Source organism: Micromonospora aridisoli, assembly GCF_056150025.1.
In genome coordinates this window covers 1-115,343 of sequence record NZ_JAXCFK010000009.1, presented here as the reverse complement: position 1 = coordinate 115,343, position 115,343 = coordinate 1, and the positions used below count along the sequence as shown (strand labels likewise).

96 protein-coding genes and 3 pseudogenes (1 of these 99 running past the window's edge) are annotated in these 115,343 nt (G+C 70.9%); 46 read left to right on the top strand and 53 right to left on the bottom strand.

Annotated features, from left to right (window positions below):
* From SM447_RS19850 to SM447_RS19805, 10 genes are all read right to left on the bottom strand, one after another.
* Window positions 1-399: the start of an SAM-dependent methyltransferase gene (locus tag SM447_RS19850; RefSeq protein ID WP_474574488.1), read on the bottom strand. 1,740 nt of this gene lie to the left of the window's left edge; the window shows 399 of its 2,139 coding nt (coding positions 1-399); it begins with the start codon at window positions 397-399; its stop codon lies beyond the left edge, outside the window.
* A gap of 23 nt (window positions 400-422) precedes the next feature.
* Entirely contained in the window at window positions 423-1,523 is a 1,101-nt protein-coding gene (locus SM447_RS19845; RefSeq protein WP_474574327.1) for a monodechloroaminopyrrolnitrin synthase PrnB family protein, read from the bottom strand.
* A 119-nt stretch (window positions 1,524-1,642) separates the two neighbouring features.
* Window positions 1,643-2,251 carry a YdeI/OmpD-associated family protein gene (locus SM447_RS19840; RefSeq protein WP_474574326.1) on the bottom strand — a complete coding sequence of 203 codons (609 nt, stop codon included), beginning with the start codon at window positions 2,249-2,251 and terminating at the stop codon, window positions 1,643-1,645.
* A gap of 193 nt (window positions 2,252-2,444) precedes the next feature.
* Window positions 2,445-3,425, bottom strand: coding sequence for a threonine ammonia-lyase (locus tag SM447_RS19835; protein ID WP_474574325.1), 981 nt, complete (start codon window positions 3,423-3,425; stop codon window positions 2,445-2,447).
* A 122-nt stretch (window positions 3,426-3,547) separates the two neighbouring features.
* A complete protein-coding gene (locus SM447_RS19830) occupies window positions 3,548-5,560 on the bottom strand; it encodes a SpoIIE family protein phosphatase (protein ID WP_474574324.1) in 2,013 nt (670 codons plus the stop codon).
* Window positions 5,561-5,740: 180 nt separating this feature from the next.
* Window positions 5,741-8,068 carry a homoserine O-acetyltransferase MetX gene (gene metX / locus SM447_RS19825; RefSeq protein WP_474574323.1) on the bottom strand — a complete coding sequence of 776 codons (2,328 nt, stop codon included), beginning with the start codon at window positions 8,066-8,068 and terminating at the stop codon, window positions 5,741-5,743.
* Window positions 8,065-9,108 (bottom strand): GNAT family N-acetyltransferase, encoded by a 1,044-nt coding sequence (locus SM447_RS19820; protein ID WP_474574322.1) that lies wholly within the window; start codon window positions 9,106-9,108, stop codon window positions 8,065-8,067. The genes metX and SM447_RS19820 overlap by 4 nt, the downstream gene beginning before the upstream one ends.
* The gene (locus SM447_RS19815) at window positions 9,098-9,832 is read right to left on the bottom strand and encodes a gamma-glutamyl-gamma-aminobutyrate hydrolase family protein (RefSeq protein WP_474574321.1); all 735 of its coding nucleotides are present in this window, start codon (window positions 9,830-9,832) and stop codon (window positions 9,098-9,100) included. The genes SM447_RS19820 and SM447_RS19815 overlap by 11 nt, the downstream gene beginning before the upstream one ends.
* Window positions 9,829-11,154, bottom strand: coding sequence for an O-acetylhomoserine aminocarboxypropyltransferase/cysteine synthase family protein (locus SM447_RS19810; RefSeq protein WP_474574320.1), 1,326 nt, complete (start codon window positions 11,152-11,154; stop codon window positions 9,829-9,831). The genes SM447_RS19815 and SM447_RS19810 overlap by 4 nt, the downstream gene beginning before the upstream one ends.
* Complete coding sequence (locus SM447_RS19805) at window positions 11,141-12,277, bottom strand: fatty acid desaturase (protein WP_474574319.1); 1,137 nt, start codon at window positions 12,275-12,277, stop codon at window positions 11,141-11,143. Before SM447_RS19805 ends, SM447_RS19810 begins: the two co-directional genes overlap by 14 nt.
* A 522-nt stretch (window positions 12,278-12,799) precedes the next feature.
* Here SM447_RS19805 and SM447_RS19800 point away from each other — a divergent pair.
* On the top strand, window positions 12,800-13,573 hold the full coding sequence (locus SM447_RS19800) for a hypothetical protein (protein WP_474574318.1): 774 nt from the start codon (window positions 12,800-12,802) through the stop codon (window positions 13,571-13,573).
* A 67-nt stretch (window positions 13,574-13,640) separates the two neighbouring features.
* Here the strand turns inward: SM447_RS19800 and SM447_RS19795 are convergent, their stop codons facing one another.
* Complete coding sequence (locus SM447_RS19795) at window positions 13,641-14,219, bottom strand: hypothetical protein (protein ID WP_474574317.1); 579 nt, start codon at window positions 14,217-14,219, stop codon at window positions 13,641-13,643.
* A 227-nt stretch (window positions 14,220-14,446) separates the two neighbouring features.
* Here SM447_RS19795 and SM447_RS19790 point away from each other — a divergent pair, with 227 nt between their 5' ends.
* Window positions 14,447-14,596, top strand: coding sequence for a hypothetical protein (locus SM447_RS19790; RefSeq protein WP_474574316.1), 150 nt, complete (start codon window positions 14,447-14,449; stop codon window positions 14,594-14,596).
* 276 nt (window positions 14,597-14,872) lie between these two features.
* Here the strand turns inward: SM447_RS19790 and map are convergent, their stop codons facing one another.
* Window positions 14,873-15,691 (bottom strand): type I methionyl aminopeptidase, encoded by an 819-nt coding sequence (gene map / locus SM447_RS19785; protein ID WP_474574315.1) that lies wholly within the window; start codon window positions 15,689-15,691, stop codon window positions 14,873-14,875.
* Window positions 15,692-15,778: 87 nt separating this feature from the next.
* Between map and SM447_RS19780 the strand changes: the two genes are divergently transcribed.
* From SM447_RS19780 to SM447_RS19765, 4 genes are all read left to right on the top strand, one after another.
* Window positions 15,779-16,045 carry a helix-turn-helix domain-containing protein gene (locus tag SM447_RS19780; protein ID WP_474574314.1) on the top strand — a complete coding sequence of 89 codons (267 nt, stop codon included), beginning with the start codon at window positions 15,779-15,781 and terminating at the stop codon, window positions 16,043-16,045.
* Between the two features lie 54 nt (window positions 16,046-16,099).
* A complete protein-coding gene (locus SM447_RS19775; protein WP_474574313.1) occupies window positions 16,100-16,225 on the top strand; it encodes a hypothetical protein in 126 nt (41 codons plus the stop codon).
* Between the two features lie 83 nt (window positions 16,226-16,308).
* The gene (locus SM447_RS19770) at window positions 16,309-16,995 is read left to right on the top strand and encodes a DNA alkylation repair protein (RefSeq protein WP_474574312.1); all 687 of its coding nucleotides are present in this window, start codon (window positions 16,309-16,311) and stop codon (window positions 16,993-16,995) included.
* Window positions 16,996-17,144: 149 nt separating this feature from the next.
* Window positions 17,145-17,972: an SAM-dependent methyltransferase gene (locus SM447_RS19765; protein WP_474574311.1), complete on the top strand. Its 828-nt coding sequence runs from the start codon at window positions 17,145-17,147 to the stop codon at window positions 17,970-17,972.
* Here the strand turns inward: SM447_RS19765 and SM447_RS19760 are convergent.
* On the bottom strand, window positions 17,933-18,415 hold the full coding sequence (locus SM447_RS19760; protein WP_474574310.1) for a hypothetical protein: 483 nt from the start codon (window positions 18,413-18,415) through the stop codon (window positions 17,933-17,935). The genes SM447_RS19765 and SM447_RS19760 overlap by 40 nt on opposite strands.
* Window positions 18,412-18,873: a hypothetical protein gene (locus SM447_RS19755; RefSeq protein WP_474574309.1), complete on the bottom strand. Its 462-nt coding sequence runs from the start codon at window positions 18,871-18,873 to the stop codon at window positions 18,412-18,414. The genes SM447_RS19760 and SM447_RS19755 overlap by 4 nt, the downstream gene beginning before the upstream one ends.
* A 227-nt stretch (window positions 18,874-19,100) precedes the next feature.
* Between SM447_RS19755 and SM447_RS19750 the strand changes: the two genes are divergently transcribed.
* The 3 genes from SM447_RS19750 to katG all read left to right on the top strand — a co-directional run bounded on the left by SM447_RS19750 (window position 19,101) and on the right by katG (window position 23,748).
* Window positions 19,101-20,912: a serine/threonine-protein kinase gene (locus SM447_RS19750; RefSeq protein WP_474574308.1), complete on the top strand. Its 1,812-nt coding sequence runs from the start codon at window positions 19,101-19,103 to the stop codon at window positions 20,910-20,912.
* Window positions 20,913-21,019: 107 nt separating this feature from the next.
* Entirely contained in the window at window positions 21,020-21,475 is a 456-nt protein-coding gene (locus SM447_RS19745; protein WP_474574307.1) for a Fur family transcriptional regulator, read from the top strand.
* The gene (gene katG, locus SM447_RS19740) at window positions 21,472-23,748 is read left to right on the top strand and encodes a catalase/peroxidase HPI (RefSeq protein ID WP_474574306.1); all 2,277 of its coding nucleotides are present in this window, start codon (window positions 21,472-21,474) and stop codon (window positions 23,746-23,748) included. The genes SM447_RS19745 and katG overlap by 4 nt, the downstream gene beginning before the upstream one ends.
* Before the next feature lie 118 nt (window positions 23,749-23,866).
* On the opposite strand, the gene SM447_RS19735 is transcribed toward katG, so the two are convergent.
* The 5 genes from SM447_RS19735 to SM447_RS19715 all read right to left on the bottom strand — a co-directional run bounded on the left by SM447_RS19735 (window position 23,867) and on the right by SM447_RS19715 (window position 29,692).
* A complete protein-coding gene (locus tag SM447_RS19735) occupies window positions 23,867-24,709 on the bottom strand; it encodes a carbohydrate ABC transporter permease (RefSeq protein WP_474574305.1) in 843 nt (280 codons plus the stop codon).
* Window positions 24,699-25,661: a carbohydrate ABC transporter permease gene (locus SM447_RS19730; RefSeq protein ID WP_474574304.1), complete on the bottom strand. Its 963-nt coding sequence runs from the start codon at window positions 25,659-25,661 to the stop codon at window positions 24,699-24,701. The genes SM447_RS19735 and SM447_RS19730 overlap by 11 nt, the downstream gene beginning before the upstream one ends.
* An 8-nt stretch (window positions 25,662-25,669) precedes the next feature.
* Window positions 25,670-26,941 (bottom strand): ABC transporter substrate-binding protein, encoded by a 1,272-nt coding sequence (locus SM447_RS19725; RefSeq protein ID WP_474574303.1) that lies wholly within the window; start codon window positions 26,939-26,941, stop codon window positions 25,670-25,672.
* Between the two features lie 16 nt (window positions 26,942-26,957).
* On the bottom strand, window positions 26,958-28,583 hold the full coding sequence (locus tag SM447_RS19720) for an FAD-dependent oxidoreductase (protein WP_474574487.1): 1,626 nt from the start codon (window positions 28,581-28,583) through the stop codon (window positions 26,958-26,960).
* Between the two features lie 77 nt (window positions 28,584-28,660).
* Window positions 28,661-29,692 (bottom strand): LacI family DNA-binding transcriptional regulator, encoded by a 1,032-nt coding sequence (locus tag SM447_RS19715; protein WP_474574302.1) that lies wholly within the window; start codon window positions 29,690-29,692, stop codon window positions 28,661-28,663.
* A 348-nt stretch (window positions 29,693-30,040) separates the two neighbouring features.
* On the opposite strand from SM447_RS19715, the gene SM447_RS19710 reads away from it, so the two are divergent.
* Window positions 30,041-31,060 carry a hypothetical protein gene (locus SM447_RS19710; protein WP_474574301.1) on the top strand — a complete coding sequence of 340 codons (1,020 nt, stop codon included), beginning with the start codon at window positions 30,041-30,043 and terminating at the stop codon, window positions 31,058-31,060.
* A gap of 110 nt (window positions 31,061-31,170) precedes the next feature.
* Here the strand turns inward: SM447_RS19710 and SM447_RS19705 are convergent, their stop codons facing one another.
* From SM447_RS19705 to SM447_RS19695, 3 genes are all read right to left on the bottom strand, one after another.
* Entirely contained in the window at window positions 31,171-34,539 is a 3,369-nt protein-coding gene (locus tag SM447_RS19705; RefSeq protein WP_474574300.1) for an endo-1,4-beta-xylanase, read from the bottom strand.
* A 338-nt stretch (window positions 34,540-34,877) separates the two neighbouring features.
* Complete coding sequence (locus tag SM447_RS19700; RefSeq protein ID WP_474574299.1) at window positions 34,878-35,720, bottom strand: MBL fold metallo-hydrolase; 843 nt, start codon at window positions 35,718-35,720, stop codon at window positions 34,878-34,880.
* A 147-nt stretch (window positions 35,721-35,867) separates the two neighbouring features.
* A complete protein-coding gene (locus tag SM447_RS19695) occupies window positions 35,868-36,881 on the bottom strand; it encodes a GlxA family transcriptional regulator (protein WP_474574298.1) in 1,014 nt (337 codons plus the stop codon).
* A gap of 70 nt (window positions 36,882-36,951) precedes the next feature.
* Between SM447_RS19695 and SM447_RS19690 the strand changes: the two genes are divergently transcribed.
* Together SM447_RS19690 and abc-f are read left to right on the top strand one after the other, a co-directional pair.
* Complete coding sequence (locus SM447_RS19690) at window positions 36,952-38,220, top strand: APC family permease (RefSeq protein WP_474574297.1); 1,269 nt, start codon at window positions 36,952-36,954, stop codon at window positions 38,218-38,220.
* A gap of 256 nt (window positions 38,221-38,476) precedes the next feature.
* Window positions 38,477-40,114, top strand: coding sequence for a ribosomal protection-like ABC-F family protein (gene abc-f, locus SM447_RS19685; RefSeq protein WP_474574296.1), 1,638 nt, complete (start codon window positions 38,477-38,479; stop codon window positions 40,112-40,114).
* Between the two features lie 33 nt (window positions 40,115-40,147).
* On the opposite strand, the gene SM447_RS19680 is transcribed toward abc-f, so the two are convergent.
* Window positions 40,148-40,669 carry a GNAT family N-acetyltransferase gene (locus tag SM447_RS19680; protein WP_474574295.1) on the bottom strand — a complete coding sequence of 174 codons (522 nt, stop codon included), beginning with the start codon at window positions 40,667-40,669 and terminating at the stop codon, window positions 40,148-40,150.
* Between the two features lie 79 nt (window positions 40,670-40,748).
* Here SM447_RS19680 and SM447_RS19675 point away from each other — a divergent pair.
* The 4 genes and pseudogenes from SM447_RS19675 to SM447_RS19660 form a co-directional block, all read left to right on the top strand.
* Window positions 40,749-40,934, top strand: a pseudogene (locus SM447_RS19675) (TetR family transcriptional regulator); the annotation flags it as partial.
* Window positions 40,935-40,967: 33 nt separating this feature from the next.
* The gene (locus SM447_RS19670; protein ID WP_474574486.1) at window positions 40,968-41,429 is read left to right on the top strand and encodes a hypothetical protein; all 462 of its coding nucleotides are present in this window, start codon (window positions 40,968-40,970) and stop codon (window positions 41,427-41,429) included.
* 135 nt (window positions 41,430-41,564) lie between these two features.
* Window positions 41,565-42,479, top strand: coding sequence for an ABC transporter ATP-binding protein (locus tag SM447_RS19665; RefSeq protein ID WP_474574294.1), 915 nt, complete (start codon window positions 41,565-41,567; stop codon window positions 42,477-42,479).
* The gene (locus tag SM447_RS19660; protein WP_474574293.1) at window positions 42,479-44,140 is read left to right on the top strand and encodes an ABC transporter permease; all 1,662 of its coding nucleotides are present in this window, start codon (window positions 42,479-42,481) and stop codon (window positions 44,138-44,140) included. Before SM447_RS19665 ends, SM447_RS19660 begins: the two co-directional genes overlap by 1 nt.
* A gap of 93 nt (window positions 44,141-44,233) precedes the next feature.
* Here the strand turns inward: SM447_RS19660 and SM447_RS19655 are convergent, their stop codons facing one another.
* Together SM447_RS19655 and SM447_RS19650 are read right to left on the bottom strand one after the other, a co-directional pair.
* Window positions 44,234-44,653 (bottom strand): hypothetical protein, encoded by a 420-nt coding sequence (locus tag SM447_RS19655; protein ID WP_474574292.1) that lies wholly within the window; start codon window positions 44,651-44,653, stop codon window positions 44,234-44,236.
* Window positions 44,654-44,780: 127 nt separating this feature from the next.
* Window positions 44,781-45,347 carry a nucleosidase gene (locus SM447_RS19650; protein WP_474574291.1) on the bottom strand — a complete coding sequence of 189 codons (567 nt, stop codon included), beginning with the start codon at window positions 45,345-45,347 and terminating at the stop codon, window positions 44,781-44,783.
* A 94-nt stretch (window positions 45,348-45,441) separates the two neighbouring features.
* Here SM447_RS19650 and SM447_RS19645 point away from each other — a divergent pair, with 94 nt between their 5' ends.
* Window positions 45,442-46,518, top strand: a complete 1,077-nt coding sequence (locus SM447_RS19645) for an NYN domain-containing protein (protein WP_474574290.1) — start codon at window positions 45,442-45,444, stop codon at window positions 46,516-46,518.
* A 33-nt stretch (window positions 46,519-46,551) separates the two neighbouring features.
* Here SM447_RS19645 and SM447_RS19640 read toward each other — a convergent pair whose 3' ends face one another.
* Window positions 46,552-47,319 carry an ABC transporter permease gene (locus SM447_RS19640; protein ID WP_474574289.1) on the bottom strand — a complete coding sequence of 256 codons (768 nt, stop codon included), beginning with the start codon at window positions 47,317-47,319 and terminating at the stop codon, window positions 46,552-46,554.
* Window positions 47,316-48,053 (bottom strand): ABC transporter ATP-binding protein, encoded by a 738-nt coding sequence (locus SM447_RS19635; protein WP_474574288.1) that lies wholly within the window; start codon window positions 48,051-48,053, stop codon window positions 47,316-47,318. The genes SM447_RS19640 and SM447_RS19635 overlap by 4 nt, the downstream gene beginning before the upstream one ends.
* Before the next feature lie 111 nt (window positions 48,054-48,164).
* On the opposite strand from SM447_RS19635, the gene SM447_RS19630 reads away from it, so the two are divergent.
* A complete protein-coding gene (locus SM447_RS19630) occupies window positions 48,165-49,268 on the top strand; it encodes a sensor histidine kinase (RefSeq protein ID WP_474574287.1) in 1,104 nt (367 codons plus the stop codon).
* Entirely contained in the window at window positions 49,265-49,909 is a 645-nt protein-coding gene (locus SM447_RS19625) for a response regulator (protein WP_474574286.1), read from the top strand. The genes SM447_RS19630 and SM447_RS19625 overlap by 4 nt, the downstream gene beginning before the upstream one ends.
* Before the next feature lie 27 nt (window positions 49,910-49,936).
* On the opposite strand, the gene SM447_RS19620 is transcribed toward SM447_RS19625, so the two are convergent.
* Together SM447_RS19620 and SM447_RS19615 are read right to left on the bottom strand one after the other, a co-directional pair.
* Window positions 49,937-51,289, bottom strand: coding sequence for a glycoside hydrolase family 18 protein (locus SM447_RS19620; RefSeq protein WP_474574285.1), 1,353 nt, complete (start codon window positions 51,287-51,289; stop codon window positions 49,937-49,939).
* 492 nt (window positions 51,290-51,781) lie between these two features.
* Window positions 51,782-53,173, bottom strand: a pseudogene (locus SM447_RS19615) (LVIVD repeat-containing protein); the annotation flags it as partial.
* A 229-nt stretch (window positions 53,174-53,402) separates the two neighbouring features.
* Here SM447_RS19615 and SM447_RS19610 point away from each other — a divergent pair.
* The 7 genes from SM447_RS19610 (at window position 53,403) to SM447_RS19580 (ending at window position 58,482) form a co-directional block, all read left to right on the top strand.
* On the top strand, window positions 53,403-54,128 hold the full coding sequence (locus tag SM447_RS19610; RefSeq protein WP_474574284.1) for a DUF305 domain-containing protein: 726 nt from the start codon (window positions 53,403-53,405) through the stop codon (window positions 54,126-54,128).
* Between the two features lie 91 nt (window positions 54,129-54,219).
* Window positions 54,220-54,738 carry a DinB family protein gene (locus tag SM447_RS19605; RefSeq protein ID WP_474574283.1) on the top strand — a complete coding sequence of 173 codons (519 nt, stop codon included), beginning with the start codon at window positions 54,220-54,222 and terminating at the stop codon, window positions 54,736-54,738.
* Between the two features lie 304 nt (window positions 54,739-55,042).
* Window positions 55,043-55,810: a cellulose binding domain-containing protein gene (locus tag SM447_RS19600; RefSeq protein WP_474574282.1), complete on the top strand. Its 768-nt coding sequence runs from the start codon at window positions 55,043-55,045 to the stop codon at window positions 55,808-55,810.
* 81 nt (window positions 55,811-55,891) lie between these two features.
* The gene (locus tag SM447_RS19595) at window positions 55,892-56,530 is read left to right on the top strand and encodes a transporter (protein WP_474574281.1); all 639 of its coding nucleotides are present in this window, start codon (window positions 55,892-55,894) and stop codon (window positions 56,528-56,530) included.
* Window positions 56,527-56,838 carry a transcriptional regulator gene (locus tag SM447_RS19590; RefSeq protein WP_474574280.1) on the top strand — a complete coding sequence of 104 codons (312 nt, stop codon included), beginning with the start codon at window positions 56,527-56,529 and terminating at the stop codon, window positions 56,836-56,838. Before SM447_RS19595 ends, SM447_RS19590 begins: the two co-directional genes overlap by 4 nt.
* Window positions 56,835-57,734 carry an ABC transporter ATP-binding protein gene (locus tag SM447_RS19585; RefSeq protein WP_474574279.1) on the top strand — a complete coding sequence of 300 codons (900 nt, stop codon included), beginning with the start codon at window positions 56,835-56,837 and terminating at the stop codon, window positions 57,732-57,734. Before SM447_RS19590 ends, SM447_RS19585 begins: the two co-directional genes overlap by 4 nt.
* Before the next feature lie 10 nt (window positions 57,735-57,744).
* Window positions 57,745-58,482 carry an ABC transporter permease gene (locus SM447_RS19580; protein ID WP_474574278.1) on the top strand — a complete coding sequence of 246 codons (738 nt, stop codon included), beginning with the start codon at window positions 57,745-57,747 and terminating at the stop codon, window positions 58,480-58,482.
* A gap of 54 nt (window positions 58,483-58,536) precedes the next feature.
* Here the strand turns inward: SM447_RS19580 and SM447_RS19575 are convergent, their stop codons facing one another.
* The gene (locus SM447_RS19575) at window positions 58,537-61,374 is read right to left on the bottom strand and encodes a M36 family metallopeptidase (RefSeq protein WP_474574277.1); all 2,838 of its coding nucleotides are present in this window, start codon (window positions 61,372-61,374) and stop codon (window positions 58,537-58,539) included.
* A 228-nt stretch (window positions 61,375-61,602) separates the two neighbouring features.
* Between SM447_RS19575 and SM447_RS19570 the strand changes: the two genes are divergently transcribed.
* Entirely contained in the window at window positions 61,603-62,091 is a 489-nt protein-coding gene (locus tag SM447_RS19570; protein WP_474574276.1) for a molybdenum cofactor biosysynthesis protein, read from the top strand.
* Window positions 62,092-62,097: 6 nt separating this feature from the next.
* On the opposite strand, the gene SM447_RS19565 is transcribed toward SM447_RS19570, so the two are convergent.
* Window positions 62,098-65,445 carry a BTAD domain-containing putative transcriptional regulator gene (locus SM447_RS19565; protein ID WP_474574275.1) on the bottom strand — a complete coding sequence of 1,116 codons (3,348 nt, stop codon included), beginning with the start codon at window positions 65,443-65,445 and terminating at the stop codon, window positions 62,098-62,100.
* A 141-nt stretch (window positions 65,446-65,586) separates the two neighbouring features.
* Here SM447_RS19565 and SM447_RS19560 point away from each other — a divergent pair, with 141 nt between their 5' ends.
* Entirely contained in the window at window positions 65,587-66,483 is an 897-nt protein-coding gene (locus SM447_RS19560) for an alpha/beta fold hydrolase (protein WP_474574274.1), read from the top strand.
* A 48-nt stretch (window positions 66,484-66,531) separates the two neighbouring features.
* On the opposite strand, the gene SM447_RS19555 is transcribed toward SM447_RS19560, so the two are convergent.
* Window positions 66,532-68,754: a discoidin domain-containing protein gene (locus SM447_RS19555; protein WP_474574273.1), complete on the bottom strand. Its 2,223-nt coding sequence runs from the start codon at window positions 68,752-68,754 to the stop codon at window positions 66,532-66,534.
* A gap of 489 nt (window positions 68,755-69,243) precedes the next feature.
* The gene (locus SM447_RS19550) at window positions 69,244-70,443 is read right to left on the bottom strand and encodes an ROK family transcriptional regulator (protein ID WP_474574272.1); all 1,200 of its coding nucleotides are present in this window, start codon (window positions 70,441-70,443) and stop codon (window positions 69,244-69,246) included.
* A 144-nt stretch (window positions 70,444-70,587) separates the two neighbouring features.
* Between SM447_RS19550 and SM447_RS19545 the strand changes: the two genes are divergently transcribed.
* From SM447_RS19545 to SM447_RS19520, 6 genes are all read left to right on the top strand, one after another.
* Window positions 70,588-71,883 carry an ABC transporter substrate-binding protein gene (locus SM447_RS19545; protein ID WP_474574271.1) on the top strand — a complete coding sequence of 432 codons (1,296 nt, stop codon included), beginning with the start codon at window positions 70,588-70,590 and terminating at the stop codon, window positions 71,881-71,883.
* A gap of 65 nt (window positions 71,884-71,948) precedes the next feature.
* Complete coding sequence (locus SM447_RS19540; RefSeq protein WP_474574270.1) at window positions 71,949-72,932, top strand: carbohydrate ABC transporter permease; 984 nt, start codon at window positions 71,949-71,951, stop codon at window positions 72,930-72,932.
* The gene (locus tag SM447_RS19535) at window positions 72,925-73,764 is read left to right on the top strand and encodes a carbohydrate ABC transporter permease (protein WP_474574269.1); all 840 of its coding nucleotides are present in this window, start codon (window positions 72,925-72,927) and stop codon (window positions 73,762-73,764) included. Before SM447_RS19540 ends, SM447_RS19535 begins: the two co-directional genes overlap by 8 nt.
* Window positions 73,765-73,799: 35 nt before the next feature.
* The gene (locus SM447_RS19530; RefSeq protein WP_474574268.1) at window positions 73,800-75,176 is read left to right on the top strand and encodes a GH1 family beta-glucosidase; all 1,377 of its coding nucleotides are present in this window, start codon (window positions 73,800-73,802) and stop codon (window positions 75,174-75,176) included.
* 254 nt (window positions 75,177-75,430) lie between these two features.
* On the top strand, window positions 75,431-76,168 hold the full coding sequence (locus SM447_RS19525; protein ID WP_474574267.1) for a DinB family protein: 738 nt from the start codon (window positions 75,431-75,433) through the stop codon (window positions 76,166-76,168).
* A gap of 49 nt (window positions 76,169-76,217) precedes the next feature.
* Window positions 76,218-76,823, top strand: coding sequence for a DUF998 domain-containing protein (locus tag SM447_RS19520; RefSeq protein ID WP_474574266.1), 606 nt, complete (start codon window positions 76,218-76,220; stop codon window positions 76,821-76,823).
* 21 nt (window positions 76,824-76,844) lie between these two features.
* Here SM447_RS19520 and rph read toward each other — a convergent pair whose 3' ends face one another.
* Complete coding sequence (gene rph / locus SM447_RS19515) at window positions 76,845-79,469, bottom strand: rifamycin-inactivating phosphotransferase (protein WP_474574265.1); 2,625 nt, start codon at window positions 79,467-79,469, stop codon at window positions 76,845-76,847.
* 184 nt (window positions 79,470-79,653) lie between these two features.
* Window positions 79,654-81,078, bottom strand: a complete 1,425-nt coding sequence (locus tag SM447_RS19510) for a glycosyl hydrolase family 18 protein (RefSeq protein WP_474574264.1) — start codon at window positions 81,076-81,078, stop codon at window positions 79,654-79,656.
* Between the two features lie 165 nt (window positions 81,079-81,243).
* On the opposite strand from SM447_RS19510, the gene SM447_RS19505 reads away from it, so the two are divergent.
* A complete protein-coding gene (locus tag SM447_RS19505; protein WP_474574263.1) occupies window positions 81,244-81,783 on the top strand; it encodes a DUF3558 domain-containing protein in 540 nt (179 codons plus the stop codon).
* 131 nt (window positions 81,784-81,914) lie between these two features.
* On the opposite strand, the gene SM447_RS19500 is transcribed toward SM447_RS19505, so the two are convergent.
* The 5 genes from SM447_RS19500 to SM447_RS19480 form a co-directional block, all read right to left on the bottom strand.
* Window positions 81,915-82,781 carry a carbohydrate ABC transporter permease gene (locus tag SM447_RS19500; RefSeq protein ID WP_474574262.1) on the bottom strand — a complete coding sequence of 289 codons (867 nt, stop codon included), beginning with the start codon at window positions 82,779-82,781 and terminating at the stop codon, window positions 81,915-81,917.
* Window positions 82,781-83,650: a carbohydrate ABC transporter permease gene (locus tag SM447_RS19495; RefSeq protein ID WP_474574261.1), complete on the bottom strand. Its 870-nt coding sequence runs from the start codon at window positions 83,648-83,650 to the stop codon at window positions 82,781-82,783. The genes SM447_RS19500 and SM447_RS19495 overlap by 1 nt, the downstream gene beginning before the upstream one ends.
* Before the next feature lie 163 nt (window positions 83,651-83,813).
* Complete coding sequence (locus tag SM447_RS19490; RefSeq protein WP_474574260.1) at window positions 83,814-85,088, bottom strand: ABC transporter substrate-binding protein; 1,275 nt, start codon at window positions 85,086-85,088, stop codon at window positions 83,814-83,816.
* Window positions 85,089-85,769: 681 nt separating this feature from the next.
* Complete coding sequence (locus SM447_RS19485; RefSeq protein WP_474574259.1) at window positions 85,770-86,504, bottom strand: hypothetical protein; 735 nt, start codon at window positions 86,502-86,504, stop codon at window positions 85,770-85,772.
* Window positions 86,497-87,084 (bottom strand): RNA polymerase sigma factor, encoded by a 588-nt coding sequence (locus tag SM447_RS19480; RefSeq protein WP_474574258.1) that lies wholly within the window; start codon window positions 87,082-87,084, stop codon window positions 86,497-86,499. The genes SM447_RS19485 and SM447_RS19480 overlap by 8 nt, the downstream gene beginning before the upstream one ends.
* Before the next feature lie 72 nt (window positions 87,085-87,156).
* Here SM447_RS19480 and SM447_RS19475 point away from each other — a divergent pair, with 72 nt between their 5' ends.
* Window positions 87,157-88,404, top strand: a complete 1,248-nt coding sequence (locus SM447_RS19475) for a YncE family protein (RefSeq protein ID WP_474574257.1) — start codon at window positions 87,157-87,159, stop codon at window positions 88,402-88,404.
* 11 nt (window positions 88,405-88,415) lie between these two features.
* Here the strand turns inward: SM447_RS19475 and SM447_RS19470 are convergent, their stop codons facing one another.
* The 3 genes from SM447_RS19470 to SM447_RS19460 form a co-directional block, all read right to left on the bottom strand.
* Window positions 88,416-89,873 (bottom strand): hypothetical protein, encoded by a 1,458-nt coding sequence (locus SM447_RS19470; protein ID WP_474574256.1) that lies wholly within the window; start codon window positions 89,871-89,873, stop codon window positions 88,416-88,418.
* Window positions 89,870-91,717 (bottom strand): dynamin family protein, encoded by a 1,848-nt coding sequence (locus SM447_RS19465; protein WP_474574255.1) that lies wholly within the window; start codon window positions 91,715-91,717, stop codon window positions 89,870-89,872. The genes SM447_RS19470 and SM447_RS19465 overlap by 4 nt, the downstream gene beginning before the upstream one ends.
* A gap of 96 nt (window positions 91,718-91,813) precedes the next feature.
* Complete coding sequence (locus SM447_RS19460; RefSeq protein WP_474574254.1) at window positions 91,814-92,707, bottom strand: IniB N-terminal domain-containing protein; 894 nt, start codon at window positions 92,705-92,707, stop codon at window positions 91,814-91,816.
* A gap of 295 nt (window positions 92,708-93,002) precedes the next feature.
* Here SM447_RS19460 and SM447_RS19455 point away from each other — a divergent pair, with 295 nt between their 5' ends.
* From SM447_RS19455 to SM447_RS19445, 3 genes are read left to right on the top strand one after another with little or no spacing between them, the layout of a single operon-like run.
* Window positions 93,003-94,280: an Hsp70 family protein gene (locus tag SM447_RS19455; protein ID WP_474574253.1), complete on the top strand. Its 1,278-nt coding sequence runs from the start codon at window positions 93,003-93,005 to the stop codon at window positions 94,278-94,280.
* A 5-nt stretch (window positions 94,281-94,285) separates the two neighbouring features.
* Window positions 94,286-96,808, top strand: coding sequence for a LuxR C-terminal-related transcriptional regulator (locus SM447_RS19450; protein WP_474574252.1), 2,523 nt, complete (start codon window positions 94,286-94,288; stop codon window positions 96,806-96,808).
* Between the two features lie 44 nt (window positions 96,809-96,852).
* On the top strand, window positions 96,853-97,275 hold the full coding sequence (locus SM447_RS19445; protein ID WP_474574251.1) for a roadblock/LC7 domain-containing protein: 423 nt from the start codon (window positions 96,853-96,855) through the stop codon (window positions 97,273-97,275).
* Between the two features lie 18 nt (window positions 97,276-97,293).
* Here SM447_RS19445 and SM447_RS19440 read toward each other — a convergent pair whose 3' ends face one another.
* A complete protein-coding gene (locus SM447_RS19440; protein WP_474574250.1) occupies window positions 97,294-97,698 on the bottom strand; it encodes a DUF2267 domain-containing protein in 405 nt (134 codons plus the stop codon).
* A gap of 189 nt (window positions 97,699-97,887) precedes the next feature.
* Between SM447_RS19440 and SM447_RS19435 the strand changes: the two genes are divergently transcribed.
* Window positions 97,888-98,757 (top strand): AraC family transcriptional regulator, encoded by an 870-nt coding sequence (locus SM447_RS19435; RefSeq protein WP_474574249.1) that lies wholly within the window; start codon window positions 97,888-97,890, stop codon window positions 98,755-98,757.
* Window positions 98,758-98,880: 123 nt separating this feature from the next.
* Window positions 98,881-100,947 carry an alpha-glucuronidase gene (locus tag SM447_RS19430; RefSeq protein WP_474574248.1) on the top strand — a complete coding sequence of 689 codons (2,067 nt, stop codon included), beginning with the start codon at window positions 98,881-98,883 and terminating at the stop codon, window positions 100,945-100,947.
* A gap of 21 nt (window positions 100,948-100,968) precedes the next feature.
* On the opposite strand, the gene SM447_RS19425 is transcribed toward SM447_RS19430, so the two are convergent.
* Window positions 100,969-101,619, bottom strand: coding sequence for a class I SAM-dependent methyltransferase (locus SM447_RS19425; protein WP_474574247.1), 651 nt, complete (start codon window positions 101,617-101,619; stop codon window positions 100,969-100,971).
* A gap of 141 nt (window positions 101,620-101,760) precedes the next feature.
* On the opposite strand from SM447_RS19425, the gene SM447_RS19420 reads away from it, so the two are divergent.
* Window positions 101,761-102,681: a helix-turn-helix transcriptional regulator gene (locus SM447_RS19420; protein ID WP_474574485.1), complete on the top strand. Its 921-nt coding sequence runs from the start codon at window positions 101,761-101,763 to the stop codon at window positions 102,679-102,681.
* Here SM447_RS19420 and SM447_RS19415 read toward each other — a convergent pair.
* Window positions 102,647-103,144: pseudogene (locus SM447_RS19415) on the bottom strand (YcxB family protein). The gene SM447_RS19420 and the pseudogene SM447_RS19415 sit on opposite strands and share 35 nt — an antisense overlap.
* A 69-nt stretch (window positions 103,145-103,213) precedes the next feature.
* On the opposite strand from SM447_RS19415, the gene SM447_RS19410 reads away from it, so the two are divergent.
* Entirely contained in the window at window positions 103,214-103,834 is a 621-nt protein-coding gene (locus SM447_RS19410) for a GyrI-like domain-containing protein (RefSeq protein ID WP_474574246.1), read from the top strand.
* Between the two features lie 15 nt (window positions 103,835-103,849).
* On the opposite strand, the gene SM447_RS19405 is transcribed toward SM447_RS19410, so the two are convergent.
* The 7 genes from SM447_RS19405 to SM447_RS19375 all read right to left on the bottom strand — a co-directional run bounded on the left by SM447_RS19405 (window position 103,850) and on the right by SM447_RS19375 (window position 112,379).
* The gene (locus SM447_RS19405; protein WP_474574245.1) at window positions 103,850-104,011 is read right to left on the bottom strand and encodes a hypothetical protein; all 162 of its coding nucleotides are present in this window, start codon (window positions 104,009-104,011) and stop codon (window positions 103,850-103,852) included.
* 81 nt (window positions 104,012-104,092) lie between these two features.
* A complete protein-coding gene (locus tag SM447_RS19400) occupies window positions 104,093-104,788 on the bottom strand; it encodes a DUF624 domain-containing protein (RefSeq protein ID WP_474574244.1) in 696 nt (231 codons plus the stop codon).
* Window positions 104,785-106,305 carry a GH39 family glycosyl hydrolase gene (locus SM447_RS19395; RefSeq protein ID WP_474574243.1) on the bottom strand — a complete coding sequence of 507 codons (1,521 nt, stop codon included), beginning with the start codon at window positions 106,303-106,305 and terminating at the stop codon, window positions 104,785-104,787. Before SM447_RS19395 ends, SM447_RS19400 begins: the two co-directional genes overlap by 4 nt.
* Window positions 106,306-106,384: 79 nt before the next feature.
* Window positions 106,385-108,025: an ABC transporter substrate-binding protein gene (locus SM447_RS19390; RefSeq protein WP_474574242.1), complete on the bottom strand. Its 1,641-nt coding sequence runs from the start codon at window positions 108,023-108,025 to the stop codon at window positions 106,385-106,387.
* A gap of 45 nt (window positions 108,026-108,070) precedes the next feature.
* Window positions 108,071-109,003: a carbohydrate ABC transporter permease gene (locus SM447_RS19385; protein WP_474574241.1), complete on the bottom strand. Its 933-nt coding sequence runs from the start codon at window positions 109,001-109,003 to the stop codon at window positions 108,071-108,073.
* Window positions 109,000-109,980 (bottom strand): ABC transporter permease, encoded by a 981-nt coding sequence (locus tag SM447_RS19380; RefSeq protein ID WP_474574240.1) that lies wholly within the window; start codon window positions 109,978-109,980, stop codon window positions 109,000-109,002. Before SM447_RS19380 ends, SM447_RS19385 begins: the two co-directional genes overlap by 4 nt.
* Window positions 109,977-112,379: a beta-xylosidase/alpha-l-arabinosidase gene (locus tag SM447_RS19375; RefSeq protein ID WP_474574239.1), complete on the bottom strand. Its 2,403-nt coding sequence runs from the start codon at window positions 112,377-112,379 to the stop codon at window positions 109,977-109,979. Before SM447_RS19375 ends, SM447_RS19380 begins: the two co-directional genes overlap by 4 nt.
* A gap of 298 nt (window positions 112,380-112,677) precedes the next feature.
* On the opposite strand from SM447_RS19375, the gene SM447_RS19370 reads away from it, so the two are divergent.
* The 3 genes from SM447_RS19370 to SM447_RS19360 form a co-directional block, all read left to right on the top strand.
* Complete coding sequence (locus SM447_RS19370) at window positions 112,678-113,709, top strand: LacI family DNA-binding transcriptional regulator (RefSeq protein ID WP_474574238.1); 1,032 nt, start codon at window positions 112,678-112,680, stop codon at window positions 113,707-113,709.
* Window positions 113,710-113,729: 20 nt separating this feature from the next.
* Window positions 113,730-114,776 carry an acetylxylan esterase gene (locus SM447_RS19365; protein WP_474574237.1) on the top strand — a complete coding sequence of 349 codons (1,047 nt, stop codon included), beginning with the start codon at window positions 113,730-113,732 and terminating at the stop codon, window positions 114,774-114,776.
* A gap of 263 nt (window positions 114,777-115,039) precedes the next feature.
* A partial coding sequence (locus SM447_RS19360) for an endo-1,4-beta-xylanase (protein ID WP_474574236.1) occupies window positions 115,040-115,343 on the top strand: 304 nt, incomplete at its 3' end.

Below are 115,343 nucleotides of genomic sequence, written 5' to 3'. Positions count from 1 at the left end.
GCGGTGCAGTCCGACGAGTCGCGCGTCGGTGACGATGGCGTGGTCACCCAGGCGTCGCCGCACCTCATCGGCCAGAACCGTCACCAGCCGGGCGCGGGAGACCGAGAGCTGTGGCCATCGGTAGCCGGCCAGAACTCCGCGGGCTTCGCGCCACACAATATTTCCCCGCGTGGTGTACAGCGCCAGTTCCTGGGTGCGGACCGCCTGCCGCTGCAACTTGTCGAGCAGTCCGAGCTCGGCAAGCTCCCGAACGGCGTTGGGCAGGATGTTCAGCCCGAACCCGTGCGGATGCAGCTGCGGCTCGGCCTCGAAGACAGTGACCCGGTGGAACCCCGCCGCGTGCAGGCTGATCGCGGCGGCCAGTCCCGCTATCCCTGAACCAACGATCGTGATCTCCATCGCCGGCACGTCACCTCCGTCCGTCACGGCGTCTGAACCCGCTGTCCAGCGGTCGCGCTGAGCAGAGTCCGGTTCTGTCTCGTCAGGGCGAGAATCTCCTCGAGCAGTCCCACGCTTCCTCCGCCACTGCCCAGTTCGTACAGTCGGAGATCCTCGTGGTAGGCACGCCGCGCCAGCACCAGATGTTTGCCGCGGAACGAGGTGAGCGACTGAAGGGCCCGCCGCAGGCTCCTCGCACTGGACTCCAGGTGCTCGTCCGTCGGCGATGAGCCGGTACCGCCGAGAGCCGCAATGACCCGGGAGGTCAGGGAGGGCGTCCTCGCCCACTCCGAATACCGCTCCTGCCACCGCGGCAGCGTCTGCCCGGCGACCTCGCGACAGAACTGGAGGTACCCGGGACTTCCTCGATCGGCGGCCCACAGGAGTACGTCGAGGAGAAAGATGGGGACGTGTGCCGCCGCCGGCCCCATGTAGGCACGACCCGCAATGCGGATGTCCTCGTAGAACGGCCTGAGCACGCGCGCGAAGAACTCCGGCGTGACCTTCGCCCTGATACCGCTGATGACCGCGTCCGCCACCGCGATGTGGGACGCGACCGACGCCATGCTCTCGGCATGAGCAGGTGTACCCAAGGGCTCGATCAGTAGCGAATGGCCGATGTCGACGGCGTGAGCCAGGTCCGGCACGCAGGTGCGTACCGCCTCGATCAGGCTGCGTTCCATCGGGTGTCCCGTAAAGAGCCGCTCACGCTCACCGATCGGATTCCAGGAGGTGTAGTGGTACACCGTGTCTCGCGGAATCATCCGCGTACGCTGCCCCAGCAGTTGACATGCACGCGTCGCGCCGTGGACGGCATCGAAGGCGCAGACACCGTGCCTTTGCAGGCTGCCGAGATACATGCCCAGATCCCGCATGGCGGCGAGGCACTCCGCCGGCGTGAAGGCCGTGATGCTCTGCGCGGAGGGAAGCGCATTGCCGAGCACCCGTACCAACGCGGCGACGTCGCCGGCCTCGTTCAACTTCGGCAATATTCGAAGCTCGTTGTCCAACCGCAACGGGTCGAGCTTCCTGACCTGCTCATTGTCTTCCTCTGAGGTCACATCCACATCTGCCCAGCGGTGCACGTGAACCCTTCCCCCGCGCGGATCCGAGCGATGCCCATGATTCGAGCAGGAAGCTCCGGCACCGCACCGGTTCCCGACAGAGCTCTGACAGATTGCCGCGCTGGTTTCCGCCTCCCGCGTCAGGCGTCCGGTTTCGCCGGCCTGGTCTTCTGCGGGTAGATCGTCTCGTGGCGGGCCAGCATGGCGACGAACTCGCCGATCTTCCGTTCCCGGGTCTGCGCCCGTTTGACGGCATTGAGGCGGTGGATGAGCGCGAACCGGTTGGTTCTGGTGAGTACGTCGAACATGGCCTGGGCGGAGGGGTCGGCGGCGATGGCGGCGAGGAGATCGTCCGGCATCTCGGCTTCCGACGGCGGGGCGTAGGCGGCCGCCCACCGCCCGTCCGCCTTCGCGGCTTCCACCGCGGCGCGACCCGGGGGCCGCATCCGCCCCTCCGCCTCCAACCGGGCCACGTGCGCGACATTGCGTTGCGACCAGGAACTGCGGGGCCGCCGGGGCGTGAACCGGATCCAGGAGGTTTCCAGGTCGCGTTTACGGGCCTGCCCGTCGATCCAACCGAAGCACAGGGCCTCGTCGACCGCCTGCTGCCAGGTCAGCGTGGTGACGGTGCCACCCTTCCTGGTCAGGGCGAGCCAGACGCCGGGAGACGTGGCATGGTTGGCCGACAACCACGCGCGTAGCGCCTCGGCGTCCGCGACGATCAACTCATCCAGTTCCACGCTCGCCATGACGGCAGGTTAACCGTTGCACCGGAGTGCTCCGAGGCGGCTGCGCCGGCGCACTGGCCGACGGCGCCGTCACCATCGTCCAGTGGAACTCTGACCGGCCGCCGACCCTGGTCAGCTTCAACGACACCGGGCATCTGTAGCCGTCCGGCATCCAGGCGCTGACACGGTCCGGAACCAGCGAGCGGCGCGGGGTTCAGGGCCGCTGGGCTTGAGCCGCCGCGATCCAGCGGTGGTAGGCAGCCATGTCGACGTTGCTGCCGCAGACGATGGTGACGACGTGGCGGCCGGCGAAGCGATCGGGGTCTTCGAGGATCGCGGCGATACCGAGCGCGGCTGACGGTTCGACGACGAGGCCGGCGTGGTCGAAGAGCATCCGCATACCGGCGATGATCGAGGTTTCCCGGACCAGGACGGCGTCGTCCACGACCAGGAGAAGGTCGTCCAGAACGGCCGGGATGGGACGTCGGCCGGCGACGCCGTCGGCGATGGTGTCCGCCGAGTCGGTGGTGACGACGTGCTGCTGACGCCAGGAGAGGGTCATCGCGGGCGCGCCCAGTGGCTGGACGCACAGTACCTCGACGGTCGGTGCCAGCTCCTTCAACACGTGTCCCACTCCGGTGGCCAGCGCCCCGCCACCGAGAGCGACCAGAACGGTGTCGAACGACGGCGTGTCGGCCGCCAGTTCCAAGCCGATGGTCGCCGCGCCCTCGCAGGTCTCGATGTCCAAGCTGTCTTCGAGCAGCCGGATGCCGCGTTCCCGCGCGATGGCCGCCGCCCGGTCACGGGCCAGCTCATGGTCGCCGTCGACTAGTTCCACGGTGGCGCCCAGGGCCCGGATGCGGTCGAGCTTGGCGACGGTGGCGTGCCGGGCGGCCACGACCGTGACGTCGAGACCCCGGCCGCGACCCGACCACGCGAGGGCCTGGCCGAGGTTGCCAGCGCTGGCGCATACCACCGCGTGCTGTCCGTCGTCCGCGAGATGACTCGCGAACAGTTCCGTGCCGCGCCCCTTGAAGCTGCGGAGCGGGTTCGCTGTTTCCAGCTTGATGCTCACGGCGCACCCGAGGTCGGCCTCCAGGGCCTCGCATCGGTACAGCGGAGTGTCGAGAAAGACCGGATCGATGATTCGACGAGCCGCCCGGATCCGAGCGGTGTCGAGGCGCGTCTTCTGCACGATCGAGCAGCGTAACGTCGATCACCACCGACAACGGCGACAGCATCCGCCCGTGCCGGTCGCCGTCAGCGTTGCCGGCATGTATGGGTGTCGCTTCGTGCGAGCCGCCGGCAGCCGGGCGGTCAGCTGGGGGAGGGGTCTCGGGTGAGGCAGAGCATGGCGATGTCGTCGCGGCGGGGCCGGGGTCCCACGTCGCTGGTGAGGATGTGATCGAGCAGTTCGGCCGGATCGAGGCGGGGTGCGCTGCGCACTGCCGCGCAGAGATCGCCGAGGCCGCGGTCGAGCGGGTAGCTGCGGTCCTCCACGAGCCCGTCGGTGTACAGCACCATCGTCGCTCCGGGCGGGAAGACGAAGCTGGACTCCTGGTACGCGACCGTGTCCGAGGCACCCAGGGGAGCGTGCGTCGGTAGGCGCAGCAGGCCGGTGGCGTGCGCGTCGCGCAGGATCGGAGGCGGATGTCCGGCCAGCACCCCGGTGACGACACCCTGGTCGACCTCTATCTGCAGATAGCAACAGGTCGCGATGGTGTTCAGTCGTAGGGCGCGGATGAGGTGGTTCGTGTTGTTCATGACGGTGGCCGGTTGCTGCCCGGCGATGGCGTACGCGCGCAGCGCGTCACGGATCTGCCCCATCGCCGCTGCCGCCGTGGTGTTGTGGCCGGCGACGTCGCCGATAACGACGCCGACGACGCCGGGTCGTACGGCGATGATGTCGTACCAGTCGCCGCCGACCTCGGCACCACGCGTCCAGGGCAGATACCGGGTGGCGTGCCGCAGTCCAGCCGGCTGCGGCAGGGTCGCCGGCAGCAGGGCGTGCTGCAACTCGGAGGCGATCGACATGCTGGTTTCGAACAGCATCGCCCGCTGCAGTGCCTGGGCTCCCAGTCCCGCGAGGGCCGTCAGTGTCGATCTGGTGTCGGGATCGAAGTCGCGCGGCTCCCGGTAACCTACGACGAGCGCGCCCAGCACGTCGCCGGCGACGGTCAGGGGCAGAAAGGCCCACGCCTGGCGACTCCCCGGTGGGACCGCCGACACCGGGTCGGGTTGGGCCGCGTGGAACTGCGTCAGCGAGGTCAGGTACCACGGCTGTCCGGTGCGGGCGACGGTCGCCGCCGGGTAGGGGTGCTCCAACGGCAGCTCGTGCAGCCGCGCGACGACCTCCGGTTCGTACGCGGCGTGGTAGGCCAGGTGCAGGGAATTATCCTGGCGGAGCAGCAACGCCAGGCACTGCCCACCGGCCGAGGGCCGCAGCACCGATCCGATGGCGCTGTAGACCTGCGCCGTCGTGCTCGCCGCCACCAACGCCGCGGTCACGCTCTCCAAGCTGCGAGCGCGGGCGGCGGCCTGCTCGGCCCGGGCCGCGCTGTCGGTCAGTTGCCGCTGTCGGTCGACCTGCTCGGTGATCTCCCGGAAGGACACCGCGACGTAACCGCCACCGGTACGCCCGACCTTGATCTCCCACACCTGGCTGATCTCTGGATACGTCAGCTCCTGCCGCCAGGCCTCACCGGTCTCGGCCACGGTGCGGTAGCGGTCGAACAGGCCGCTCTTCCAACTGTCGGCGGAGATCTCGCTGAGCGGATGACCGATCACGTCCTCCAAGCTGCGGCCGGTGATCTTGGCCCCGAGCTGGTTGACGTACTCGCAGACGAAATCGACGATCTCGCCAGCGGCATCGCGCACCGGACGAAGCACCGTGAACCCGTCGAACGCGGTGTCGAGCATGTCGTACAGCCGTTCCCCACCGGCCGACTGGGGAGACACCGTCACCTGACGCAGGTCGACGCAGCGGACGATGATGCCGTCGCGGTAGGGGCCCACCCGGAACTCGAAGTGCCCGGTGATGGACTCTCGCTCGTAGTACACCGTGCGCACGTCCGGGTGTCCGGTCTCCACCACCGTCCGATAGAACGGGAGGGTCCCGTCGTGCACGGTTTCCGGCCACAGCTGCCGGTACTGGTGCCCGACCAGTTCGGCGCGCGGCCGACCGACCAGCCGGCAACCGGCGTCGTTGATGTAGACCAGCTGAAAATCGACGATGACATCGCCGTCACGCACAGCCCGAGCCAGCACCCACCCCTGCGGCTCCAGATCCAGCATGGCAAGTATCTGGGCGTCAGGGAGCCAGTCGGCCATCTTGTCACCTCCCTCACGCGGCATCGGTGCGTCGCACAGGCATCATCGCCTGCCGTCGTCTCCAGCACCTAATACCGCAGCGCGTCGCCAGGGTGAGGGCGCTTCGTCCGAGGCGATAACACGGTCAGCAGCCCAGGAGGATCCTCCGCGCGTGGGCCGTGAAGCACGGCATCCGCTTCGTCACGGTACGTGTTCAACCAGTCCCGGGGTACGGGAAGCGCGGTCCCTGGCCAGGTCGTCCAGCAGCCGCCCCACCTCGGCGAGGAAGCCTGGCACGTCGAGCAGGAACGCATCGTGCCCGGCCACGGAGGTGGTGTCCTGGTAGTGGGTGGCCCGGATGCCGTGCTCGGCCAGCCGTCGCCGGATGTGATCGCTGTGATGGACGCCGAACAGGCGATCGCTCGCGAAGCTGAACAGGTGCACCGCCGGTCGGTCCGTACCCGGCGGCGTGTCGGCGATGGGATCGGCGAACGCGTCGAAACGGTCCATGGCCGAGGTCAGGACCAGGTAGGTGTTGGCGTCGAACCGGGCGTTCAGCTTGTCGGCCTGGTACGACAGGTAGCTCTCGATGGCGGTTCGCTTCCCGTTGCCGGCGGAGCCGAACTTCTTCTCCAGCGCGGGCTCGGAGAGGTAGGTCAGGTGCGCGACCATGCGCGCCAGACCCAGCCCGGTGGCCGGTGGATCGTCCGCCGGGTAACGCCCACCGGCGAACCGAGGGTCGGAGTGGATGGCCGCCCGGCCGATCGCATGCCAGGCCAGACCGTCCGGGCTCATCGCGGCGGTGCTCGCGATCACGAAGAAGCCGGCCGCTTCGCCCGGGTGCCGAAGCGCCCATTCCAGCGTCTGCATGCCACCGAGCGAACCACCGACCACCGCGAGCAGCGGCCGGACGAGGCCCAGATGTCGGAGCAGCTCGCGGTGCACGGTCACCATGTCCGGCACCGTTATCGCCGGGAAGTCACCGCCGTACCGCTCTCCGCTGGGTGATCGTGACCAGGGGCCGGTCGTACCCGCGCAGCCACCGACGAGGTCGGCGCAGACGACGTGATACCGGTCCGTGTCGATCGCGCGCCCCGGCCCGACCATCGACTCCCACCAGCCCGGCAGGTCGTCCGCGCTGTGGCGGGTCACGTGTGAGCTGCCGGTGAGCGCCTGACACACGAACACCACGTTGTCCGCCTCGGCGTTCAGCGTCCCGAACGTCTCGTACGCGACCGTGACCTCGTCCAGCTTCCCGCCCATCCGCAGCCGTAGCGGGCGGTCCGGTGCGAAGAGGCGTGCCGTCCGCACCTCCGCGCTCTGTGGTGCCGGGCAGCGGTCCTCGGCTGTGCCGGCCCGGCGCCCTCGCCGACGTGCCGGGCCGATGCACAGCAGCCCGAGGGCGCCGACCAGGCCGACCACGGCGAATCCAGGCGGGCCGAGCCGGTTGAACAGGAACACGCCGAGGAGCGGCCCGAGCATGTGACCGACGTCGGAGATGGCGCCGAAGATGCCGAACGCCAGCCCCATCGGCCGACCGGTCTCCCGCAGTTCGGCCGTCCCCCAACGGGCGGCGAGGTACAGCATCGGCTGGCTCACCATGACCACCACCATGGACAGCGCCACGATCCAGACCGAGCCGCCGAACGACAGCATGGCGAAGCCGACCACGCCGATGGTGCACCCGAGCATGATCAACGCGGGCGGCCGGGGGCCGCCGTGGGGTCGACCAAGCTGCCAGGAGACGACCGCGAAGGTGGCCATGCCGAGCACGAAGACCAGCGAGATCTGGCGCGTGTCCCGCAGGTACAGCGGAATGGTCGGCTCGAGCGCCGAGTAGGCGAGGTTGGTGAACAGGTCGAGCACGCCGAACAGCACCACCGTGCCGAGCCAGACCCGGCGGGGTAGCGGATCACTGACCGGCGTCGCGTCGACCGCGGCCGGTACGACCGCCGCGGCGGGCTCCCGCAGCGCCGCGTGGACTCCGAACCCGGTGCCGACCGTGATCACCGCACAGATCAGGCACAACCAGTAGAGCCCGAGGCCGACGGCCAGGCCCGCGATGGCCGGCCCCAGCAGCAGGCCGGTCACGGCCGAACCACCGAACCAGGCCATCACCCGGTTGGTGGGAATGGCGTAGCGGGCACACAACTCGGTCACGCCCTGGTACAGCGCCGGAGTCAGCAGCCCCGCGCCGACACCCCAGGCCGTCCGCGCGCCCAGCACGGTCAGCGGCGTTCGGGCGATGGCCAGCAGGTACACGCAGCCCGCGATCAGCAGCAGCGACAGCAGCGCCACGTGTCGGGCCCGCCAGCGGTCGACCCAGAGCCCGCCGAGCGGCTGGGCCACCGCCTTCGCTCCGGCGTAGACGGCGAACATCAGCGCGATGCCGGCCTCGTCCAGCCCGGCATCGCGCTCGATCTGCGGCACCAGCGGAATGAGGATCGTGTAGGCGGCGTTCACCGAGGCCACGGCGAGCAGGATCGTGAAGACCCGCCAGCGTGCCGGTCCGGGTAGGCCCTTCGTCACGCCGCACCACCGTTGATGTAGGCGGTCAGCTCCGACCTCATCCGGGCCAGCTTGTGACGCCGCTGCGGGTCAGCGGTGAAGTCGTAGACCAGTGCCCACAGGTCGACGCCGGCGAGTCCGTGCCGCTCCTTGAACCGGTAGTTGTCCCGACCCCACTCCACCTGTTTGAGGCCGTGGTCGTACGCCCACTCGACGCAGCCGTACATGAGCGCCACGTAGGTGCTGAGATCCCGCAGACTCCGGTAGTCGACGCCGCCGCACAGGAAGGTGACCTCGTCGCCGTGCACGAAGCCGAAGAACACGCCGACCAGTTGCTCGTCCACCTCGGCCACGGCCAGCGTCGCACCCGGCACGTCCAGTAGGCCGTGCAGGGTCTCCTCGTCGTAGAGCGGCGGCCAGCCGTGCTCGTCGGTGGTGCCGACGGTCAACGGCAGCGCGGCCCGGACCCGGGAGCGGGCCGCGTCCGGTGACAGCAGCCGGATGCGTAACCCGCGCTCGGCGGCCCGGCGCAGCCGACGTTGCGTGTCGCGACGCACTTTGTTGTCGAGCCGGAGCAGGTAGTCGGCGTAGCTGCCGGTGAGTTCGGCGCGATAGGTGCGGTCCAACAGGACCTGCCCGGCGGGCTCGCCGACCTCGGCGATCCAGCTGTCCACCCCGTCCGAGGTGACGTTCGGTACCACCAGCAGGTCGGTCAGACCCGCCGCGGACCAGGTGGTCGCCTGATCGTAGGCGTCCCGGATCAGCCCGGCGGGGACCGGTCCCCGCTTGCTGTACATCGAGTAGGTCGAGCCGGCGAATGCGATGTCGCCCTCAGTCAGCGGTGCCACCCCGGTCTGCCGCTCGTAGCCGTACCAGAACGGCGAATGCCGGACCAGGGTGACCGGCAGTACCTCGTACGTCGCGGACCGGCCGTGCTCGGCCACCGCGTACCGGCGTAGCCGGCACGGCTCGATCGACGTCTCCGCCCACTGCCGCAGCCACCCGGCGGAGTCGAAGAGGCAACTGGCGAACACCCGGTCCGGCATCGTCTCAACCAGCATCGCGGTCGACTCCCTTCCCACGGCAGGCGGCACCGAACGCCTCGAAGATCCGGCGGGAGACCGCATCGGTGCCCGCATACCACTCCGGGTGCCACTGCACGCCGAGGCAGAACGTCGGGCCGGGCCGGGACACCGCCTCCACCACGCCGTCGGCGGCGCGCGCCTCCACCCTCAGTGGTTCGGCGAGCACGTCGATCGCCTGACCGTGCAACGAGTTCACCGCGACCGCCGGGGCGCCCAGCACGTCGTGCAGCAGACCACCGGAGGTGATCTGCACATCGTGGGTGGGCAGGTACTGCTCGTCCCGTGGCAGCGTGAGGTCCTCCCGATGGCTGCCGTCGGGCAACGTGCGCAGGGTTCCGCCGAGGGCGACGTTCAGTTCCTGCAGGCCGCGGCAGATGCCGATCACGGGTCGCTCGGCGGCGATCGCCGCGCGCAGCAGGATGAAGGCTGCGGCGTCCCGGCCCGGGTCGTACTCCTCCCCGGGCGTGGACGGACCGCCGTAGTGTTCCGGGGAGACGTTGGACTGGTGCCCGCCGAGAGCCACGCCGTCGAGCCAGTCGGGGCATCGGGCGAGGTCCACACCGCGCGTGGGTAGGACCACCACCTGACAGTCGGCGACATCGGCGAGGGCCTTGACGTAGGCGTCCCGCACGGCGGTGTACGTCACCCCGTCGAAACGCTCCCCGTGTGCGAGCAGGCCGACCAGCGGACGGGCCGTCACGCGTCCGCCAATGCCCGCGAGAGGTCGGCGATGAGATCATCGGGATGTTCGACGCCGACCGCCAGCCGCACACCGCCCGGGGTCACCCCGGCCGCGAGTTGCTCGGCCTCCGGAAGCTGCGCGTGCGTCGTCGAGGCCGGGTGGGTGGCGTAGGACCGTACGTCACCGATGTTCGTCACGTGCGAGATCAGCCGGAGCGCCTCCATGAACCGGACCCCCATCGGTCGGCCGCCGGCCAGCTCGAAGAAGATCAGCGGCCCGAAGCCGCCGTTCAGGTACCGCGCGACGCGGTCGGCGTCCGCCCCGGTGGCGAGACTCGGGTGGATCACGTCGGCAACCTTCGGGTGCTGGGTCAGGAACCGTGCCACGGCCAGCGCGTTGTCCGAGTGCGCACGGGTCCGCAACGGCAACGTCTCGAGGCCCTGCAGGAGAAGGAACGCGTTGAACGGGCTGAGGCAGGGGCCGAGGTCGCGCAGCAGCGTCTCGCGCATCTTCAGCAGGTAGCTGCTGCGTCCGAGCGCACCGCTGAGCTGCCGGCCGGCTCTGGTCCAGACGATGCCGCCGTGCGCGTCGTCAGGCTCGGTCAGCAACGGGAACCGGGCGGCGTGCCGGTCCCAGTCGAAGCGCCCGCCGTCGACCACCAGGCCGCCCAGGGCCGAGCCGTGGCCGCCGATGTACTTGGTGGCCGAGTAGACCAGGATGTCGGCGCCGTGCTCGAGCGGCCGGCAGGCGTACGGCAGCATGGTGTTGTCCAGCACGAGCGGTACGCCCAGCGGGCGGGCCAGCTCGGCCACCTCCTCGATCGGAAACAGCCGCAGCCGCGGGTTGGGTAGCGTTTCGCCGAACCAGCACCGGGTGCGTTCGTCGGTGGCCGCGGCGAAGTTCTTCGGATCATCCGGGCTGACGAACCGGGTCTCGATGCCGAACCTGCCTAGCGTCTTGGCCAGCAGCAGCCAGGTCCCGCCGTACAGCTCCCGCGAGCTGACCAGGTTGTCGCCGGCCTGGCACAGGTTGAGCACCGCCAGGGCGGTGGCCGCCTGCCCGGAGGCCACGGCGAGTGCCGCGACCCCGCCGTCGACCTGCGCCACGCGCTCTTCCAGCACGTCACAGGTCGGATTGTTCAACCGGGTGTAGGCGTGACCGTCCTCGTACAGGTCGAAGATGCCGGCGGCCGCCTCGATGCTGGGCAGCATGAACGCCGCGGTCTGGAAGATGGGTGTCACGACCGGCGTCGTCAGGCCCATCCGTACCTCGGAACCACCGTGGACCGCGGCGCTCTCCCGGTTGGTGTACGCCCGGCCCGGCCCCTCATGCCGCGACACGGTGTGCCTCCGCCTCGCGCTCCGTCGCGGCCGGCTCGTTCATCATCCGGATGATGGTGGTCAGGGCGCTCGGTTGCCCCTGTGGGCCCTTCGTGAAGAGCCCGCCGGTCATCGCGTCCAGTGCGGCGTAGTTCGGATCCTTCAACCGGATCTCCCGGGCCTTGTGCAGGTTCCAGAACGGCGTCCGTGGATCGAGGTGATGCTCCAGGTGGTAGTTGTCGTTGTGAATCCCGGTCAGCCACTTCTCCAGTCCGCGGCTCTTACGGTTGCGGGTCATGTAGAGGTCGACCGAGTGGTCGCGTACCAGCGGTGTGTGCTCGGAGAGTTCGATGTACCAGCCGAGAATCTGGAAGCTGGTCAGGAACGGGACCACCCAGAACAGGAGCAGCTCGTCGAGGGCGCCGACGTACCAGCAGAGACCGGCGACCACGGCCCAGAACGTCCAGAAGGCGAGCACGTCCAGCCGCTCCTTGCGGCGCTGCACCGGCGATGTCGCGCGTTTCTGGGGTCCTTCACCCTTGAGCACCAGGTAGCGGTTCCGCACCAGGTAGCGCAGGTAGGCGACGGTCTGCCGGCCGAGGGCTGGCCAGACCAGAATCCGGCCGATGTAGCGGGCCCGGGAGACCGGTGTGTAGACCCTCTCCTCCACGAAGAACTGCAGGTCCGGGTCGCCGTTGGGGTCACCGAGCTTGGGGTGGTGGGTGTAGACGTGCGAGATCTTGTAGGCGTAGTGCGTCTGGAAGATCGGATAGGCGGTCAAGACCGTACCGAGGACCATCTGCAGCCGCTTGGAGGACGCACCGACGCCGTGCGCACAGTCGTGCAGAATGGTGGACAACCCCCGCTGGCGGGCCCCGATGACAAGCACCGCAACCGGGTAGAGCCACCATGAGATCAGATGGCAGGCGGCCGCATATCCCACGATCAGGATGATGTCGACGCTCCAGGCCAGGAGCGCATGCCAGTTGTCGCTCTTGTTGAGCTTCTTGATCTCCCTTTCGATGTCCGGCGCGAATCGGTACATCGTGTACCGCTTGCCCTCGTAAGCCCAGGCGATGGCTCCCAAGTTGTACCCCCGGCGATCCAGACAGCTCTTGTCCGAGGCGGCGGCTTTGCCGGCCATCGATGCCGGCAACGAGGTTACGCCACAATGGACGGCCGTGGGGGCGTCGCTCCCCGCGCGAGCATTGCTGGTCGTCCCGACGAGTCCGGCGGTATTGACATCGACCTGCGCTTTTCCTGGCTTCAGGCGCTCGGCGATCAGGGGTGCCGGCCCGGTAGTTTCCCCGCGTGACACGGTTCGTTTACCGGCCGGCCAAGATCCGGCACCTCATCCATTCCGGACGATTCACTGCGTTCATTCGTGCCTCGATCATTGGCCCACGCCCTGCCATCCGGCAGCCTGCTGTCGGAAACGCGCCACATTCGCAAGGGGAGTTGACGCTCCTGGCGAACCTCGGCCCCTCGGTTGCGCCTGGGCGCCGCCGGCAGGCCCCGCGGTCACCGTGGTCGCTGCGCGTCGACGGGTCGGGCTCCGTCGGCGGTCCGCGCCCGGGACGGCGACCAAAGACATTTAACATCTGCTATATATGGGAACGCTCCCAGGACGCCGTCGTCTCGCGCAGATCCCAATGATGGAGGAAACATGCGTAACCTGCTTGCCGCGGTGAGCGCCGCCCTGCTGATCGGCGTCACCGCCGGCAGTGTTCCGTCCGGCACCGGGATTGCCCACGGCGGCTCCTGCTCTCGCCATCTGCTCTTCTGCGAAGACTTCGAGCGGCTGCCGCGTGGCGGTGCCAGCTCGCTGAACTGGGGCATCGACACACGTAACGGCACGCTCACCGTGGAACGTACCCGCCGCGGCAATCAGGTGCTGCACATCCACACTGTCGACAACGGTCGCGCCTTCCTGCGTGTCGACGACTTCGCCGCACCCGGCAACCGCTTCTACGGCCGGATGCGGTTGCGGGTGGACGCATTCCCCACCGCCCCCGACTGGGCGCACTTCACGCTCGTGGAGGCGACCGGCACCGGCAGTTCGGAGATCGTCCGTCCGATCGGCGGCCAGTACGCACCCACGGTCCCCGGCATCTTCTGGGGCGTGGGCGCCGATGGAGGGCCGACCGGCGACTGGACCAACTGGCGGGAGTCCGCCCCGGTCGTCGAAGACGCCTGGCAGTGCTTCGAGTGGAAGCTCGACCCGGTGGACAACCGCGTCGCGGTGTGGATCGACGGAGTGGCGAACCCGGAACTGACCGCCTCCACCACCGAACACGGCGGCAACGACGTGCCCTTCATCCTTCCGACGGTGAACACCGTGAAAATCGGGTGGCAGCTCTACCAGGGCGGCACCACTCCCGGTCAGTTCGACCTCTGGGTGGACGACATCGCTCTCTCCACCAAGCGCATCGGCTGCTGATCCGCGGGTTGGAAACCGCGACGGAGGCTGCCCGGGCCGCCGGACATGATGGACCGGCGGCTCGACCTCACACCAGGCGGGTGTAGATCGCCTGGGCGAGGCTGCGGACCGTGGCCCGGTCAGCCTCCTTGCCGGCGCTGGAGGTGACGGCGACCAGCAGCCCGACCCCGCCCGCCTCGAATCCCACGGCGGAGCCCTTGGCGCTGGCCCGGCCGATCCCGACGAATCCATTGAAGAACGCCGCATTGTCGCTCAGACCGGGCGCCGGACCGGCGGTGGCGAGCTGGTCCAGGTAGTCCGTGGTGAGCTTCTCCACGGGCACGACGCTGACGAGCACCGTGCGGCCGTTGCCCTCCCACTCGCAGTCAGCGAAGCCGGCACCCATCGATCCGCCCTCGGCTTCGGGTACCGTGCCACCGAAGACGGCGCTCAGTTCCTCCGCACCGAGCAGCGCACACGGTTCATCGACCGACGCCGCCTCGGCCGGTGCGGACGGCGCGCTCGTGGTGTCCGCGGCGGCGGGCGCCGTGGCGGGTGTGTCCGGAGCGTCGGCCGCGGTGGTGGGCGTCGAACCGGGCGTATCCGCGTCAGTGCACCCGGCGGAGGAGAGGACGAGGGCCGCCGCGAGCACGACACCCGCCGTCATGCGTCGTGTGGTCCCGCCTGTGGTCAACGTCGGACGCATGATGCCACCCCTACGATCGATCGAACGCCTTGTCGACGGGCCGCCCGCGGGGTCGCGCGGATGCGTCCCCCGTCTGCCGGTTGCCGCCACGCTACGGACGGCGCGCGGCCGCGACATCCGTGCGCCTCACCAGGGTGTACCGGAGATCACCTGGCCGGGACGGTCGACGTTCTGTCCGAGTTCCAAAGATGGTCCCGCCCTCGCCGTCCGCCGAGATGACACCCCGCCTGGTCGGCAGCGGCGGGTTCTACGTCCTCAACAGTGAACCCGGGCTGCCGGTCCCGCCCGGGCAGCCCGGAGGCACGGGCACCGTCGACTTCCTGCTCGCGTACGTCTGACGGCCCCGGCGTGACCACCGCTATCGGCAGAATGCTCACCAGCGGTGACGTGGGGATGCTGGTCTGGTCTGGTCGGGCCGGTGCCGGGCCGACGACACGCACGACGACTCGCCGGGATCACCGCGCCCTGGTACGTGGCGGGCGGCCGGGCTCTGGACCTGTTCCGTGGCGAGCAGACCCGTGAGCATGGTGACATCGAGATCGGTGTGTGCCGGCCGGGCGGTCCCGAGCATCCGCTGACGGCACCGCCGGAAGGGGGCCGGCCGATGCCGTCCATCAGGGGGCCGTGGCGGGCGTCCCGGCGGGTCCGGCCGGGGCGGTGCCGGGAGTCGGGCGGCGGGTCAGGACCTGGGCTCCGGCAGCGGTGATGGCGACCGTGTGTTCGGAGTGGGCGGTGCGGGAGCCGTCGGCGGAGCGGATCGTCCAGCCATCGTCGTCGAATCTGATCTTGTTGGTGGAGCGGCAGAACCAGGGCTCGATGGCGATGGTGAGACCGGGTTCGAGCTTCAAGCCGCGGCGGGCGCGCCCGCTGTTGGGGACGTGCGGAGCCTCGTGCATGGTGCGGCCGATGCCATGGCCGCCGAACTCCGCGTTGACGCCGTAGCCGTAGGAGCGCGCGACCTCGCCGATCGCGGCGGAGACGTCGCCGAGGCGGCCACCGGGCCGGGCGGCCCGGATGCCGGCCTCCAGTGCGACCTCGGTGGCCTCGATCAGCCTCAGGTCGGCGGGATCGGGGGTGCCGACGACGACGGAGAGCGCGGAGTCGGCGACCCACCCGTCGATGCCGACCGCCACGTCGACGCTGAGCAGGTCGCCGTCCCGCAGGACGTAGTCGTGCGGTAGGCCGTGCAGCACCGCGTCGTTGACCGACAGGCAGAGCACGTTCCGGAACGGGCCGCGGCCGAACGACGGGGCGTAGTCCCAGTAGCACGATTCAGCACCGCGTTCGCTGATCCGGCGGCGAGCGTGGTGTTCGAGGTCCATCAGGTTGACACCGACCGCGGCGAGGCGACTCAGCTCCGCGAGCAGCTCGCCGACGAACTGACCGGTCACCGCCATCCGGCTGACCTCGTCGGTCGACTTGAGTTCGATCATCACCGCTCCTCGCCGCATACGGTATTTCTTTACCGGTATTTGTATACCACGCCCGGTGGTGACGCCGCGGCGGGCTATCCTGCTGGCATGGTTCGCCAACCGCTCACCGCCGCACAGATCGCTGCGGGCCAGCGCCTCGGAGTAGCCCTCCGGGCCGCCCGGGCCGGCCGCAGCCTCGTCGACGTGGCGTTGGCAGCTGGCATCTCACCCGAGACGCTGCGCAAGATCGAGGCCGGCCGCCTCCCCGCACCGGCGTTCGGCACGGTGGTCTGCCTCAGCCGGGCCCTCGACGTCCCCCTCAGCGAGCTGGCCGAGGTCTGGCTGGCCGACATGCCCGTCCGTCAGGCGTCCTGACCAGCCCGGCCTCGTCGACCCCACAGGGCGATCTCATGCCCGTACGGCTGCCTCATGATCGCCCTGGTGAAGGCGGCCTCGCCCGCCCTCGTCCACCGGGAGATCGTGGCCGCCGTGGGCTGGCGCGTGCTGCTGGAACTCGGCATCGCGAGGGTCGGGCCAGAAAATGCCGGTCCGTGACCGTCGGTAGCCGAACGTGTGCTGTCAACTTACCCGGCTCCGTCGTAGGCTGCATTGTCGCGGGTGACGGGCAGGGGGCTGAGGTGGCCGAGACGACGCTGACCGGGACGACGGTCACCGGGGTGCTGGCGGAGCTGGCCGAGCTTGCGGACCCGAAGACACGCGAGGTGAACGAGAGACACGGCGACGATCACGGTGTGCACCTCAGCAAGCTGCGCGCCCTCGCGAAGCGGCTGAAGCCCCAGCAGGAACTCGCAGCTCAGCTCTGGCAGACGGGCGACACCGCGGCGCGTCTGCTGGCGATCCTGATCTGTCGTCCGAAGGCGTTCGAGCAGGACCAGTTGGACACCATGCTGCGCCAGGCGCGTCGACCAAAGGTGCACGACTGGTTGGTGAACTACGTGGTGAAGAAGAACCCACACGCCGAGGAGCTCCGCCGGGCCTGGTTCGCCGATCCGGATCCGGTGATCGCCAGCGCCGGCTGGGCGTTGACCACGGAACGAGTGACGGCGAAGCCCGAGGGCCTCGACCTCGCGGGGTTGCTCGACGTGATCGAGGCGGAGATGAGGGACGCTCCGGACCGCCTGCAGTGGGCGATGAACCACTGCCTGGCTCAGATCGGGATCGAGCACGCCGAACACCGGGCCCGCGCGATCGACATCGGGGAACGCCTGGCGGTGCTCAAGGACTATCCGACCTCTCCGGGCTGCACCTCTCCGTACGCGCCCGTCTGGATCAACGAGATGGTGCGCCGACAGCACGACAGGTAGCGCGGTCCGGGCTCAACCGGCACCCGATCAATGCCCCACAGTGGACCGGGAGCGCGGATAGAACGTTTTCCGGCCTGTGACTACACTCAGTTCGCGCTCGGCCAAGCGATCCGGTCGACCGCGATCCGGTGTGGACGAGGAGATGAATCGTGGCGAGTCAAGAGGTGGCACCGTCCGGGGTCGACATGAGCGTGCCCAGCATCGCCCGGGTCTACGACTTCATGCTCGGCGGCAAGGACAACTTCGCGGTGGACCGCGCCGTAGCCGAGCACGCCCTCAGGATCACGCCGGACGGTCCGCAGGCCGCCCAGGCGAACCGTGCCTTCCTGCGTCGGGCGGTTCGCTTCCTCGCCGCGGAACAGGGCGTCAGCCAGTTCCTCGATCTCGGCTCGGGACTGCCGACCCAGGGGAATGTGCACCAGGTGGCCATGCGGCACAACGCGCAGGCGCGGGTGGTCTACGTCGACAACGACCCGATCGTGCTGGCACACGGGCGGGCACTGCTGGCCGACGCCGGAGCCGCGACGGTGATCCAGGCCGACGTCCGATCGCCGGAGGCCATCCTGGAGCACCCGGAGGTGCGCGGGTTCCTGGACTTCGACCGCCCGATCGGGCTGCTGCTCTTCGGGATCCTGCACCACATCAGGGACGACGAAGACCCGAAGGCGGTGGCGACGACACTGACCGAGGCCCTGCCGTCCGGCAGCTACGTGGCGGTCTCCCACTTCCGCGATCCCGGCGAGCGGCACCCCGATGCCTCCCGGAAGGCGCGTGAGGTCGAGCGCATCTTCAACGAGTCCCTCGGCACCGGTCGGTGGCGCAGCGATGAGGAGATTCTCTCCTTCGTCGAGGGCCTGGAGGTGCTGGAGCCGGGGCTGGTGCCGCTGGCCGAGTGGCGGCCGGAGCCGGGCGAGACCGCTCCGGACCAGAGCGACACCTACCACACCTTCTGCGGACTCGTCGCCCGCAAGCCCTGAGGTCGGCACCCCCGGTCCGCTACCGGTCCCGAGTGCTCGGCGACAAGGGTTGCCGTCAGTGGCCAGGCCCGGACGACGGGGGCCGACAGTGCGTCGGCCAGCCTCTGGTGCGGGTCGGCCGGCACGACCTGGGTCACCGCCGGTCGGGCAGCCGGTCGCCGGTGCCGGGCGCAGGCGCGGGCGCTGCACCAGGGCGGAGCAGCGCAGCGGCGGTGTCTGGGTGTCGCCGGCCAACTCCTTGAGGCCCGGCACCCGGCGCAGGTGGGGCGCCAGCGAACGACGACCAGTCGCAGACCCGGTGGCCCGGAGATGGCGGCGAACTCATCGCGGAGTCCGAGGCTCGCCGGATTGCGGTGCACCTCGTCGTCGAGGGCGACCGCCCTGGGCAGCGGGTAGATCGTCCCCCAGACGTGTGGTTGCCGTCCCGGCAGGGAGCTCGTCACCGCCACACGGTGATCTGACCGGCCGTCAGTGCCTTCCGCCCCTCGAACGGGCGGTACGTCGCCGCGTCGCTGAGATGGTGGCCGGCGGCGAGGCCGCGGTACGAGAACCGGACCACGGTGCCTTCCACAGTGACCAGCTGCGGCGGGGACGCGTCCACGGCCTGCCGGGTCAGCACCAGGAGGGTGCCGTCGGCCAGGTCCACGTCCCGTACGACGAGCGCGCGCTCATCGATGACCCGGTCCACGGCCGCCGTCACGGTCAGCCGGTCGCCGATCTCGACTCGCGCCAACGTGTTCGGCGGGCTGGTGCCGGTGGTCCTGGGTGGGGGCTCGGCTACCGGGCCACGGGTGCAGCCGGTGGCGACGAGAACGGCTGCCAGGCTGGTGGCTACCGCCGCGTGCCGGAGGCCGTGCGGGTTGGATCCTCTGCGGCATCTGCTTTCGGGTTCTCTTGTCATGCCGTCGCTCCCTCGTTCCCTCGCTGGATGGGTGCCTGTTCTCAGAGATGCCCGGAGCGATGACGGTCGGCGCGCGAACGTGTGACGGTCACGTGACATCGCGACATTGGCCGTTGTCATGTGACTGACCAGGGGTTTTCCCGACCTCGGCCCGGGGTAGCGCGATATTCGACCAGACAACGGGACGCCCCGCCGGGGTGCGTGACCGGATCGGGAGGTTGTGGCTCGTGCGGTGCCTACAACGGCGTTACCGGCTCGACGAACCGGTCGGCCGCGGTGGCATGGCGACCGTCTGGCGCGCCTACGACCTACGGTTGCAACGCATCGTCGCGGTGAAGCTGCTGTCCGCCCCGCTGCTGGACGACCCCTCGGCGCGTGAGCGCATTCGCCGCGAGGCACTCGCCGCCGCAAAGCTGGACCACCCCGGGGTCGCCCGCGTCTACGACTACGGGGAGCAGCGGCACCTGACCCGCACGCCCACCCCGTTCCTGGTGATGGAGTTCGTCGCCGGGTCGACGCTGGCCGCCCATCTCCGTGCCGCCGGCCCACTGCCACAGGACGAGGCGCTCCAGATCGGGCGGCAGGTGGCGGCGGCGCTCGCCGCCGCGCACGAGCAGGGCATCGTGCACCGGGACGTCAAGCCTGGCAACATCATGCTCACTCCGAGTGGCGTCAAGGTGGTCGACTTCGGTATCGCGGCCGGCGCGGGCGACGACCCGGCGGACCCGGACGGGCAGGTCTGGGGTACCCCGACCTACCTGCCGCCGGAGTTGACCGTCGCGGCGGAGGCGGTGCCGGCGGGCGACGTGTTCGCGCTCGGTGTCGTCATCACCGAGTGCCTCACCGGTCGGGCCCCACGGCGGGCCCCGCACGATCCGGTCTCCGTCCCCACCGTCGAGGGCCTCTCCGCATCCCACGCGGATCTGATCGGCCGGTGCCTGGCAACCGACCCCGCCCGGCGCCCATCCGCGGGTGAACTCGCGGAGGCGCTGGCGGGGCCGGCCACCACGGTGCGGGCGGCACCGGCCGACGCGGCCACCGGGGCGGTCGTGCCCACCCGAGCGGTCGCCGGACCCACCAGGCAGGCCGACCGTCCGGCGTCGGCGAAGGTCGTCGGCCGGCGTCGCGGGCTGCTGCTCTTCGCGCCCGGAGCGGTAGCGGCAGCGGCCGTACTGGCCGGGACCCTGCCGGGACTGGTCGCCGCCGACGAGGGCTCGGCCGACCCGCCGACCTCCGAGGCCGGCTGCACCGTGCAGTACCGGGCCCAGCAGGCGACCGACGGTCGCTTCACCGCCCAGATCAGCGTCACGGGAACCTCGCCGCAGACGGCCGGGGAACGGGCGTTGACCTTCACCCTGCCAGCCAGTCAGCGGCTGCTCGACGTGCGGGGTGCGGCCTGGGCGAACGACGAGCAGCGGGTGACGTTGCGTCTGGCCGAGCCGGCGGTGCCGGGCACCGGCGTGACGGCGACACTGCACGGCCGCGTCGAGTCCGGTGGGCATGAGACACCGGACCGCTTCAGTCTGGCCGGGGTCGTCTGCCAGCAGGCGGGCACCCATGTACGGACGTCGGTCCTGGCCTCCGCCGAGCCGACGGCACCGACGGAGACATCGGCCGGGCATCAGGCCGGCACGCCGGCCGCGGACCGTTCCGCTGCGCAGGCCGGCGGCCGGGGCGCGGGTCAACCCGACGCCACCCCCACCGGCGTGCCGTCGGCATCGCCGTCCGGCACGCCGACGACGCCGGTACCGACCCGCTCCGGTTCACCGGTCCCGCCCGCTCCGCCGACCACGCCGGTACCGACCCGCTCCGGTTCACCGGTCCCGCCCGCTCCGCCGACCACGTCGAACCCACCGGCACCCTCCAGCCCACCGCCGACGTCGAGCCCGTCCACACCGTCGGAACCGACCTCGCCGCCGGCCGAGGACCCGTCCGAGGCCGAGGATCCCACCCCGTCGGGCACCCCACCCCAGACGTCGCCCACCACGTCGGTGGCCCCGCACACGTCGGCGGACGCGGGTGAGGGCAGCAACACCTGAGACAGACCAACCCGGGGTGCGCGGCCTGCCCGGCCGGTGATCCTGGCAACACACCCACATCCGCAAAAACTTGATTCATTCCAGAACAGTGGAGTAGGTTCGTCGGCATGACGGCGGACTTCGAGGCGCAGCTGCGGGCGGTCTCGTTGCGCGTGACCCGACCCCGGTTGGCGGTGCTCGCGGCGCTGCGCGACCACCCGCACGTCGACACCGACACCGTGATCCGGCTGGTCCGCGCCGATCATCCCACGGTGTCCCACCAGGCGATCTACGATGTGCTGCGGGCGCTCACCGACGCCGGTCTGGTGCGGCGCATCCAGCCCGCCGGAGCGATCGCCCGCTACGAGTCCCGGGTGGGGGACAACCACCATCATGTCGTCTGCCGTTCCTGCGGCGTCATCGCCGACGTGGACTGCGCCGTCGGCTTCGCCCCCTGTCTCACCGCCTCCGACGACCACGGGTTCGTGGTCGACGAGGCGGAGGTCGTCTACTGGGGCACCTGCCCCGACTGCGCGACCGTCCGCACCACCAGTGAACCGCCAGGTCGGAAGGAAGCACATTGAGCAACGCAGAGCACGAGGCCCCAGCCAGCGCCCAGGGCGTGGACAAGAAGGCGGCGGCTGGCTGCCCGGTCGCGCACGACTCCGTTACCGCCCACGGCAGCGAGAGCGAGAACCCGGCGATCGACTCGCCGACGCCGAAGACCGGCGGTCGTCCGCGTACGAACCGGGACTGGTGGCCCAACCAGCTCGACCTGTCGGTGCTGCACGCCCACTCCTCGAAGGGCGACCCGCTCGGCGAGGACTTCAGCTACGCCAAGGAGTTCGCCAAGCTCGACGTCGAGGCGTTGAAGCGGGACATCACCGAGGTCCTCACCACCTCGCAGGACTGGTGGCCGGCCGACTTCGGTCACTACGGCGGTCTCATGATCCGCATGAGCTGGCACGCCGCCGGCACCTACCGCATCCACGACGGTCGGGGCGGTGCCGGTGACGGCGGTCAGCGCTTCGCCCCGCTGAACAGCTGGCCGGACAACGCCAACCTCGACAAGGCCCGCCGCCTGCTGTGGCCGGTGAAGCAGAAGTACGGCCAGAAGATCTCCTGGGCCGACCTGCTGGTGCTCGCCGGCAACGTGGCCCTGGAGTCGATGGGCTTCAAGACCTTCGGCTTCGGCTTCGGCCGGGAGGACGTCTGGGAGCCCGAGGAGATCTTCTGGGGTCCGGAGGACACCTGGCTCGGTGACGAGCGTTACGTCTCCGAGAAGGAGATGTCGCAGGACGTCGGCGCGACGGAGATGGGTCTGATCTACGTCAACCCCGAGGGGCCCCGTGGCAACGCCGACCCGCTCGCGGCGGCGCACTTCATCCGGGAGACCTTCGCCCGGATGGCGATGAACGACGAGGAGACCGTCGCGCTCATCGCCGGTGGCCACACCTTCGGCAAGACGCACGGCGCCGGTGTCGCCGACAACCACGTGGGCCCGGAGCCCGAGGGCGCGCCGCTGGAGGCACAGGGCCTGGGCTGGCTGAGCACGTACGGCAGCGGCAAGGGCGCCGACACGATCACCAGCGGTCTCGAGGTCACCTGGACCGACCGGCCGACGCAGTGGAGCAACCGCTTCTTCGAGATCCTCTTCGGGTACGAGTGGGAGCTCACCACCAGCCCCGGCGGAGCCAAGCAGTGGGTCGCCAAGGACGCCGAGGCGATCATCCCGGACGCCCACGACCCGTCGAAGAAGCACAAGCCGACGATGCTCACGACCGACCTGTCGCTGCGCGTCGACCCGGCCTACGAGAAGATCTCCCGTCGGTTCCTGGAGAACCCCGACGAGTTCGCGCTCGCCTTCGCCAAGGCGTGGTACAAGCTCCTGCACCGCGACATGGGCCCGGTCAGCCGGTTCCTCGGTCCCTGGGTTCCCGAGCCCCAGCTGTGGCAGGACCCGGTGCCGGCCGTCGACCACGAGCTGGTGGACGAGGCCGACATCGCCGGGCTGAAGGAGAAGGTCCTGGAGTCCGGCCTCACGACCGCCCAGCTGGTCAGCACCGCCTGGGCGTCGGCCGCGAGCTTCCGGTACACCGACAAGCGCGGCGGTGCCAACGGGGCCCGGATCCGCCTCGAGCCGCAGCGCAGCTGGGAGGTCAACCAGCCGGAGCAGCTCGCCACCGTGCTGAGCACCCTGGAGGGCATCCAGCAGGAGTTCAACTCGGCCGGCGGGGCGAAGATCTCCCTCGCGGATCTGATCGTGCTGGCCGGATCGGCGGCCGTCGAGAAGGCGGCGCGGGACGCCGGTGTGAAGATCACGGTCCCGTTCCACCCGGGTCGCACCGACGCCACCCAGGAGCAGACCGACGTCGAGTCGTTCCGGGTCCTGGAGCCGCGCGCCGACGGGTTCCGCAACTACCTGCGGGCCGGCGAGAAGACCCAGCCGGAGGTGCTGCTCGTCGACCGTGCCTACATGCTCAACCTGACCGCGCCCGAGATGACCGTCCTCGTCGGCGGCCTGCGCTCCCTCGGCGCCAACGTCGGCGGCAGCCGGCACGGCGTGCTCACCGACCGGCCCGGCGTGCTGACCAACGACTTCTTCAGCAACCTGCTCTCCCCGGGTACGCGGTGGAAGGCGTCGGAGTCCGACGAGCACGTGTACGAGATCCGCGACCTGGCCACCGACGAGGTGAAGTGGACCGCCACCGCGGTCGACCTCATCTTCGGTTCAAACTCGCAGCTCCGGGCGCTCGCCGAGGTCTACGCCAGCGACGACGCCCGCGACAAGTTCGTCGCCGACTTCGTGGCGGCCTGGACCAAGGTGATGGAACTCGACCGGTTCGACCTCGCCTGATTCGACAGACCCGGACGGGCCCCGGCCGATCAGCAACGGTCGGCCGGGGCCCGTCCCGCTTCGGACCGGGGCACGGCCCGGCCCCGCGGTTTCGGACCTCCGCGCCGAGGAGCCGCGCTCAGCCCTTCAGTCCGGTGTGGGCCAGACCCTCGATGAACTGCCGCTGCGCGATCACGAAGATCACCAGGATGGGTAAGGCGGTCATCGACGCCGCCGAGAGCTGTACGTCCCACATCGGCCCGCCGTACGCGTCGACGAACTGGGTGAGTGCCTGCGGCAGGGTGAACTTCTCCGGAGTGGAGAGGAAGACGATCGGCTCCAGGTAGAGGTTCCAGCTGTGCAGGAAGGTGAAGATCGCCACCGCCCCGAGCGCCGGCCGGGCCAGCGGCAACGCGATGCGCCAGAAGGTGGCGAACCGGCCGAGCCCGTCCACCCGGGCCGCCTCCTCCAGCTCACCGGGGAGGGTGATGAAGAACTGCCGCATGATGAAGGTGGCCAGCACGCTCGGCGCGCCGAGGATCGGCACCAGGATCAGCGGCCAGTGGGTGTCCACCATGCCCCAGGAGTTGAACATCCGGAACAGCGGGACGATGGTCACCTCGCTGGGAATGAGCAGCCCGACCAGCACCACCACGAACAGCACCTGCTGGCCCCGGAAACGGATCCGGGCGAAGGCGTACCCGGCCAGCGACGAGACCGCCAGGGTGCCGACGGTGACCGCGGCCGCGATGTATCCGCTGTTGAGGTACTGCTGGGCGAACGGTTGCAGCTCGAAGACCCGCCGGTACGCCGAGAGGCTGGCCTCGGACGGGATCAGCGACGGCGGAAAGGCGAAGATGTCACCGACCGGTTTCACCGACGAGGTGACCATCCACCAAGTGGGAAAGACGAACGGTACGGCGAGCAGGCAGAGCGTGCCGTAGAGAGCGACCCTGGCCCGGGCGGAGAGCCTACTGTTCATGGAACACCCACCTCCTGCGCATCCGCCACTGCACGACGGTGAGCACCAGCACGATCAGGAAGAGCAGAACCGACAGCGTGGCCCCGTAACCGAACTGGTGGAACTGGAACGCCCGCTGGTAGAGGTAGTAGACGAGCACCGTGGTCGAGGTGCCCGGACCGCCCTGGGTGAGCACGGCGATCTGGGCGAACACCTGCAACGACCCGACCACGGTGATGATCGAGGTGAGCAGGATGGTCGGGCTGATCAGTGGGACGGTGATCCGGCGGAACCGGGTCCAGGCGTTCGCCCCCTCGACCCGGGCGGCTTCGTACAGCTCGGCCGGCACGCCCTGGAGGGCGGCCAGGAACAGCACCATGTTCAGGCCGACGTTCTTGACCACCTGAACCACGATCACCGACAGCAGTGCGGTCCAGTCGCCGCGCAGCCAGTTCGGTCCGTCCACGCCGGCCGCCTCCAGCGCCCCGTTCACGCCGCCGTTGTCCTGAAGCAGGAACCCCCACACGATGGTCCAGGCAACCAGCGAGACCACGACCGGGGAGAAGAACAGCGTCCGGAACACGACGGTGCCGCGTAGTCGCTGGTTGAGCAGCACCGCCAGGAGCAGGGCGAGGCCGAGGTTGAACACCACCAGCCCGACCGAGAAGAACGCGGTGACCCGCAGCACCGACGGCAGGTTCGGGTCGTCGGCCATGGCCTGGTAGTTGCCCGCGCCGACGAACTCGAAGGTGCCGGCGAGCACGTTCCACTCGTGCAGGCTGTACCAGAAGACCAGCCCGAGCGGGATCAGCACGAACAGCACCGAGCCGGCGAGTTGCGGGGCGACGAAGAGCAGCCCGGCGAGCTGGTCGCGGCGGCGGGTCGTCCACCAGCCGCGCCGCCGTGGGGTGGCCCCGCCGGGGGCGGACCGGCCACCGGCCCGCCCCACGGTGTCCCTGGTCAGGACCGACATCGAGAGTCCTACTTCGCCAGCAGCGGGTTGATCGCGGTGCACACACCGTCGAGTACGCCCCGGACGTCCGCGTCCGCCCGCCACAGCGGGTCCAGCGCGGCCCGGACCGCCTGGTTGAGCTCGGCCTGACCGGTGTGGCTGGGCTTGACCACCCCCTCGGCGATTCCGTCGATCACGACCTCCTGCAACTGCTCCGGGCTCAGCAGCGGGTTGGTCTTCGCGAGGGTGTCGGCGGTGAGCAGCGAGGTGCGCGGCGGCGGGAAGAACTGGGCCAGCCTGGCCGAGTTGGTGGGGTTGGTCAGGTACGCCAGGAACTCGGCGGCGGCCTCGGCGTGGCGGCCCTGCCTGAGCACGCCCATGCCGCCCTGGCCGATCACCGCGTACTCGCCCTTCGGCCCGGCGGGCAGCGGTACCAGGTCCCAGCCGAACTTCTGCCCCTCCAGCAGAGACGCGCGGGATATCTGGGTGATGGTCATGCCGGCGTCGCCGGCGAAGAAGTCCGCGGTGGTGCCCGGCCCGGGCAGCGCCTTGTCGACGAAGATTCCCCGGTGCAGGACGGTCATCGCCTCGACCATCTCGGCGGAGTTGAAACCGCAGGTCCGGCCGTCCTCGCTCCACGCACGCGCGCCCCAACCGGTCCACACGGTGGACAGGAAGTCCCAGCCCTTGTAGTCGAAGTCGCGTACCACCAGACCGGCCTTGCCGGTCTCCGCCTGCACCGCAGCGGCGGTGGCAAGCGCGTTCTGCCAGTTCCAGCGGCCGGCGGCGATCAACTCGGCCGGGCTCTGGGCGCCGGACGTCTGCACCAGGTCGGTGTTGACGAACACCCCGAACGGCGAGGTGGAGAAGGGGTACGCGTACAGCTTGCCGTCGGCCTGCCACAGCTTCGTCGCGGACGGGGTCAGTTCGTCGAAGCCGTACCCCTCGGTGCCCCTGAGGGTGTCGTCGAGCGGAACCAGGGCCCCGGAGTTGACGAAGTCGGGAGCGGAGTTCTCCAGTATCCAGGCCAGATCGGGCGGGTTACCGCCGGCGATCTGGGTGGTGAGCGTGGTGGTGTAGTTCTCGAACGGGATCGGGTCGAAGGTGACCTCGGCGACCTCCGGATTGGTCGCGGCGTACTCGGCGGCGATCTCGTTGAACAGCTGCAGGTGGGCCTCGTTCGCCGACCAGGTGGTCATCCGCAGCGTGACCGGGCCGTCGGACTCGGCGGAGTCGCCGCCGCAGGCCGTCAGGCCGAGCAGCGCGGTGATCGCGACGACGGCCGTCAACCGGTTCCTCATCGATGTATGTCCTTCCTCAGTAGCCGGCGATGTCGGGCCAGCGCAGCTCGACACCGGAGTCGGCGAGGCGGTTCTGGAAGTCGGCCAGCAGGCCGGGGGTGTAGCGCACCGCGCGGGGGGTGACCCGCCGGGCCAGGCAGAAGTCCGCGAGCGTGCCGGCGACCTCGCCGACGTTCCACTCCACGGGATGCAGCCGGTAGGAGCCGTTGGTGATGTGCGTGGTGCCGATGTTCTTGCCGGCGGGCAGCAGGTTCTCCACCCGCCGGGGGATCAGGGCGCCGAGTGGGATCTCGAACGGGCAGGAGGCCACGTCGATGTAGTTGTCGCCACCGGTGGAGGGGTGCAGGTCGATGCGGTACATCCCGACGCCGACCGAGTCGGCGTAGCCGACCGCGCCCTTGTCGCCCCGGATCTCCAGCGACAGGTCCTGCTCGACGACGGTGTACTCGGCACGGATGCGGCGCGACTCACGGATGTAGGGCGCCTGGGCCAGGCCGCTGTGGGTGACGTCCCCGCCGGAGGCGGCGATGCCGTTTCCGGTGATGTCGCCGCGCAGGCGCAGCCCGGGAAAGCCGGTGCCGCCGTCGGTGCGAGGTGCCTCGGTCTGCAGCCAGTACAGCACCGACAGGGACAGCTCCCGGGCCGCGGCGATCCCGGCGTCCGGATCGGGTACGTCGATCACCGGCTGTTCGAAGTAGTCGATCATCGGCCAGTTGACCAGGCAGATGTCGCTGTCGTACGCACCGGGCGTGAAGTTGCGCCGGGCGGCGATCCGCCGGAACGTCCACAGGTTCCCGTCGCCGGGGTTGACCCGCTGGTCGGCCTGGACGAGCCAGGGATCGTCGTCCGGGTTGGGGGTGAAGCTGCGTTCGGAGATCTCCAGGGTGCGCGGGTTGGGGGAGCGGAACGACAGCATCCGGTCGCCCCAGAACGGGGGCCGGTACGCCCGCCAGAAGTCGTACGCCGCCGGCTTGTCGATGGTGTGGTCGCCGTCGACGTGGTCGACCGCGAAACACACCGACACCGCCTGCATGTTGGTCGGCTGTGCCTGCTCCGGCGCACTCGGCTCACCGGTGTCGGCGCGCGACTCGAAGCCGGTGACGTACTCGGTGCCGGTCAACGGCAGCAGTTCGCCGGTCTCGGTGGCGTCCAGGACGTACGGCGCGATGAGGTGCACCCGCTCACCGGTGTGCCGGTGGGCCAGGGTCACGCCGGTGACGCGGTCGCCGTCGGTGTCGGCCGCCACCGGCCGGTACGGCTGGAGCACCCGCAGCCGACCCGACCCTCGGTACGGCGCCAGCATCGCCTCCAGGACCGCCACCGCGACTCGGGGTTCGTGGCAGAGCCGGCTCACGTGCCCGGCCCCCGGGTTCAGCGCGGTGGCACGCCGGGCCCGGTCGGTCAGCGGATACCAGCGTCGGTAGTGCTCCCGGATGCCGTCGCGCAGGGCCCGGTAGCTGGCGGTGACCCCGAAGTGCTCCACCCAGGAGTGTTCGTCCGGCGGCACCGCCTGGCTGGTGAGCTGCCCGCCGAGCCAGTCGTACTCCTCGGTCAGCAGCACGCTGCGGCCGGCGCGCAGCGCGGCGAGGGCGGCGGCCACGCCACCGAGCCCACCGCCGACGATCAGTACTTCGGCCTGCATCTCGGGCACGGTCGGTCCTTTCCGGGGTTGGTCGCCGAGCCGCCGGGTGGGAGGCGTGACGAATCGGGGGAGGCTGGTCAGGGTCGGGGCGGGAGGAGGGTGGCGCCGTCGACCGGTTGGCATGGCAGCAGCCGCTGGGTCACCGTGCCCGGCACCGCGGCGAGCAGCCCGGTGAGCACCTCGACGGCCTGCCATCCCATCTCGCGGCGGGGGATCCGGAAGCCGGTGAATTCGAGGTCGCTGGTCGTCGGCCGGGTCGGATCACCCAGGGCCAGGATGGACAGGTCGGCGGGCACGCTCAGGCCCCGCTGGCGGGCCACCGCGGCGAGGGCGACGCCGTCGGCGTACTCCTCGACCACCACGGCGGTGACCCCGGCATCGAGCAGCGCGTCGAGCAGCTCGGCGGGGGAACGATCGGTGGATTCGTGCCGTGCCGGCAGTCCGGCCGCGTCGAGGGTGGATCGGTAGCCGGCGAACCGGTCGGCGTGTGACTCGGGGCCAGCCCCCTGGCCCAGGTACGCGAGCGAGGTGTGGCCGGTGTCGAGGGCCCGCCGGACGACGTCGGCGGTGGCCGCCGAGTAGTCCGCGCCGACGTACGGCACCGGTCCGCCCGCGTCGTCCCGACGGCCGACCGACACGAACGGATGCCCCTCGGCGACCAGCCGGCCCAGTTCGTCGCGGTCGAGCGAACGACCCAGCAGAACACAGCCGTCAGCCAGCCGTAGCCGGTTGTCGTCGTGGAAGATGCGGCGCCGACCGTCGGTGACCGGGGCGCTGGTGAGCAGCAGCAGGTCACAGCCGAGGCGCTCGGCGGACTCCTCGATGCCGACCAGGAACGGGTGGTAGAAGTCGCCGGTGCCGGCCGGGAAGACCGGCTCGTAGGTGAACACGCCGAGGATCCGGTTGTGCCGGGCGGCGAGCCGCCGGGCCACGGGGTCGGCGACGTATCCGGTGCTCCGGATCGCGTGCAGCACCCGTTCCCGGGTCTCCGGAGCGATCCGGACGCTGCCGTCGTCACGGCCGTTGAGCACCAGGGAGACGGTGGCCTGGCTGACGCCGGTCATCCGGGCGATGTCCTGCTGGGTCACCCGCCTGCGCGATCCGGTCACTGTGAGTGTCCATTCGTTACTGCGCTAATACGCATTAGCTACGTTGGTGTGAAATCCTGCGACCCCTCGCGGCCGGTCGTCAACCCCCGACGGCGGAAAACTTCTCCGGCTTTCGGCCTTGATAATTCGTATTAGTCTCTTGACGTTGGTTCGTCGTCGACCGCAGACTCATCGATCACAAGGCCTGCTCCCTGGTGGAGCCCGATCTCACGCACGGTCACCAGCAGTAATGGTTGCCGGTGACGCCGAGCTGTGCCACCACCGTCCCGCCGCACCCACGCGGCCGCACGGCTTCGCCACCATCCCCAGCTCCGCCATCGACGAGCGTCCCTCACGATCGGAGACCCCATGAACGATCTACCCCTGCCCCGGGCTGCCGCGGTGAGTCGCCGTGGCCTGCTGCGCGGCGCAACGCTGATCGGCACTGCCACGGCCGCCGGTACCGTGCTCGGCGGTACCCTCGCCGCCGGCCCCGCCCTCGCCGGCCCGGCCGGATTTCCCAGCTACCGGTACGTCCGCGACGCCTTTGCCGGACCGTTGAACTACAACCCCACGGGCGAGATGATCTTCCCCTGCGTGCGCGGGGTCTATGACAAGATCTCCGGAGCCCGGGGGCGCTACTACCTCTACTACGCCCCGCACGACGCGCCCGGCGGCATCTGCCTGGCCTACGCCGACCGGCTCGAAGGCCCCTACACCGAGTACCCCGGGAATCCCATCATCGACCGGGTGCTGCCCACCACCACGGTCAGCCACGTCTCCTCGCCGCACGTGGTGTGGAACGCCCCTACCAAGGAGTTCTTCCTCTACTTCCACGGGGAGAACACCACCACCCGGGTGGCCCGGTCCCGCGACGGCATCACCTTCACCAACGAGACGCCGATCCTGAGCACGAGGCTGGTGCCGAACACCACCGAGACCTCGTACGCCCGGGTCTTCGAGCACCAGGTCGCCGGGAAGAACAACAGGTACGTCATGCTCTTCATGGGCGCGCACACCGTCGGCCCCGGCACCCGCAAGATCTTCTGGGGTTGGTCGCCGAACGGCTGGGACCAGTGGCAGTTCGCCCCGAACCCGCTGATCTCACCTGCCGGTGACGGGCTGACCGACATCTCCAGCCCGCACCTGCTCAAGCGCAACGGCACCAGCTACGTGGCCTACCACGGCAATGACGGCCGGATCCGGCTCACCGAGGTCGGCAACAACTTCGACCGGGAGGTGCATCTCGGGGTGTTCCACGCCCCGATCGCCTCGGACAACGGTCGGGTCGCCGCCCCCGCGTTCGGCACCGACGGCGGCGTCTCGTACATGATCTACGAGGCCGGTCCCCGGCTCAACGCCCGCATCTGCGTCGCCCGCGCCGTCTGACCGGGACGGACCCCCGAAGGCCGGTGGCGGTCGCCGTCCGTCGAGGACACCGACCGCCACCGGTTCACATCACCGGCGACGCCCTGTCGGGCTGGCCGGTCGACCGGGTGTCACAGGTTGGCGCAGTACCCGATGCTGAAGGTGCTGGCGCCGGCGGCCAGGGTGCGGTTCCAGTCGACACCCCTGATCCGGTAGCTGCCGTCGGCCAGCCGTTCCCGCTTGAAGTTCCACGCGTCGTAGATGGCACCCTCGATGTCGACCACGGCGGTCCACTCGACCGCCTTGTCGCCCCTGTTGGTGGCGGTGATGGTGGCGCAGTAACCACCGCCGCTGTCGGAGTTCCAGCGGGCGATCCGGGTCATTGTGATCTCCACGTTGGAGCCGGCCACCAGGCGACCCACCCCCCAGCGGGCGGTGGTCTGGTAGCCCTCGCCGTTCTGCTCGGCCCAGTTCCGGATCGACGTGCGGGTGCCGTCGGACGCGTCGTTGACCTGGAAGTCCAGGCCGTGGAACGTGCCGAGGCCGCCGTACTCGAGCAGGCTGATCGCCGCCTCGACGGTGTAGCCGGTCCCGGTACGCACCGCTGCACTCTCCAGCCGGCCCGCCTGGAACGCCTCGTCGCCGGTGCCGAACGACACCACGTTGTCGGCGTTGATCCGGATCTGGGTGTCGTCGTAGCGGTAGGGGCCGTTCTTGGCGTTGCCGGCGTCGACGTAGATCTCCACCGAGTCCTGGGTCCACGGGTCGGAACCGGAGACGTCCACCACCGGGTCGGTGACCTCGGCCAGCACGTAGAGCGTCTGACCCCGCCAGAGGGTACGGACGTTCGCGGTCGCGCCGTCGGTGCCGGAGACCTGCTTGGCGGTGGTGACCGATCCGGCCTGGGCCCAGACGGCGTCCACGGTGCCGTCGATGACCGGGGCGGTGGCCGCCTCGCGGACCTCCAGGTACGACAGCTCCTCAACGAGGCTCAGGGTGCCGACCGCACCCGGGGTGTTCCAGCCGGACGTGGTGCCGTTGTCGGTGACCCGCACGTCGAGGGTGAGCGTGTCGCCCTCGGCGGCACCGGCCAGCGGCAGGTGGGCGACCAGGTGGTAGCCGCCGTCCCGCTCGGACGCCACGGCCGGCACGTCGCCGCTGCCGTCGCGGGAGACCCGGTAGGTCTCGCCGCCCAGGGCGAAGGTGACCCGGTCGTTGTCGGAGACCGAGGCGTCGTCGACCGTGACGTACGCGGTCAGGTGATCCGGTGCCCAACGCAGCTGGAACCGTGCCGTGTCCTCGATCGCGTGCAGCGGCAGCTTCCGCCAGGTCAGGTCCTTCGGCGCGGCGGCCGTGAGGGCCACGTCGCCGGCGAAGACGTTGGCGGTACGCAGCCGGGCCGGCAGCTCGCCGTCGACCGCACCGTGGTAGGCGGGCTTGGCCCGCAGGTTGTCGTCGAACAGCAGCGGCGCGTTTGCCGAGCGCCACGAGCGTCCGTCGGTGAGACCCCAGACCGTGACGGCGAACAGGTCGTCGCTGTGCTCCCGGAAGATCCGGAAGGCGTCGCGGTAGTAGTAGCCCTGCTCGATCAGCCGCGCCTGGGTCACCGGAGTGCCGGTGGTGACGTCGAGTTCGGTGACCGCCTGGGTCAGGGGCAGCTCCGCGAAAGCCTCCAACGTGCTCTCCAGGCTGCTGACCGGCGTGGCCAGCGAGACGTGGAACTGGTGGCCCACCCCGTCGATCGGGACGTCGCGGTCGAGCAGCCGCTGCACCAGTGCCCGGTAGCGGGCCTGCTTGCCGCTCTGCTCGGTGTTGTAGTCGTTGATGAACAGGGAGACCGGGTCGCTGCCGGCCACGGCGTGGACCTCGTTGAACGCCTCGTGCGCGTACTCGAACGCCAGGTCGATGAAGCTCTCGCCCAGGATCCGGTACCACTCGCTGCGGCGCAGGCCGTCGGCGTACTCACCGCTGTCGCTGACGACCTCGTTGACCACGTCCCAGGCGTACAGCGGGTTGGTGGGGGAGCCGAACTGGCCGTACCGCTGCGCCAGTGACTCGGCGACACCGAAGATGTGGGTACGCATCCGGTCGCGCAGCAGCTGCTGGTGCGCCGCGGACGTGGTCAGCGGCTGCCCGTTCGCGTCCTGGAAGAACCAGTCCGGGGTCTGGCTGTGCCACACCAGCACGTGACCGTAGACGCGCAGGTCGTTGTCCCGGGCGAAGTCCATCACCGTGAGCGCCTGCTCGTGCGGACGGAAGTTGCGCTCGTCGTCGTACCAGGCCTCGGGCTTCATGTGGTTCTCGTGGGTGACCTGGTTGAAGTGCCGGGTCAGCAGCTCGGCGGCGCCGCCGACCGTCTCCCGGGCGTCGATCGCCACACCGACCGGGAAGTCGGTGGTCTCGTGGATGCCGGTGAGGTCCTCGACGACCGGCGGTTCGGGTACCCGGACCACGATGTCGTCCACCAGGAAGTCGCTGGTGTTGCCGGGCACGTCCGCGCCCTGCCAGCGGGTCTCGAAGTAGAGGAACGCCTCGTCCGAGGCCGGCATGGTGAACCGGGCGGTGACCTCCGTCCAGCCGCTGTTGCTGATGGTGTCGAACTGGGCGAGGGTGCTGAACGACTGGCTGCCGCCGGAGGTGCTGGAGAGGCTGAGCCAGATCTGGTCGGTCGGCTGGCCCTCGGCGAACCGCAGCCAGGCGTTGAGCTCGTAGGTCACGCCCGCCTCGAACAGGCCGGAGACGTCCCGACCGAGGCCGGCACCCTGGTTGACCCGGTCGGTGACGAGTGCCGCGGCCGTGCCGCCGTGCGCGACGTCGGTGATCTCGATCGTCGGGGCACCCGGGCCGCCGTCGCGCGGCCCCCAGCCGTCCAGCCCGTTCTCGAAGTCGGTGTCGATGACGACGGTGCCCGGATCCGGTCCGCCGGGACCGCCGTCCGGCGCGGTGATCAGAACGTCGTCGAGGAGGAACGGGGTGTTCCCCTCGGCCTCCACGTAGAGGGTGGCGGAGCTGAGCCCGGCGGGAAGCGTGTAGTCGCCGCCGATCCGCACCCAGCCGTCCGCGGTGGTGGGGACGTTGCCGCCGATCCAGGTGTAGGTGTTGTCGCCGCCGCCGGCCGGGGTGGCCTCGACGGTGAAGTGCACGCCGGCGGTGCCCTCGGTGCCGGCCGGGAGCTTCGCCCAGGCGGTGACCGAGTACTGGGTACCCGGTCGGAACAGCGCGGTGGCGCTCGTCGCCGGACCCTGCCAGTTCGCCGTGCGGCCGGTGACCGACAGGCTGCTGCCGCTCTCGTGGCCCTCGTCGGCGATGGCCAGGGTCACGTCACCGCGCGGCCCCCACGGCGCGTACGAGCCGGACTCGAAATCGTTGGAAAGGACGACCTCCGCGGCGGCCGCCGGTGCTGGCGCTACGGCGACGGCCGCGATGAGCGCGGTCGTGGAGAGGGCGGCGATTGTTCGCGACCGGAGTCGTGATCGATGGGAGAGGTTCCAGAGGCGCATCGGTATTCCCTTTACGCGAATCGGGTGCTGGCGGGGGTGTGTTCGACGTGGGCCTACGAAACGGATTTAGGCGCGTGCATGTTATGTCGAGACCATCCCCGTGACCAGAACTTCCGGAAGTTTCCGGTAGCGACGCGGCCCGGCGACTACCGGCTGGTCAGCGATCGGCGACCCGGTGGAAAGCGCTGGCCGGAAGGACGAACAGCATGTCGGCCGCGCCGATTCCACCGACGGTTGTCGATGCGGCCGTCCGGTCCTGTCGGGGGCGGCCAGCCCGAACGCCCGAAAAGGCGCGGAATTGCGGCGATAACGATGCCGAGGGCGCGTTCCGCTCCGCGTCAGGCTGACCGGCGCCGGGCCGGGTCGGCGTCCTGCGCCAGGGGGAGACGCCAGGTTTCGCCGCGTCGGATGGTGCGGATCGCGGCACGTAGGCCCTGCGCGGAGGCGAGATCGAGGAAGTCGTGCAGTGGCGAGCGGAACACCCGGTAGTCGTCGTAGTGGATCGGCACCGTGACGCCCGGTTGGATCAGCCGCATCAGGTCGACGCCCTGCCGGTCGTTCATGGTGACGAGGAAGCCGAGAATGCGGGTGCCGCCGAGGTGGATCAGCATGGCGTCGATGTCGGGGAAACGGGCCGGGATCTCGGCCAGCGCCGGGCGGTAGAGGGTGTCGCCGGTGATGTAGAGGCGCAGCAGGCGTTTCCCGTCGTCTTCCAGGTCGATGATCGAACCCATCACGGCGGGCAGCAGACGGTCGAGGAGGCCCGGACCGTGATGGCCGGGTACCGCCGTGACGGTCAGCCGCTGGCTGCCGCGCCGCAGCTCCCGACTCTCCCAGGTGGACAGGCCGTCCGCGGCGGAGAATCCCCAACGATGCAACCTGCGCCGGGCCGGCGGTGTCGTGATGATGGGCAGGTCTCTCGCCAGCCCGTGCCGGGCCACCCGGTCGAAGTGGTCACCGTGCATGTGGGACAGGACCACCGCGTCCAGCTCGGGCAGCGCGTCGATGGGCATGGCCGGGTCGGTGAGACGCCGGGAGAACAACCCGTAGCCCAGGTAGGCGCGCTGCCCGGCGTGCAGGAAGTTGGGATCGGTGAGCAGCGTGAAGTCGCCGAGCCGCAGCAGGGTGGTGGCGGTGCCCACGAACGTGACCTCGCCGATCGGATCGCGTCCCGGCATCATGGTGGCCTCCCGCTGACCGGTCGGATCCAGCCCGCGAGCAGGGCGGGATCACCGGAGCGCATACCCCGGCGCGGAGGGGCGAAACGCGTGCGCGGCGGGGGCGACCAGCGGCCACCGAGCCGGTGCGGTCACGTGGAACCGCCGCCGCTACCGGACGGACTGCCTGGCCGCGCCTTCCGCCACCGTGGGTCGGGTCGACGCGCCGGCCCGGTAGCGGAAGACGTGCCGGTAGCTCTGCGGTGTCATCCCGCTGATCCGACCGAAGTGCTGGCGCAGGTTGGCGCCGCTGCCGAAGCCGGTGCGATGGGCGATCCGCTCGATCGGATCCTCGGTGGTCTCCAACAACTCCTGCGCCAATCGGACCCGCTGCTCCAGCAGCCACCGCAGGGGGGTGGTGCCGAGAGAGTCACGGAACCGGCGGGCCAGGGTACGGGGACTGAGGTTGGCCGCGCGGGCCAGGTCGTTGACCGACAGGGGCCGGTCGAGGCGCTCGCGCGCCCACTCCAGGACCGGGCTCAGGTCGTCCGGGGATACTCCCCGTACCGGCGGCGCCGGATACTGCGTGTGGTCGGCGGCGCGCTGCGGAGCCACCACCATCCGCCGGGCCACCTCGTTGGCGACCGAGGCACCGTGGTCCTGCCGTACCAGGTGCAGGCACAGATCGATGGCGGCGGCCGTGCCGGCCGACGTGAAGATGTTGTCCTCGGCCACGTACAGCACCCGAGGGTCGAGGTCGACCAGCGGGAACCGGCCGGCGAAGTCCTGCGCGTTCATCCAGTGCGTGGTGGCTCGGCGGCCGTCGAGCAGGCCGGCCGCGGCGATCGCGTACGCGCCGGTGCAGAGGCCGACGATGCGACTGCCCCGCGCGTACGCCGTGCGCAGCGCGTCGATCAGCTCGGGCGGGGGATCGGTCTGGGTCGGCCGGGCACAACCGGGCACCAGCACGGTGTCGGCCCCGACCAGGCCCTCCAGGCCGTACGGGGGGTCGAGCCAGGCGCCACCGGTGGTACGCAGCGGCCCGGGCTCCGCGGCGCACAGGCGCATCTCGTACCACGGGTCGACGATGTCGCGCCGGTCAATGCCGAACACCTCCTGGGGGACCGCCAGTTCGAAGATCGGCAGGTTGTCGGTCACCGCCACCGCGACGACGTGGGAACCCATGGCAGAAATCTAACGCAGCTCGGCGTCAATCCGGCTGTTCCGGCAGTCCGCTCCGGACGACCGTGATCGCATGACTCAGACCCACCCCTCTCCGGTGACCGGCGGGCGGCTGACCGCCGCGCAGGGGGCCGCCCTCTACGTCGGCGCCGTGCTGGGTACCGGTGTGATCGCGCTCCCCGCCCTGGCGGCCGAGATCGCCGGTCCCGCCTCGCTGCTCGCCTGGCTGCTGCTGGTGGTCGTCTCCGCCCCGCTGGCGGCGACGTTCGCCGCGCTCGGTTCCCGCCACCCCGACGCGGGGGGCGTCTCGACGTACGCCCGAATGGCCTTCGGACCGCGGGCGGCGGCCGTCGTCGGCTGGTGCTTCTACTTCGCGGTGCCGCCGGGGGCATCGGCGGCGGCGCTGTTCGGTGCCGCCTACGTCGAGGCGGCGGTCGGCGGCGGGACGGTCACCGTCGCCGTCACCGCTGGGTTGCTGATGGCCGCGGTGACGGTCACCAACCACCGCGGTGTGCAACTCGCCGGGCGGGTGCAGCTCGCGCTCGCCGGAGTGCTGCTCGCCTTCCTCCTGCTGGCGGTGCTCCTGTCGCTGCCGCACGCCTCCGCCGGGAATCTCGCGCCCTTCGCACCGCACGGACTGACGGCCGTCGGCCCGGCGGCCGCGCTGCTGATGTGGAGTTTCGTCGGCTGGGAGGCGATCACGCATCTCACAGGGGAGTTCCGCCGGCCGGCGCGGGACCTGCCGAGGGCCACCGCCGCCGCCGTCGTCGTGGTGGGTGCGCTGTATCTGGCGGTGGCGTTCGCCACCGTCGCAGTGCTCGGCCCGGCGGCGGGTTCCGCCGCACCACTGGGCGAGTTGTTCGCGGTCGCGCTCGGCGGCGACGCCCGCTGGCTGGCGGCCGGTGCCGCGCTGCTGCTCACCTTCGGCGTCATGAACGTCTACTACGCCGGGGCGGCGAAGCTGGGCGCGGCGCTGGGTCGTGACGGGGCGTTGCCCGGCTGGCTCGCCCGAGGCAGCGTGGCCGGTGAGGTGCCACGTCGCAGCCTCGCCGTCACCGCCGCCCTGGCGTTCATCGCCCTGGCCGCGGTGCTGGCCGCCGGCCTCGGCACCCGCCCGCTGGTGCTGCTGGCGACCGGCTCCTTCATCACCGTGTACGTGATCGGTGTCGCGGCGGCACTGCGCCTGCTGCCCCGACGCAGTGGGGCCTGGTACGCCGCGGCGGCCAGCATCGGTGTGGTGCTTTCGCTGCTGGTGATGACCGGCGTCTATCTGCTCTGGCCGCTGGCGGTGACCGCGGCGGCCCTGGGCTACCTCCGGCTGCGCGGCCGAGTCCGCGCCTGATCGACGACACGCCCGCCGGGGTTCGGGGCTCGGCGGGCGTGCCGTCGGATCGGTGCCGGTCGGGGGCACTTGGTAGGCTGGCCCCGCGGATCAACCGCGCGGTGCGGAACGAGGAGCGCGCGACATGCTGTCAGGGGACGACGACATCTCGGGGTGAGTGGCCCCGCCGCCACGCTGGCGGCCTGTCCTGTCGTTGCCCTGTCCGCCTGACCGGGGCGCCGGTCGCGTCCCGGCTTCCTTCCCGAGGTCTTCTTCGATGTCCGACGTCTGCGTCGTCTGCACCAACCTCTCCTTCTCCTGGCCCGACGACACCCCCGTCTTCCGGGATCTGTCCTTCACCGTGCCGCCGTGCCGCACCGGCCTGGTCGCGCCGAACGGCGCCGGCAAGTCCACCTTGCTGCGCCTGATCGCCGGTGATCTCGTCCCCTCCGGTGGCGGCGTGACGGTCGAGGGGGTTCTCGGCTACCTACCGCAGAACCTGCCGCTGACCGGCGACCTGACCGTGGCGGAGGTGCTGGGGATCGCCCCGGCGTTGACCGCGTTGCGGGCGATCGAGGCCGGCGACGCCAGCGAGGAGAACTTCGCCGCGATCGGTGACGACTGGGACGTCGAGGAGCGCAGCCGCGCCGAACTCGACCGGCTGGGGCTGGGCGAGGTGGCGTTGGATCGTCGCCTCGACACGCTCAGCGGCGGGCAGGCGGTCTCGCTGGGCCTGGCCGCGCAACTGCTGCGGCGTCCCGACGTGCTGCTGCTCGACGAACCGACCAACAACCTCGACATCGACGCCCGGCACCGGCTGTACGCGGTGCTGGAGAGCTGGCCGGGCTGCCTGCTGCTGGTCAGCCACGACCGGGTGCTGCTGGACCGGATGGACCGGATCGCCGAGCTCGACGACGGGCAGCTGCGCTCGTTCGGCGGGAACTTCACCGCGTACGAGGAGGCGTCGCGGGCCGCCCGGGAGCTGGCGGAGCGCCACGTACGCAGTGCCGAGCTGGAGGTCAAACGGGAGAAGCGGGAGATGCAGCAGGCGCGGGAACGGGCCGAGCGGCGGGCCGGTAACGCCGCCCGCAACCTCGGCAACGCGGGTCTGGCCCGCATCGTCGCCGGTGGGCTCAAACGCAGCGCTCAGGAGTCGGCGGGTCGGGCCCAGCAGGCGCACGCCAGCCGGGTCAGCGACGCGCGGGCCCGGCTCGACGAGGCCAACCGGGCGCTGCGGGAGGACCAGACGCTGACGTTGGAACTGCCGGAGACCGACGTTCCGGCCGGCCGCACCCTGGTCGAGGGGCAGCGGGTGCGGGTACGGCGCGGCGGCCGGGCGCTGTTCGCCGGGGACGGCGTCGAGCTGACCATCCGTGGCCCGGAGCGGATCGCGCTGACCGGGCCCAACGGTGTCGGCAAGTCCACCCTGCTGCGTCTGCTGCTCGGTGAGCTGGAGCCGGAGGGTGGGCAGGTGCGTCGGGCCGACGGTCGGATGGCGTACCTGTCACAGCGGCTGGATCTGCTCGACGCGGACCGCACCGTGCTGGAGAACCTCACCGCGTACGCCCCGGACCGCCCGCAGTCGGAACGGATGAACCTGCTGGCCCGGTTCCTGTTCCGGGGTGCCCGCGCGCATCTGCCGGTCGGCGTGCTCTCCGGGGGTGAGCGGCTGCGCGCCACTCTGGCCTGCGTCCTGTACGCCCAGCCGGCACCGCATCTGCTGCTGCTCGACGAGCCCACGAACAACCTGGACCTGGTCAGCGTGGGCCAGCTGGAGAACGCGTTGAACGCCTACCGGGGTGCGTTCGTGGTGGTCAGCCACGACGAGCGGTTTCTGCGTGACATCGGCGTGCGGCGGTGGCTGCGTCTCGACGGGCAGGGTCTCCGCGAGATTCCGGCGCCCGAGCCCGACTGAGCAGCGCCGGGGCGGACCGACCTCCGATGGGTCTCAGCTGATCGGGCCGCCCCCGGCATCGTGCGCGGGCAGGACAAAGCGGCGCAGGGTGACCGCCGAGCCGTCCGGGGCACGCCAGCCGGCGGTCTCCGTGGTCAGGTGTTGCCAGCCGTCACGCTCGTACAGCGCGATGGCCGGCGACTCTCGCTGGTCGACGACCTCCAGGATCAGGTCGAGTTGCCGGTCGACCGCCCACCGCCGCGCCTGGCCGAGCAGGCTGGCACCGATCCGACGGCGACGGAAGGCGGGCGCGACGAACAGCCGGGCGACCTCGGCGGTTGGGCGGCCGGGGCCGCCACGGCCGTACGGCACGCGACGGACGGCCAGATGCCCGGTCAGCCCGCCGTCGCCGGCCTCGGCGACCCACGCATGCCGCCACCCCGAGGGGCACAACCACCGGGTCGCGTCGCTGGGCCAGTTGAGCGGATAGCCGTCCACCCGGTGCACCTCGGCCAACAGCTCGACGCATCCGGGCAGGTCGAGGGGTTGGCGCTCGCGGATGGTGACGGACGTCATCAGGTCATTCTCAGGCAGCTCGCAGATTCGGGGCGCCCGGGCCTTGCCGGGCGATTGAACAAGTGTTTAATCTGGTGTTGTGACGTCCTTGGGCGCGGGTTCGGGGGAGCGCGATGGCGAGTTGGCCACCGCGAGCCGCATCCGTGAGGCCGCCATCGCCCGGTTCGGCCGCGACGGTTTCCGGGCCGGGCTGCGCACCATCGCCGCCGACGCCGGAGTGACCGCCGGTCTGGTCATTCACCACTTCGGCTCGAAGGCCGGGCTGCGCCGCGCCTGCGACGAGCACGCGCTGACGATCATGCGCGAGGAGAAGACGAAGGCGCTGACCGACGGCACCGCGACGGCCCTGCTGGCGCAGATGGCCGAGGTCGAGCGGTTCGCGCCGATCGTGCTCTACCTGCTCCGCAGCCTCCAGGCCGGCGGGGATCTCGCGGCGGCGCTGATCGAGCAGATGATCGCCGACGCGGAGGAGTACCTGGCCGCGGGCGAGGCCGCCGGGGTGGTCAAGCCCAGCCGGGACCCGGCCGCCCGGACGCGCTACCTCGCCTACCAGGCCACCGGCTCGATGCTGGTGTGGTTCACCCTGCACGGTGCGGATGCCGGGCCGGAGGAGTTCGCCGCCCTGTTCCGCCGCTACATGGACGAACTGGCCGCCCCGGCGCTGGAGATCTTCACCCACGGGCTGCTGGTCGACCGATCGATGCTCGACGAGTACCTGATGTACGTCCCGGATCCGCCCCCGCAGGGCGACGCAGGCTAGCCACCACGCCTCGGCGTGGCCCCCGTCACCGCGAACCTCATCCGCGCATCGACGCGGACCTCACCGCGGATCCGCGCGACCCACCACATCGGACCCCAGGCCGCCCTGGGCTTCCCTCGAACGAGGTCTACGACCATGACTGCTGCCATCGACATCCAGCACATCGACAAGTCCTTCGGCCGGGTCAAGGCACTGGACGGACTCGACCTACGGGTCGACTCCGGCACCGTGCACGGCTTCCTCGGCCCGAATGGCGCCGGCAAGTCCACCACCATCCGGATCCTGCTCGGGCTGCTGCGCGCCGACGCCGGTCGGGCCCGCCTGCTCGGCGGTGACCCCTGGACCGACGCGGTCGCCCTGCACCGGCGGCTGGCCTACGTGCCCGGTGACGTGGAGTTGTGGCCCAACCTCACCGGAGGCGAGGCCATCGACCTGTTCGCCCGGCTCCGCGGCGGCACCGACCCGGTCCGCCGGGATGAGCTGTGTCAGCGCTTCGACCTGGACCCGAGCAAGAAGGGCCGCACCTACTCCAAGGGCAACCGGCAGAAGGTCGCCCTCATCGCGGCGCTGGCCAGCGACGTCGAGCTGCTCCTGCTCGACGAACCCACCGCCGGGCTGGACCCGCTGATGGAGGCGGTGTTCCAGGAGTGCATCCGCGAGGCCAAGGAGGCCGGGCGTACCGTCCTGCTGTCCAGCCACATCCTCGCGCAGGTCGAGGTGCTCGCCGACCAGATCTCGATCATCCGGCAGGGCCGGATCGTCGAGACCGGCTCGCTGACCGATCTGCGTCACCTCACCCGTACCTCGGTCGAGGCCGTCACCGACCGGCCGGCCGACAGCCTCGCCGGCCTGCCCGGCGTGCACGGACTGCACGCCGAGGACGGCCAGGTCCGCTTCGAGGTCGACGGCGACCAGCTCGCCGTCGTGGTACGGGAACTCGGCGAGCTGGGCGTGCAGGGGCTGACCGCGCGGCCACCGACGCTGGAGCAGCTACTGCTGCGCCACTACGGTGACCGGCACGTCCACAACGGTGCCGCGGAGGTGGCGTGATGGCCACGACGACCCTCGACCGCGCGGCACCCACCGGCACCGGAGCGGGAAACACCGTCACCGGGACCGGCAACCTGCTGCGGTTCATGCTGCGTCGCGACCGGATCCGGCTGCCCGCCTGGACGCTCGGTCTGCCGCTGCTGATGACGTACTTCGCCACCGCGCTGGACACCATCGCGCAGACTCCGGAGGACCTGGAAGGGCTGACCGCCTTCACGAGCAGCCCCGCCGGCGCACTGTTCGGTGGCCCCGGCTTCGGCTTCGACGACCTCACCATCGAACGCTTCCTCGCCGGCCAGTACGGCCTCTACGTACTTCTCGGCGCCGGCCTGATGGGCCTGCTCACCGTGGTACGGCACACGCGTACCGAGGAGCGCACCGGCCGGGCCGAACTGATCCGCGCCAACGTGGTTGGCCGACACGCCCAACTCACCGCCGCGCTCACCCTCACCACCGTGATGGCGGTACTGGTGGCCCTGCTGATCGGCGCGATGCTGACCAGCCGGGGCTTCGACGCGGGCGGGTCCATGCTGTTCGGTGCCTCCGTCGGCGCGGTGGCGCTGGCCTTCGCCGGCATCGCCGCGGTCACCGTCCAACTGTCGGAGTATCCGCGGGCGGCCTCCGGCATGGCCGGTGCCGCGCTCGGTGCCGCGTTCGTGCTGCGGGGTATCGGCGACATGGCGGCGGTGCAGGGCACCGGCCCGTCGTGGCTGTCCTGGCTGTCGCCGCTCGGTTGGTCCCAGCAGACCGCCGCGTACGTCCACGACCGCTGGTGGCCGCTGGCCGTGTCGCTGGCCTTCGCGGCCGTCACCGCCGCCATCGGCTACGTCCTGTCGGCGCGGCGGGACTTCGGCGCCGGCCTGGTGCCGCCCCGTCCCGGTTCGCCGCGAGCGGCGAGCTGGCTGGCCGGCCCGTTCGCGCTGGCGTTCCGGCTGCACCGGGCCAGCCTGATCGGCTGGAGCGTGTCGCTGCTGGTCGCCGGCCTCGCCTACGGCTCGTTCACCCAGCCCCTGCTCGACGGCTTCGAGAACGCGCCCGAGGACCTGGTGGCCATCATGGGCGGCGGTACGGGCAACCTGCTCGCCGGCTACCTCGGCATGATGGGCCTGACCATGGCGCTCGTCGTCGGCGTCTACGCGGTGCTCGCGATGCAGTCGTTGCGCGCCGAGGAGGCCGAGGGGCGGGCCGAGCCGGTACTGGCGACGTCGGTCAGCCGGTCGGCCTGGATCGGCAGCCATCTCGCCGTCGCGGCGCTCGGCGTGCCGTGGCTGCTGCTGATCGCCGGCGTCGGCATGGGCCTCGGAACGGCGGTGAGCACCGGGGACGCGAACCTGGTCGGCGACCTGCTGATCGGTCACCTCGCCCACACACCGGCGGTCTGGCTGGTCCTCGCCGCCGCCGCCCTGCTCTACGCGGCGGCACCGAGGGCGCTGCCGGTGATCTGGGTCGTGCTCGGTTACGGGCTGATCGCCGGCTACTTCGCCCCGATCCTGGAGATCCCCGAGACCGCCCTGCGGTTCTCGCCGTTCGAACACGTGGGGGAGTACCCACTGGAGGACGTCAGCGTCGTCGCGGTCGTGGTGCTGACCGTCGCCGCCGGCGTGCTGACCCAGGCCGCCGTGACCGTCTTCCGTCGGCGCGACCTGGCCGGCGGCGCCTGACCGACGTCAGCCTGCCGACGTGCCAGGTGGCGCGTCGGCAGGCTCGTCGGCGGTGCGCGCCGTTCCCGCCGATGGGGAACCGACGGCAGCCGCTCAGTCCCGGTGCGGCATCGGGAAGCCCGCCACCACGATGCCGTACAGCAGATGGTCGGCGACCAGCGCCAACTGTTCGTGCCAGTCGGAGAGCCGCCGGTCGATACCCAGGGCCGGCGCGATGGCGGCGTGAAAGCCGAGCAGCAACGCCATGCCGTAGAGCGGGCCCACCCAGACCCGGTGACGCAGGCGTTTCGGGAGGGCACCGAAGGCCAGCCCGGCACCGAGGCCGTAGCTCCAGTGCGCCACCGCCAGGGCCGCCGGATGCTGATTGCCGGGTAACCGGTCGAGCAGCCCGGGCACCATCTTCTCCATCACCGACTTCGGTGGCGAACTCTGCACGAGATTCAGGGACGTGGTGGCCTGGCGCAGCCCGGACATCGCCATCGCGGCGATGACCCCTCGAATGCCGCTCCTCATGATGATGGTCGTGCGTGCCGACAGCTCCATGCCCCGTTCCAATCCGTAGCCGCAATAGCGCCGGCTACCCGTGCCCGACAGCACTAAACGTGCTGGTCACGAGCCGTCGATGGGCTGGATCAGCGGATCAGAGGTGGTCCCGCACCCACGCGGCGAGCAGGCGGGCGCAGCCGTCCACCGACTCCTGCCAGCTGCGCTCCGCCCCCTCGCCGGCCTCGTCGCTGACCTGCTTGACCAGGCGCACCGGTACACCGAAGCCACGGGCCGTCGAGGCCACGGCGTAGCCCTCCATGTCGACCAGGTGAGCGTGCCGGGCCAGGGCCGCGCGCGCCACGTCGTCGGCGATGAACTGGTCGCCGGTGGCCAGCGTCGGACCGTCACCGAGGGTCAGCGGGGCACCGACGGTCTGGCCGGTGAGCCGACGGATGAACTCGGTGTCCAGGTCGTGCTGGAGGACGCTGCCCACCTCGTGGGTGCCGCTCCAACCGGGGTGCAGCGCACCAGCGGTGCCGAGGTTGACCAGCACCGACGGCAGCGGGAAGCGGGCCAGCGTCGCCGCGACCGCGGCCGCGGCGTTGACCTTTCCCATCCCGGTCAGCAGCACCGGAAGCCCCGGCTCAAGGTACGCGGCCTCTTCCGCGATGGCCAGGACGAGCAGCGGACGGTCCGGGCTGATCGTTCCGCGAAGATCCATCGGGCGATGGTAGCCGCCGTCCGTGCCGGTCCCGCGTCGGCGCGGTGGGGCGGTGGTCGACCCGGTGCCGGCGTCACCGACGTACGCTGCCCGGGTGGAGCACGAAGACCGGATCGCCCTGTTCCTGGACTACGAGAACCTGGCGCTGGGGGTGCGCGACCATCACGGCGGCGCGATGTTCGACTTCCGGCCCATCGCCGACGCGCTGGCCGAGCGCGGGCGGGTGGTGGTGCGGCGGGCGTACGCCGACTGGTCGTACTTCGACGAGGACCGGCGGATGCTGACCCGCTCGCACGTCGAGCTGATCGAGATTCCCCAGCGGATGGGCGCCACCCGCAAGAACGCCGCCGACATCAAGATGGCCGTCGACGCGATCGAGTTGGCCTTCGAACGCGGCTACATCTCGACGTTCGTGCTGTGCACCGGCGACAGCGACTTCACCCCGCTGGTGCACAAGCTCCGCGAACTGAACAAGCAGGTCATCGGCGTCGGCGTGGAGAACTCCACCTCGGCCCTGCTGCCACCGGCCTGCGACGAGTTCCTCTACTACGACCGGTTGGAGGGCGTCGACATCCTGCCTACCCGGGCCCGGCGGCCCCGGCCGGCCCGGCCGTCGGAACGGGAGCCACAGCCGATCGAGCAGGTGGAGATCGAGACGCCGCCCACCGAGGAGCCGGCCCGGGACGCCGACGCGCTCGCCGTCCTCGTCGCCCAGACCGTCGCCGGTCTTCAGGGCAGCTCCGGTGGGGAGGTGACGGCGTCGCGGTTGAAGCGGACCCTGTTGCGGAAGGACCCCACCTTCAGCGAGTCCGACCACGGATTCCGCACCTTTGGCGAGTTGCTGCGCCACCTCGCCGAGTTGCGCGTGATCGAGTTGGCGGAGGGCCCGGCCAAGGGCGACCCCGGGGTCTCGCTACCGGAACACGGCGACCGGGAGACGGCGTTCGCGTTGCTCTGTTCCGTGGTCCGGGATCTCGGCGGCGACACCGGCGAGGTGGCCCTCTCCGGCCTGAAGAACCAACTCCGGCGGGTACGGCCGGACTTCAGCGAGAAGAAGCTCGGGTACCGTGGCTTCCTCCAGTTCTGCAAGGCAGCCGCCACCGACGGAGCCGTGGGCCTGCGGTGGAGCGCCGACGCGGACGACTACCTGCTCACCGCAGGAGCGTCCTGACCCGCCGGACCGGCACCCCACCCGCCGCCGGAATCACTCCCACCGGAACAGGAGGCCGGCGACCACGGCTCCGACGACGACCGCCGCGCCGAGTCCGATCAGGTGCGCCGCCTGCACCGTCGCGCCGGCCCACGCGGACGACAGGGCCTCCACGGCCGCGCCGAACGGCAGCCAACCGCCGACCTCGGCGAGCGGCTCGGGCAGGGCGTCGCGCCCGCCGAACATCCCACCGACGGCGCCGAGGACGAAGAAGGCGACCAGCCCGATGGCGACGGCGGAGTTCGGAGTGGGCGCGACCGCCGCGACGATCATGCCGATGCTGTACATCGCCGCCATCGCCAGCGCCACCACCCCGACCGCGGCGCCCACGTCGACGGGCGGGTTGGCGCCGAAGGCCAGGAACGCCACGACCAGGGCGGCCGAGATCCCGACGAGCGCCTGGAGGACGCTGACGACGGCTTGGGCGGCGAGGACCATCGCCGGCGACGCGGGGGTCACGCCGAGCCTGCGGAGGATCCCGGAGCGGCGGTAGTAGGCAAGGAAGCTCGGCATGTTGATGATGCCGATGATCGCCAGGACCATGGTGAACACGAGCGGCAGGACGTACAGGTCCAGCGCGCTGCGTCCGTTGGCGACGACGGTCCGGCTCGCGGAGCCGGCACTGGTCAACATGATCAGCAGCGGCAGGCAGAGGGGGACCACCAGCCCGGCGGTGTCCCGGACGACCATCTTCGCCTCGCACCCGATGAGGGTGAGCAGGGACCGCAGCCCCGGCCGGCGCGCCTCCACGAGCGTACTCATGCTTCCTCCTCCAGGTGCCTGCCGGTGAGCGCGACGAATGCGTCGTCGAGGGTGGCGGTGCCGGCGCGTGCGACCAGCCCGGCCGGGGTGTCGAGCGCGACGACACGTCCGGCGTCGAGCACCGCGACCCGGTCGCAGAGCCGCTCGACCTCCTCCATCGCGTGACTGACGAGCAGGACGCTGACCCCGTCGGACCTGAGTCGTTCCACCGTGCCCCACATCCGTCGCCGCGCCGTCGGGTCGAGTCCGGTGGTCAGTTCGTCGAGGATCACCACCCGGGGGCGTCCGGCGATGGCCAGGGCGATCGAGAGCCGCTGCTGCTGACCACCGGAGAGCTTGTCGAAGCTGGTCCGGCGTTGTTCGGTCAGCTCGACCAGGTCCAGCAGTTCGTCGGTGGGGCGGGGATCGGGGTAGAAGCTGCGGTACAGGTCGACCAGCTCCGTGACCCGCAGCGCGTGGTGCAGGTGGGCCTGCTGCAACTGCACGCCGAGGACCTGCCGCAGGCGGGCGCGGTCGCGGCGCGGATCGAGGCCGAGTACGCGTACCCGCCCCCGATCGGGGACGCGCAGCCCGGCGATCATCTCGACCGTCGTCGTCTTGCCCGCACCGTTGGCGCCGACGACACCGACCGCCTCGCCGACGTCGACCCGCAGGCTCACGTCGACGACCGCCCGGGTGCGGCCGTAGCTCTTGGCGAGGTTCTCGGCGAGGATCGCCGGTTCGGCGGCGTTCATGCCTCGACGCTACGAACGGTCCAGGCCCGTGTCGTGTCCCGAAAGTCATCACTTGCGGGCATTACTTTCGGCACAGGTGTGTCCACCACGACCCGACCTAGAGTGGGGATCATGCGACGCGTCGGCACAGACGAGTGGTCCGGCCTCGCGATGCTCGTGGTGGCGGTCGCCGTCGCCGGCCCCGGGATCTTCGGCGCCGTGGAGACCACGGTCGCGCGTGGCTGGTGGATCGTGCTCTTCGCCGTCTACCTGATGGCCATGCTCGTCGCGGTCGCCACCCGCATGTCCCGTCCGGTGCGGTACGCGGCGTTCGTCGCCACCGTCGCCGCCGCCTGGGCACTGCTGTTGTCGGCCGCCAGCCTGGGGCTGCTGCCGGTGCTGCTGGTGCTCACCGCGGCCGTGAGCGTGTACGTGGTGCCGCTGCGGGTGGGCCTGGTGGTCGTCGTCCTCAACACCCTGGTGATCGCGCTGGGCGTCGCGTCGACCGCACGTGCCCTGCCCGACGGTGCCATGCTCCTTGGCTTCTACCTGCTCATCCAGGTGGCGGCGCTGCTCAGCTCGGTGACGCTGCTGCGTGAGCAGAGCATGCGACGCGAGCTGACCCGGGCGCACGTCGAGTTGCGGGCGGCCAGCGTCCTGCTCTCGGAGTCGGCCCGTACGGCGGAACGGCTGCGCATCTCCCGCGAGCTGCACGATCTGATCGGCCACCAGCTGACCGTGCTGACCCTGGAGCTGGAGACCGCCCGTCACCTGGACGGACCGGCCGTCCGTGACCACATCGAGCGCGCCGACCGGGTGGCCCGGGACCTGCTCGGCGACGTCCGGACCACGGTCGGCCGGCTGCGCAGCGAGGATCCCGACCTTGAGCAGGCACTACGCCGGGTCGCGCAGCACCTGCCCGGCCTCGACGTGACCATCGACGTGTCACCGGGTGTACGGATCGACGAGGAGGAGAGCGCGGCGTTCGTCCGGGCCACCCAGGAGATCGTCACCAACACCATCCGGCACGCCGACGCGAGCACGCTGCGGATCTCGGTGACCGGTGACGACCGGGAGACCGTGCTCGACGCCCGGGACGACGGTCGGGGAGCACCGGAGCCGGTGCTCGGCAACGGGCTGCGTGGCCTCGGCGAGCGGTTCGCCGCCCTCGGCGGTGACCTGGCCGTGGACGGCGGCGACGGCTTCCGGGTGACCGCGCGGGTGCCGGCGCGATGACCCGGGTGGTGGTGGTCGACGACCAGACCCTCATCCGGCAGGGCATCCGGGGACTGCTGGAGGTGGCCGGGATCGACGTGGTCGGCGAGGCCGACGACGGGCGGGCGGCGCTCCCGGTGGTCGCCCGCACCTCGCCCGACGTGATCCTGCTCGACCTGCGGATGCCCGGTTTCGACGGCATCTGGACGCTGGAGCGGCTGCGCGCGGAGAACGTGGACATCCCGGTGCTGGTGCTGACCACGTTCGACGACGACGAACTCGTGCTGGCCGCCCTGCGCGCGGGTGCCCGGGGCTACCTGCTGAAGGACGTCACGCTGGAACAGCTGACCCGGGCGATCCGGACGCTCGCCGACGGCGGCACGCTCATCGCACCGTCGATCACCGACCGGATGCTGCGGGCGATCCGCTCGGGCCCGTCACCGGCGGGACCGGCGGCGGCACCGGTGCAGAGGCTCACCGAACGCGAGCAGGAGGTGCTGCGTCTGGTGGCGCGCGGGTACAGCAACCGGGAGATCGCCGAGGTCTTCTTCCTCGCGGAGGGGACCGTCAAGAACCACGTCTCCACGATTCTCACCAAGCTCGGCGCGCGCGACCGCACGAACGCCGTGCTCCGCGCGCTCCACGAGGGGATCCTGGGGTAGGCGGGTGGCGGACGGCCTCCCGTGTGACTACCCGGTGGTGAGCCCCAGGTTGATCGTCCTGGTCAGGGTGGCGTGGTCGTCGTCGCCGTCGAGCGACCAGATCATCGCGCCGCCCAGTCCGGCGCGCCTGATGTAGAGCGTCTTCTGCAACACCACGGCCGGGTCGTCGTACGTCCAGAAGGTGGTGCCGTCGAAGAGCCAGGCGTGCCCGGCGCGCAGGTCGCGGTGGACGGTGAAGCCGTCCCGAGCCAGGTTCTTGAGCTGCTTGTAGTCCTCGTACCCGGCGGCGTGGGTGGCGGGAGCGGGCCCGGTCGCCGGCTGGAACAGTCCGTTTCCGCCACCGGTGACGCCGGTCCAGCCCTGGCCGTAGTACGGAATGCCGAGAACCAGCTTGTGTCGGGGCGCACCCCGGGCGATCCAGCCGTCGATCGCCACCTGCACGGAGAAGTCCGGGTCGTCCGGCGCGCCCTTCGGTACGCGTAGCGCCGACTGCTGGTTGGTTACCGTCTCCCAGGTGCCGTGGAAGTCGTAGCCCTGCACCGTGGCGAAGTCGAGGTACTTGAAGATCTTCCGTCCCTCGTAGCCGGCGTCCATCGTGGCCGGGTTGGCCGGCAGGAACGCCGTCAGCGGGTGGTGCCGCCGCGTCTGCCGACCGTACGCGTCGAGCTGGCGACGGAACTCGGCGAGGAGTCTGGTGAAGTTCTCCCGGTCCTCGGGGCGGATGACGTTGCCGGGCTCACCGGGCCAGTTGGGCCACTCCCAGTCCAGGTCGATGCCGTCGAACACGCCCGCGGCGGCGCCGGGGCCGCCGCTGCCGCCGTCCAGGACCGGCAGGTTGCCCTTCAGGTAAAGGTCGATGCAGGAGGCGACGAACGCCCGGCGGGAGGCGTCGGTGCGCGCGGCGTTGGAGAAGTACGTCGACCAGCTCCAGCCGCCGAGCGAGATCATCACCTTGAGATCGGGATATCTGGCCTTCAGCTTGGCCAGTTGGCCGAAGTTGCCGTTGAGTGGCTCACCCCAGGCGTCGGCGATGCCGTCGACGCTCTCCTCGGCCGGCACCGGGCGCTGATAGTCGGCCCAGGCGTCACCCTCGCCGGGCCCACCGTCCACGTGGCACAGTCCGTCCTCGCTGACGTTGCCGAAGGCGTAGTTGACGTGGGTCAGCCGGCCGGCCGCCCCGGAGGTGTCGAGCTTCTTCACCGGGAAGGCCCGGCCGTAGATGCCCCACTGGGTGAAGTAGCCGACCCGGTGGTAGCCCACCGGGCGCTCCGTCCGGTCGGCCGCGCCCGCCGGGGCCGGGGGCGCGATCATGACCAGCGGGGTGACCAGGGCGACCAGGGCGACGAGAGCGGCGCGGCGGCGGTGGCGCGATGGTCGCATCGGCACTCCCAGGAGGGGTGAGACGAATAGTTAAGACACCTATCTGATCGAAGACGGTAAGCGGCCGTCGATCCGGGGTCAAGGGTCACGGCGGATGGGTGCGTACCAGGTCCCGACGGCGGGCAGGGTTCGACCAGGCGGTGACCGGCTCCGGCCCGGCGGAAATCCGCCGGGCCGGAGTTGGGTGCTGTGTCGAAACGGGTGTGCGGATCAGCTCGTCCGCACCGAGCCGTTGACCTTGCTGTCGCGGATGGTGGCGCCGATGGCGTCCACCGAACCGTTCACCCGGCTCTCCACGATGGAGACCACCGAGGCGTTGACCGCGTGGATCGAGCCGTTCAGGTTGGAGTTGAACACGATCAGCCCGGCGCCCGGGTTGACCTTGATGGCTCCGTTCTGGGTCACCCCGTCCATGCAGGTGATCCCGTCCTTGATGGTCATGCTGCCGTTGTGCCGTCCGGTGAGGACCGTGGTGCAGGCCGGGTAGCTGGGCTGCGTCTGTACGTTCAACTCCGCGAAGGCGATGGCCCGGGCGTTGTTGGTGCGGGGGTCGTCCAGCTTGAGGACGTCGAAGCCCTTCTGGATGTCGTTGGAGTAGATGTATCCGTTGTGCCAGTAGGTCGACCAGGCGCCGCCGAGGACGAGACGGGTGTCCGACAGCGGCCCCCGCTCCCAGAAGGCGATCTCGACCGGGTTGGCCGAGTCGGTGAAGTCGATCACCGACACGCCACCCTGGTACCAGGCCTGGACCATGATGTCGCGGCCCATCGCCGGGATCAGCGAGCCGTTGTGCGCCACGCAGTTCTCGGTGGTGCTGTTCAGCCGCGGGATCTTGAAGTAGCTCTTGAACACCAGCTGCCGGTCGGCGCCGGAGCCGACGATGTCGTAGATCGCGTTCGCGCCCTGGTTGGTCCGGTAGTTGGCGGTGCAGATCGCCGCGCCGCCACCGCCGAGCTCGTCGGTGAAGATCACCTTGGTGCCGGCGTTGTTGAACGTGGCCGAGTGCCAGAACGCGAAGTTGGTGTCGCGCACCTGGCTGAGGATCACCGGGTTCTCCCGGTCGGAGATGTCCATCAGCACGCCGTCACCCATGCAGGCACCGGCAGCCAGGTCCAACTCCGGGTAGACGGTGATGTCGTGGCAGCCGCTGGTGCTGGTGGCCCCGTTGGTGCCCGGGAAGAGCACCGGCGTCGCCACCACCGAGGCGCTGGTCGGGTTGTCCAGCGGCACCTCGATGATCGAGATCTTGTCGTGCGGCGGCTTGCAGTAGAACGCGTTGTTCGACGGGCTGTACGACTGGACGTAGACGTAGACGCTCTGGTCGTCCTTGCTCGGCGCCAACGTCAGGGTGTGCGAACCACAGTCGGTGCGGACCGACTTGATGTACTGCGGGTTCGCCTTGTCGCTGATGTCGAAGATCCGGACACCCTCCCAGGAGCTCTCCTGGGCCACGGAACCGCTGCCGCTGTTGCACGAGTCGTCGCTGCGCGGCGAGTCGACCGCGAGGAACAGCAGGTCACCGAAGACCGACGGGTCGCCCTGGGCGCCCGGACAGACGACCTGGCTGACCACCTGCGGTGAGGTGGGATCGCTGATGTCGAAGACGTTGAAACCGTTGTAGTTGCCGGCGAAGGCGTAGTCGCCCTGGAACGCCAGGTCGGAGTTGTACGCGCCCTCGCTGGCGAACCCACCGAACTTCGGGATGTTGGCGATCTGCGTGAGGTTGGGGGAACTGACGATCTCGTCGACGGCGGGAATGGCGTTCGTGGCGGACTCGGCGGCGCTGCTCGTTGGGGCAGCGGCCACGCCCGCGAGGAGAAGGGTGGCCGTGGCGGCCAGGCTGATGGCCAGCCTTCGGCTCCCTCGTGGGGTCGGATCGGACATGTAGGACACCCTTCGTCAAGGATGAGCAGGGGTAGCGGGACCATAACGCCGTCGTGGTGGGGAGATCGTCGGCCTTGTGGTCACGGTTCAGCAACACGAACGGCGCAGTCGGGGTGCAAATTGCCGCAGGTGCGGCCTAATCGAGCGTTCAGTCGGCCGTGGCCCTGCCGCCGCAGGTCAGCACCGCGCTAACATCCCGCCAACCTCGACCGACGGCGGGAGTCACGTGGTGCTAGGTGAACGGGTCCGGATGCTCCTCGGGCGATCGCGCAGGATCGTGCTGATCGAGCTGGTGGTGCTGGCGGTGCTCGCCGCCGGGGTGGCGGCGATCGTCTGGTGGCCGGACGGCGACCCGGGCCCGGCTGCGACGTCGAGCACCCCGACACCGATCGAGCTGCCGGGGCTACCGGACGCCACCGCACCGGTGCTGATGCCGGGGCGGCCCGGTGAGCCGGCGGCCTCCCGGCCGGCGAACGAGATGTCGGCGTTGCCGCGCCCACCGCACAACAACGCCGACATCCGCTTCGTCACCATGATGATCCCGCACCACGAGCAGGCACTGGTGATGGCCAGGCTGGTGGCGGAGCGGGGCGCGAACCCCCAAATCAAGATCATCGCGGATCGGATCATGGCCGCCCAGGAGCCGGAGATCAAGGTGCTGGAGGCCTGGCTGGCCGACCGCGGACTCAACCGTGACTCCGGCGGCGACCACCGGCACACCATGTCCGGCATGCAGTCCGCCGAGGCGCTGAACCGCCTCACCGCCGCCCGGGGAGCCGAGTTCGATCGGATGTTCGTCGCCATGATGACCGAACATCACCAGGGCGCGATCGACATGGGCAGGGAAGCGTTGACGCTCGGCACCGACGTCACCGTCAACGAACTGGCCAGCAGCGTCGTGGTGGAGCAGGGTGTGGAGATCAACCGGATGCGCGAGGCGCTGGAAGCGTCGTAGTCCGGGCCCGGCGGCGGCGGTGGACTTCGATGGTGCTGGAGTGTCGGAGGCGGGCCATAGCATCCGGTTGACCGCCGACGAAGGGCCGATCATGACCGAGGCTGACCTGCCGACCGAGCGCACCGACCTGCTGCAGGCACTGCGCCAGCACCGCTTCTTCCTGCGCAACACCGCGCGGGACCTGACCGACCAGCAGGCAGCCGAGCGCAGCACGGTCAGCGAGCTGTGCGTGGGGGGCTTGATCAAACACGTCGCGTACATCGAGGGCCGGTGGGCCGACTTCATCCTGCGTGGTCCCGACGCGATGGGGCGCTCGGACGACCCGGGCGCCTACGAGCGCCACGCAGAGTCGTTCCAGATGCTGCCGGGCGAGACCCTGGCCGGCATCCTCACGACGTACGACGAGGTCGCGCGCCGCACCGACGAGCTGGTCACCACCCTGCCCGATCTGGACGCCGGCCAGCCGCTGCCGGAGGCACCCTGGTTCGAGCCGGGCGCCCGCTGGTCGGCCCGCCGGGTGCTGCTGCACATCATCGCGGAGGCCTCCCAGCACGCCGGGCACGCCGACATCCTCCGGGAGGCCATCGACGGCGCCAAGTCCATGGGCTGACGCCCTCGCCATCGGGTCACCGGGCCCTTGTGCGGTGGCCCGATGGCGGCGCTGGTCCGCCGGTTCGGTCCGTTGTATCGACCGGCGTCGACTGCGAAACTCGGGCTCATCGACCGCGCCTCCCGGGAGCCGGTGCGGTCGCTCGACGGGCGTGGGCGCGCCCGTGTCCGGGCAGCCTCTCCTGCGCGTGCGCCTCGGGTGACGTCCGCTGTCGACGCCGCCAGCCGTCCAACCGCGACGCACGGCAACCGGACCGCCGCCGGCACTCAGCCGACCCGGCCGGTCACCGTCCTTGGAGGTAAGGATGCTTCGTACGTTCGGCGTGGTGCTGACCGCCGTGAGCCTGACGGTCGTCGCCGGGATCGGAGTGGCCGGCGCCACCGACGCCACGGCCAACCCGTCCGTGACCCCGTTGACGACCCGTAGCCCGACCGCGAACCCGACCCCCGGGCCGACGTGCCCGCCGGCGTTGCCGCTCACCGGCATGGCCTCGGGTGCCACCACCACCAGCGTCACCATCAGCTACGCCCTGCTGTTCAGCGGTCCGCCCTGCGGGTACGACCTGCCGCTGACGGTGGTGCTCTTCGACAGTCGGGAAGACGTGGAGCAGTGGCAGAACCCGGTGGCCGAGAGGGTCACCGGGATGGAGCGCAACGGGCAGGTCACCTTCGACGGGCTGACCCCGGACACCGAGTACTGGTTCCGGTTCAGCGACGCGGCGGGCCGGCGTGATCCGTTCGTGCTCGGTGGCCCGGCGCGGACGCTGCCCCCGGCGGTCTGCGAGGCGACGGCCGCGTTCGACGCGACCTGGAACGGAGGTTTCGTCGCCACCGTCACCGTGCGCAACACCAGTGGTGAGTCACTCGACGGCTGGCGGGTCCGGTGGCGGTGGACGGGTGATGAGCGCCTCCAGTCGATCTGGGGTGCGGTAATCGATGCCGCGGCGGCCGACGTCACGGTCCGCAACGCCTCCTACAACGGCACCCTCGCGCCCGGTGGTGCCACCACCTTCGGGATGCTCGCGTCGGCCAGCACGGCTCCGCGAGGACTGACGCTGACCTGCGGTCGTTGACCGGCGCCCGGCGTCGGGACGGGCCGGGTTCTCGGTGGAGCACCCTCGGCACGCTTGACTTTGCATCTTAAAGTAGTTTGCGTGACCGTCGACGATGATCTGCCACCCGAGGACCCGGCCGCCGCCCTGCGTCTGATCGACGAACAGCGGGCGACCGCCGCCCGCCGGTTCGAACCGGACCCCCGCGCCTACTACTGGCCCTGGGGGCTGGCCTGGCTGATCGGCTTCGGGCTGCACTTCCTGCGCTTCTCGCCGGGCGGTACGGCCCTGATCGACATGCCGTCCTGGCTGCCGCTGACCACCCTGTTCGTGCTGCTTGCAGCCGCCGGTGCCGTGACGGCCGTGGCCGGCGTGCGGGCGTACGGCCAGGTGACCGGAGAGTCCGCCCGGCGCGGCGCCTGGTACGGCTGGTCCTGGGCACTGAGCTTCCTGACCCTCTTCGTGGTCGCCAGCCGACTGTCCGACAGCCTCCCACCGGACCTCACCGGTCTGCTCTGGTCGGCCCTCGCGGTGGGCCTCACCGGCATGCTGCACATGGCTGGCGGCGCGATCTGGCTGGACCGGTCCCTGTTTCTGCTCGGTGTCTGGATCACCGTGCTCAACGTGCTCGGCACGGTTGCCGGCCCCGGCTGGCACGCCCTGGTCGTCTCGGTCGCCGGCGGTGGCGGGATGCTCCTCGCCGGCATGCTCGGTTGGCTACGCCGCAGGGCGCGGCCATGACCGAACTCGATCCGGTCATCCACGCCCAGGCCCGGCTGCGGGTCGTCGCCTCGCTCTCCGCCCTGCCGGAGGGGGACCAGGTGGCCTTCCCCCGGTTGCAGGAGATCCTCGGGATGACCGCCGGCAACCTCTCGGTGCACCTGCGGCGGCTCGAGGAGGCGGGTTACGTCGCCGTCACCAAGACCCACCGCGGACGCACCCCGGTCACCCTCATCGCCCTCACCCGCCGCGGTCGCCTGGCCTTCGAGGAGTACACCGAGGCGATCCGGGCGCTGCTCGCGTCCGCCGATCCGAAGGAGACGACATGATCCTCGCCAGGACCGAGCAGGCCACCCGACGCTACGGTGACGTCCTGGCCCTCGACCGGGTCGACCTGGACGTGCACTCCGGCGAACTGGTCGGCCTGCTCGGGCCGAACGGCGCCGGCAAGAGCACCCTGCTCAATCTGCTCGTCGGGTTGCGCCGCCCCACCGGTGGCCGGGTGCTGCTGTTCGGCGGCGATCCCCGCGACCCGACGCACCGCCGGTCGGTCGGGGTCACTCCACAGGAGACCGGGCTGCCGGGCTCCCTGCGCGTCGGCGAGGTGGTCGACTTCGTCGGCGCGCACTTCCCCGACCCGGTCCCGCGGGCCGAGCTGCTCGACCGGTTCGGCCTGGCGGACCTGGCCCGGCGGCAGACCGGGGGGCTGTCCGGCGGGCAGCGGCGGCGGTTGGCGGTGGCCCTGGCCTTCGTCGGGCGGCCCCGACTGGTGCTGCTCGACGAGCCGACCACGGGTCTCGACGTCGAGGCCCGGCACGCGCTGTGGGAGGCGGTCCGTGCCTTCCACGCCGACGGTGGCACGGTCCTGCTCACCAGTCACTATCTGGAGGAGGTCGAGGCGCTGGCCCAGCGGGTGGTGGTCATCGGGCAGGGCCGGGTGCTCGCCGACGACAGCGTTGCCGCCATCCGCGGGGTGGTCGGCCTGCGACGGGTCAGCCTGACCGTCGACGAGCTGCCGACGATGCCGGCCGTGGTCCGGGTCGAGCGGGAACAGGACCGGGTCCACCTGCTGACCAGCGACGCCGACCAGCTGGTCCGGGATCTGGTCACCGCCGGGGTGGCCTTCCGGGACCTGGAGGTCCGACCCACCTCGCTGGAGGAGGCGTTCCTCACCATCACCGCCGACGGCCGGCCGGCGGGTGCCGGCGTGCCGACCACCGCCTGAGGAGACCACCGTGCAGCACGCCCTTGCCCATGCCCGCTACCAGCTGCTGGAGATCGTCCGCACTCCGGTCGCCGTGTTCGGCAGCGCCTTCTTCCCGGCCGCCGCGATGCTCTTCTTCGTGGTGCCGGCCGTCGGTGACGACGCGGTCGCCGCCACCTACGCCACCGCTGCGATGGTCACCTTCGCCGTGCTCAGCGCGAACATCTTCCAGTACGGCGTCGGCGTCGCCGAGGACCGCGCCCAGCCGTGGGATCCGTACCTGCGGACCCTGCCGGTGGGACCCGCCCCCCGGTTCGCCGGTCGGGTCCTGGCCGGCCTGACGCTTACCTATCTGTCGCTGCTCCCGGTGGTGGCCATCGCGGCGCTGCTGACCGAGGCGCGTACCACGGCGGCGGGGTTCGTCCTCGCGGCCGCCGCCGTCGCGCTGGTGTCCGTCCCCTTCACGCTGATGGGGCTCTCCATCGGGTACGCCCTGCCAAGCAAGGCGGCGATCGTGATCGCCCAGCTGGTGTTCTTCCCGCTCGCCGTGGGCGGTGGCCTGCTCTCCGCCCCCGGGCAGGCACCGGCGTTCATCGAGGCGATCGCGCCGTACCTGCCGACGCGGGGCGCGGTCGAGCTGATGTGGACCGCGGTGGGCGACTTCCGGCCCGACCCGCTCTCGATGATCATGCTCGGCGTGTGGATCGTGGCGTTGGCGGCGCTCGCCGGCTGGGCGTACCGGCGCGACGAGGGACGCCGCTTCTCCTGACCGGCACCGGCGGGAAGCGTCCGGGACGCTCCCCGCCGGTGCGGTGGGGACAGGTCAGGCGGTGAACTTGAAGTAGGCCCGGAACTGGAAACCGTCGTCGAGGGTCAGCACGAACTCACGGCAGGTGCCGGCCCAACTCGGGTCGGTCTTCCACGGGAAGGTGTACTGGCCCCGGGCGTTGGCCGACAGCTTCGACCGGCCCGGCGTGGCCGCCGGGACGGGGACGGGGCGCGGCGTGATCGACCCGTCCGGGTTGACGGTCCGCAACGTGTCGCAGTCGACCAGTCGGGAGTAGGGCGATCCGCTGGCCAGGATGTCCAGGCCACGGTTGGCGGCCAGCTGGAACCGCATCGGCGCGGCGTCTCCGGCCGACACCGTGTTCAGGGCCGGCTGCGCGGAACGGCCGACGAAGTCACCCCGGCAGGAGGGGTGGGTGTCGTACGCCTCGGTGTTGTCGTCCCGGTTGGTGGTGCCCTGCACGGCGCTGTAGCCGAGACCCCGGCGGGCGAAGGAGGCCCACAGGGTGCAGGCGTTCTCCCCGCCGGTGAGGGCCGCGTCGGCGGCGATGATGGCGTTACGGCCGACGACGAAGCCGGGACCGCAGCCCTGCATCTTCAGCCCGTCCATCACCAGCTGCATGGCCAGGTTGTTGCCGCCGCTGCGCCACCCGTCGTACACGTTGGGGTTGAGCCCGTGCCGGTCGATGAGATCCCAGGTCATGTCCCACAGCACCGCGGCCCAGCCGTGACCGATACCGTGCGGCGCGGCCAGCGAGGTGCCGTTCAGCCAGCCACCGGTCTTGATGCTGTCGTAGGTGAACGGCTGGATCTCCATGTTCCGCGAGTACGGCCGGGGCCGCAGGCCGGCGCCGCTGCGGTCGTCCTGATAGAGGATGTACGGCACCAGACCCCGCGAGCCCTCGGCGCTGTCCAGGCGCGGATCGAGCAGCGTGGTGATCGCGAAGTAGTCGCTCCAGCCCTCGCCCATCTGCTCGTTGCCGCTCAGACAGTTGACGGTAGGACCGCCGGTGAGCCGGTTGGAGATGCCGTGACCGTACTCGTGGATGACGATCCCGGCGTCGAGGTCGCCGTCCCGGATGCCCGGGTGGTCCGGGTGCTTGCGCAGTGAACCGGTCACCGCGCCGTCGGCGACGGCGGCCTTGATGGCGGCCCCGTCCTCCTGGGTCACCGCGACCGCCGGGATGGTCACCGGCGCGGAGGTCATCGCACCGGTCAGCACCGGCGCGGCACCGACGGCGTTGTGCGCCACCACCAGCGCCCGGGCGCCGAGGGACTCGGCGACCTGGGTGCGCAGCAGGTAGGTGCAGGCGGTCGTGCCGCCGTCGACCACGGCGATCCAGCCGCCGTCCGGCAGCGTCTCCGGGTAGGCGGCGGCGTCGCAGCCGGTGCCGGCGTACACGAACCGGTGCCCGGGCAGGCCCGCGACGGTGGGCGCCGGGCTGTACCGCGCCCAACTGGCGTCGAAGGAGCCGACACCGTCGAGGACCACCTGGTTCTGGGCGCCGAACTGGTTGCCGGGCCAGAGGTACATCTGCATCCGGGGGGTGCCCACGCCGTCCACCGCCGGGGTGGAGAAGTTGGCGTTGTTCGTGCCGCCACCGTCGGCGGCCTCGGCCCGGACGTAGTCGCCGCCGACACCGCCGCGGCCGTAGTTGTCGGCCTGGAAGTTACCCGACGCCTCGTCGAAGCCGTAGCGGTACGCCACGTCGTGGATGATGTTGTTCCAGTAGAACAGGTTGGCCGTGGCCGCGTCCCGGTAGTTCTGGGCGTGCTGGGCCAGGTCGAGCGGGAAGTCGAAGGTCAGGCCCGCGCCGCCGTCCGGGCTGCTGCCGAAGTCGGCCGCGTTGTTGTTGTCCTGGTCCTGGTAGGCGTGCACGTTGTTGCCCTGGGTGGTGGTGAACTCCGGGCCCGGCACACCGTCGGTGTCGTGCCAGCCGTACGGCGAGGCGAGCCCGTCGGCCGGGTTGGTGACGAGCTGGCGTGGACCGTCGTTCGGGCTCTCGGTCGGGTATCCGTACACCCGGTAGCTCGATCCGTCCTGGACGGGGTCGGGCGAGCCCAGCGTCCTGCCGTGCCCGTGCCCGTGGCCCTGGCCGGGTGCCAGGCTCCGGCCGGAGACGTGCTCCAGCGTCTGGGACAACTCGTGCACGTCCTCGTGGGTGGTCCAGTCGTCGGCGCCCAGCAGGTCGCCGGTCTCCGCGTCGACGGTGGCGTTCCACAGGTGCACATCGGAGACGTCGTCGATGACCAGCTGCCAGGCCAGGCGCAGCCCGTCGCCGGTCGGCTGCCAGCCCAGCTTCGCCGGGATCGGCTGGTCGGAGATCCCGCTGCCGCTGACCACGGTGCGCCGTGCCGGGTCGGCGGTCCGACTCATCACCCGGGGGCTCCTCGGCTCGGCCAGGTCGAGCGCCTCGGCCGCCGCCGCCACGGCGTCGACCGCGTCGAGGTCTGCCGTGCCGGTGCCTGACAGGTCGGACACGAGGGTGTCCCCGACGAAGATGACGCTGCCGTCCTTTGCGATGTTGACCGTGGCGGTGGCGCCGAAGACCTCCAGCTCGCGGTGTCGCTGGGCCAGGTTGACGTGGGTCACCCCGGTGTGGCGGCTGGTGTAGCTGGACGCCACGGTGAGGTCGGCGACGTCGGCCGCGGTCACGCCGTGCGGGACGGCGTTGGCGCGCAGGTACCGGATGGCGATGTCCTCGGGGGAGCCCTCGTTCGGTCCGGTGAGGAAGATCGGGTTGGCCTGGCCGCCCTCTTCGGGGGCGGCGGCGGCCGGTCGTGCGGTCAGTGAGGTCAGGGACGCGACGAGAACTGTGGACAGCAGCAACGCGCCGCTGCGCCGGACGCGGGACGGATGGAGTCGTCGGGGCACTTCTGCTCCTTCGGGGGTTGGAAAGGACAGCATGGAGCGCCGATCCACCGCGGCCGGTGATCAGGACCGGCGCCGGTGGATCACATCGACGCTACGGCGCAGATCATGGCGAGTCATCCCCCTGAGCGCGGTAAATATTTCCATCAGCCGATCTCGTGCGTCCGGGGATCCCGGTGCATCCCGATCGAGTTCGGCGTGGCGGCGCGCGACCGGTCGTAGAGTCTGAGCATGCCGGAGATCGTCGAGCTGCTGGCCTCGCCCACGCACCGCTTCGTCGGCCGACCGACGGACGGGCCGGCGCCCGCCCCGGCCGGTGAACTCGTGCCGGAGATCCAGCTCCGGGCCGAGCTGGGCATCGTGGGAGACCGGTACTTCGCCAAGCCGGCACACCGCCAGGCCAGCGTGACCGTCATCGCGGCGGAGTCGCTACCGCCGACGGCCGGGCTGACGCAGGTCCGGCGCAACATCCTGACCCGTGGCATCGCCGTGGACGAACTGGTCGGGTCGGTCCTGGTCCTCGACTCGGGCCAAGGGCCGGTACGGCTGAGGGTCAACCGGGCGGCGCACCCCTGCGCCTGGATGGATGTGACCATCGGCCCCGGGGCGTGGCGCGACCTGCGGGGACGCGGCGGCGTTCGCTGCGCGCCGCTGACCGACGGCGTGCTCCGGGTCGGCCCCGTCGACGTGACCATCGAGGACACACCGCGGCGGAGCTGAGCCCGGTCACCCCCGAACGGAGTCGTAGTGGATCTTCGCCATACCGGGATCGCCGAGTGTGGCGGCGAGGTCGCCGAGGTGACGGGCGACCGGGCCGAGCGTGAGGACGCCGCTGCCGGCACCGGCCAGTTCGCCGGCTGCGGGCAGCAGCTCGGCGTAGGTCGAGCGGATACGGGCCCGGTCGCCGAGCGCGAGCGCGGCGCGGGCGACGAGGCAACCGCGAGCCTCGCGGAGCAGGTCGTGCGGTGAGTCCGGCACCGCGCTCAGGGCGGCGACGGCCTCGGCGCGGCGACCGGCCGCGAGCAGCAGCAGCGGACGGATCCAGGGTTCGTACGGGCCCCAGTCCACGCCCGCCCAGCGGTCCGAGTCGGCCGGTGTCAGATCACCGCCGGTGGTCAGGCGCAGGGAGAACAGCGCGAGCGGGGCCAGACCCTGTGCCATGCCCGGCAGCTCATCGGCGGGCAGGGCCCGGATCGCCTCCCGGTAGGCGTCCTCCGCCTCGGCGGGTCGCCCCCGGACGGCCAGCCGCAGGGCGGCGTGCCACCTGGTGAAGAGGCCGACCAGGGGTAGCTCGTAACGTCGGGCGAGACGGTCGGCGGCGGCGGCGCGGGCATCGGCCGTGGTCAGGTCCCCGACCGCGCAGGACGCCTGCATGGCGACGAGGTGGCCGAGGACCTCGAAGGTCACCAGACCTCGGGAGCGGGCCACCTCCGCCAGGTCGGCACCGATCCGCGCCCGCTCCGGCGCCAGCCCGCAGCGGTGAAAGGTGTGCAGGTAGCGGGCGTTGAGCGCCAATGCGAGCAATGGCACGTCGCCCGTCTGCCGGGCGATCTCCTCCGCCTCGCGCGCAGCCCGGTCACCTCGGTCGGTGGCGGTGCCGCGCAGTTCCAACGCCAGGGTGGCCAGCAGGTGCCCCCGGCGGGTCCGATCGTTCGGGGGCAGGACGGCCAGTACGGCGTCGACGGCGAGCGCGACCTGCCGGGACAGCGGCTCGTCGTCGTTGCGGGTCCAGATCGCCGGTACGGCGAAGGCGCTGAGCACATCCGCCAGCAGTTCGGGATCACCGAGTCGCCGCGCGGTGGCGATGGCCGTGGCGCGGTGTCGGCGGGCCTGCGCCAGGCGGCCGGTGACGGCGAGGGCACGTCCCAGGCCCATCTGCGCCGCCAACCTGCCGTGCGTGTCACCGTCTGCGGCCCGGTCGTACGCGGTGATCGCCTGCTCCCAGAACCGCACCGCGTCGTGCGGGGCGGCCCGCGCTTCGGCCTGCTCGGCGGCCGACCGTGCGTAGCGGGCCGCACGGCCCGCGGTGGCCCGGGTACCGGCGGCGGCGAAATGGTGGGCGAGGGCGGCGACCTGGTGCGGGTGCAGCCGTTCCAGGGCGTGTGCGGCGGCGGCGTGCCAGCGGGCGCGACGAGGTCCCGGCAGATCGTCGTAGAGGGTGTCGCGGACCAGGATGTGGGTGAAACGCAACTGCCCGTCAGGACCGTGCCCACTCAGAAAGCCGGCCTGTTCGGCCTGGTCGAGGGCGTCCAGGAGGGTCGGCTCCCGTTCGCCGGCCAGCGCCGACAGCACCTCCGGGTCCACGTCGCGGCCGACTACCGCCGCCTGCCGCAGCAGCGTCCGGGTGGGTTCCGGCAGCTGTGCGAGACGATGCCGGATGACGTCCCGCACCCCGGCGGGCACCCGCTCCAGAGCCTGCGGACCCTCGGCGGCCAGCAGCCGGGCCAGCTCGCGGACGAAGAACGGGTTGCCACCGCTGCGGTGGTGGATCGACCTGAGGGTGGCGGCGTCGACGTCGAACCCGACGACCGCCCCGGTCAGTTCGGCGGTGGCCGCCTCGGACAGCCCGGTGAGGTAGACCCGGACCGGTTCCCGGGGTGCGAGCCGGGCCAGCGCCGCCGTCAGCTCGGCACCCACCTGCGAGGTGCGGTACGCCGCGACGATCATGACCGGGCCGGTGGCCGGCTCGGGTTCGGCGAACAGCCCCGTGAGCAGGTCCAGGGTCCCCTCGTCGGCACGATGCAGGTCGTCGAGGATGAGCAGCACCGGGGCGTGCCGGGCCGCCGCGTCGACCAGCGACACAGCCTCGCGCCGCAGCCGGAATCGCAGCGTCTCCGGACTCGGGTCGCCGTCGTCGCCGCTCGGCACCGGTTCGGCGTCGACCTGGGGCGGACGTACAGCCTGCGGTCCCGGCCCGGCCGGCCCGGTCAGCGTCGTGCGGATCTGCGCCCAGGGCCAGGCGGCCGGCGCCCCGTCGTACTCCGGGGCGCGACCCCAGGCGGCCACCCAGCCGTCACCCGACAAACGGTGGGCGAGCGCGTCGAGCAGGGCGGTCTTGCCGGCACCCGCGTCGCCGGAGACCAGGGCGAGGGCCGGCGTCCTGTCGCGGGCCGCGCCGGCGGCGACCCGGACGAGGCGGTTCAGTTCCGGCTCGCGACCGACGAATGGACGCCGCCCCGGCGGCGTACCGCGGTGGCCCGGTGTCGGGTCTTCGGCCCCGGACGACCTGCTCGGCACCGCGGCGGACGAAGCGGGCACCGGTGCCGGTGTCGCGGTGGGCGTGGTCGGGGTGAGGTGCGGCGCCTGGCGGAGGATGTCGGCTTCGAGCTGGCGCAGCCGGGGGCCGGGGTCGACGCCGAGTTCGTCGACCAGGGTGTCGCGGACCCGGCGCAGCGCGGCCAGGGCCTCACCCTGGCGGCCGGCGCGGTACAGCGCGACCACCCACACCCGCCAGATGTCCTCCCGCAACGGATGCGCCTCGGCGTCGGACCGGAGGTCGGCGGCGGCCTCGACATCGCGGCCCAGCGCCATCAGCGCCTCGGCGCGCCGCTGGCCGGCGAGCAGCCGCAGGTCATCGAGGCGGTTGATCTCGCCACGGGCCCAGCCCTCGCTGTCGTACCCGGCGTAGGCGGGGCCCCGCCACAGGGCCAGCGCCTCGTCCAGGCCGGTCAGCGCCGCCTCGGGGCGACCCTCGCCGAGCAGCCGCCCGGACTCGACCACCGCCGCCTCGAACCGCCAGGCGTCGACGGCGTCAGCGGGAAGGCGCAGCGCGTACCCGGGTGGCGCGGTGATCAACAGCCGAGGCGGCCGCCGGGCCGGCCGGTCCGGCTCCAGAGCCCGTCGCAAATCGGCCACGAAGGTGCGAATCGCCGCGACCGAGCCATCCGACGGTGCGTGCCAGAGGTCGGCGAGGAACTGGTCGACGGGGACGACCCGGCCGCGGGCGATCAACAGGCGGGCCAGCACGGCGCGATGCCGGGGGCCCTTCAACCCGACCGGCACGCCGTCGGCCCAGGCGGTCACCGTGCCGAGTACCCCGAAGGACACCGCCGGGGCCGTGTCCTGCCTGGTCATGCGACCACTCTAGGGGGCGATCACGGCGGCGGTACGCGGCCACTCACCGATCACTCATCCGCTGCTGATCCGGCCCGGCGAACCTCGGTGTCGACGACCGGCACCCGCCGATCTGCACACCACATGATCCGGAGGACTCGAATGACCCCGCGCATCAGCGGCTTCGACCAGCAGCGCGTCACCGTCGCCGACGGGGTGGCGCTGCACGCCGCCGTCGGCGGTTCCGGCAGCCCGGTCGTGCTGCTGCACGGCTTCCCGCAGACCCACCTGATGTGGCGGCACGTCGCCGCCGACCTGGCCGCCGACCACACGGTCATCGTTCCGGACCTGCGCGGCTACGGCGACAGCGACAAGCCCGCCGACCCGGACGGCACCGCGTACGCCAAACGGACCATGGCGGCCGACGTGGTCGCGCTCGCCGGAGCGCTCGGTCATGACCGGTTCGCGTTGGCCGGCCACGACCGGGGGGCCCTCGTCGCCATCCGCGCCGGCCTCGACCACCCGGAACGGATCACCCACCTCGCCGTCCTCGACGTGCTGCCCACCCTCGACATGTGGGACGTGCTGCGCGGCGTCGACGCGGCGGTCGGCTTCCACCTGTACCTGATGGCGCAGCCGCCCGGCCTGCCCGAGCGGATGATCGCGGCGAGCGCCGACGCCTTCTTCGGTCACTTCCTGGACGGCTGGATCCGCGACCCGGGGGCGATCCCCGCCGACGTGCGGGCGGCCTACCTCGCGGCCTCCCGCGCGGCGGTGGACTCGATCGTCGCGGACTACCGGGCCAGCGCCGGCATCGACGTCGTCCACGACCGGGCCGACCGGGTGGCCGGCAATCGGCTGCGGATGCCGGTGACCGTGCTCCAGCAGGACTGGGGTGCCGCCCTCGGGTACGACGCCGCCGGGTTGTGGCGGGCGTGGGCACCGGACCTGAGGCACGAGACGGTCACCTGTGGCCACTTCATGGCAGAGGAGGCACCGGCCGACGTGGTCCGAGCGCTGCGCGCGCTGCTGGCCCGGAAGCCTGCCCCGTCGGCGTGACGGCGCGGGCCCGGCCGATGTCACCGGCCGGGCCCGCCATCATCCGGACTACGGGTACGTGGTCAGGTACGCCACCTGGTTGCTGGCGTTGACCGTGTTGCCGGCATTGTTGATCATCCGGTTGATGGTGCCGACCCCGCCGAGGGAGACGGTGACCATGTTGGTGAACCGCACGTTCGGATTGTTCGGCACCTCGAACGAACGCTCGGCGACCACCGACGGGTCGACGTTGAAGTAGGCGTAGCTGCCCAGACCCCACGCCTGGTGGCTGGTCACCGAGTCGGCCACCTTGTACGCGGCGTAGCCCCGGGTCGAGCCGTTCATCCAGGCCGCCTGATTCGGCGGGTCGTACGGCAGTTCGTTCTGGTAGAAGTACGTGCGCCCGCCGTTGCCGTTCCAGATGGTCTGGTACTTCTGGTAGTGCTCGACGAACAGGCCGTACATGGTGACGTTGTCGCCGTTGACGATCAGCCCGGTGTCGGCGGTGTTGACCGTCCAGCCGACGCCGTCGCCGTGGTCGGCCCGCCACAGCCACATGTGGTCACCGATGACGTTGTCGCTGTTGACCACCAGGCTGGTGGCGGCCCGTCCGACGCCCGGCCCACCGATGCGGAAGAAGACGTCGTGCAGCGACGTGGGGTTGGCGGCGTGGCTGGCGGCGGAGCCCGCCGGGCCGACCTCCATCAGCACCGGGGAGCTGACGGTGCCGGCCTCGAACATGATGCCGGCGACCTTGACGCCGTCCACGTCGGCGACCCGCATCGCCACGGTGCCGTTGTCCGCCTGAATGGTGGCCAGTCCGAGGCCGAGGACGACGGTGTTGGCCCGGTTGACCTGGATCGGCTCGGTGACCCGGTGCACGCCCGGGGTGAACAGCAGGTGCCGGCCCTGGGCCAGGGCGGTGTTGATGGTCGCCGCGGAGGTGCCCGGCCGGACCAGGTAGAAGTCGGCCAGCGAGATGGACGAGCCGGCCGGGGTCTTGTTGTACCAGCTGGTGCCGGAGGAGTTGGTGCGCAGCGCCGGCACGAAGACGCGGTACTCACCGGTGCCGTCGATGTAGAGGAAGGGCTTCTCCCGGACCACCGGGGTGGTGGGGACGACCGTGTGCGACGGGTTGGGGAAGTTCGGCGCCGGAGCGCCGGCCACCCCCTGGAACACCATGTTCCACACCGAGCCGGTCCAGCCGTTGCCGAACTCGCTGTTGCGCGAGTACCACTGCTGCTGCGAACCGGAGACCACCAGCCCGTCGATGCGGGTGTCGGCCATCAGCCCGCCGCTGGCCCAGCCGGTGTAGCCGTCCCAGAGCTGGATCTGGTTCTGCGCGCCGCGCAGGTGCATCCGGCGGTACGGCGCTGCCTGCGACACCGCCCACCGCTCGACGACCACCCCGGTGGGCAGGGTCACCGACAGGTTCTCCGCGGCCCGCCAGAAGTTCTGCGTGGCGTTGCCGTTGAACCAGGCCGCCTCGGCGCGGACGTGCCCGTTGAGGTTCACGTCGTCGGGGGACATGCCCAGACCGGCGACCTGGGTGAAGAAGCCGAGGTTGACGTCGGCGGTGTAGCTGCCCGGCTTGAACAGCACGGCGTACCGCTGCGGGCCGAACTGGTTGGTCTCCTGCTGGTTGAAGATGGTGTTCAACCGGCTCTGGATGGTGGCCGTGGGGGTGGAGGGGTCGAACACGTACGTGTTCGGGCCGAAGTTGGGGTTGCGCGGGTCGGTCGGTTCGACCGGGTTGCCCGGTCCGCCGCCGGCCTCACCGAAGACCTGGAACTCCCACAGCGAGTAGCCGTAGCCGGTGGCCCGCTGGGTGCCGTACATCCGCACGTAGCGACCGCTGCCGTTGACGGTCAGGTTCTGGGTTCCGCCGCCGCCGCTGGTGGTGCTGTGAATGGTGGTCCAGGAGCTGCCGTCGTCGGAGGTCTGGATCTGGAACGCTCGGGCGTACGCGGCCTCCCAGATCAGGGTGACCCCGGTGATGGTGGCCCGGGTGCCCAGGTCGACCCGGAGCCACTGCGGGTCGCTGAAGGCGCTGGACCAGCGGGTGCCGGTGTTGCCGTCGACGGCCGCCGAGGCGGGAAAGGCGCCGCCCTCGGTGGAGGAGGCGGTGGCCGGTCTGCCCTGGGAGAGCAGGACCGGCGCGGCCTGGGCGGGGGCAGCACTGACGGCCGGAACCAGCGCGGCCACCAGAGCCACCGCCAGGCCGGCGAGCAGGCACCGGGTGCGCGGTCTGCGGCCTGGCGCGGATCGTACGAGGGAAACGGGTGGTGTCATGACGTCGCCTGTCGTTCGAGGGCTGCTGACGACGGGCGCGACGGGGTTCGGGACGGGCTGGAGCTGCCGCGCGGTGATGCCGCCGGGTTGGCATCGCCGTGGGGGAGCGCTTGCGGAAGAGTGTTGCGGCGACGTTGCGCTGCCGTCAAGACATCGATCCGCATCCACCAGTGCGGTGACCCTCGGCGATGCTAACCCTCCGTGAGCTTCCCGGCCACCTACTACTGTCAGCGGTCCACGCTTTGCTCTGCTTCACTCCACGCAACAGCCGATGAGCAGCACCGACGCGGCGGCGGGTGGCTGCCGTTCGACCTGTCGGCGGCACGGAGGGTAACCGTTGCGTTGGTTGAAGCAGAGCAAAGCGTGCAGGGGGGAGGGGTGGGGGTCGGGTGCTGTCACCGAAGGTGATGGCGGCGGCTGCCCTGGCTGGTGTGGTCGTTGCCGGCTGGTGGGTGTTGCCGGCCGGTAAGGGCGGCGGGGGAGAGGGGGTCAGTGGCGGGTGCCGCCGTTGGCGAGCAGGCGCGCGATGGGGAGGGTGGCGGCGCCGAGCGCGACCGCGTCCACGCCGAGCCGGCCCAGCTCGATGGTGGCCTGCGCGTACGGCGCGCGCAGGGCCTGGCGGCCAGCGGCCTCGCGGACGGCGGGCAGCAGACCGCCCAGCGCCATCGCGGCCCAGCCGCCCAGCACCACCCGCTCGGGGTTGAACAGGTTGATCAGGTTGGCCACCCCGGCACCGAGGTAGCCGGCGGTCTCGTCGAGTACCCGCCGCGCGGTCTCCGACTTCTCCGCCGCGGACACCAGCGCCGCGAGCTGGGACTCCTCGTCCTCGCCGGGCACCGGTCGGCCGCGCCGCGCCTCGCGGTAGCGGTCGATGATCGCCTCGGCCCCGACGTACGCCTCCAGGCAGCCCAGGGCACCGCAGCGGCAGGGCCGGCCGCCGTACACCAGCGTGGTGTGACCCCACTCGCCGGCGCTGCTGGAGGCGCCCCGGTACGTGCGGCCGTTGGTCACCACGGCCGCGCCGACGCCGGAACCCACCAGGGCGAACACGGCGTGCCGGGCACCCCGTCCGGCGCCGAACCACATCTCCGCCTGGCCGAGGGTCTTCGCGCCGTTGTCGAGGTGCAGCGGCAAGTCGGTGCCCTCGGCGATCAGCCGCTCCAGGGGCACCCGGTCCCAGCCCAGGGTCTGCGCGTCCACCACCGCGTGGACGCCCTGCTCGACCACCCCGGAGACGCCGACGCCGACGCCCAACACCTCGGACCGGGTGACCCGCGAGTCGGCCAGCACCCGATCGATGCCGGCGATCACGTGCCCCGCCACCGTCGCCGGCTCGGTGCCGTTGTGCTCCAGCGGGTACTCGACGCTGGCCAGCACGGTCATCGTGAGATCGAACAGTTCGACGCGCACCCGGGTCTCGCCCACGTCCACGCCGACCACGACGGCGTGGCGCGGCACCACCCGCAGCATCATGCTCGGCCGGCCGCCGTCGGACTCGGCGGCGCCGGCCTCCATCACCAGGCCCTCGTCGATCAGGTCGCCGACCACGTTGCTGACCGCCGGCTGGCTGAGCCCGGTGCCGCGGACCAGATCCTGCCGGGTCAGCGGGCCGTCGAGGAAGATTCTGGACAGCAGGGCCGACCGGTTGCGCAACCGGACGCTGCGGTTCGTCGCCCGCGCCAGCTCCACGTGTCACCCCATCCCGTCGGCCGCCCCGGGCGACTGTACGACCCCGTGCTTGACGACCCTCAGCGGAACCATTTTAATGACGACATTAATTAAGCCGTGATGTAACTCTCCCCGCCACCACCCTGAGACCCGAAGGGGCAGACCGTGTCGAGACGACACCTCGCGATACTCACCGCGACCGTCCTGGCCGCCGCGTCGCTCACCGCCTGCGGCTCCGGCGACGAGTCGGGCGAAGACAGCAAGACCCTCACCTACTGGGCCAGCAATCAGGGCGCCAGCCTGGAGGCCGACAAGGAGATCCTCCAGCCCGAGCTGGACAAGTTCGAACAGCAGACCGGCATCAAGGTCAACGTCGAGGTCGTGCCCTGGTCCGACCTGCTCAACCGACTGCTGGCCGCCGCCACCACCGGGCAGGGCCCGGACGTGGTGAACATCGGCAACACCTGGTCGGCGTCCCTGCAGGCCACCGGCGCGCTGGTCGAGTTCGACGACGCCACCCTCGACAAGGTCGGCGGTAAGGACCGTTTCGTCCCGGCCGCGCTCGCCGCCGCCGGCGCACCGGACAAGCCGCCGGCCGCCGTGCCGCTCTACAGCCTCGCCTACGCGCTCTACTACAACAAGAAGTCCTTCGCCGACGCCGGCATCACCACCCCGCCCACCACCTGGGAGGAGATGGCCGAGGTCGGCAGGAAGCTCACCGGCGACGGCAAGTGGGGCCTCGCCGTGGAGGGTGCCAACCCGTCGGAGAACGCCCACCACGCCTTCACCTTCGGTCAGCAGTACGGCGGTGACTGGTTCGACGCCGCCGGCAAGCCGACGTTCGACACGCCGCAGAACGTCGCCGCCGTCAAGCGCTACGTCGACCTGATGGCCGTCGACAGGATCGTCAATCCGAGCAACGCCGAGTACGCCCAGAACCAGTCCGTCTCAGACTTCGCCAACGGCAAGGCCGCGATGCTGCTCTGGCAGGCCGCGGGGGCGAACCTGCAGTCACAGAACATGGCGGCCGACGCGTACGGCGTGGCCCCGGTGCCGTTCCCGGCCAACCCGCCGGCCGGTGCCAAGCGGGTCAACAGCATGGTCGCCGGCATCAACATGGCTGTCTTCAAGCACACCAGGAACCTGGACGGGGCGCTGGAGTTCGTCAAGTTCATGACCAGCGACGCCGAGCAGGTCACGCTGAACAAGACGTACGGCTCGCTGCCGGCGGTCAGCACCGTCGCCGCCGATCCCGCCTTCGCCGCCGACGAGCAGAAGGTCCTCGCGCAGACCCTGGCCACCACCGCGGCGCCGCTGCCGCAGGTGCCCGAGGAGAGCACCTTCGAGACCCTGGTCGGCACCGCCATCAAGGAACTCTTCGCCGACGCGGCCAGCGGCAGGCCGGTCACCGAGGACAGCGTCCGGGAGAAGCTGACCCGGGCCCAGCAGCAGATGCGCTGACCACGGACCGCTGGCCGTGGGAGGTGCCGCCGACCCTCCCACGGCCAGCCCGCGAAGGGACCTCGATGGCAACCACCACCTCGCCGCCCAGAACCGCCGCAGGCCGCACCGGCGACGCCGAACCGCCGGCCAGGACCAGGGCCCGCCGGCCCCGCCGGTCGCTGCTGCCGTACCTGCTGCTCGCCCCGGCCGTCGTGCTGGAGTTGGCGATCCACGTTGTTCCGATGCTCGTCGGTGCCTGGATGAGCCTGCTGGAGCTGACCCAGTTCCACATCCGCGACTGGTCCGGCGCCCCCTTCGTCGGGCTGGACAACTACCGGGTGGTGCTCGACGTCAACTCGGCCGCCGGGGCCGAACTGCTGCGCTCCTTCCGGGTCACCGTCGTCTACACGGTGCTGTCGGTCGGCCTGTCCTGGATGCTCGGCACCACCGCCGCCGTGCTGCTGCAACGACCGTTCCGGGGCCGGGCCGTGCTGCGGGCGCTCTTCCTCACCCCGTACGCGCTGCCCGTCTACACCGCGGTGATCACCTGGACCTTCCTCTTCCAGCGGGACACCGGACTGGTCAACCACGTCCTGGTCGACCAGTTGCGCCTGGTCGACGAGCCGCCGTTCTGGCTGATCGGCGACAACAGCTTCGTGGCCCTGCTGATCGTCTCGATCTGGCGGACCTGGCCGTTCGCGTTCCTCTGCGTGATGGCCGGCCTGCAGAACATCCCCGACGAGCTGTACGAGGCCGCCGCGATGGACGGCGCCGGCTTCTGGCGGCGGCTGCGCTCGGTGACCCTGCCGATGCTGCGCCCGGTGAACCTCGTCCTGCTGCTGGTGCTCTTCCTCTGGACCTTCAACGACTTCAACACCCCGTACGTCCTGTTCGGCGGCTCCGCCCCGGCCGAGGCCGACCTCATCTCGCTGCACATCTACCGCAGCTCCTTCCAGACCTGGGACTTCGGCACCGGCTCGGCCATGTCGGTGGCGCTGCTGCTGTTCCTGCTCCTGGTCACCGCCGGCTATCTGCTGCTGACCAACCGACGGAGGAACGATGCGTGAGACCGCCGCCGAACGCTGGTCCCGCCGGATCGTGCTGACCCTGCTCGCCGGCTTCGTGCTCGTCCCGCTCTACGTGATGGTCAGCTCGGCGATCAAACCGTTGCAGGACGTGCAGGGCGCTTTCACCTGGTGGCCCCGGCGCCCCACGATGCAGGCGTTCGTGGACATGTGGTCGACCGTTCCGCTCGGTCGCTATCTGCTCAACAGCCTGCTGGTGGCCAGCGTCGCCGCCGTCTTCTCGGTAGCCGTGGCGATCTTCGCCGCGTACGCGGTGAGCCGCTACCGGTTCCACGGCCGGCAGGTCTTCTCGGTGACCGTCCTGTCGACCCAGATGTTCCCCGGCATCCTGTTCCTGCTGCCGCTGTTCCTGATCTACGTCAACCTCGGCAACGCCACCGGCATCGCGCTCTACGCCAGCCGCACCGGCCTCATCATCACGTATCTGACCTTCTCGTTGCCGTTCTCGATCTGGATGCTGGTCGGCTACTTCGACTCCATCCCGCGCGGGCTCGACGAGGCCGCGCAGGTCGACGGCGCCGGCCCGCTGCGCACCCTGTTCCAGGTGGTGCTGCCGGCGGCGGTGCCCGGCGTGGTCGCGGTGACCGTGTACGCCTTCATGACCGCCTGGGGCGAGGTGCTGTTCGCCTCGGTGCTGACCAACGAGGACAGCCGCACCCTCGCCGTCGGTCTGCAGGGTTACTCCACCCAGTTCAACGTCTACTGGAACCAGGTGATGGCCGCCTCCCTGGTGGTGAGCGTGCCGGTGGTCGCCGGGTTCCTGGCGTTGCAGCGCTACTTCGTCGCCGGCCTCACCGCCGGAGCGGTCAAGTGAGCCCGTCCACCACGAGAACCGAGGAGAAATCGCCCGTGCCGGAGCTGTCCACGCTGCCGTCCGACTTCCTCTGGGGTGTCGCCACCTCGGCCTACCAGATCGAGGGCGCCGTCGCCGTCGACGGCCGGGCGCCCTCCATCTGGGACACCTTCTGCACCCGGCCGGGCGCCATCGACAACGGCGACACCGGAGAGGTGGCCTGCGACCACTACCGCCGGTGGCCACAGGACGTGGCGCTGATGCGGGACCTCGGCGTCGGGGCGTACCGCTTCTCGGTGGCCTGGCCCCGGGTCCGGCCCGACGGTGTCGGCCGGGTCAACCCGGCCGGCCTGGACTTCTACGACCGCATGGTGGACGCCCTGCTCACCGCCGGCATCCGGCCGTACGTCACCCTCTACCACTGGGACCTGCCGCAGGCGTTGCAGGACCGGGGCGGCTGGCCACGCCGGGAGACCGCGGAGGCGTTCGCCGAGTACGCCGCCGTGGTCGCGGCCCGCCTCGGCGACCGGGTGACCGACTGGTGCACCGTCAACGAGCCGCTCTGCATCGCGTGGATCGGCCACCTCGAAGGTCGGATGGCTCCGGGTGAGCGGGACCTGACCCGTGCCGTCTCCGCCGCCCACCACGTGCTGCTCGGTCACGGGCTGGCCACCGCCGCGATCCGTGCCCACGCGTCCCGGCCGGCGTCGATCGGCCCGGTGCTCAACCTCAGCCCGATCGACGCGGCCAGCGACCGCCCCGCCGACGTCGCCGCCGCCCGGCGGATGGACGGACACGTCAACCGCTGGTGGCTGGATCCGTTGCACGGTCGCGGCTACCCGGGTGACATGATCACCACCTACGGTGTCGAGCCGCCGGTACGCGGTGACGACCTGACGGTGATCGCCGCACCGGCCGACTTCCTCGGCGTCAACTACTACTTCCGGCAGGTGGTGGCCGACGACCCGGAAGGCCCCGCACCGTACGCCCGGCAGGTCCGGGTGCCCGGTGCGGCACACACCGCGATGGACTGGGAGGTTCACCCCGACGGCCTGGAACGGCTCCTGGTCGAGGTGAGCCAGGCGTACCCCCCGGCTCGGATCCTGGTCACCGAGAGCGGCTCGGCCTGGCCGGACGAGGTCACCGCGGCCGGCGCCGTCGACGACACCGAGCGCACCGAGCACCTGGAGCGGCATCTGGCCGCCTGCGCGGCGGCGGTCGGCCGGGGCGTGCCGCTGGCCGGCTATTTCGCCTGGTCGCTGCTGGACAACTTCGAATGGGCGTACGGCTACGACAAGCGTTTCGGTCTGGTGCACGTCGACTACGCCACCCAACGTCGGACGGTGAAGGCAAGCGGTCACCGCTACGCCGAGCTGATCCGCACCCACCAGCGGCGCGCCGCGCCGGCGGACACCGTCGCGGCGCGCGGATAGGCGGGCCGACGGGGCCCGGGACGCCCCGGGTGCCGCGCCGGGCGGCACCCGGGGCACCGACCCGCCTCGGACCCTCGTCATCATGTCGACGCGGGCCGGAACCGCCAGCACCTCACCACGACGGATCGGTCCCGTCAGTCGCTGAACTCTGCGCGAACCACGGCGAAGAGTGCCCGCTGAGGTCAGCTTCCGGAGCGTCGACGTCACACCTGCGCGCTACCATCGCCGCCGGTTCGTTGACAGGAGGGGTCCGCATGGTCCAGGACCAGGTCGTCGAGTTCGTCGACAGGAACCTAGCGGGGGCACGGTTCAACAGGTCGACGTTGGCCGGGGCGGTGATGCGCGGCGTCGACGTACGAGGGCTCGATATCGACGCACCCTGGTTGACGGACGGGGCACTGCTGGTCAACGGGGTCGACATCGTGCCGTTGGTCGAGGCCGAACTCAACCGGCGATTCCCGGGGCGGGAGCTGAGGCAGGCCGAGGACCCGGAGGGACTGCGGGCGGCGTGGGCGGCGCTCGAACGGGCCTGGGCGGGCGCGGTGGACCGCGCGACCTCCATGCCGGCCGGTGCCGTCGACGCCTCGGTCGATGGCGAGTGGTCCTTCGCACAGACCCTGCGCCACCTCGCGTTCGCCACCGACGCGTGGCTCGGCAAGGCGATCCTGCGCCTGCCCCAGCCCTTCCATCCGCTCGGGCAGCCACATGCCGAGTACGAGACGGACGGCTTCGACATGTCGATCTTCGCAACGGAGCCGCCAAGTCTTGCCGAGGTGCTCGACCTGCGTGCCGAGCGGCAGGCCATGGTGCGTGACTTCCTCGCGGCCGCCACGCCGGAGCAACTCGCCGAGCCTCGACAGAACCCGTGGTCACCCCAACATGAAGCGTCGGTCCTGGACTGCCTTCACGTGATCTTCGACGAGGAGTGGGAGCATCTCCGCTTCGCCCTGCGTGACCTCATGACGATCGGCACTGGGCGGGCCAACGGCTGACGCGATGTACTGAGCCCGCCCGAGTAGGCAGAGAGGCGGGAAGAACCGCGTGACCTGGTGGACGGGCACCGCCGGTGCCGTGCTGTTCGTGCTGGTGTTCCTCATCGACGGCTGGCGCCGTCCGGACTACGTGTCGGCGCGCCTTCCGATCAGCGCCTTGGCGCTCGGCCGACGAGGCTGGATCCAGACGGCGAACTTCGTCGTCTCCGGCTCCGCGATCACGGTAGGGGCGGTCGGGGTGGTCGTCGAGGGGCCGAGCACCCTGCTCGGTGTGGTCCTGACGGTCTTCGGGCTCGGCCTCGTCGCATCCGGGTTGTTCCGGATGGACCCGATGCTCGGATATCCGCCGGGCGCTCCGGCCGGGATACCCGACGAGCACAGCGTCCAGCACCGACTCCACGACCTCGCTGGTGCCGTCGTCTTCCTGTCCCTGCCCCTCGCCGCGGCGATCGGGGCGTTCACGCTGCCCGGGACGTGGTGGCGGATCATCTCGGCCGGTCTCGCCGTCGCGCTGTTCGTCGGGCTCAGCTGGTTCGGCAGAGCGTGGGAACAGGCGTCACCGCGCCTCGGCCTGATCCAGCGCGCCGTGGTCATCCCAGGATGGGGTTGGCTCGCCGCCCTCTTCACCGCGCAGGCGCTCGGCCTGAGCGGGTAGCGGGCGCGGTGCTCGTGCGCGCTATCGGGGCAGGACCTCCACGTACCCGCCGGTGGCGTGCACGCGGATCCTCGCCCCGTCGGGGATCAGCCGGGTGGCGTCCGCGACACCGAGGACGGCCGGCAGGCCGTACTCGCGGGCGATCACCGCCCCGTGTGTCATCAGTCCGCCGACCTCCGTCACCAGGCCGGCGACGGTTACGAAGAGCGGCGTCCAACTGGGGTCGGTGTGGGCCGTGACGAGGATGTCGCCCGGTTCGAGATCGGCCTGGGCCAGATCCAGGATGACCCGGGCCCGCCCTTCCACGGTCCCGGTGGAGACCGGCAGGCCGACCAGGGCGCCCGGCGGCACGTCGTCGCGTCGGTACGCGCCGACGATGGCCTCACCGTCCGAGGTGAGCACGCGGGGTGGCCGGAGGGCCTGATACGACCGGAAGGCGTCTCTGCGTTGCCGGATGAGCCGGTCGTCGACCCGGCTCGTACGCACCACGTCGTGGAACTCCTGGAAGGTGAGGAAGAAGACGTCCTCCTGATCGCGGATCACGTGCGCCCGCACCAGGCGCTCGGCCTCTCCCAGCAGGGCCTGCTTGTAGGCGAAGTAGCGGCAGATGATGTCGTACTTCGGGTACTCCCGGTAGCCGATGAAGGTCCGGACCCGGTCGATCATCCGCTCGGCCTCGGCGGCTCTGCGCTCCCCGTCCGGCAGCGCCCGCAGGCGGGACAGCACCTCCTGCTTCTTCTTCTCCGCCACCTGCCGCCCGTGCTCGTGCAGCCGTCCTGCCGCACCCGGCTCGAAGTTGCTGACGTTGTCGAGGAGCGCGGGAAGGAGAGCGGTGGGACGCTCGCCCCACCGTGGCCTCGTGATGTCGATCTCGCCGACGCAGCGCATGCCGTACCGGTCGAGATAGGTCTCGATGGCCTCGCGCGCCTCGGCTCCGCCCGCGACCTTCGGCAACTCGTCCAGGAAGCGGTCGTCCCGGACGCTGCGCAGGAACGCCACCACCTCCGGATGCGGGCGGATCACGTCCGCGACGTCGAGCAGCGCCAGCCCCATCTCCGACGTCACGTTGCCGGGGGCGGAGAGCGTGAGCGTGTCGGCCGCGTTCTGCTCGCCAAGCCAGTCGTGCAGCTTGTCGTTCAGCCACCAGGTGGCCGCCATCCCCGCCATGATCGCCTGCATGCTCAGCGGGTCACCGAGGACTCGTTTGTGTTCCTCGAAGGCATTCAACAGGAAGTCGAAGAGCGCCGGCCCTTGCAACGTCGCGATGTCGCGGCGCAGGGCGGCGACGGATGCCTGGCTGCGCTCGATCAGCCCGGTGACGATGGCCGGATCAGTCTCGATCGGGGCGGTCGCGCCGCCGGCCGGCACCTGGTCCGGACCTGCGTCCGGAAGCGTCGGGACGAAGTCGCCTCGCTCGAGGACGGTCTCCAGCGCGTCCCTGACCAGCGGATCACCCGTACCCATGACGTCCAGGAGGCTGGCGCGGCTCGCGGGTGCGGCCAGGCGCCGGGTGACGTCGACGAACAGCCTCCCGCCAGCCTCGTGCATCGGTGCCATGGCCGTCAGCTGCCACATCGACAGTCCCAGCGGTTTCATGGCGTCGGTCATCATCTGCTGATGACCGACCGAGACGTAGACGTGGTTCTCCCGGTCGCTCGCCGCCGGCACCGGGAACAGCGTGGTGATCGGCCGGCTCTGCACGACCTGGACGGTGTCATCGACCAGGCACCATTCGATGTCCTGCGGGCAGCCGAAGTGCGCCTGGATCCGCTGGCCGAGCTGCGCGAGCCGCACGACCTGCGGATCGGTCAGCGCCGGCTGCTCCTGGCGCGCCGCCGCGACCGCCTGTTCCCGCGTCCCGCCTTCCGGTCGGGCGTGGACGGCCCGCTGCTTCGTGGCGACGGCTCTGGCGACGATCTCACCGTCGCGCACCGTGAACACGTCCGGGTTCACCAGCCCGGATACGAGGGCTTCCCCGAGACCGAAGCCGGCCTCCACGCGGGCCACCTTCCGGTTGCCGGTGACGGGGTCGGCCGTGAAGAGGACGCCGGCCGCGTCCGCAGGCACCATCTGCTGGACGACCACGGCCATCTGGACCGTACGGTGATCGATGTCGTTGCGTTGGCGGTAGGTCACGGCCCGCTCGCTGAACAGCGACGCCCAGCACCGGATGACGTGCTGGAGGACCGCGGTCGGGCCCACGACGTTGAGGTACGTGTCGTGCTGGCCGGCGAACGAGGCCGTCGGCAGGTCCTCGGCGGTCGCGCTGGATCGGACGGCGTAGGCGGCCCGCCCGTCGAACCGCACGACCGCGTCGACGATCGCCGCCGCGAGATCATCCGGAACGGTGAGCCCTTCGATGGTGCGCCGGAGCTCCGCGCTGAGCGCGGAGATGGCCTCCCGGTCGGCCGGGTTCAGCCGGGACAGCCGATCGAGACGATCGCCCACCGACGGCACTTCCCCCATGATCCGCTCGAACGCCCCCGTGGTCACACAGAAGCCGCCCGGTACGCGGACGCCGTCGACGCGCGACAGCGCCCCCAACTGCGCGCCCTTGCCGCCCACCAACCCGACCTGCGTCTGGTCGATCTCGTGCAGGCCCAGCACGTACCGCTCGGTGATCTCGTCCGTCGACAACGTCTGCACGTCGTGTCCCCACCCCTTCGTCGGTACCGAGTCCGGCCGACGATTCTGCGGCAGGACCGGGGTCTTGCCACAAGCCCCCGGGTGGGATATACGTTAGGAGTGGCAGGGAGTTGCATCTTCCTGCCTTTCCTTTTTGGCCCTCCTTTCGTCCGCCGCGCCCGCGGCCGTACGGTTCGTGGACGGGTCAGCGGCCCTGGAGCGCCTTGACGTTGTCGCCGAAGGTCCAGCCCTTCGAACCGTCCCAGTTGATCGACCAGGTCATCAGCCCCTTGAGGCCGCCCCGGTAGGTGTTCCACGCCTGTGCCACGGCCGCGGGCGCCAGATGGCCGCCACCGGCACCGACCTGGGCCGGCAGGCCGGGAACCTGCTTGTCGTACGGGACGCGGATGGTGGTGCCCTGCACGACCAGCCCGGCGTTCAGGCAGTCGGTCTGGGCGACGAAGCCCTGCACGGTGCCGGCCGGGTACGAGTCGCCGGAGCAGCCGTACATGCTGCCGTTGTAGTACTGCATGTTCAGCCACCAGAGCCGACCGTTGTCGGCGTACCTCTTGATGATCGGCAGGTAGGAGCCCCAGATCGAGCCGTAGACGACGCTGCCGCCGGTGACGTACGCCGTCTCCGGTGCCATGGTGAGCCCGAACCCGGCGGGCATCTGGGCGAGGACCCCGTCGATGATGCGGATCAGGTTGGCCTGGCTGGTGGAGAGCTGGTTGATGTTGCCGCTGCCGGTGAGGCCGGTCTCGATGTCGATGTCGATGCCGTCGAAGTTGTACCGCTTGAGGATCGGCACGATGGTGGCGACGAACCGGTCGGCGACCGCGGTCGAGCTGAGGTCGATACCGGCGGTGGCCCCGCCGATCGACATCAGGATCGTCAGTCCGGACGCCTTGGCCCGACACATCTCGGCGGGGGTGGGCACCTTGACCGTCGCGTCCATGCCGTCCTGCCAGAGCACCGTGCCGTCGGAGCGGATCACCGGGAAAGCGGTGTTGACGACGTTGTAGCCGTGGGCGGGGATGCGGGAGTCGGTGATCGGGATCCAGCCCAACGGCGGATGCACGCCGTTCGCCGCGCCGTCCCAGTTCTCCCAGTAGCCCTGGAGGACCTTGCCGGCCGGCTTCGGCCTCAACGCGCAGGTGTCCGGGCCGGGCGGGGGAGTGCTGGTGGGCGACGACGTCGGGGTCGGTGTGGGCGTCCGCGTCGGGGTGGGTGACGGCGTCGACGTCCGGGTCGGGGTCGGCGTCGGGTTCGGGGTGCCGTCACAGGAACCGAGATCGCTCCAGAGCGACGGCGTGGCGGCCGGGTTCCAGCCCGCGCCGACGTGCGCGGTGTGCGTCACCAGCGCCTGGTAGGTGCGGCCCGTGTAGGTGACCCGACTGCCCGCCGGGTAGGTGTTGCCCTCGGTCCACACCGGGGCGGTGCAGGCCGCCGCGAGGGCGGGTACGGCGGCCGGGGCGGGAGCGGCGGCGTGGCTGCCGGTGGTCGAGGGGGCCGTCGGACTGCCGGCGGTCGGGGTGGCCGCGAGGCTGCTCGTGGTCGGGAGGGCCGCGGCGGCGGCAAGTAGGGCGATGGTGGCCAGCAGGGCCGAGGGCCTGGGTCGACGTCGCATGGCATGCCTCCTCATCGATGGAGAGGAGGCTATCGTTAACTTTGTTAAAAGTAAATGTTCGCCGGCGTCCCGGCAAAGCCGGGGGATTTTACCGATTCAAGTTTCGGCTGGTCGTGTTGAAGTGGGTCATCGGCGGCAAGCGGCCCCGCGTCGAAGGGATGACCTATGAGGAACCTCCGAAGGCTGGCACATCTCGCGATCGTGGGCGGTGCGCTCGCCTTGGTCGTGGCCTGCGGAAACGATGCCGGCTCTGGTTCTTCGAACCCGGGGGACAGCCCCGGGGCGGCCAGGACCGCGGACGGGGCGGGGGAGGGCGCTGTCGACGACATCGCGGCTCCGAAGGGCGACGAATGCGAACGTCTCACCGGCGACGAGGTTGCCGAGGTGATCGGTCAACACGACGGCGGCAGGCATGACTTCCAGCTCGGCGGGTGTGTCTGGACGGCGACGTCGGGCGAGAAGGACGGCCTCGTGGAGGCGATCCACGCGTCGGTACTGCCTCAGGACCAGTACGAGGCGGTGGCCGAGACCGGCGAGCCCGTGAGCGGCTCCGCCGATGGCGCGAGCTACAGCGACCTCTATGGCGAACTGTGGTTCCCCTGCCGCGGCGGCGACTTCTGCGGCATCAAGGCCAACATCAGCGACCCGGACCGGCGCAAGGAGGTCGCGTTGCGCTTGGGCAAGGTGCTGCAGGGCCGCGTGTAGGACCGGCAGCACCCAGCTTGCCCGCCGGGCCGGCGCGCTTCAACCGTCGCATCCGGCTCCGGCAACCGTCGCGCCCGGCCTGCCACGGTACGACCTGAGTCGAACCGGGTGGCCGGGCGCGCCGTTGACGATCAGCCCTTCACCGCTCCGGTCAGGCCACCGACGATCCGGCGTTGGAACAGGCTGAAGAACACCAGCGCCGGGAGCATCGACAGGGAGGTGAACGCCAGGACCTTTGCCGTGTCGACCGAGTACTCCGAGGCGAAGGCCTGCACGCCGAGGGGCAGTGTGAAGGTCTCCTCCCGGTTCAGGATGAACAGCGGCAGCAGGTAGCCGTTCCAGCTCTGGATGAAGGTCAGGATGGCCACGGTGATGACGCCCGGCATGGCCAGCGGGAGCACCATCCGCCAGAAGAAGCCGAGCCGGCCGCAGCCGTCGATCGACGCCGCTTCCTGGATCTCGTTCGGAATGGCCCGGACGAACGGGACCAGGATGATGATCGTCATCGGGATGCCGAACCCGATCTGCGGGAGGATCACTCCCGGCAGGGTGTTCATCAGTCCCAGGCTCTTGATCAGGATGTACAGCGGCGTGATCGCCACCGTCATCGGGAACATCAGGCCGGCGGCGAAGAGCGAGAACATCGCCCCCCGCCCCCGGAACCGGTAGCGCGCGATGATGAAGCTCGTCATGAGACCGAGGGTGACCACACCCGCCGTGGTGAACAGGGCGACGAGCGTGGAGTTGAACACCTGGCGCCAGAAGACCCCACCGGTCAGCACGTCGAGGTAGTTCTCGATCTGCCACGGGCTCGGCCACCCGGCCGGGTCGGTGGTGATCTGCGCGTTCGTCCGGAAGCCGCCGAGGATGATGTAGATGACCGGGGCCAGCATCGTCCCGATCAGCAGCAGCGCGATGAAGTACACCGACGGATTTCCCCACGGCAGCCGCTGACTGGCTCGGCGTGCCCGGCGTCCGGCTATCGCAGTGACGGCCATCAGCTTCTCCCTCCGGTGATCGCGCCGTCGGTGTCCCGGCGCAGGACGAACCGCTGGTAGAACAGGGCAGCGACGAGCGAGATGACGAACAGCACCACGGCGACCGCGTTGCCGTAGCCGTACTCACCCGCGGTTCGGCCGTTGGCGACCATGTAGGTGGCCATCGTCGACGTGCCGGCGGTGTCCGCGATGTACTGGCCCCAGATGATGAAGACCAGGTCGAACAGCTGCAGCGCGCCGATCATCGACAGGAAGGCCCAGATCCGGATCGTCGGCCCGAGCAGCGGCAGCGTGATCCGACGCTGGATCTGCCAGTACGACGCCCCGTCGATCGCCGCCGCCTCCCTCAGCTCCTCCGGGATGCCCTGCAACCCGGCGAGGAAGAGGATGACGGCGAAGCCGATGTACTTCCAGGTGAGGATGCCCATCAGCGTCCAGATCGCGATCTGCGGGTCGGACAGCCACTCGTTCTGCAGCCAGCCCAGCCCGATCTTCGCGAGCAGCGCGTTGACGACTCCCTCACCGTGCAGCATCAGGCTGAAGCCGGTGCCGACGACCACTTCGGAGATCACGTAGGGAACGAAGACCAGCACCCGGATGAGGGTCTGCCCCCGCATCTGCCGGTTCAGCAGCAGGGCGAGCAGGACGGCCGCCGGACCCTGGAGCAGCAGCGACAGCACCACGATAATGCCGTTGTGCCGCAGGGCGGCGAGGAAGGAGCTGTCCTCGAAGATGAGCAGGTAGTTGCGGAACCCGACGAACTCGGTGGGTGGGCCGTACCCCTGCCAGCTGAAGAAGCCGTAGTACCCGGCCATGGCGACGGGGAGGATGACGAACGACAGGAACACGATCAGTGTCGGTCCCGTCATCAGCGCGATCTCCAGCCGGGCCGGCCAGCCGATGCCTCTGCGTCGGCGGCGCCCGGCCGGGGGCGACACGGCAGGCGTGTCACCCCCGACCGTCGTCAGACCCGGTGACGGGTCCGGCGCGAGCCGTACGCTCTCGTGTTGCGTTTCAGACATGGCGGTTGAACTACTGCGCCCTCTTGGCGGCGTTCTTGACCGCGTCCACGATGCTCTGCGGGTCGCCCTTGCCGGCCAGCATGTTCACCACGGCGGTGTTCAGGGCGTTGCCGACGTTCTGTCCGTAGACCGTGTCGAGCCACTGCGAGACGAACGGCGCCTGGTTGTAGGCGGTGAGGATGGACTGCAGGTGCGGCTCCTCGACCGCGGCCTGCGCCTCGCTGTTCACCGGCGGTGCGTTGAATGCCTCGTAGTAGGCCTTCTGCACGTCGGTGCGCGCCATGTAGTTCAGGAAGTCGCCGCACGCCTTCTTGGGGGCCTGCGCCGAGCAGGAGTATCCGTCCACGCCGCCCAGGATCGCGCCCGGCTCACCCGCGCCGCCCTCGACGCTGGGGAAGGGGAACCAGTCCAGGTCGGGCAGCGGCTTCTCGTCCGGGGTCAGCGAGCCGATGACGCCGGGGTTCCAGGCGCCCATCAGCTCCATCGCCGCCTTGTGGTTGGCGAGCAGACCGGCCGAGCTGCCGGCGCCCTGCTGGGCCGACGTGGTCAGGAAGCCGTTGTTGAACGGTTGCGTGGCCGCGAAGTCCTGCACGCGCTGACCAGCCTTGAGCCAGCAGGGGTCGTCGAAGTTCATCGTCTGGCCGGCCTGGGTGATGGTCTGCGAGCTGCACTCGCGCAACGCGAAGAAGTAGTAGTAGAAGGCGGCCGGCCAGGCGTCCTTGGCGCCGAGTGCGATCGGCTGGACGTTCGCCGCCTTCAGCTTCGTCACGGCGTCCTGCAGGTCGGCGAGGGTGGCGGGCGTCTGCGTGATGCCCGCCTTGGCGAAGAGGTCCTTGCTGTAGAAGAAGCCACCGGGCAGGACCGCCACCGGCATCGCGTAGACCTTGCCCTCGATCGTCTGGGCCGTGAAGGACCCCTCCGAGATCACCTTCTTGGTGTCCTCGGTGATCGAGTCCGTGATGTCCATCAGCTGGCCGGCCTTGACCATCGCGGCCATCTTTCCGCCGCCGCGCTGCATGAACACGTCGGGGGCGTCGCCGGAGTTGAGCGCGGTCTGGAGCTTGCCGTCCAGGTCCTCGTTCTGGATGGACTGGATCTGGATCTTCACGTTCTGGTTGGCGGCCTCGAAGTCGGCGACGGTCTTCTCCCAGAAGGCCTTGCCGGGCCCGGTGCTGGCGTTGTGCCAGAAGGTCATCGTGACCGGACCGTCACCGCTGTCGTTGCCCGATTCGCCACCACCGCAGGCGGCCGTTGCCAGGACGCCCGTCGCCAGGGCTACCGACACAGCCAGTAGTTTTCTCGCCCTCATCGATCTTCCTCTCTACCATTTCTGCCCACCTGAAAACTCCCCCGGCGATCGGAGCTGCCGACCAGGACCTCATCGAGGTGGCACCGCCCGGGTTGTCTCCCGTCGACTGGCGCTTGGTCCGGCTCGCTCGGTCACATCACGGTCGACCTTGGCGTGACCCAGGCCACCGACGGCCAAAACGGTCGCAGACTTATCCGAAAAAAACAAGACACGTTTCCGAAACTTCCAAGGCTCAGGCTCACCTGCGTAGATCAGGCTGGCGAGCCGGGCATTTCGGCAGCCCACCCCGGTCCAGCACGAGGTGGCTCTGCGTGACCAGGTGTTTGCGTTAACAATCCTCCGGACGCTTTCTGGCCCGAATCGTCCGGTAGGTGGGTCGGTGCCGATGGCGGGGGTGCCTGCCGTACCCGTCGGTCACCCTGCAGTCCCGGAAAACTCCCGGTAGAAGTCTCCGCGTCGGCCGCCGGCCCTTGACGGGACGGTTCGTCCCGCTCCTTGGACACGACGGCGATGCGGCATCGCGGACGCGGGCTCGGGCGGAAACCGGAGGTCACGGTTGATCACGCTTACAATCGGTTGTCTGAAGGACCGTTCATCCTTGCCCGATGGCTGAGCCGAAACGCCTGTCCGCCGCTCCGCGGAGCCATTGCCGCGTCCTTACTCAAGGGTGGCGGCGATCGTCTCGGCCTCGACCATGGTCAGCTCGCCCTCCAGGCGGTAGGTGACCTCGGCGTACTCCCAGATCAGGGTCGCGGCCGCAAGTCGAGCGCTCTCCTGGCGGACGACCCCGTCGCGGTCGACGTAGGAGACCGGGTGCGGGGCGTCGATCCAGATCGCCTGCGCCCCGCCGACCTGCGTCCACTGCGCCACCGACCCGCCGGCCTGCTTGAAGAAGACCGGATCGAGTCGGCCGTCGAAGGCGTCCAGGCGCACCGCGCCGGCACGGTAGAGCAGGGTCGCCACCCGGTATCTGCCGGTGCCGTCCGGGTCGGCCAGCAGGATCTGCTCCGGCGGGCCGAGCGCGGCCGGCGCGCGGATCGGGAAGCGCACCAGCCGTCGCGCCTCGTCCAGGGCGGCGGGTCGCTGTGCCGGCAGCGGTGACGGGGAGTCGGTCGGCGGGGTGGGGGTGGGGGAGGAGCTGATGGTGACTCCGGCGAAGCGCAGCAGGCCCGCCACCGCGTCGGCGAGCGCCGCCCGGCCGGGCGGAAGCACCGCCACCAGCAGCGCGGCCAGCGCCGCCGCGAGCGCGTACCGCCATCGCCGCCGCAGCGCGACGCGGCGGGCGGGCGGGGCGACAGCCAGTCGGGCGCGGACCTGGTTCGTGACGTCCGGTGGCTCGGGGGTCTCCAGCCACGCGGACAGTTCGCGCAGCTCCCGCTCGAGGTCATCCACGGCTGACCTCCTCGACGGCGAGCAGACCGCGTAGTTTGACCAGCGCCCGCGAGGTGCGCGACTTCACGGTGCCCCGGGGCCAGCCCAGCATGGTGACCGTCTCGTCCTCGCTGAGGTCCAGCAGGTAACGGCAGACGATCACCTCCCGGTCCCGGGAGGGCAGCGACCGCAGGGCCCGCACGAGGGCGGCGCGCCGTTCGCCGGCGAGGACCGCGCCGACCGCGTCATCCTCGACGATCTCCGTCCCCGGCTCCACCCGCGCCGCACGCAGCACCAGCCCGTTGCGTCGTTCCCGGCCACGGTGCAGGTTGCGTGTCTCGTTCGCCACGATGGCCAGCAGCCAGGAACGGAACGACGACTCGCCGCGATAGCGGTCGAGCTTGCGGTACCCCTTCACGAACGCCTCCTGGATGACGTCCTCGGCATCGGAGCCCGCGCCGAGCAGCACCGCGGTCCGGTACGCGGCCGCGGTGTGCCGGGCGACCAGGGACTCGTACGCCTCCAGGTCACCTGCCTGCGCGCGGGTGACGAACTCCTCGTCGTCCAGTGCAACCTCCGGTGGGATCACCCCTACTGACACCGCTCGCGGCTGCCGGGTTCCATTCCCGGGTCGATGGAACCCGGGACGGTCCGGCGGTGTCACCGGGTCATGATGGCGAAGACGACTATCTCGCGACGTACCCTGCTCACCGCCCTGGCCGGTGCCGGTGCCGCCGCCCTGGCCGGCTGCGAACCGGCCGCCCCACCCACCGCCGACCCGGTGCCGGATCCGCTGATCGTCGCGGTCGAGGACGGCCTGGCGGTGCTGCGCGGCACCGACCGCCAGGCGATCGGATCCGGGGTGGCGACCGCCGACGGGCGGCTGGTGTACGCGGCCGCCCCGGACGGCGCCGACACCGCCCTGTGGCGCGTCGACGCCGGCCGGGGCGACGCCTCCGAGCGGGTACGACTGCCGGGCCGGTGGGTGCCGCAGACCGTCTCCACCGACGGCACCCGACTGGCGCTGACCACCGAGTCGCTCAGCGCCACCGGGGAGCGTCCCGCCGGCCGGGAGGAGACGCTGGTGCTGATCGCCGACGCGGGTGGGGTCCGGCAACGGCTGCGGCTGCCGGGCAACATCGTGCCCGAGGCGTTCACCCACGACCTCGCCGGGCTGTTCGTGCTGGAGTGGCTGCCGCCGGCGGCGCCGGACCGCTACCGGGTGCGTCTGGTCGACCTCGCCGACGGTGTCGCCGGACCGCTGCTCACCCGCGCCAAGGCACCTGTGCCGGAGGGGGCGGAGGAGGAGATGCGCGGCGACGGGCGACAGGCGGTGCTGGCCCCGAACCGCAGGGTGCTCTACACGCTCTACACCCACCAGCCCGACCACCAGCACACCCGCGACCGGATCAGCGGCCGACCGGGCAGCGACGTGCACGCCTTCGTGCACACGCTGCACCTCGAGGAGCGGTGGGCGTACTGCGTGGACCTGCCGCACCCGTTCGGGGAGGGCGGTGCCGACGGCCACGCCATGGCGATCACCCCGGACGGCGGGCGGCTCTACGTCGCCGACGTCGGCTCCGGCGCCGTCGCCGAGATCTCCACCGAGGAGCTGACCGTACGCCGCATCGGCACGCTCGCCTCCGGTGCGGGACCGGCGTACGCGGCGGCCTCCGGTGAGCGGTTGTTCCTCGGTGCCGGCACCGCCGTGCGGACGGTGGAGCTGGCCAAGCTCACCCTCGCCGCCGAGCGGACGGTGGGCGAGCCGGTCACCGGGATGGTGCTCAGCCCGGACGGCGAACGTCTCTACCTGGGCCAGCGGTCAACGGTGGCCTGGCAGGACGCGGTCACCGGCGGCGAACTCGGCCGCGCCGCCGTGCCCGGCCTGGTCGGCCTGCACGGTCCCGCGCCGTCGGTCTGACCCGGAGGCGGTCAGCGGGCGTGCGCGGCGGCCAGATCGGCGAGCAGGCCCTCGCAGCTGCGGGCCACGACCTGCGCGCCGCGCCGCTGGGGCAACGCCAGCGCGGGGTCCTCGGCGCGTTCCCGCCACCGCCAGCGGGCCTCGGCGGCGGCCTCCCACAGCCAGGCGAGCGTCGCGTCGGGCCCGATGCCGAGCCGGGCCGCCGGGTCGTCGCCGTCCCCGCCGATCAGCCGCCGCGCCTCGGCCGCTTGGTCGGCGTCGAAGCCGAGCCGGCCGTCGCGCAACGCCGCCAGCAGCCGCGACTCGGAGAATTCGTGGGCGCCGGCGAGGAGCTGTTCCAGCGCGGCGAGCAGGTCGGCGGTGGCGGGACCCGGCTCGGCCCGCAGCAGCGCCTCCACGGCCACCAGCGCCGAGCGCGCCTTGAGCACGTGCCGACGGTCGACGAAGAGGCGGTTGATCGAATCGCGCAGCTCGCCCAGTCCGCTGCGGCGCACCAGCTCGGCGGCCAGCGCCACCCGGTTGTCGCAACCGGTGCGTACGAGGGTGATCGCCAGGCGGATCCCGACCACGCCGAGCCGGTCCAACAGCGCCGCGCGGGTCGCCGCGTCCAGGCCGGCGGGTGGCTCCCCGCGGGCGAACCGCTCGGCGGAGAGGAGGTACGGCTCCAGCTCGGGGCGCGGCACCCGGGCCAGCGCCGCCAGCGCGGCGAACTCGGCCTCGCCGAGGACCCGACCGGCCAGGCCGAGCAGCCCGCTGCACGGCACGACCGTGGCGCACAGCGCGTCCACGTGTGGGTCGCGCAGCGCTCGTCGGGCGAGCTGACGAGCGCTGAGCAGTGCATCCACGCGTCCTCCGCCGGACTCGTCCACCCGGGACAGCACCAGGATCGTGTGTACCGGTGCGGCCTGCCCGACGAGGCCCTCCCGGGTCGCCCCCAGCACCCGCAGATCGGTACCCCGGGCGTCGCGGGTCAGGTACAGCAGCGCGTCGGCCTCCCGCAGCACCCGTTCCAGCACCGGATCCGGTGCCTGCTCGTCGGCGGTGCCGACCGCCGGCGCGTCGAGCAGGGTCATCGGCCGCAACGAACGGGCCGGCCACCGCACCACGATGTCGCGCAGCTCCCCGGCCCGCCACCCGGTGAGGTCGACCCGCATTCCGGTGCCCGAGCGCAGCACCGCCAGGCGCTGCGGCGGATGGCTGGTGGAGTACCCGGTGGCGTCCGGCTGTGGCCCGTCCTCGTACCAGGTGAAGGCGCTCCCGTCGACCGGGGCCACCTCCTCGCCCATCAATGCGTTGAGCAGGGTCGACTTGCCGCTGCGCCACCCACCCACGACGGCGACCCGCAACGGCTGCTCGTAGCGGGCCAGGTGGTGCCGCAGGAGGTCGGTGGCCCGTGGGTGGTCCCGGTAGGCGTGCAGGGTCCGGTGCAGCAGTTCCCGTACCGCCCCGTCCAGCCGTACGCCGGTCATGCCAGCGGCGCCAACGGCGCCGGGCGGGCGGCGGTGACCTGCTGCGCCTGTTCGTAAAGTTCGGCCAGCCGCATCATCCGCTGCTGGATCTCGCGGTGGCGCCGCTCGCGTACCGCGGCGTCGGTGTCGGCCGCCTGTTTGGCGGTACGTAGCGACTCGATGATGCCGGTCTGCAACTCCTCGGTCAGCGCGGCGAAGTGGTCACGCAGCACGCGCTGCGCCCGGCGGGCCGCGTCTCGGCTGTCCTTGCTGATCTGGATGAAGAAGTCGTCGACGTGCCGCTGCACCGCCGCCTTGACCGTGGCCTGCCGGCGGCGTAGCAGCTGTTTTCCCTCGTCCCGGATGCTCTTGCCGCCGAACAGGGCGCCGGCGCCGATCGAGATCGGATTGATCATCGGCATGCCGGCCAGGGTCAGCGCCAGGCCGAACATCAGCAGTCCGCCGTAGGAGCCCTTCATGCCGGTGAACACCTTCTGGCCGACGGTGAACCGGTCGACGGTGGGGCGTTCCAGCTCCGGTACCGGGGTGCCGTACCCGAGCGAGGCCGTCAGCGGCCACGGCGGTAGCGTCCCGTGGCCGTACCGGGCGAACGACTCGGCGACCCGCCGGGCGATCCAGTCGCACCGCTGTACCAGCCACCGCCGGTTCGCCTCGGCCGCCTCGGCCAGGCTCTGCTCCAGCCACTGCGCGACGGCGTCCCAGGCCACCAGCGGGTCCGCGGTCTCGAACGCCTCGTCGACCAGGCGCAGGATCTGTCGGGTGCGGTCCCGCAGGTCGTGCTCGATGTCGGAGATCAGGTCGGCCATCTCGTCGGTCAACGTGTTCTGCCAGCGGGTGGCGCAGCGGCGCAGTTCGTCGACCTCCCGTTGCGCCGCGTGCAACCGGGCCATCGGAGCGGACTCCTCCGCCGAGCGCTGGTCGGTCAGTTCCGCCCGCAGCGGTGCGGCGAGCTGTTCCACCACGGTGCGTGCGGTCAGCACCACCGCGGCGCGGGCCAGGGTGTCGGGCTTGGCGGCCAGATGTCCCTGGAGCAGGGCGATCAGCGCGGGGAAGCCGGACTCCGCGTTCAGCGTGTGATCGGCGGTGGCGGCGGCGTGCAGGCGCAGGGCGGCCGACACGGGGACCAGCGGTGCCGGCACACCAGCCTCGGCCAGGTGCCGACGGTTGCGGTCGGCCACGGCCCGCCAGTCGGGCACCAGGTCCGTCTTGGTTTGCACCACGGCCACGTTGGAGTGTGACCGGGTCAGGTGCAGCAGCATGTTCAGCTCGCTGACCGACAGGTCCCGGGTGGAGTCGGTGACCAGCAGGACGGTGTCCGCGCGGGTCAGGGCCGCGACCGGGGTGCTGGCGCCGCCGGCGGTGACGTCGCCTCCGCCGGGCATGTCGACCAGCACCACACCGGCGCCGAGCAACGCCCGGGGCAGACCGATCTCGATGTAGGCGGGGCCGCCGCCGGGTAGCCGACCGGTGCTGCCGGCGACTCCGGCGGCGATCTGGTCGGTGGGCACCGGAGTGCGCTGCACGGCCGGCGGGTCGGCGGCGGGCGGCGTTCCCGGCCTCGGCGTCGGCGTCTGCACCACCGTCGCCGCGGCCACCTCGGCGTGGCGCAGCACCGTCGGCAACACTGTCGTGGGCCCGTCGCCGACCGGGCAGACCGGCGCGTTGACGATCGCGTTGACCAGTTGGCTTTTACCCTGGTTGGGCTCGCCGACGACCAGCACGGTCAGCGTCGGGTCGAGCAGGTGGGCGCGCTTGAGCCGGACGGCCTGGAGAAGGTCACCTCGACCGTGTTCCTGGCACGTGCGGGCTATATCGTCGAGCGCGTCGAGCCAGATTCCCGCCATCACCGCACCAAGTGTGCTGATTTCGGGTCAATTATCAAGAGCCGAAAAGAAGGCGGGGCCGGTGCCGACGGCACCGACCCCGCCCGCCGGCGGGTGTCAGAGCAGACCGTCGGTGAGGCCCAGCACCCCGCCGGTCGAGGTGGAGGCCTCGCCGTGGATTGCCGTGTCCCCGCTCACCGAACCGCTGGCGCCACCGCCCAGCACCCCCGTCGCGCCACCGGTGACGGTGCCGGTCACACCGGACAGCAGGCCGTCGACCTGCCCGGTTACACCTCCCACAGTGGACGGTACGTCCAGCGACGGCACCACGCCGCCCGCGCCGCCGGTCAGGCCCAGCCCGCCCAGAGTGTCGCCGACACCGAGCGAACCGACCAGGTCGCCGACCTGGCTGGTGGTGCCGGGAAGCAGGCCGGCCGTGGTGTCGAGCAGCCCGGAATTGGTGTCGTTCACGACGGACACGGGGTCACCCACCGCGCCGGTGACGTCACCGAGCGCGGGTTCCGTGGTGCGGTCGATCGGGGCCACGACGTTCGCGTCGAGGGTGTCGGCGACATCGTGCACGCCGGACAGGTCGACACCGACCCCGGTGGGGGTCACGCCGACGCCGACACCCGGGAAGACACTCGCGCCAGCGGTGATCGTGGACGGGTCGACGGCGATCGTGCCGAGCACGCCGGCCTTGACGTCCACCCCGGAGTAGGAGCTGCTGACGGTGATCTGCTGCGCCACATTCTGCAACTGGCTGATCGCGTCGGTGGCGTCGCCGAGCAGCGGGTCGACGCCGAGCTGCCCGGTGACCGGGGCGACCGGGGCGAGCCCGTGCACCGGGGCGTAGTCGACCACGAGGGGCACCACGTCCTGGACGTCGGCGGCCGTGATGTCGCTCAGTCCCGCGGCGCGCAGCGCTCCCTCCGGGTCGAGGTCGAACGCCGACCGCGCGTCGGCGTCGGTCAGCAGGTTCAGCACGAAGTCGTGCAGGGTCTGATCCATGTGGGGTTCTCTCCTCGGCGAAACGTCGACGACCGGTGATCGCCGACGACGCTACGGGCGGTGCCGCGGACCGGTCATCGGGGACGATCCCGCAATCCGACCCGCTCGATTAGGGGCCTCGGGGCTCTCGTACGTTAGGGGGAGTGGGGGACCGGCTCTCGCCGAAGTTGGGGCTCCTGATGCGGTAGTGATCTCTGGTACGAACGTAGGAGCCCACGGGGTCCCCCGGGGTGGTCCGCGTCGGCGGGCCTGTCCGGCCCACCCTCACGGCCGACGCGGTCAAGGAAGAAAGCAGATGGCCTACGTGCTCGGGATCGACATCGGCAACACCAGCACCGTCGCCGCGGTCGCTCGCCACCGTGACGGGCAGTGGGGCCACCCCGAGCCGGTCGCCCTGCACCAGGGTCCGGGACCGCTGCCGTCGACCCTGCTGCTGTCCACCGACGGCACGTTCACCCTCGGTGAGAGTGGGGAGGCGGAGCGTACCGCCCGGGGGGTCCTTGACCGGGTGGGTGACGACGTGCCGTTGCTGCTGGCCGGCGAGCGGTACCGGCCGGAGACCCTGGTCGCGTTGCTCGCCGCGCACGTCGTCGACCAGGTCCACGGCGGACAGGGCGGGCCGGCCGAGCTGATCGTGGTCAGCCATCCCGCCTCGTGGGGGCGGTACCGGCGCGACCTGTTGCACGGCGCGCTGTGGGAGTACGGCCTCGGTGAGGTGACCCTGCTGCCGCGTACCGTCACCGTGGCGGAGGGCCATGCCGCCCGCGGCTTCGCCGGCGGGGTGGCCGCCGTGTACGCGCTCGGCGGCGGCACCTTCGAGACCGCGCTGGTGCGACGCAACTCCCGGGACCGCTACGAGACGCTGGGCGTCCCCCGCACGCTCGCCCGGCTCGGCGGCGTCGACTTCGACGAGGCGCTGGCCGCGCATGTGCGGAGCGTGCTCGCCCGCGACCTGTCCGCCGCCGGCCCCGGTGCGCGGGCCGCCCTGCGCGGGCTGCCGGCCGAGTGCGAGCGGGCCAAGCGGGAGCTGACGGTCGGCGCGCAGGCCGACGTGGCGCTGCCGTTGCCGACCGGCTCCGTCCGGGTGCCGGTGACCAGGCTGGAGTTCGAGGAGCTGATCCGACCGACGGTACGGACCACGGTGGAGCTGCTGTCGCAGGCCGTCCGCGGTGCCGACCTGACGCCGGGCCAGCTCGACGGAGTGCTGCTGGCCGGCGGTGCCAGCCGGGTTCCGTTGGTCACGGAGCTGCTGGCCACGGCCGGATTTCCGGTCGAGACCGCGCCCGACCCGCAGACCATCGCCGCCGCTGGCGCGGCCGCCGCCGGCACCCGGATCCTGTCCCCACGTCCGCTGCCCGCCGGTCCACCCCTGCCGGCCGCTCCACCCGCGACCGTCGGAACATCCGCGACCGTGGGCCCGTCGCCCCGCGGCGTCACCCCACCCGTACGGCCGGCCGACGACCCGGCACCCGGCGACGAGCCGCCGCCCCGCCCACCGATCCGCTACTCGCCCCTTGAACTTCCGAAACGATCCCGCCGGAAGCTGGTACGCAGCCGGGGGCACGAAGGATGACCGCCATGATCACGAGTGGCGTGGCGGACAGTCCGCTGGTCCTCGACGCCGAACCGACCGACCTGCTCGACGCGGTCACCGCGGAACCGGCCGCGCCGCTCGCCCTCGGAGTGACCGGTCCCGGTGGCCACGGCCGTACCACCTACCTCCAGGAACTGGCCGGCCGGTACGCGCGGGCCGGGGTCGCGGTCCACACCGAGGTGCCACCCACCGACGTCGCGTACGACCCCGGGACGGTGCTGCTGGTCGACGACGCGCACCTGCTCGACGACGCCCGGCTGTGGACGCTGCGGCGGTTGGTCGCCGCCCGTCGGCACCGCATCGCGATCAGCTACCGGCCGTGGCCCAGGCCGGCGGCGCTGCTCGAACTGGCCGACGTGCTCCGCCGCGAGGGACGCCAGCTCCTGCTCACCCCGTTCACCCGGGCACGCACCGCCGCCTACCTCGCCGCCGTCCCCCGCCTGGGCCGGCGTCCGGACCTGGTCGACTTCGTGCACACCCAGACCGGTGGGGTCCCCCGGCACGTGGGGTGGCTGGTCGACGGGCTGCGCGAGCACGAGGTCGCCGCCGGCGTACCGACGGAACCGCCCCGCCCGGTGGTCCTGCAACTCGGTCCCGACCTGGAGAACCTCTCCTCGGACGTGCGACGGCTGCTGATCGCCCTGGCCGCCGGGGTGCCGCTGCCCGTGGAGGCGCTGCGCGCGCTGCTGAACCGGGAGCCGGCGCAGATCGACGACCTCGTCGCCGAAGCCCGGGCCGCCGGTCTGCTCGGGGCCGACAACCGGCCGACCCCGCTGGTCCGACGGGCGGTGACGGCGCTGAGCCCGGCCACCGACCGTACCGCCGTCTGGCATCTGCTCACGGAGCTCGCGCTGAGCCGGGGCGCGCCGGTGCTGCCGCTGGTCCGCTCGCTGCTGGCCGCCGGTGTCGCCGGTGACTGCCCGGCGGCCACCCTGGAGGCGGCGGCGGAGGAGGCCCTCGGCGACGAACCGGCGCTGGCGGCGCGGTTGTTCGCCGCGGCGGCCGCCGCCGGCCGACCCACCGGCGGTCGGCAGGCCGTGGCCGCCGCCCTCGCCGGTGACCTCGACCTCGCGCTGCGGCTGGCCGATCGCCTGCTCACCACCGCCGCGCCGGCCGACCGGTCGGAGGCCGCGCTCGTCGCCGCCACCGCCCTGGCCCATCGCGGGCAGACCGATCGCAGCGTGGAGCTGTACCGGTGGTCCGGCGGAGCCAGCGCAAACGCCTTCGCCACGGTGGGCGCGCTCGCCACCGCCCGGCCGGCCGTCGACCATCCCGACCCCGACCGGAACGGCCCGCCGACGTTGCAGGCCGGCGCCGCGCGACTGATGGCCGACGGGGTACGCGAGAGCGTCCACGGCACACCGTCGACCGCCCTGTCCACCCTGGTGCAGGCGGCCGCCCTGCTGGAACCCGACGGGCGCGCGGTCCTGCTGCCGGACAGTCCCGCCGCGCTGGCGGCGTTGACCGCCGTGCACTGTGGTGAGCTGGACATCGCCGAACGGGTCCTCGACCGGGCCCTGGCCAGCGGGATCGGCGGGCCCCTGCTGGCCGCTCGACACCGCCTGCTGCGGGCCTGGATCCTGATGGCGCGGGGTCGGATCGCCGCCGCGAGTGGGCAGCTCGCCGAGGCGACCGACGGGCGCGTGTTGGCCCCCCGCGACCTGCTGTTCGCCGTCGGGCTGAGCATGGGCATCGCGCGACGCGCCAGCGACCTCGGCGCGTTGCAGCGCGGCTGGGTCCCCGCGCTGGAGGCGGTGGTCCGCCATCCGGTCGACCTTTTCACGCTGCTGCCGTTGGGCGAGCTGGCCATCGCCGGTGCCCGACTGGGCGACCTGGGGCGCCTCCAGCCCTACCTGCGGGCCGCCCACGAGCTGCTCGGCCGCCTGGACGATCCGCCCCTGTGGCGTACGCCGCTGCACTGGAGCGGGCTGCACGCGGCGATCCTCACCGAGGACCCGACCGCCGCCGACGAACACGTCCACGCCCTGGTCGCCGCCGCCGGACACAGCCGGTACGCCGCCGTGGTGGCCGCCGCCGCCGAGTGCTGGCTGGAGGTGCTGCGCGGCACCGTCGACCCGGTCCGGGTCGAGGCCGCCGCGCGGGGCCTGCACGACACCGGCCTGTGCTGGGACGGTGCCCGACTGGCCGGGCAGGCGGCCATCCGTACCGCCGACCGGCGAGCGATGACTACGCTGCTGGACTGTGCGCGGACACTCCAGAGTGGATCCGCCGACGAGGACCGTAGGCCGGCGGCGGGAACCGTCTCGCACCGGCTCAGCGACCGGGAGCGGGAGGTGGCCGAGCTGGTGGTCGCCGGTCTCACCTACCGGGAGATCGGCGACCGACTGTTCATCTCGGCCAAGACCGTGGAACACCACGTCGCCCGAATGCGTTCCCGGCTCGACTGCGCCAACCGCACCGACCTGTTGGCCCTGCTTCGAACCATCTTGGCTGACCCGTCGTACACCACGAACGGACAGCCCTGGCCCCGACGGGCCGTGACCTGACCGCGGACCGGCCCGCACCGGTTCGCTCAGCGAGAGGACATTCCATGACTGCTGCGGTGGCCACCGCCGACAACCTCGGCCGCGCGCTCGACAACATCGTCGACCGTGTTCCGGGTGCCCAGTTCGCGGTGGTGCTCTCCCCGGACGGGCTCCTGCTCGGCGCCTCCCGGGGCATCGACGATGAACTCGCCGGCCAACTGTCCAGCATGGTCTGTGGGCTCCAGGCGCTGGGTCTGGCCGCCGCGCGGGTCTGCGGGGACGGCGAACTGCACCAGGTGGTGGTGCAGATGTCCCGGGCGTTCCTGTTCCACGCCACCACCGGAAACGGTGCCGTCCTCGCTGTCGGCATCGACGGCGACGCGGAGGTCGGGGACATGGCGTACGAGGTGGCGATGTTCGTGGCCCAGGCCGGCGACCATCTGCCGGTGTACCTGGAGCCGGTCGTCGACCGCGCCGCGCTCCGGTGACGTCCGGCGGCGGCGCGGTCAGCCCCGGTCGCGCTGTGCGTCGTACTGCGGAGCCGGGTTGGCCACCTGCCAGAACTCGGCGGGCAGGAACGCGATGACGTCGTCGTACTGACCGGCGGCGACGGCCTCGCGGATGGTGTCCAGGACCGCTCGGACACCGGCGGCGGCCAGGTCGGGATCGACGTCGGCCCGCCCACTGACCCGCTGCACGAACACGTCGAGTCCGAACCGCTCGGCGGCCTCATGCGGACCGAACGTGTACGCCCGCAGCCCTTCGGGCAGTTGACCGGCGAGGTCGCGTGCCTCGCCGCCGTCGATCCGCTCCGCCAGGGTGGTCAGCGTGGCCCGCGCGATCGCGGTCGCCTGCTCGGCCGAGGTCCCTGTGCGGTTCGCCACGGAGTCGATGAACTGTTCGTCATCCACCTCGCCGTTCCCCTCTCGCCACGGACCCGGCGTCTACCCGCCCCCCGGCGTCCCAAACGGGGGCGTCGTGTGCCGACCCGGCAAGCCGATGACGTCGCGCCCCTGCGGGCCGGCATGATCGGATCGGGCCAGGATGATCGGGCGCGGTCAGGGTCGCGCGGGCCAGGCTTGACGTCGAAAGGAGGCCTCGTGATCTCGGCACTCAACCGGCTCGTTGATCTGGTCGAGGAGCACCTGACCGGAGAGTTCGACGTCACCGCGTCGGCGCGGACGCTCGGCACGACCGAGTACCACCTGCGCCGGATGTTCTCGTCGCTGGCCGGCATGCCGCTGTCGGAGTACGTGCGACGGCGCCGCATGACCGTCGCCGCCGCCGACCTCGTGCGCGGCGGGGACGACCTGCTCAGCATCGCGATCCGGTACGGGTACGGCTCCACGGAGGCGTTCGGGCGAGCGTTCCGGGCGGTCCACGGCGTCGGTCCCGGTGAGGTACGCCGCGACGGAGGCCCCCTTCGCACACAACCGCAGCTCAGGTTCCGCCTGACCGTCGAAGGGAGCACACCCGTGGACACCCGCATCGTCGACCGCCCCGCGTTCCGGCTCATCGGACACGCCGCCCGGGTTCCGCTCGTCCACCAGGGCGTCAACCCGCACATCCAGCGGCACATCACCGCACTACCGGCCGAGGAGCACCAGCGGTTGAAGGAGCTCAGCGACACCGAACCGGGCGGTCTGCTCCAGGTCTCGGACGACCTTGACCCCGACGGCACCGAGGGCACCGAACTGACCTACCTGCACGGGGTGGCCGTCACCCGCGACACCGTGGTCCCCGACGACCTCGACACCATCGAGGTGCCGGCCGGCCGGTGGGCGGTCTTCCGCACCGCCGGGCCGCATCCGCAGACCCTCCAACAGGCCTGGGCGGCAACCGCGACCGAATGGTTCCCGGCGAACCCGTGGCGGCTGCGCCCGGGACCGTCGATCGTCACGATCCTCCAGCACGCGGCCGATTTCAGCACCGCCACCTGCGAACTGTGGCTGCCCGTCGAACCGGCCTGACGGGTACGGCCCGCGTGCCGTGGCCGCTGACCGGTGGGCACGCCAGACCTGGCGCGCCCACCGGCCGGCCGAAACTTCCGGAACTGTCTTGACGCGTTTGGCGAGATCGTTACGATCTGCGCAATGACCCGCCCCGCTCCGGCCGACGTCCACCCCGCCTGGCTGCCACCCGACGTGTTCCGCGCGGTCGGTTCCCGGCACTGTCTCGTACTCGGCGACGGCGGGCTCGTCGACACGGTCGTCGCCGAGATCGAGCGGGCCTGCGCCGAGTACGGCGGCAGCCTCCGGCGGGAGACCGAGGGGTCGCCGCCGAGCCTCGTGCTCGCGCTGGTCCCGGCGATCGGTGACGGCGGCCCCGCCGACCTGGACGCCGTCCGCGCTGCCCTGGCCGACCTCGACGCGGCCGGTGGTGGCCCGCTCGGCGCGGAGGGATACGCGCTGGCCCGACCGGGTGCGGTCACCGTGCTGCTCGCCGACCAACCGGCCGGGCTGCTCTACGGTCTGTTCCACCTGGCCCGCCTCGGCGAGGCGGCGTTCGGCGCACCCCAGGCCGTGCAGGCGTACCGGCCGGCGATGCGTCGTCGGATGCTCGACCACTGGGACAACGTCGCCGTGCACCCGGTGATGGGGCAGGTCGAGCGGGGCTACGCCGGCGGGTCGATCTTCTGGCACGACGGCCAGCCCCGCCACGACCGCGACCGGATACGGGCGTACGCGCGGCTGCTGGCCGCGTGCGGGATCAACGCGGTGGCGGTGAACAACGTCAACGTCCACGCCACCGAGGCGAGACTGCTGACCGAGCGACTCGACGACGTCGCGCAGATCGCCGACGAGCTTCGCCCGTACGGCATCAGGGTGCACCTGTCGGTCACCTTCGCCGCGCCCGTCGTCCTCGCCGGGATGCCCACCGCGGACCCGCTCGACGACGCGGTGCGGGCCTGGTGGGCCGCGACCACCCGAGCGGTGTACGCCCGCATTCCCGACTTCGGCGGCTACGTGGTCAAGGCCGACTCGGAGGGGCAACCGGGTCCCTTCAGTTACGGCCGCGACCACGCGGACGGGGCGAATATGCTCGCCGGGGCGTTGGAACCGCACGGCGGCGTGGTGCACTGGCGAGCCTTCGTCTACAACCACCGGCAGGACTGGCGTGACCGTTCGACCGACCGGGCCCGCGCCGCCTTCGACCATTTCGCCCCGCTCGACGGCCGCTTCCGCGACAACGTCATCGTGCAGGTCAAGCACGGCCCGATGGACTTCCAGACCCGGGAACCCGTATCGCCGATGATCACTGCGATGCCGGGCACCCGGCTGGCGGTGGAGTTCCAGGTGACACAGGAGTACACCGGCCAGCAGCGGCACGTGTGCTACCTGGCTCCCTGGTGGAGCGAGCTGCTGCGGTTCGGCTGGGGCGACGACGGGCGTACCGTCGCCGACGTGGCTGCCGACGGCGGCGGGCTGGTCGCCGTCTCCAACGTGGGCGACGACCCGTTCTGGACCGGTCACCCGTTGGCCCAGGCCAACCTCTACGCCTTCGGCCGGCTCGCCTGGGATCCGCGGCTGCGGCCGGCGGAGGTGCTCGACGAGTGGATCGAGATGACCTTCCAGCCGGAGGCCAGCGCGGAACCCGAGCTGCTCCGCCGCACACTGCACGAGATCATGGACGACTCGTGGCGCACCTACGAGCGGTACACCGCCCCGCTGGGCGTGGGCTTCATGGTGCGGCCGCAGCACCACTACGGCCCCGACGTCGACGGGTACGAGTACACCCCGTGGGGCACGTACCATTTCGCCGATCGCGACGGCGTGGGGGTGGACCGGTCCCGGGCCACCGGCACGGGTTTCACCGGCCAGTACCCGCGGCCGTGGTCACGCGTGTACGAGTCGCCGGACACCTGCCCGGACGAGCTGCTGCTCTTCTTCCACCACGTGCCGTACGAGCATGTGCTGCACAGCGGACGCACCGTCATCCAGCACATCTACGACACCCACTTCGACGGGGTGGCCGAGGTGGAGGCGGCCTGCCAGCGATGGAAGTCGCTGGCCGGGCTGGTGGACGCGGACGTGCACGCCCGGGTCACCGAGCGGCTCGACGAGCAGCTGCGTTGCGCGCGGGAATGGCGTGACCAGATCAACGCCTACTTCCACCGCAAGTCCGGGGTGCCCGACGCGCATGGCCGCCCGCTGCACTGAGCCGGCCACCGGCCGGCCGCCTCAGGGTGCCTCGGCACGGTAGAAGGCGAACCGACCGAACCACGCCCTGCCCCGGCCGTTCTCCGAGACCCCGCTCAGGCCGGCGTCGACCAACGCGTCCAGCACCCGCTCGGGGAGGCTGGCGGCCACCCGGGCGTTGTGGTGAGCCAGTCCGCCTTTTCGCCCGGACGGCGTGCCGTCGACGTCGAGCACATGCAGTTCGCCGCCGGGACGCAGCACCCGTCCGACCTCGCGCAGCGCACGCGTACGCTCGTCGGCGTCCAGGTGGTGCAGCATGAACGCGGACAGCACCCGGTCGACGCTGTCGTCGGGCAGTGGTAGCGCGCCGGCGAACGCCTGCTCGTAGCGGATCGGGAGTCCGCTCCGGGCCGCCTTGCGGCGGGCCCGGCGCAGCGCGGCCGGGTCCGGATCGATGCCCAACGCGTCGGTGTCCGGCAGGCGACGTCCGAGCGCCGTCAGGAGGTTGCCGGTGCCGCAGCCGATTTCCAGGATCCGCTGACCGGCCCGGAGGTTCGCCCGGTCCATCAGTTGCCCGTGGAGACGCCCGACGCCCGCGAGGCGGGAGAACGGGTCGTAGAGCGGTAGCAGCCAGTGCTTGCCCATGCCGGGCAGGTACTGCTGCGAAGTGGCGGGGTGGGGTAGTTCGGTCATGCCACGCTCCGATATCAGATGGAGTTCGGTCGTACTCTCAGCCTCATGGAGCGAGGCACCGTGGACAATGGCGAAACTGTGGGCCGGATGCGACGAAGTTCGGTTCCGTCGCCCCGCACTGTCGGGGTGACCGGGCAGGGCGTGCCGGTCATCGGGTTCGGTCGGGTGCCCGGACTCGCGCCGGTCGCCGTGGCCCGGGTGCCCCACGGCACGCCGATCGTCGACCCGCCCCCCGCCGGTCCGCACACCCACGACTTCCTGGTGCTCTTCTACGCGCATCGGGCCCACGGGAGGCTGCTGATCGACGGCCGGAGGTGGACGGTGACCGACGGCGACCTCTTCGTCATCGCGCCGGGGCAGGTCGTCTCCTTCGTCGACGCGGTCGAGGAGACCGTCGCCGACGGTTGGGCGGCGTGGTTCCCGACGGACGTGGTGCGGCCCGGCATGCCCGGGGCCTACTCGTCGTGGCGGTCGCATCCGTTGCTCCTCCCGTTCGCCCGCGGCACCGACCGGGCTCAGCGACTGTGCATCCCGCCCTCGGAGCGGGCGGACTGGGTGGAGCGTTTCGTCGTGCTCGACGCCGAGTTGCGGGCCAGACGCGACGGTCACCAGGAGGCCGCCCTCGCCCACCTGACCCTGTTGCTGGTGGCCGCGGCCCGGCTGTCGACCGGCGTCGCCGATCAGCTGCGATCCGCGGATGAGCCGCTGCTCGCGGCCGTCTTCGACGCCATCGAGCGGCGTTACCAGGAGCCCATCTCGCTGGCCGATGTCGCCGCCGAACTGGCGCTCACCGCCGGGCACCTCACCACCGTCGTACGTCGCAAGACCGGCCGGACCGTTCAGCAGTGGATCGCGCAGCGCCGCATGCAGCAGGCCCGCCTGCTGCTCACCGACACCGACCTGACCGTGGCGGCGATCAGCCGCCGGGTCGGCTACCCCGACGTCAGCTACTTCATCAAACGCTTCCGGGCCGAGCACGGGGTGACACCGACCCGGTGGCGGGACGCTGGTCGGCCCGCCACAGAGTTCACCGAGCCCGAAGCAGCCCGCGGTCGGCCATGAACGCTCGCAGTGCCTCGTCGTCGTCGGCGGACATCAGCCGCCGCGGGATCACGGTGGCCGGCATCCGGCCGACGTACACGATCCAGAACTCACTGGTGTCGCCGACCCGGGTGACCCCGTCCCAGGCGATGCCGCCGGACTCCGAGCCGCTGCGCATCATGATGTTGTCGTCGGTGATGTCGTAGGCACCCTCGACGGCGTAGCCGCCGGAGCGGCGTCAGGCGCGTAGCCGCACCCAGGGCCAGTACAGCATCGCCAGCAGACCACCCATGATCATCGTGATCCAGAGCGGCGAACTCTGCTCGCCCCACGCGAATGCGCGCGAGACAGCGAGACCGATTGCCCCGATCGTCGCCAGGGCCACCCCGATGTAGCTGTACTTGCGCAGCTGAGCACCGCTGAGCGCGGCGGCCACCCGGCCCGGATAGGCGGGATCGGCTGGGACGTCGAAGCGGATGTGCACGCCAGCACCATAGTCTCCTCACCCGCCCTCGGTCGCTCTAAGCTCTCCGGAAGGCCGTCGAGGAGCGTGATGACGCAGAAGACCGACTTCAAGAAGACCGTCGACGCCTACCGGGCGCAACGGGGACGGTTCCGGATCGTGGACGTGCCCGACATGCGGTACCTCATGGTCGACGGCGGCGGCGACCCCAACACCTCGCCCGCCTTCACCGCGGCCGTCGAGACGCTCTACCCGGTGGCGTACAAGCTCAAGTTCGCCAGCAAGCGTGACCTCGGGCGCGACTACGTCGTCCCGCCGTTGGAGGGCCTGTGGTGGGCCGAGGAGATGGACGCCTTCACCACCCGGCGAGACAAGTCGCGGTGGCAGTGGACCCTGCTGCTGATGGTTCCGGACTGGATCGACCAGGCCATGTTCCACACCGCCGTCACGCAGGCCGGGGCGAAGAAGCCGCCAGCGCGCCTCGACGACCTCCGCCTGGAGAACCTGTCCGAGGGGCGATGCGTGCAGACGCTGCACGTCGGCTCCTTCGACGACGAAGCGGACGTGCTCGCGACGCTGCACCACGAATTCATCCCCGGCCAGGGGCTCCGCCTCGCCGGCAAGCACCACGAGATCTATCTCAGCGACTTCCGCCGGGTCGCCCCCGAGAAACAGCGCACGATCCTCAGGCAGCCGGTCACCGGCGTATGACGTTCGGGGAGGTGGTCAGGTCTGCGGTTCGACCCGGTCGCCCTCGCGGATCACGACGACGCCGCCGGGGGCGAGTCGCAGCGGGCCACCGGGCTCGACCCGGGCACCGGTGAGCAGATCAACGCCGGACACGGTGGCGGTCACCTCGACCGCGCCGGTGTCGTACCCAGGAGACACCGCGCTGATCGAGCGCGGTGCCGACGTACCAACCGTGGCCCGCGGCGTCTCCTGTTGCTCGCTACTGCGGGCTCGGCACGCTCACTGCTCGCGCTCGTGGGTGAACTCCATCCGGATGAGGTCGATCATGGGCGCGCCGCCGCGGACCAGCGCCAGCGCCAGCACCGAGCCGAGCGCGGCGAGCGCCGCCTCCGAGGCGACCACGGTGAGCGCCGTCGCCGCGACCAGCAGCAGCGCGGTGCCGACAGCGACGACCGGGGTACGCAGCACGAAGTACCCGGCCAGCCGGAACACGTCGCGCAGCCGGAACGTGAACAGCGACGTGATCACCAGTGCGTTGACCCCGATCACGGACACCGCGGCGCCGATCAGCACCAGCGGCACGGCCCACCATCCGGGCACCCCGGCCGCCGGCAGGTTGACCAGGTTGACCGCGATGACGGTCAGCCACAGCAGCGTCGGCACCCAGACCAGCAGCGAGCCGCTCAGGTTGGCCCGGTAGCCGCGCCAGTACAGCCGCCACGGGTGCAGTTCGGTCAGGTCGAGGCGCTGCCGGTGCAGGGTGTACAGCGCGGCGGAGAACGCCGGGCCGAGTGGCACCGCACAGACGGCGACCAGCGGCAGGTTGCTGACGTGCCGTTCCAGCGCGAAGAGCGCGACCAGGCCGGGGGCCGCGCAGACCAGCAGCAGCAACTCGACCACGAGCAGCGTGTAGATCAGCGCCGCGCCCCGCGACAGCGGGCCGGCGCCGAACTCCCGACGGGCCGCGGTGCTCACCTGGGCTCCCCGCCCAGCAGTCGTCGCTCGTCCCACCACGGCGGAGTCTCGTCGATCACCGGGGTCACCTCGGCCAGGGTCACCTCGTGCCGGCCCAGGTGCAGGTCCAGTTCGACGCGTCCGGACGTGACGGGCAGCGAGGCGTGCCCCCGGGCCGGCTCGGCCGCCTGCCGCAGGACGTCCAGTTGGCCGGCGGTGGGGGAGGGCGGTCGGCCCAGCTCGCACCACGCCCGCCACGCGTTGCCGACCTCCTCGCTGACCGAGGAGCGCAGCAGGAAGGCGGTCCGGGCGGTCGCGTCGGCGACCGGCAACGACAGGCGTACGGTGTGGCCGTCCACCGGGTCGCGGCCGGTGACGTCGACCGGCGCCCAGGCCAGCACGGCGATCCGGCCGGCGTCGTCGCGGGTGACCAGGTGGTCCGCGCCCCGGGCCAGGATCTGCCCGCCCAGCCGGTTCATGAAGGCGTACAGGTGAAAGGTGGGCTTGCGGATCTGGCGATGGGTGAGCAGACCGAAGCCGCCGTGGAACAGCGTGGTCGGGACGCCGACCTCCTCGAACACGTCGCTGAAGGTCCAGTACGCGAAGGAGTCGACAAGGTCGCCACCGCCAGCCAGCACCGGGGCGAGGTAGGCGGCGTGGAAGGCGGTGTCGTGGATCGGATTGTCCGGCCGGTAGGAGCTGTTGAACTCCGTCACGTGCACCGGCAGGTCCGCCAGCGCGGTGCCGGCGAGCAGCCGTCGAGGGCTGGCGAACTGGTCGAGCAGCCGCTGCGCCGGGGCGAGGGTCTGGTGGACGCCGAACGGCACGTGCTGAGCCGGGCCGGAGGTGTACGCGTGCCGGCTGACGAAGTCGATCGGCACCGAGCGGTCGGCGACGAAGTCGGCGAACCGGGGCAGCCACCCGTCATCGGCGCCGGGGGAGAGCGCCGGACCGCCGACCTGGAGGTCGGCGTCGACGTCCTTGACCGCGTGCGCGGTCACCTCGTACAGCCGGTGGTAGGCGTCGGCGTCGGCGTCCTGCCAGAACTCCTTGAGGTCCGGCTCGTTCCACACCTCGATCGGCCAGCCGCGCACCTCGTCCAGGCCGTACCGGTCGACGAGGTGGCCGACGGTGGCCCGGACCAGGTCGGCCCACTCGGTGTGCGACCGGGGCGGGGTGACGTTGCCGCGCCACCAGAACACGGTCTGCTCGCCGCTGGCCAGGCCCGACGGCATGAACCCCAGCTCCACGAACGGCCGGATGCCCAGGTCCAGGTAGGCGTCGATCACCTGGTCGACGTAGCCGAACGCGTGCCGGACGTGCCGTTGTCCCCGGTACTCGTACGGCCGGTGCACCCCGACACCGTCGCTGAGCAGGCCGTGCCCCCGGATGTGCCGGAAGCCGATCTCGCGCTGGACCAGGGCCAACGAGTCCTGGTAGTCGCGCCGCAGCGCCAGGTCGAACCGGCCGGTGCCGACGGCGAAACGCCACGCGTCGGAGAGCCGCCCGCAGGGCTGATCGGCAACGGTGATGCGCATCGTCGTCCTCTTGCTCGGTGCGGTGGTGGAAAGGGTGGCCGGTCCGGTCGCGCCGACACGACCGGACCGGCCACGTCTGCTAGTTGTTCTTTTCCTGGTAGCGCTTGTACGCGTTGTTGACCGTCTCCAGGTAGGCGTCCATGTTCTTGCTCTTCAGCTCCGCCACGTACGCGTCCCACTGGGCGAAGTCACGCTGCCCGAGGATGAACTGGAGCGTCGCCTGGTAGACGTGGTCCTTCAGCGGGGTCTCCCAGAGCGACACCTGCTCCCGCTCCTCGTCGGTGAGCGGGTACGGCGGCGGCGGCGACTTCGGCGCCCGAGCGTTCATCACCTGCTGGAACTCCTGCTCCTCGGGGGAGAAGAACGCCTGCACCAGCTCGGGCTTGCCGCCGTAGGCGAACACCCCGTTGCCGAAGCCGAAGTCCTTCTGGAGGTGCTTGGGCGCGCCGGGGTTGAGGCCGATCATGTCGACGTCGGATGCGAGGGTGTGCTTGCCGGAGCCGTCCTTGACGAAGGTAGTGCCCTCCACGCCCCACTTGGCGAACTCCTGGCCCTCGTCGGAGTACCAGAGCCAGTCGACGAACTGCATCATCGCCACGAAGTTCTTGCTCTCCCGGGCCTTCGAGGAGATCATCATGCCGTTCTCGAGCCGGCTGGCCGGGTTGATCTCGCCGGCCGGTCCGACCGGCAACGGGATCTTGGTGATCTTCGCCTTCGGGTTGGTCGCCGCCAGATCCGGCCGGTAGTCGTTGACCAACGTCTGCGCGTTGGTGCTGATCACAAAGGACTTGCCGTTGGCGAGCTTCTGCCGGGCGAGATCATCGGCCTGGGTGAAGCTCTCCGGGTCGAGCAGCTTCTCCGCCACCAGCTTGTTGAGGTACTCGAGCATGTGCCGGTAGTGCTCGGAGGCGCCGGTGTACTCGAACTGCTGCGCCTGCGCGTTCCAGCTGACGTGCTGGAAGTTCCAGCCCGCGCCCTCCAGGCCGTGCGACACGGCCAGCAGGTTCAGCAGGTTGCCGGCGGGGTTGGGCTGGCTGAACCGGTCGGAGAACGGGTAGACGTTCGGGTACTTCGCCTTCATCGCCTTGAGCATGGTGTAGACGTCGTCCCAGGTCTTGGGGACCTCCAGGTTCAGCTCTTCGAGGATGTCGGTGCGGACCGCCAGCGAGTAGTCGTGCCAGGGCTTCTCGTGCAGGCCCGGCAGCAGGTAGAACTTGCCGTCCTGCTGGCGCAGCGTGTCCATCTCAGCCTTCAGGTTCCACTTCTCGATCTTGTCCTTGAAGTTCGGCATCAGATCGAGGTAGTCGCTGACCGGCAGGATCGCCCCGGACGAGACGTACGCGTGCACGTCCGGCGGATACGTCTTGGGGATGAGCAGCGGGGCGTCGCCGGCACCGATGAGCAGGCTGCGCTTCTGGTTGTAGTCGCTCAGCGGCACGGAGACCTTTTCGAGGCTGACGTTCGTCCGGGACTTCAACTCCGTCCAGAACAGCCAGTCCTCCTTGAGCGGATAGTTCGGGTGGTTGTTGTAGAGGACGGAGAAGGAGAGCGGTTCGGTGGCCTTGAACTGGGTGCCGACTGCGTAGTTCTCCATCGCGCCGGCCCGGTTCTCCGACAGGTCCTCGGCGTCGGAGGGGTCGTCACCACACGCGGTGACGCTGGTGAGGGCGAGCAGCGCGGCAGCGGCTGCCGCCGCGTGACGCCACGATCTGCGGAACATGGCGGGATCCTTTCAACTTGGTGGTGGCAGGGGTGGGTGCGCTGGTCAGCCCTTCACCGCGCCGAGCATGATGCCCCGGACGAAGTACCGCTGGACGAAGGGATAGACCAGGAGGATCGGCAGGGTGGTGAGCACGATGGTGACGGCCTTGAGCGTCGCCTCCGCCTGCACCTCGTTGGCCTCGGTGATCGCCCCGACGTTCTCCGCGCCGGTGGCACCGGCGATCAGGTTGCGCAGGTACACGGTGACCGGCCACAGCTCCTGCCGGTCCATGTAGAGGAACGCGGCGAACCAGGAGTTCCAGAAGGCCACGGCGTAGAAGAGCACCATCGTGGCGACGATGGCCTTCGACAGCGGCAGCACGATCCGCAGCAGGATGCCGTACGTGTTGAGCCCGTCGACGGCGGCGGCCTCCTCCAGTTCCACCGGCAGGCTCTCGAAGAACGCCTTCATCACCAGCAGGTTGAACACGTTGATCGCGTTGGGCAGGGCGATGGCCCAGACGCTGTTCTTCAGCCCCAGGCTGGTGACCAGGACGTAGTTGGGGATCAGCCCACCGGTGAAGAACATGGTGAAGACCGCGATGCCGACCAGCGCGCTGCGACCCTTGAGCTGTTTCTTGGACAGCACGTAGGCGTAGCAGGTGGTCATCACGATTGAGATGACCGTGGCGGTGACCGTGTAGAACACGGTGTTGCGGTAGTTCGTCCAGAACATCGAGTCGGACATCAGCAACTGGTAGGTGTCCAGGGTGAAGCCGCGCGGTACGAGGTTCACCTGGCCGGCGATGATGTACGACTCGTGACTCATGGACCGGGCGACGATGTTGACGAACGGGTAGAGCGTCACCACCACCACGAGGGTCAGGATGATCCCGTTGACGACGCGGAACGCCCGGTAGCCGCGGGTCTCCTGGATGCCGCGTCGACGGGGACGGGGCGCGGTCCCGGTCGGCCGCTGGCCGGCGTCGATGGTCACCACAGGCTCGTCCCCACCGTGCGGCGGGCGATCAGGTTCGCCGACAGCACCAGGATCAACCCGATCACCGCCTCGAACAGCCCGATCGCCGCGGCGTAACTGAAGTTGCTGGACGCGAAGCCCATCCGGAACAGGTAGGTGGACAGGACGTCGGCGGTCGGATAGGTCAGCGGGTTGTACAGCAGCAGGATCTTCTCGAACCCGACCGCCATGAAGGTGCCGATGTTGAGGATCAGCAGCGTCACCATCGTCGGCCGGATGCCGGGCAGCGTGACGTGCCAGGTCTGCCGCCAGCGACTCGCGCCGTCGATCCGGGAGGCCTCGTAGAGGTCCTCGTCGATGGTGGTGAGCGCGGCCAGGTACAGGATCGTGCCCCAGCCCACGGTCTGCCAGACCTCGGACGAGACGTAGATGGTGCGGAACCACTCCGGTCGTTGCAGGAACGGGACCGCCTCGCCGCCACCGGCGCGGACGAGCTGGTTGACCGTGCCGTCCATGGACAGCAGCTGCATGACGATGGCCGCCACGATCACGATGGACAGGAAGTGCGGCAGGTAGGAGACGGACTGCACGAACCGCTTGAGTTTGCGGGCTCGCACCTCGTTGAGCAGCAACGCCAGCACGATGGGCAGGGGGAAGCAGAACAGCAGGGTGAGCGCGCCCAGCACCAGGGTGTTGGTGAAGACGTTCCAGAACGTCGGGTCGTTGAGGAACATCTTGAAGTAGCGCAGCCCGACCCAGTACTCGCCGAAGATGTTGCCGCCGGGCTGGAACCGCCGGAAGGCGATCACGTTGCCGAGCATCGGCAGGTACCGGAAGATCAGGAAGAACAGCAGCGGCAGGATCGCCAGCGAGTAGAGCTGCCAGTCCCGCCGCAGTGCCCGACGCCAGGTCTGGCGGGTGGCCCGCGGCGGCGGGTTCGGTGTCGCCGCGTCGGGGGCGGACGCCGACGGCGTCAGCGTGGTCGTGCTGCTCATGGCCGGCTCCGCGGCGCGGGCACGGCGACGGGCTCGACGCGTACCCGGGACACCAGCTCACGGTGGTGACCGACCTCGCGCTCGTCGCCCACCAGCCGCAGTGCCAGGCTCGCCACCACGTCGTCGCTGGAGCGGCCGAGCCGCAGCTGCACCTCACCGGGTTCGACCACACGCCGGCCGTGCACGCCGGTGAACGAGGTGACGTCGGCGGGGACCACGAAGCTGACCCGCGCCGCCTCGCCCGGCTCCACCGGTACCCGGGTGTAGCCGATCAGGCGGACCACCGGGCGGGTGGTCTGCGCCACCGGATCGTGCAGGTAGAGCTGAACGACCTCGGTGCCGGCCCGGGCCCCGGTGTTGCGGACCGTGACGCCGACCGTCACCTCACCGTCGACCGGCCAGGCCGCCGGCTCACCGGGGATGATGCCGTTCGGCGTCTCGGCCACCTCGGCGTCACTCCACTCGAAGGTGGTGTAGCTGAGACCGTGACCGAAGGGGAACGCGGGTGTCGGGTCGACCGACGACACGTCCGTGCGTCCACCCAGGATGGGAGTGAGGTAGGTGCCGGGGAGACCACCGGCGTGCCGGGGCACGCTGACCGGCAGCCGTCCTGAGGGGTCGACCGCGCCGGTCAGAATCTCCGCCAGCGCCTCGCCGCCGAGCTGGCCGGGGAAGAAGGCCTGCACGATGGCGGCGGCGCCGTCCACCTCAGCGCCGAGGGCGTACGGCCGACCGGAGAGCACCACCAGGACCACCGGGGTGCCGGTGGCCAGGACCGCGCGTACCAGTTCGCTCTGTACCCCGGGCAACCGTAGGTCGACCGCGTCGCAGCCCTCGCCGGAGGTGCCGCGGCCGAACATGCCGGCTCGGTCGCCGACGGCCAGGACGCAGACGTCGGCGTCGGTGGCCGCGCGGACCGCCGCGGCGATACCGGTGGTGTCGTCCCCGGTGATGCCGGTCCCCGGCACGTGGATGAGCTGCGGATGCCGCCGCTTGAGCGCCTCGTGCAGGGACGGGATCTCGACCCCGACGCCGTGCTCGGGGTACTGCACGCCCACGTGCAGCGGGAACGAGTAGCAGCCGAGCATCGCCATCGGGTCGTCCGCGACCGGACCGACCAGGGCGACCCGTCGCCCGGCGGCGAGCGGCAGCAGCCCGTCGCGGTTGCGCAGCAGGACGACGGACTGGCGGGCCAGCCGTAGGGCGGCGCCGCGACCGGCCTCGTCGTCGAGTCGCAGCTCGTCGACGTCGGCGGGCAGCTCCCGCCAGTCCTCGTCGAGCAACCCCAGTTCGATCTTCTGGATCAGCACCCGCCGTAGGGCGCGGTCGACCAGTGCCTCGTTCACCTCGCCCGAGCGCACCGCCGCCGCCAGCGGCGCGCCGTAGGCGTCCACCGTGGGCAGTTCCACGTCGATGCCCGCCCGCAGGGCCAGCCGCGCGGCGTCGGCGGCGTCGGCGGCGACGCCGTGCAGGGTCTCCAGGAAACGGACGGCGAAGTAGTCGGCGACCAGCACCCCGTCGAAGCCCCACTGCTCGCGCAGCGTCCGCGTGAGCAGGTCCTCGTCGGCGGCGGCGGGCACGCCGTCGATCTCGGCGTACGAGTTCATCACCGACCGCGCCCCACCGAGCCGCAGGGCCATCTCGAACGGCGGCAGGATCACGTCGGCAAGCTCCCGGCGTCCCATCGCCGTCGGTGCCAGGTTCCGCCCTCCCCGGGAGGCCGAATAGCCGGCGAAGTGCTTCAACGTGGCCACCACACCGGCCCGCTCCAAGCCGCGCACGTACGCCGCGCCGATCGTGCCGACCAGGTAGGGGTCCTCACCGATCGTCTCCTCGGTGCGCCCCCAGCGGTAGTCGCGGGTCACGTCCAGTACCGGAGCCAGTCCCTGGTGGACGCCGGCGGCCCGCATCGACCGGCCGATCAGCCCGGCCATCTCCTCCACCAGGTCCGGGTCGAAGGCCGCACCCCAGCTGAGCGGTGCCGGATACACCGTGGCCCGCCAGGCGGCGAACCCGGTGAGGCACTCCTCGTGCACCTGGGCCGGAATACCGAACCGACTCGCCGCGACGATCTGCGCCTGGGAGGCGGCCAGGGACCGCGCGCCGAGCACCGGATCGACCGGCGCGGTGCCGAACGGCCGGGTCAGCTGCCCCAGACCATGCCGGATCGCGTCCGGCCATGGCGGAGTGTGCTCCACCATGTCGGTCTGATGAGGAGCGACGCCCTCGCCGGAGGCGTCCGCGCCGACCCAGAGACCGACCAGTTGAGCGAGCTTCTCCTCCAGCGACATCAGCGGGATGAGCGCGTCGGCCCGTTCGTCCGGTCGCAGCTTCGGATCACGCCACCGATCGGCGTGGGGGAACGCCAATCGGTCGTCGACGGGCAGCTGACTTGTCATGCGAACCCCTCCGGCCGGGTCCGGGAGGTCCTCCCGGCAGGCCACGCCGACCGCCGTGGAACACGGCGATTATCGAAATTTTCGGAAACCAGTTCGGCACCTGTGTCGGGAACCTAAGGGCGACGACAGAGCATGTCAAGGGCCCTGGAAGAGACTGTTCAAGCCGTGCTTGTCGCGCTGGTAAGCGATTGCCTACATTCATGGGGGCGAGTCGCCGCCATCGACTCAGGTCACCTTCAACCGGTCCGCGACGTGTTACAGTCTCCGAAATTTTCGGGCCCTTGTTGCAGAGGATCGGATGGCAGAGAAGCGTTCGCCGGCAGCGCTCGGCTCCGCGACCATTGCGACCATCGCGAGAGAGGTCGGTGTCTCTTCGGCGACGGTCTCCAAGGTCCTCAACGGACGATCGGACGTCGCCGCCGGAACCCGGGCGCGGGTCGAGGCGAGCCTGCAACGGCACCGATACCGCCGTCGTGCCCGCCGTGCGCCCGGCGAGGGACAGATCGACCTGGTCTTTCACGAGTTCGGCTCCGACTGGGCCCTGGAGATCATCAGGGGCGTCGAGGCGGTCGCCGCCGTGACCGGGGTGAACGTGGTGCTGTCGCAGCTCAGTGCCGCCCGCCGGCCGCCACAGTCCTGGGTCGACGCGGCGATCGCCCGGCGCCCGCTCGGGGTGGTGCTGGTCATGTGCAACCTCACCGACCAGCAACGGCAGCAGCTACAGCGCCAGTCGATCCCCGTCGTCGTGGTGGACACCGACAGCGCCAGCGTGGCCTCCGTACCCACGGTCGGCTCGAACAACTGGAACGGCGGGCTGATCGCCACCCGGCACCTGCTGGATCTCGGGCACCGCCGGATCGCCGTCATCTCCGGCCCACGGGACGTGCTCTGCGCCCGGGCCCGCACGGCCGGCTTCCGCTGCGCCCACGAGGAACTCGGTGTCCCGGTCGACGCCACGCTGGTCCGGCACGGCAACTTCCACCTCGACGCCGGCTACACGCACGGCATCGAGTTGCTGAGCCGGCCGGACCGGCCTACGGCGATCTTCGCCGGTTCCGACCTGCAGGCGTTGGGGGTGCTGCGGGCGGCCCGGCAGCTAGGCGTCGACGTCCCCGGCGAGCTGTCGGTGGTCGGCTACGACAACCTTCCGCTCTCCGCCTGGGTCGGTCCGGCCCTGACCACAGTGAACCAGCCGCTGCGCGACATGGCCGGCACCGCCGCCCAGATGGTGCTCGATCTCGCTCGCGGCAACGCCCTGCCCACCAGCCGGATAGACCTGGTCGCCGAGCTGGTGATCCGGGAGAGCACCGCACCACCCCGACATCCCTGACCGAGCCGTTGCGAGGAGCCATGCCTCTGTTCGACCTGCCGCTGGACCAGTTGCGGCAGTACGCACCCGCCGTGACCGAGCCTGCCGATTTCGACGAGTTCTGGCGGTCGACCCTTGACGCGGCGGCACAGTCACCGGTGCTGCTCGACGTCCGACCCGAACCCACCGACCTGCCTCTGGTGGACAGCTGGGACGTCACCTTCGCCGGCTTCGCCGGTGATCCGGTGCGGGCCTGGTACAACCGACCCGCCGGGGTGGACAGCGCACTGCCGGTGATCGTGGAGTACGTCGGCTACGGTCGCGGCCGAGGGTTGCCGCACGAACGCCTGACCTGGCCGGTCGCCGGGTACGCGCACCTGCTCATGGACGCGAGGGGACAGTCCGGCCAGTACGGCACCGGGGACACCCCAGACCCGCACGGCGAGGCACCCGGCGGGCCGTCCCCGGTGACCCGGGGCATCCTGACCCCGCAGGGCTACTACTACCGCCGGCTTATCACCGACGCGGTTCGCGCGGTGGATGCCGCGCGTGCCCTGCCGGGAGTCGACCGGCACGGCGTGATCGTCGCCGGCAACAGCCAGGGCGGCGGGTTGGCCCTGGCGGTCGCCGGGCTCGACACCGAACTCGCCGCCGTGCTCACCACCGCGCCGTTCCTCTGCCACATGCAACGGGCCATCGAGATCACCGACGTCGGCGTGTACGGCGAGATCGTCAACTATCTCGCGGTCAATCGCGAAGCGGAGCCGGCCGTGCGGCGAACCCTCTCCTACGTAGACGGGGTCAGCTTCGCCCGGCGGGCGGTCGCGCCGGTGCACTTCGGCGTGGGGCTGCGCGACCTGGTCTGCCCCCCGAGTACCGCGTTCGCCGCCTACAACCACTACGGCGCCGCCACCGGTGGTCCGCTGCCCGAGCGGGCGATGCACGTGTACCCGTTCAACGGGCACGAGCACGGCGACGCCACCCACGTGCGACGACAGCTGCGCTGGCTGGCCGACATCATCGGCGAGGCGATCCCGCACCGGTCGGGGCGGCCGAAACTTTCGGTGACCGCGATCTCGCCGGCATGACCGCATTCCCCGTGGCGCGCCGCGGGCACCGGAGACGGACCGTGACCCGGTCGACGGGTGAAAGTGTGCCTTGCCGCGTTGAGCTTTCGGGCCTGTTTCGATACTGTTTTCGATACAACAGCCTCGATCTACTCACGATGGTCGGCTGAAGCACCGGCCGACGCGGCATCCGGGCGACCGCGTCGGTGACGGTAGAGCCATCGTGTTGGGCAGTAGTCGGGGCCGGCTTCTCATCAGCACGGCTTCGTCGAAAGGCTCATGCCATGAACAACGCCCTCGCCCGCGCCAGCGGGCGTCCGGCTTCCCGACTGCGATCGCGTGCGGCGCTGGTCTCGGCCGCGGTCGGTCTCGCCCTCGTCGCCACCAGCGTGGTGGTGACCTCCAGTGCCCAGGCTGCCGAGACCACGCTCGGTGCGGCTGCCGCTCAGTCGGGTCGGTACTTCGGTGCCGCGGTGGCGGCGAACAAGCTGTCCGACTCCACCTACGTCGGCATCCTGAACCGTGAGTTCAACTCGGTCACGGCCGAGAACGAGATGAAGATCGACGCGCTTGAGCCGCAGCAGGGGC

Bases quoted from the DNA above. Each gene is read 5' to 3' on its own strand.
- SM447_RS19695 (WP_474574298.1), bottom strand. From the start codon at position 36,881: ATGGGTTCCCACGTCGTCGCGGTGGCGGTGACCGACAACCTGCCGATC.
- SM447_RS19555 (WP_474574273.1), bottom strand. From the start codon at position 68,754: ATGACACCACCCGTTTCCCTCGTACGATCCGCGCCAGGCCGCAGACCG.
- SM447_RS19625 (WP_474574286.1), top strand. From the start codon at position 49,265: ATGACCCGGGTGGTGGTGGTCGACGACCAGACCCTCATCCGGCAGGGC.
- SM447_RS19800 (WP_474574318.1), top strand. From the start codon at position 12,800: ATGCGTAACCTGCTTGCCGCGGTGAGCGCCGCCCTGCTGATCGGCGTC.
- SM447_RS19450 (WP_474574252.1), top strand. From the start codon at position 94,286: ATGATCACGAGTGGCGTGGCGGACAGTCCGCTGGTCCTCGACGCCGAA.
- SM447_RS19395 (WP_474574243.1), bottom strand. From the start codon at position 106,305: ATGCGCATCACCGTTGCCGATCAGCCCTGCGGGCGGCTCTCCGACGCG.
- SM447_RS19820 (WP_474574322.1), bottom strand. From the start codon at position 9,108: ATGCTGGTTGAGACGATGCCGGACCGGGTGTTCGCCAGTTGCCTCTTC.
- SM447_RS19565 (WP_474574275.1), bottom strand. From the start codon at position 65,445: ATGACCAGGCAGGACACGGCCCCGGCGGTGTCCTTCGGGGTACTCGGC.
- SM447_RS19730 (WP_474574304.1), bottom strand. From the start codon at position 25,661: ATGTCGGTCCTGACCAGGGACACCGTGGGGCGGGCCGGTGGCCGGTCC.
- SM447_RS19690 (WP_474574297.1), top strand. From the start codon at position 36,952: ATGACTCAGACCCACCCCTCTCCGGTGACCGGCGGGCGGCTGACCGCC.
- SM447_RS19745 (WP_474574307.1), top strand. From the start codon at position 21,020: ATGACGGCGGACTTCGAGGCGCAGCTGCGGGCGGTCTCGTTGCGCGTG.
- SM447_RS19710 (WP_474574301.1), top strand. From the start codon at position 30,041: ATGAACGATCTACCCCTGCCCCGGGCTGCCGCGGTGAGTCGCCGTGGC.
- SM447_RS19605 (WP_474574283.1), top strand. From the start codon at position 54,220: ATGACCGAGGCTGACCTGCCGACCGAGCGCACCGACCTGCTGCAGGCA.
- SM447_RS19775 (WP_474574313.1), top strand. From the start codon at position 16,100: ATGATCGCCCTGGTGAAGGCGGCCTCGCCCGCCCTCGTCCACCGGGAG.
- SM447_RS19840 (WP_474574326.1), bottom strand. From the start codon at position 2,251: ATGGCGAGCGTGGAACTGGATGAGTTGATCGTCGCGGACGCCGAGGCG.
- SM447_RS19525 (WP_474574267.1), top strand. From the start codon at position 75,431: ATGGTCCAGGACCAGGTCGTCGAGTTCGTCGACAGGAACCTAGCGGGG.
- SM447_RS19780 (WP_474574314.1), top strand. From the start codon at position 15,779: ATGGTTCGCCAACCGCTCACCGCCGCACAGATCGCTGCGGGCCAGCGC.
- SM447_RS19455 (WP_474574253.1), top strand. From the start codon at position 93,003: ATGGCCTACGTGCTCGGGATCGACATCGGCAACACCAGCACCGTCGCC.
- SM447_RS19445 (WP_474574251.1), top strand. From the start codon at position 96,853: ATGACTGCTGCGGTGGCCACCGCCGACAACCTCGGCCGCGCGCTCGAC.
- SM447_RS19630 (WP_474574287.1), top strand. From the start codon at position 48,165: ATGCGACGCGTCGGCACAGACGAGTGGTCCGGCCTCGCGATGCTCGTG.
- SM447_RS19705 (WP_474574300.1), bottom strand. From the start codon at position 34,539: ATGCGCCTCTGGAACCTCTCCCATCGATCACGACTCCGGTCGCGAACA.
- SM447_RS19465 (WP_474574255.1), bottom strand. From the start codon at position 91,717: ATGGCGGGAATCTGGCTCGACGCGCTCGACGATATAGCCCGCACGTGC.
- SM447_RS19680 (WP_474574295.1), bottom strand. From the start codon at position 40,669: ATGACGTCCGTCACCATCCGCGAGCGCCAACCCCTCGACCTGCCCGGA.
- SM447_RS19790 (WP_474574316.1), top strand. From the start codon at position 14,447: ATGGTCCCGCCCTCGCCGTCCGCCGAGATGACACCCCGCCTGGTCGGC.
- SM447_RS19795 (WP_474574317.1), bottom strand. From the start codon at position 14,219: ATGACGGCGGGTGTCGTGCTCGCGGCGGCCCTCGTCCTCTCCTCCGCC.
- SM447_RS19755 (WP_474574309.1), bottom strand. From the start codon at position 18,873: ATGACAAGAGAACCCGAAAGCAGATGCCGCAGAGGATCCAACCCGCAC.
- SM447_RS19830 (WP_474574324.1), bottom strand. From the start codon at position 5,560: ATGGCCGACTGGCTCCCTGACGCCCAGATACTTGCCATGCTGGATCTG.
- SM447_RS19665 (WP_474574294.1), top strand. From the start codon at position 41,565: ATGACTGCTGCCATCGACATCCAGCACATCGACAAGTCCTTCGGCCGG.
- SM447_RS19635 (WP_474574288.1), bottom strand. From the start codon at position 48,053: ATGAACGCCGCCGAACCGGCGATCCTCGCCGAGAACCTCGCCAAGAGC.
- SM447_RS19430 (WP_474574248.1), top strand. From the start codon at position 98,881: ATGACCCGCCCCGCTCCGGCCGACGTCCACCCCGCCTGGCTGCCACCC.
- SM447_RS19670 (WP_474574486.1), top strand. From the start codon at position 40,968: ATGCGCGAGGAGAAGACGAAGGCGCTGACCGACGGCACCGCGACGGCC.
- SM447_RS19510 (WP_474574264.1), bottom strand. From the start codon at position 81,078: ATGCGACGTCGACCCAGGCCCTCGGCCCTGCTGGCCACCATCGCCCTA.
- SM447_RS19380 (WP_474574240.1), bottom strand. From the start codon at position 109,980: ATGAGCAGCACGACCACGCTGACGCCGTCGGCGTCCGCCCCCGACGCG.
- SM447_RS19535 (WP_474574269.1), top strand. From the start codon at position 72,925: ATGCGTGAGACCGCCGCCGAACGCTGGTCCCGCCGGATCGTGCTGACC.
- SM447_RS19725 (WP_474574303.1), bottom strand. From the start codon at position 26,941: ATGAGGAACCGGTTGACGGCCGTCGTCGCGATCACCGCGCTGCTCGGC.
- SM447_RS19640 (WP_474574289.1), bottom strand. From the start codon at position 47,319: ATGAGTACGCTCGTGGAGGCGCGCCGGCCGGGGCTGCGGTCCCTGCTC.
- SM447_RS19735 (WP_474574305.1), bottom strand. From the start codon at position 24,709: ATGAACAGTAGGCTCTCCGCCCGGGCCAGGGTCGCTCTCTACGGCACG.
- SM447_RS19585 (WP_474574279.1), top strand. From the start codon at position 56,835: ATGATCCTCGCCAGGACCGAGCAGGCCACCCGACGCTACGGTGACGTC.
- SM447_RS19620 (WP_474574285.1), bottom strand. From the start codon at position 51,289: ATGCGACCATCGCGCCACCGCCGCCGCGCCGCTCTCGTCGCCCTGGTC.
- SM447_RS19660 (WP_474574293.1), top strand. From the start codon at position 42,479: ATGGCCACGACGACCCTCGACCGCGCGGCACCCACCGGCACCGGAGCG.
- SM447_RS19600 (WP_474574282.1), top strand. From the start codon at position 55,043: ATGCTTCGTACGTTCGGCGTGGTGCTGACCGCCGTGAGCCTGACGGTC.
- SM447_RS19475 (WP_474574257.1), top strand. From the start codon at position 87,157: ATGGCGAAGACGACTATCTCGCGACGTACCCTGCTCACCGCCCTGGCC.
- SM447_RS19655 (WP_474574292.1), bottom strand. From the start codon at position 44,653: ATGAGGAGCGGCATTCGAGGGGTCATCGCCGCGATGGCGATGTCCGGG.
- SM447_RS19410 (WP_474574246.1), top strand. From the start codon at position 103,214: ATGACGCAGAAGACCGACTTCAAGAAGACCGTCGACGCCTACCGGGCG.
- SM447_RS19495 (WP_474574261.1), bottom strand. From the start codon at position 83,650: ATGACGGGACCGACACTGATCGTGTTCCTGTCGTTCGTCATCCTCCCC.
- SM447_RS19720 (WP_474574487.1), bottom strand. From the start codon at position 28,583: ATGCAGGCCGAAGTACTGATCGTCGGCGGTGGGCTCGGTGGCGTGGCC.
- SM447_RS19470 (WP_474574256.1), bottom strand. From the start codon at position 89,873: ATGACCGGCGTACGGCTGGACGGGGCGGTACGGGAACTGCTGCACCGG.
- SM447_RS19370 (WP_474574238.1), top strand. From the start codon at position 112,678: ATGGCAGAGAAGCGTTCGCCGGCAGCGCTCGGCTCCGCGACCATTGCG.
- SM447_RS19650 (WP_474574291.1), bottom strand. From the start codon at position 45,347: ATGGATCTTCGCGGAACGATCAGCCCGGACCGTCCGCTGCTCGTCCTG.
- SM447_RS19805 (WP_474574319.1), bottom strand. From the start codon at position 12,277: ATGGCCGGCAAAGCCGCCGCCTCGGACAAGAGCTGTCTGGATCGCCGG.
- SM447_RS19505 (WP_474574263.1), top strand. From the start codon at position 81,244: ATGAGGAACCTCCGAAGGCTGGCACATCTCGCGATCGTGGGCGGTGCG.
- map (WP_474574315.1), bottom strand. From the start codon at position 15,691: ATGATCGAACTCAAGTCGACCGACGAGGTCAGCCGGATGGCGGTGACC.
- abc-f (WP_474574296.1), top strand. From the start codon at position 38,477: ATGTCCGACGTCTGCGTCGTCTGCACCAACCTCTCCTTCTCCTGGCCC.
- SM447_RS19365 (WP_474574237.1), top strand. From the start codon at position 113,730: ATGCCTCTGTTCGACCTGCCGCTGGACCAGTTGCGGCAGTACGCACCC.
- SM447_RS19375 (WP_474574239.1), bottom strand. From the start codon at position 112,379: ATGACAAGTCAGCTGCCCGTCGACGACCGATTGGCGTTCCCCCACGCC.
- SM447_RS19500 (WP_474574262.1), bottom strand. From the start codon at position 82,781: ATGGCCGTCACTGCGATAGCCGGACGCCGGGCACGCCGAGCCAGTCAG.
- SM447_RS19425 (WP_474574247.1), bottom strand. From the start codon at position 101,619: ATGACCGAACTACCCCACCCCGCCACTTCGCAGCAGTACCTGCCCGGC.
- SM447_RS19570 (WP_474574276.1), top strand. From the start codon at position 61,603: ATGCCGGAGATCGTCGAGCTGCTGGCCTCGCCCACGCACCGCTTCGTC.
- SM447_RS19590 (WP_474574280.1), top strand. From the start codon at position 56,527: ATGACCGAACTCGATCCGGTCATCCACGCCCAGGCCCGGCTGCGGGTC.
- SM447_RS19390 (WP_474574242.1), bottom strand. From the start codon at position 108,025: ATGTTCCGCAGATCGTGGCGTCACGCGGCGGCAGCCGCTGCCGCGCTG.
- SM447_RS19560 (WP_474574274.1), top strand. From the start codon at position 65,587: ATGACCCCGCGCATCAGCGGCTTCGACCAGCAGCGCGTCACCGTCGCC.
- SM447_RS19540 (WP_474574270.1), top strand. From the start codon at position 71,949: ATGGCAACCACCACCTCGCCGCCCAGAACCGCCGCAGGCCGCACCGGC.
- SM447_RS19460 (WP_474574254.1), bottom strand. From the start codon at position 92,707: ATGGATCAGACCCTGCACGACTTCGTGCTGAACCTGCTGACCGACGCC.
- SM447_RS19700 (WP_474574299.1), bottom strand. From the start codon at position 35,720: ATGATGCCGGGACGCGATCCGATCGGCGAGGTCACGTTCGTGGGCACC.